At 66.1% G+C, this 112,827-nt stretch carries 108 protein-coding genes and 2 riboswitches (1 of these 110 only partly in view); of the genes, 60 read left to right on the plus strand and 48 right to left on the minus strand.

Annotated elements, in window-relative coordinates; genetic code table 11:
• Positions 1–123: 123 nt before the first annotated feature.
• Positions 124–636, minus strand: a complete 513-nt coding sequence (locus tag MGN01_RS08990; RefSeq protein ID WP_147046272.1) for a hypothetical protein — start codon at positions 634–636, stop codon at positions 124–126.
• 105 nt (positions 637–741) lie between these two features.
• The gene (tpiA, locus tag MGN01_RS08995) at positions 742–1,506 is read right to left on the minus strand and encodes a triose-phosphate isomerase (RefSeq protein WP_147046273.1); all 765 of its coding nucleotides are present in this window, start codon (positions 1,504–1,506) and stop codon (positions 742–744) included.
• A 217-nt stretch (positions 1,507–1,723) separates the two neighbouring features.
• Between tpiA and MGN01_RS09000 the strand changes: the two genes are divergently transcribed.
• From MGN01_RS09000 to MGN01_RS23515, 17 genes are all read left to right on the plus strand, one after another.
• Positions 1,724–3,625, plus strand: a complete 1,902-nt coding sequence (locus MGN01_RS09000; RefSeq protein WP_147046274.1) for a SurA N-terminal domain-containing protein — start codon at positions 1,724–1,726, stop codon at positions 3,623–3,625.
• Entirely contained in the window at positions 3,625–5,145 is a 1,521-nt protein-coding gene (trpE, locus tag MGN01_RS09005; RefSeq protein WP_147046275.1) for an anthranilate synthase component I, read from the plus strand. Before MGN01_RS09000 ends, trpE begins: the two co-directional genes overlap by 1 nt.
• Positions 5,146–5,360: 215 nt before the next feature.
• Complete coding sequence (locus MGN01_RS09010; RefSeq protein WP_147046276.1) at positions 5,361–5,702, plus strand: hypothetical protein; 342 nt, start codon at positions 5,361–5,363, stop codon at positions 5,700–5,702.
• Between the two features lie 132 nt (positions 5,703–5,834).
• Positions 5,835–6,620, plus strand: a complete 786-nt coding sequence (locus MGN01_RS09015; RefSeq protein WP_147046277.1) for a VOC family protein — start codon at positions 5,835–5,837, stop codon at positions 6,618–6,620.
• Between the two features lie 74 nt (positions 6,621–6,694).
• Entirely contained in the window at positions 6,695–7,309 is a 615-nt protein-coding gene (locus MGN01_RS09020; RefSeq protein ID WP_147046278.1) for an anthranilate synthase component II, read from the plus strand.
• Between the two features lie 145 nt (positions 7,310–7,454).
• Complete coding sequence (trpD, locus tag MGN01_RS09025) at positions 7,455–8,468, plus strand: anthranilate phosphoribosyltransferase (protein ID WP_147046279.1); 1,014 nt, start codon at positions 7,455–7,457, stop codon at positions 8,466–8,468.
• A gap of 45 nt (positions 8,469–8,513) precedes the next feature.
• Complete coding sequence (gene trpC / locus MGN01_RS09030) at positions 8,514–9,359, plus strand: indole-3-glycerol phosphate synthase TrpC (protein ID WP_147046280.1); 846 nt, start codon at positions 8,514–8,516, stop codon at positions 9,357–9,359.
• Positions 9,356–9,838 carry a cyclic pyranopterin monophosphate synthase MoaC gene (gene moaC, locus MGN01_RS09035; protein ID WP_147046281.1) on the plus strand — a complete coding sequence of 161 codons (483 nt, stop codon included), beginning with the start codon at positions 9,356–9,358 and terminating at the stop codon, positions 9,836–9,838. Before trpC ends, moaC begins: the two co-directional genes overlap by 4 nt.
• On the plus strand, positions 9,835–11,064 hold the full coding sequence (locus MGN01_RS09040) for a molybdopterin molybdotransferase MoeA (protein WP_147046282.1): 1,230 nt from the start codon (positions 9,835–9,837) through the stop codon (positions 11,062–11,064). The genes moaC and MGN01_RS09040 overlap by 4 nt, the downstream gene beginning before the upstream one ends.
• Before the next feature lie 160 nt (positions 11,065–11,224).
• Positions 11,225–11,680 carry a 3-hydroxyacyl-ACP dehydratase FabZ gene (fabZ, locus tag MGN01_RS09045; RefSeq protein ID WP_373319178.1) on the plus strand — a complete coding sequence of 152 codons (456 nt, stop codon included), beginning with the start codon at positions 11,225–11,227 and terminating at the stop codon, positions 11,678–11,680.
• The gene (gene lpxA / locus MGN01_RS09050) at positions 11,677–12,483 is read left to right on the plus strand and encodes an acyl-ACP--UDP-N-acetylglucosamine O-acyltransferase (RefSeq protein ID WP_147046284.1); all 807 of its coding nucleotides are present in this window, start codon (positions 11,677–11,679) and stop codon (positions 12,481–12,483) included. The genes fabZ and lpxA overlap by 4 nt, the downstream gene beginning before the upstream one ends.
• 10 nt (positions 12,484–12,493) lie before the next feature.
• Positions 12,494–13,348, plus strand: a complete 855-nt coding sequence (locus MGN01_RS09055) for an LpxI family protein (RefSeq protein WP_147046285.1) — start codon at positions 12,494–12,496, stop codon at positions 13,346–13,348.
• Positions 13,345–14,505 carry a lipid-A-disaccharide synthase gene (gene lpxB / locus MGN01_RS09060; protein ID WP_147046286.1) on the plus strand — a complete coding sequence of 387 codons (1,161 nt, stop codon included), beginning with the start codon at positions 13,345–13,347 and terminating at the stop codon, positions 14,503–14,505. The genes MGN01_RS09055 and lpxB overlap by 4 nt, the downstream gene beginning before the upstream one ends.
• A 183-nt stretch (positions 14,506–14,688) precedes the next feature.
• Positions 14,689–14,835: a hypothetical protein gene (locus tag MGN01_RS23510; protein ID WP_170245915.1), complete on the plus strand. Its 147-nt coding sequence runs from the start codon at positions 14,689–14,691 to the stop codon at positions 14,833–14,835.
• Between the two features lie 48 nt (positions 14,836–14,883).
• Positions 14,884–15,609: a DNA repair protein RecO gene (recO, locus tag MGN01_RS09065; protein WP_147046287.1), complete on the plus strand. Its 726-nt coding sequence runs from the start codon at positions 14,884–14,886 to the stop codon at positions 15,607–15,609.
• 42 nt (positions 15,610–15,651) lie between these two features.
• Positions 15,652–17,898, plus strand: coding sequence for a DNA topoisomerase IV subunit A (parC, locus tag MGN01_RS09070; protein WP_147046431.1), 2,247 nt, complete (start codon positions 15,652–15,654; stop codon positions 17,896–17,898).
• A 200-nt stretch (positions 17,899–18,098) separates the two neighbouring features.
• On the plus strand, positions 18,099–18,272 hold the full coding sequence (locus MGN01_RS23515) for a hypothetical protein (RefSeq protein ID WP_170245917.1): 174 nt from the start codon (positions 18,099–18,101) through the stop codon (positions 18,270–18,272).
• A gap of 327 nt (positions 18,273–18,599) precedes the next feature.
• On the opposite strand, the gene infA is transcribed toward MGN01_RS23515, so the two are convergent.
• Both infA and MGN01_RS09080 read right to left on the minus strand, forming a co-directional pair.
• The gene (infA, locus tag MGN01_RS09075) at positions 18,600–18,875 is read right to left on the minus strand and encodes a translation initiation factor IF-1 (RefSeq protein WP_147046288.1); all 276 of its coding nucleotides are present in this window, start codon (positions 18,873–18,875) and stop codon (positions 18,600–18,602) included.
• A gap of 215 nt (positions 18,876–19,090) precedes the next feature.
• The gene (locus tag MGN01_RS09080) at positions 19,091–20,218 is read right to left on the minus strand and encodes a branched-chain amino acid ABC transporter substrate-binding protein (RefSeq protein ID WP_147046289.1); all 1,128 of its coding nucleotides are present in this window, start codon (positions 20,216–20,218) and stop codon (positions 19,091–19,093) included.
• Between the two features lie 184 nt (positions 20,219–20,402).
• Between MGN01_RS09080 and MGN01_RS09085 the strand changes: the two genes are divergently transcribed.
• Genes MGN01_RS09085 through MGN01_RS09095 form a run of 3 tightly spaced genes read left to right on the plus strand, consistent with a single transcriptional unit; the run spans position 20,403 to position 22,114 of the window.
• Positions 20,403–20,726: an XdhC family protein gene (locus MGN01_RS09085; protein WP_147046290.1), complete on the plus strand. Its 324-nt coding sequence runs from the start codon at positions 20,403–20,405 to the stop codon at positions 20,724–20,726.
• Between the two features lie 10 nt (positions 20,727–20,736).
• A complete protein-coding gene (locus MGN01_RS09090) occupies positions 20,737–21,477 on the plus strand; it encodes an XdhC family protein (protein WP_147046291.1) in 741 nt (246 codons plus the stop codon).
• Entirely contained in the window at positions 21,470–22,114 is a 645-nt protein-coding gene (locus MGN01_RS09095; protein ID WP_147046292.1) for a nucleotidyltransferase family protein, read from the plus strand. The genes MGN01_RS09090 and MGN01_RS09095 overlap by 8 nt, the downstream gene beginning before the upstream one ends.
• On the opposite strand, the gene MGN01_RS09100 is transcribed toward MGN01_RS09095, so the two are convergent.
• Positions 22,060–22,221, minus strand: coding sequence for a DUF2256 domain-containing protein (locus tag MGN01_RS09100; RefSeq protein ID WP_174804574.1), 162 nt, complete (start codon positions 22,219–22,221; stop codon positions 22,060–22,062). The genes MGN01_RS09095 and MGN01_RS09100 overlap by 55 nt on opposite strands.
• 3 nt (positions 22,222–22,224) lie before the next feature.
• Entirely contained in the window at positions 22,225–23,091 is an 867-nt protein-coding gene (locus MGN01_RS09105; protein WP_147046294.1) for a methionyl-tRNA formyltransferase, read from the minus strand.
• Between the two features lie 171 nt (positions 23,092–23,262).
• On the opposite strand from MGN01_RS09105, the gene MGN01_RS09110 reads away from it, so the two are divergent.
• Positions 23,263–24,921: a cryptochrome/photolyase family protein gene (locus MGN01_RS09110; protein ID WP_147046295.1), complete on the plus strand. Its 1,659-nt coding sequence runs from the start codon at positions 23,263–23,265 to the stop codon at positions 24,919–24,921.
• On the opposite strand, the gene bcsS is transcribed toward MGN01_RS09110, so the two are convergent.
• Positions 24,830–25,186: a cellulose biosynthesis protein BcsS gene (gene bcsS / locus MGN01_RS09115; protein WP_147046296.1), complete on the minus strand. Its 357-nt coding sequence runs from the start codon at positions 25,184–25,186 to the stop codon at positions 24,830–24,832. The genes MGN01_RS09110 and bcsS overlap by 92 nt on opposite strands.
• A gap of 708 nt (positions 25,187–25,894) precedes the next feature.
• On the opposite strand from bcsS, the gene MGN01_RS09120 reads away from it, so the two are divergent.
• Together MGN01_RS09120 and MGN01_RS09125 are read left to right on the plus strand one after the other, a co-directional pair.
• Positions 25,895–26,500 (plus strand): exopolysaccharide biosynthesis protein, encoded by a 606-nt coding sequence (locus MGN01_RS09120; RefSeq protein ID WP_147046432.1) that lies wholly within the window; start codon positions 25,895–25,897, stop codon positions 26,498–26,500.
• Positions 26,501–26,515: 15 nt separating this feature from the next.
• Entirely contained in the window at positions 26,516–26,887 is a 372-nt protein-coding gene (locus MGN01_RS09125) for a tRNA-binding protein (RefSeq protein WP_147046297.1), read from the plus strand.
• Positions 26,888–26,890: 3 nt separating this feature from the next.
• Here the strand turns inward: MGN01_RS09125 and MGN01_RS09130 are convergent, their stop codons facing one another.
• From MGN01_RS09130 to MGN01_RS24390, 3 genes are read right to left on the minus strand one after another with little or no spacing between them, the layout of a single operon-like run.
• The gene (locus MGN01_RS09130; protein ID WP_147046433.1) at positions 26,891–27,721 is read right to left on the minus strand and encodes a metal ABC transporter permease; all 831 of its coding nucleotides are present in this window, start codon (positions 27,719–27,721) and stop codon (positions 26,891–26,893) included.
• A 47-nt stretch (positions 27,722–27,768) separates the two neighbouring features.
• Complete coding sequence (locus MGN01_RS09135; RefSeq protein WP_147046298.1) at positions 27,769–28,602, minus strand: metal ABC transporter ATP-binding protein; 834 nt, start codon at positions 28,600–28,602, stop codon at positions 27,769–27,771.
• Complete coding sequence (locus MGN01_RS24390; RefSeq protein ID WP_280178540.1) at positions 28,599–28,727, minus strand: hypothetical protein; 129 nt, start codon at positions 28,725–28,727, stop codon at positions 28,599–28,601. Before MGN01_RS24390 ends, MGN01_RS09135 begins: the two co-directional genes overlap by 4 nt.
• A 189-nt stretch (positions 28,728–28,916) precedes the next feature.
• On the opposite strand from MGN01_RS24390, the gene MGN01_RS09140 reads away from it, so the two are divergent.
• The 4 genes from MGN01_RS09140 (at position 28,917) to MGN01_RS09155 (ending at position 33,643) form a co-directional block, all read left to right on the plus strand.
• Complete coding sequence (locus tag MGN01_RS09140) at positions 28,917–29,423, plus strand: Fur family transcriptional regulator (protein WP_147046299.1); 507 nt, start codon at positions 28,917–28,919, stop codon at positions 29,421–29,423.
• A gap of 349 nt (positions 29,424–29,772) precedes the next feature.
• Positions 29,773–31,536, plus strand: coding sequence for a cache domain-containing protein (locus MGN01_RS09145; RefSeq protein WP_147046300.1), 1,764 nt, complete (start codon positions 29,773–29,775; stop codon positions 31,534–31,536).
• Complete coding sequence (locus tag MGN01_RS09150) at positions 31,536–32,996, plus strand: mechanosensitive ion channel family protein (protein WP_147046301.1); 1,461 nt, start codon at positions 31,536–31,538, stop codon at positions 32,994–32,996. Before MGN01_RS09145 ends, MGN01_RS09150 begins: the two co-directional genes overlap by 1 nt.
• Before the next feature lie 326 nt (positions 32,997–33,322).
• Entirely contained in the window at positions 33,323–33,643 is a 321-nt protein-coding gene (locus MGN01_RS09155) for a hypothetical protein (protein ID WP_147046302.1), read from the plus strand.
• A gap of 25 nt (positions 33,644–33,668) precedes the next feature.
• On the opposite strand, the gene MGN01_RS09160 is transcribed toward MGN01_RS09155, so the two are convergent.
• Together MGN01_RS09160 and MGN01_RS09165 are read right to left on the minus strand one after the other, a co-directional pair.
• Positions 33,669–33,869, minus strand: a complete 201-nt coding sequence (locus tag MGN01_RS09160) for a DUF2934 domain-containing protein (protein WP_147046303.1) — start codon at positions 33,867–33,869, stop codon at positions 33,669–33,671.
• A 111-nt stretch (positions 33,870–33,980) separates the two neighbouring features.
• Positions 33,981–34,754, minus strand: coding sequence for a sigma-70 family RNA polymerase sigma factor (locus MGN01_RS09165; protein WP_147046304.1), 774 nt, complete (start codon positions 34,752–34,754; stop codon positions 33,981–33,983).
• A gap of 340 nt (positions 34,755–35,094) precedes the next feature.
• Here MGN01_RS09165 and MGN01_RS09170 point away from each other — a divergent pair, with 340 nt between their 5' ends.
• On the plus strand, positions 35,095–35,814 hold the full coding sequence (locus MGN01_RS09170; protein WP_147046305.1) for a Crp/Fnr family transcriptional regulator: 720 nt from the start codon (positions 35,095–35,097) through the stop codon (positions 35,812–35,814).
• Positions 35,815–36,027: 213 nt separating this feature from the next.
• Here MGN01_RS09170 and MGN01_RS09175 read toward each other — a convergent pair whose 3' ends face one another.
• Positions 36,028–36,858, minus strand: a complete 831-nt coding sequence (locus MGN01_RS09175) for a Crp/Fnr family transcriptional regulator (protein WP_306437174.1) — start codon at positions 36,856–36,858, stop codon at positions 36,028–36,030.
• 240 nt (positions 36,859–37,098) lie between these two features.
• On the minus strand, positions 37,099–38,019 hold the full coding sequence (locus MGN01_RS09180; protein ID WP_147046306.1) for a LysR family transcriptional regulator: 921 nt from the start codon (positions 38,017–38,019) through the stop codon (positions 37,099–37,101).
• Positions 38,020–38,141: 122 nt separating this feature from the next.
• Here MGN01_RS09180 and MGN01_RS09185 point away from each other — a divergent pair, with 122 nt between their 5' ends.
• Entirely contained in the window at positions 38,142–39,068 is a 927-nt protein-coding gene (locus MGN01_RS09185; protein WP_147046307.1) for a ring-cleaving dioxygenase, read from the plus strand.
• A gap of 52 nt (positions 39,069–39,120) precedes the next feature.
• Positions 39,121–39,777, plus strand: coding sequence for an alpha/beta hydrolase (locus MGN01_RS09190; protein ID WP_147046308.1), 657 nt, complete (start codon positions 39,121–39,123; stop codon positions 39,775–39,777).
• A gap of 79 nt (positions 39,778–39,856) precedes the next feature.
• Here MGN01_RS09190 and MGN01_RS09195 read toward each other — a convergent pair whose 3' ends face one another.
• Complete coding sequence (locus tag MGN01_RS09195) at positions 39,857–41,362, minus strand: undecaprenyl-phosphate glucose phosphotransferase (RefSeq protein ID WP_147046309.1); 1,506 nt, start codon at positions 41,360–41,362, stop codon at positions 39,857–39,859.
• Positions 41,363–41,877: 515 nt separating this feature from the next.
• Complete coding sequence (hmuQ, locus tag MGN01_RS09200; RefSeq protein WP_147046310.1) at positions 41,878–42,210, minus strand: heme-degrading protein HmuQ; 333 nt, start codon at positions 42,208–42,210, stop codon at positions 41,878–41,880.
• A 430-nt stretch (positions 42,211–42,640) separates the two neighbouring features.
• Between hmuQ and MGN01_RS09205 the strand changes: the two genes are divergently transcribed.
• Positions 42,641–43,057 (plus strand): helix-turn-helix domain-containing protein, encoded by a 417-nt coding sequence (locus MGN01_RS09205; RefSeq protein WP_147046311.1) that lies wholly within the window; start codon positions 42,641–42,643, stop codon positions 43,055–43,057.
• 20 nt (positions 43,058–43,077) lie between these two features.
• Here the strand turns inward: MGN01_RS09205 and MGN01_RS09210 are convergent, their stop codons facing one another.
• The 7 genes from MGN01_RS09210 to MGN01_RS09240 all read right to left on the minus strand — a co-directional run bounded on the left by MGN01_RS09210 (position 43,078) and on the right by MGN01_RS09240 (position 50,972).
• Positions 43,078–44,397, minus strand: a complete 1,320-nt coding sequence (locus MGN01_RS09210; RefSeq protein WP_147046312.1) for a cobyrinic acid a,c-diamide synthase CobB — start codon at positions 44,395–44,397, stop codon at positions 43,078–43,080.
• Positions 44,394–45,179: a precorrin-4 C(11)-methyltransferase gene (gene cobM, locus MGN01_RS09215; RefSeq protein WP_147046313.1), complete on the minus strand. Its 786-nt coding sequence runs from the start codon at positions 45,177–45,179 to the stop codon at positions 44,394–44,396. Before cobM ends, MGN01_RS09210 begins: the two co-directional genes overlap by 4 nt.
• 137 nt (positions 45,180–45,316) lie before the next feature.
• A complete protein-coding gene (locus MGN01_RS09220; RefSeq protein ID WP_147046435.1) occupies positions 45,317–45,733 on the minus strand; it encodes a cobalamin biosynthesis protein in 417 nt (138 codons plus the stop codon).
• Positions 45,712–46,947 (minus strand): precorrin-6y C5,15-methyltransferase (decarboxylating) subunit CbiE, encoded by a 1,236-nt coding sequence (cbiE, locus tag MGN01_RS09225; protein WP_147046314.1) that lies wholly within the window; start codon positions 46,945–46,947, stop codon positions 45,712–45,714. The genes MGN01_RS09220 and cbiE overlap by 22 nt, the downstream gene beginning before the upstream one ends.
• A 100-nt stretch (positions 46,948–47,047) precedes the next feature.
• Positions 47,048–48,340, minus strand: coding sequence for an oxalate/formate MFS antiporter (gene oxlT, locus MGN01_RS09230; protein WP_147046315.1), 1,293 nt, complete (start codon positions 48,338–48,340; stop codon positions 47,048–47,050).
• 143 nt (positions 48,341–48,483) lie between these two features.
• On the minus strand, positions 48,484–49,356 hold the full coding sequence (locus tag MGN01_RS09235; RefSeq protein ID WP_147046316.1) for a class I SAM-dependent methyltransferase: 873 nt from the start codon (positions 49,354–49,356) through the stop codon (positions 48,484–48,486).
• A 17-nt stretch (positions 49,357–49,373) separates the two neighbouring features.
• Positions 49,374–50,972 (minus strand): gamma-glutamyltransferase family protein, encoded by a 1,599-nt coding sequence (locus MGN01_RS09240; RefSeq protein ID WP_147046317.1) that lies wholly within the window; start codon positions 50,970–50,972, stop codon positions 49,374–49,376.
• A gap of 153 nt (positions 50,973–51,125) precedes the next feature.
• Between MGN01_RS09240 and MGN01_RS09245 the strand changes: the two genes are divergently transcribed.
• The 6 genes from MGN01_RS09245 to gluQRS all read left to right on the plus strand — a co-directional run bounded on the left by MGN01_RS09245 (position 51,126) and on the right by gluQRS (position 56,890).
• Entirely contained in the window at positions 51,126–51,374 is a 249-nt protein-coding gene (locus tag MGN01_RS09245; RefSeq protein ID WP_147046318.1) for a hypothetical protein, read from the plus strand.
• 185 nt (positions 51,375–51,559) lie between these two features.
• The gene (locus MGN01_RS09250) at positions 51,560–51,808 is read left to right on the plus strand and encodes a hypothetical protein (RefSeq protein WP_238257929.1); all 249 of its coding nucleotides are present in this window, start codon (positions 51,560–51,562) and stop codon (positions 51,806–51,808) included.
• A gap of 211 nt (positions 51,809–52,019) precedes the next feature.
• The gene (locus MGN01_RS09255; protein WP_147046320.1) at positions 52,020–53,678 is read left to right on the plus strand and encodes an OFA family MFS transporter; all 1,659 of its coding nucleotides are present in this window, start codon (positions 52,020–52,022) and stop codon (positions 53,676–53,678) included.
• Between the two features lie 112 nt (positions 53,679–53,790).
• Positions 53,791–55,680, plus strand: coding sequence for a molecular chaperone HtpG (htpG, locus tag MGN01_RS09260; RefSeq protein WP_147046321.1), 1,890 nt, complete (start codon positions 53,791–53,793; stop codon positions 55,678–55,680).
• 53 nt (positions 55,681–55,733) lie between these two features.
• Positions 55,734–56,024: a hypothetical protein gene (locus MGN01_RS09265; protein ID WP_147046322.1), complete on the plus strand. Its 291-nt coding sequence runs from the start codon at positions 55,734–55,736 to the stop codon at positions 56,022–56,024.
• Positions 56,000–56,890 carry a tRNA glutamyl-Q(34) synthetase GluQRS gene (gluQRS, locus tag MGN01_RS09270; protein ID WP_147046323.1) on the plus strand — a complete coding sequence of 297 codons (891 nt, stop codon included), beginning with the start codon at positions 56,000–56,002 and terminating at the stop codon, positions 56,888–56,890. Before MGN01_RS09265 ends, gluQRS begins: the two co-directional genes overlap by 25 nt.
• Before the next feature lie 77 nt (positions 56,891–56,967).
• Here gluQRS and MGN01_RS09275 read toward each other — a convergent pair whose 3' ends face one another.
• Entirely contained in the window at positions 56,968–59,040 is a 2,073-nt protein-coding gene (locus MGN01_RS09275) for a M23 family metallopeptidase (RefSeq protein WP_147046436.1), read from the minus strand.
• A 354-nt stretch (positions 59,041–59,394) separates the two neighbouring features.
• Positions 59,395–59,594, plus strand: a riboswitch (cobalamin riboswitch).
• 114 nt (positions 59,595–59,708) lie between these two features.
• Here MGN01_RS09275 and MGN01_RS09280 point away from each other — a divergent pair.
• The 6 genes from MGN01_RS09280 (at position 59,709) to MGN01_RS09305 (ending at position 66,962) form a co-directional block, all read left to right on the plus strand.
• Positions 59,709–61,706: a TonB-dependent receptor plug domain-containing protein gene (locus tag MGN01_RS09280; protein ID WP_147046324.1), complete on the plus strand. Its 1,998-nt coding sequence runs from the start codon at positions 59,709–59,711 to the stop codon at positions 61,704–61,706.
• A 4-nt stretch (positions 61,707–61,710) separates the two neighbouring features.
• Positions 61,711–62,613 carry an ABC transporter substrate-binding protein gene (locus MGN01_RS09285; protein WP_147046325.1) on the plus strand — a complete coding sequence of 301 codons (903 nt, stop codon included), beginning with the start codon at positions 61,711–61,713 and terminating at the stop codon, positions 62,611–62,613.
• Positions 62,610–63,632: a FecCD family ABC transporter permease gene (locus tag MGN01_RS09290; RefSeq protein ID WP_147046326.1), complete on the plus strand. Its 1,023-nt coding sequence runs from the start codon at positions 62,610–62,612 to the stop codon at positions 63,630–63,632. The genes MGN01_RS09285 and MGN01_RS09290 overlap by 4 nt, the downstream gene beginning before the upstream one ends.
• On the plus strand, positions 63,632–64,432 hold the full coding sequence (locus MGN01_RS09295; protein ID WP_147046327.1) for an ABC transporter ATP-binding protein: 801 nt from the start codon (positions 63,632–63,634) through the stop codon (positions 64,430–64,432). Before MGN01_RS09290 ends, MGN01_RS09295 begins: the two co-directional genes overlap by 1 nt.
• Positions 64,429–65,394, plus strand: a complete 966-nt coding sequence (locus tag MGN01_RS09300; protein ID WP_147046328.1) for a DUF6925 family protein — start codon at positions 64,429–64,431, stop codon at positions 65,392–65,394. Before MGN01_RS09295 ends, MGN01_RS09300 begins: the two co-directional genes overlap by 4 nt.
• Before the next feature lie 170 nt (positions 65,395–65,564).
• The gene (locus MGN01_RS09305; protein ID WP_147046329.1) at positions 65,565–66,962 is read left to right on the plus strand and encodes a GntP family permease; all 1,398 of its coding nucleotides are present in this window, start codon (positions 65,565–65,567) and stop codon (positions 66,960–66,962) included.
• A 31-nt stretch (positions 66,963–66,993) separates the two neighbouring features.
• On the opposite strand, the gene MGN01_RS24115 is transcribed toward MGN01_RS09305, so the two are convergent.
• Positions 66,994–67,341 carry a four-helix bundle copper-binding protein gene (locus MGN01_RS24115; RefSeq protein WP_147046330.1) on the minus strand — a complete coding sequence of 116 codons (348 nt, stop codon included), beginning with the start codon at positions 67,339–67,341 and terminating at the stop codon, positions 66,994–66,996.
• A 157-nt stretch (positions 67,342–67,498) separates the two neighbouring features.
• Between MGN01_RS24115 and gatB the strand changes: the two genes are divergently transcribed.
• Entirely contained in the window at positions 67,499–68,971 is a 1,473-nt protein-coding gene (gene gatB / locus MGN01_RS09315; RefSeq protein WP_147046331.1) for an Asp-tRNA(Asn)/Glu-tRNA(Gln) amidotransferase subunit GatB, read from the plus strand.
• A gap of 627 nt (positions 68,972–69,598) precedes the next feature.
• On the opposite strand, the gene MGN01_RS09320 is transcribed toward gatB, so the two are convergent.
• Positions 69,599–70,087: a DUF3280 domain-containing protein gene (locus MGN01_RS09320; RefSeq protein WP_147046332.1), complete on the minus strand. Its 489-nt coding sequence runs from the start codon at positions 70,085–70,087 to the stop codon at positions 69,599–69,601.
• 174 nt (positions 70,088–70,261) lie between these two features.
• Between MGN01_RS09320 and MGN01_RS09325 the strand changes: the two genes are divergently transcribed.
• Both MGN01_RS09325 and MGN01_RS09330 read left to right on the plus strand, forming a co-directional pair.
• Positions 70,262–71,587: a flavin monoamine oxidase family protein gene (locus MGN01_RS09325; protein ID WP_147046333.1), complete on the plus strand. Its 1,326-nt coding sequence runs from the start codon at positions 70,262–70,264 to the stop codon at positions 71,585–71,587.
• Positions 71,588–71,666: 79 nt separating this feature from the next.
• Positions 71,667–72,287, plus strand: a complete 621-nt coding sequence (locus MGN01_RS09330; RefSeq protein WP_147046334.1) for a Crp/Fnr family transcriptional regulator — start codon at positions 71,667–71,669, stop codon at positions 72,285–72,287.
• An 8-nt stretch (positions 72,288–72,295) separates the two neighbouring features.
• On the opposite strand, the gene MGN01_RS09335 is transcribed toward MGN01_RS09330, so the two are convergent.
• The 3 genes from MGN01_RS09335 to MGN01_RS09345 form a co-directional block, all read right to left on the minus strand.
• Complete coding sequence (locus MGN01_RS09335) at positions 72,296–72,718, minus strand: cupin domain-containing protein (RefSeq protein WP_147046335.1); 423 nt, start codon at positions 72,716–72,718, stop codon at positions 72,296–72,298.
• Positions 72,719–72,756: 38 nt separating this feature from the next.
• Entirely contained in the window at positions 72,757–73,911 is a 1,155-nt protein-coding gene (locus tag MGN01_RS09340; protein ID WP_147046336.1) for a complex I NDUFA9 subunit family protein, read from the minus strand.
• Positions 73,912–74,103: 192 nt separating this feature from the next.
• On the minus strand, positions 74,104–74,787 hold the full coding sequence (locus MGN01_RS09345) for an esterase/lipase family protein (RefSeq protein WP_147046337.1): 684 nt from the start codon (positions 74,785–74,787) through the stop codon (positions 74,104–74,106).
• A gap of 72 nt (positions 74,788–74,859) precedes the next feature.
• On the opposite strand from MGN01_RS09345, the gene MGN01_RS09350 reads away from it, so the two are divergent.
• The 3 genes from MGN01_RS09350 to MGN01_RS09360 all read left to right on the plus strand — a co-directional run bounded on the left by MGN01_RS09350 (position 74,860) and on the right by MGN01_RS09360 (position 79,041).
• A complete protein-coding gene (locus tag MGN01_RS09350) occupies positions 74,860–76,146 on the plus strand; it encodes an MFS transporter (RefSeq protein ID WP_147046338.1) in 1,287 nt (428 codons plus the stop codon).
• 107 nt (positions 76,147–76,253) lie between these two features.
• The gene (locus MGN01_RS09355) at positions 76,254–78,623 is read left to right on the plus strand and encodes a primosomal protein N' (RefSeq protein WP_147046339.1); all 2,370 of its coding nucleotides are present in this window, start codon (positions 76,254–76,256) and stop codon (positions 78,621–78,623) included.
• A gap of 58 nt (positions 78,624–78,681) precedes the next feature.
• Positions 78,682–79,041, plus strand: a complete 360-nt coding sequence (locus tag MGN01_RS09360) for a SpoIIAA family protein (protein WP_147046340.1) — start codon at positions 78,682–78,684, stop codon at positions 79,039–79,041.
• Between the two features lie 57 nt (positions 79,042–79,098).
• Here MGN01_RS09360 and MGN01_RS09365 read toward each other — a convergent pair whose 3' ends face one another.
• The 6 genes from MGN01_RS09365 to lptF form a co-directional block, all read right to left on the minus strand.
• Complete coding sequence (locus tag MGN01_RS09365; protein ID WP_147046341.1) at positions 79,099–79,500, minus strand: hypothetical protein; 402 nt, start codon at positions 79,498–79,500, stop codon at positions 79,099–79,101.
• 448 nt (positions 79,501–79,948) lie between these two features.
• Entirely contained in the window at positions 79,949–80,803 is an 855-nt protein-coding gene (gene rsmA, locus MGN01_RS09370; RefSeq protein WP_147046342.1) for a 16S rRNA (adenine(1518)-N(6)/adenine(1519)-N(6))-dimethyltransferase RsmA, read from the minus strand.
• A complete protein-coding gene (pdxA, locus tag MGN01_RS09375; RefSeq protein WP_170245919.1) occupies positions 80,800–81,813 on the minus strand; it encodes a 4-hydroxythreonine-4-phosphate dehydrogenase PdxA in 1,014 nt (337 codons plus the stop codon). The genes rsmA and pdxA overlap by 4 nt, the downstream gene beginning before the upstream one ends.
• Positions 81,814–81,843: 30 nt before the next feature.
• Positions 81,844–84,438, minus strand: a complete 2,595-nt coding sequence (locus tag MGN01_RS09380; RefSeq protein WP_373319147.1) for an LPS-assembly protein LptD — start codon at positions 84,436–84,438, stop codon at positions 81,844–81,846.
• Between the two features lie 55 nt (positions 84,439–84,493).
• Positions 84,494–85,582 carry an LPS export ABC transporter permease LptG gene (gene lptG / locus MGN01_RS09385; RefSeq protein WP_147046345.1) on the minus strand — a complete coding sequence of 363 codons (1,089 nt, stop codon included), beginning with the start codon at positions 85,580–85,582 and terminating at the stop codon, positions 84,494–84,496.
• Positions 85,583–85,590: 8 nt separating this feature from the next.
• Positions 85,591–86,760 (minus strand): LPS export ABC transporter permease LptF, encoded by a 1,170-nt coding sequence (gene lptF / locus MGN01_RS09390; protein WP_147046346.1) that lies wholly within the window; start codon positions 86,758–86,760, stop codon positions 85,591–85,593.
• A 209-nt stretch (positions 86,761–86,969) separates the two neighbouring features.
• On the opposite strand from lptF, the gene MGN01_RS09395 reads away from it, so the two are divergent.
• The 3 genes from MGN01_RS09395 (at position 86,970) to MGN01_RS09405 (ending at position 90,961) form a co-directional block, all read left to right on the plus strand.
• Entirely contained in the window at positions 86,970–88,466 is a 1,497-nt protein-coding gene (locus MGN01_RS09395) for a leucyl aminopeptidase (protein WP_147046347.1), read from the plus strand.
• Complete coding sequence (locus MGN01_RS09400; protein ID WP_170245921.1) at positions 88,463–89,164, plus strand: hypothetical protein; 702 nt, start codon at positions 88,463–88,465, stop codon at positions 89,162–89,164. Before MGN01_RS09395 ends, MGN01_RS09400 begins: the two co-directional genes overlap by 4 nt.
• An 84-nt stretch (positions 89,165–89,248) precedes the next feature.
• Positions 89,249–90,961, plus strand: a complete 1,713-nt coding sequence (locus MGN01_RS09405) for an AMP-binding protein (protein ID WP_238257625.1) — start codon at positions 89,249–89,251, stop codon at positions 90,959–90,961.
• Positions 90,962–90,967: 6 nt separating this feature from the next.
• Here MGN01_RS09405 and MGN01_RS09410 read toward each other — a convergent pair whose 3' ends face one another.
• The 7 genes from MGN01_RS09410 to carB form a co-directional block, all read right to left on the minus strand.
• Positions 90,968–91,234 (minus strand): YARHG domain-containing protein, encoded by a 267-nt coding sequence (locus MGN01_RS09410; protein ID WP_147046349.1) that lies wholly within the window; start codon positions 91,232–91,234, stop codon positions 90,968–90,970.
• Between the two features lie 67 nt (positions 91,235–91,301).
• Positions 91,302–92,192 (minus strand): LysR family transcriptional regulator, encoded by an 891-nt coding sequence (locus MGN01_RS09415; protein WP_147046350.1) that lies wholly within the window; start codon positions 92,190–92,192, stop codon positions 91,302–91,304.
• A gap of 260 nt (positions 92,193–92,452) precedes the next feature.
• Positions 92,453–93,430: a thioredoxin-disulfide reductase gene (gene trxB, locus MGN01_RS09420; protein ID WP_147046351.1), complete on the minus strand. Its 978-nt coding sequence runs from the start codon at positions 93,428–93,430 to the stop codon at positions 92,453–92,455.
• Positions 93,431–93,486: 56 nt separating this feature from the next.
• Entirely contained in the window at positions 93,487–94,503 is a 1,017-nt protein-coding gene (locus MGN01_RS09425) for a mitochondrial fission ELM1 family protein (RefSeq protein WP_373319146.1), read from the minus strand.
• Positions 94,504–94,520: 17 nt separating this feature from the next.
• Positions 94,521–94,985: a hypothetical protein gene (locus MGN01_RS09430; protein WP_147046438.1), complete on the minus strand. Its 465-nt coding sequence runs from the start codon at positions 94,983–94,985 to the stop codon at positions 94,521–94,523.
• A 67-nt stretch (positions 94,986–95,052) separates the two neighbouring features.
• Positions 95,053–95,529, minus strand: coding sequence for a transcription elongation factor GreA (greA, locus tag MGN01_RS09435; RefSeq protein ID WP_174804575.1), 477 nt, complete (start codon positions 95,527–95,529; stop codon positions 95,053–95,055).
• Positions 95,530–95,653: 124 nt separating this feature from the next.
• A complete protein-coding gene (carB, locus tag MGN01_RS09440) occupies positions 95,654–99,127 on the minus strand; it encodes a carbamoyl-phosphate synthase large subunit (protein WP_147046354.1) in 3,474 nt (1,157 codons plus the stop codon).
• A 306-nt stretch (positions 99,128–99,433) separates the two neighbouring features.
• Here carB and MGN01_RS09445 point away from each other — a divergent pair, with 306 nt between their 5' ends.
• The gene (locus MGN01_RS09445) at positions 99,434–99,877 is read left to right on the plus strand and encodes a pseudoazurin (protein ID WP_147046355.1); all 444 of its coding nucleotides are present in this window, start codon (positions 99,434–99,436) and stop codon (positions 99,875–99,877) included.
• A gap of 73 nt (positions 99,878–99,950) precedes the next feature.
• Here MGN01_RS09445 and MGN01_RS09450 read toward each other — a convergent pair whose 3' ends face one another.
• Both MGN01_RS09450 and carA read right to left on the minus strand, forming a co-directional pair.
• Positions 99,951–100,328 (minus strand): hypothetical protein, encoded by a 378-nt coding sequence (locus tag MGN01_RS09450; RefSeq protein ID WP_147046356.1) that lies wholly within the window; start codon positions 100,326–100,328, stop codon positions 99,951–99,953.
• 173 nt (positions 100,329–100,501) lie between these two features.
• Complete coding sequence (gene carA, locus MGN01_RS09455; RefSeq protein ID WP_147046357.1) at positions 100,502–101,731, minus strand: glutamine-hydrolyzing carbamoyl-phosphate synthase small subunit; 1,230 nt, start codon at positions 101,729–101,731, stop codon at positions 100,502–100,504.
• Positions 101,732–101,982: 251 nt separating this feature from the next.
• Between carA and MGN01_RS09460 the strand changes: the two genes are divergently transcribed.
• Entirely contained in the window at positions 101,983–102,447 is a 465-nt protein-coding gene (locus MGN01_RS09460; protein ID WP_147046358.1) for a GatB/YqeY domain-containing protein, read from the plus strand.
• Between the two features lie 54 nt (positions 102,448–102,501).
• On the opposite strand, the gene MGN01_RS09465 is transcribed toward MGN01_RS09460, so the two are convergent.
• On the minus strand, positions 102,502–102,774 hold the full coding sequence (locus tag MGN01_RS09465) for a pilus assembly protein PilZ (protein WP_147046359.1): 273 nt from the start codon (positions 102,772–102,774) through the stop codon (positions 102,502–102,504).
• 287 nt (positions 102,775–103,061) lie between these two features.
• Between MGN01_RS09465 and dnaG the strand changes: the two genes are divergently transcribed.
• Complete coding sequence (gene dnaG, locus MGN01_RS09470) at positions 103,062–104,978, plus strand: DNA primase (RefSeq protein WP_147046360.1); 1,917 nt, start codon at positions 103,062–103,064, stop codon at positions 104,976–104,978.
• A gap of 168 nt (positions 104,979–105,146) precedes the next feature.
• Positions 105,147–107,147, plus strand: coding sequence for an RNA polymerase sigma factor RpoD (gene rpoD, locus MGN01_RS09475; protein WP_147046361.1), 2,001 nt, complete (start codon positions 105,147–105,149; stop codon positions 107,145–107,147).
• A 67-nt stretch (positions 107,148–107,214) separates the two neighbouring features.
• Here rpoD and MGN01_RS09480 read toward each other — a convergent pair whose 3' ends face one another.
• Positions 107,215–107,577: a hypothetical protein gene (locus tag MGN01_RS09480; RefSeq protein ID WP_147046362.1), complete on the minus strand. Its 363-nt coding sequence runs from the start codon at positions 107,575–107,577 to the stop codon at positions 107,215–107,217.
• Between the two features lie 371 nt (positions 107,578–107,948).
• On the opposite strand from MGN01_RS09480, the gene MGN01_RS09485 reads away from it, so the two are divergent.
• Complete coding sequence (locus tag MGN01_RS09485; protein ID WP_147046363.1) at positions 107,949–109,292, plus strand: adenylate/guanylate cyclase domain-containing protein; 1,344 nt, start codon at positions 107,949–107,951, stop codon at positions 109,290–109,292.
• An 87-nt stretch (positions 109,293–109,379) separates the two neighbouring features.
• On the opposite strand, the gene MGN01_RS09490 is transcribed toward MGN01_RS09485, so the two are convergent.
• Entirely contained in the window at positions 109,380–110,033 is a 654-nt protein-coding gene (locus tag MGN01_RS09490) for a DUF4142 domain-containing protein (RefSeq protein WP_147046364.1), read from the minus strand.
• A 164-nt stretch (positions 110,034–110,197) separates the two neighbouring features.
• On the minus strand, positions 110,198–110,713 hold the full coding sequence (locus MGN01_RS09495) for a retropepsin-like aspartic protease family protein (RefSeq protein WP_238258429.1): 516 nt from the start codon (positions 110,711–110,713) through the stop codon (positions 110,198–110,200).
• Positions 110,714–110,917: 204 nt separating this feature from the next.
• A riboswitch (TPP riboswitch) is annotated at positions 110,918–111,038 on the plus strand.
• Between the two features lie 65 nt (positions 111,039–111,103).
• On the opposite strand from MGN01_RS09495, the gene thiO reads away from it, so the two are divergent.
• The 3 genes in view from thiO to MGN01_RS09510 are tightly spaced (at most 24 nt apart) and all read left to right on the plus strand, a layout consistent with a single transcriptional unit that may run on beyond the window.
• Positions 111,104–112,339 carry a glycine oxidase ThiO gene (gene thiO / locus MGN01_RS09500; protein ID WP_147046365.1) on the plus strand — a complete coding sequence of 412 codons (1,236 nt, stop codon included), beginning with the start codon at positions 111,104–111,106 and terminating at the stop codon, positions 112,337–112,339.
• Positions 112,336–112,545 carry a sulfur carrier protein ThiS gene (gene thiS, locus MGN01_RS09505; protein WP_147046366.1) on the plus strand — a complete coding sequence of 70 codons (210 nt, stop codon included), beginning with the start codon at positions 112,336–112,338 and terminating at the stop codon, positions 112,543–112,545. Before thiO ends, thiS begins: the two co-directional genes overlap by 4 nt.
• Before the next feature lie 24 nt (positions 112,546–112,569).
• Positions 112,570–112,827, plus strand: the start of a protein-coding gene (locus MGN01_RS09510) for a thiazole synthase (RefSeq protein WP_147046367.1). The gene runs 546 nt beyond the window's last position; the window shows 258 of its 804 coding nt (coding positions 1–258); the start codon lies at positions 112,570–112,572; its stop codon lies beyond the right edge, outside the window.

Here is a 112,827-nt window from a genome sequence, read left to right on the forward strand (position 1 = left end):
AAAACCTATGCTCACCGCAATCGCGGGCGCCACGAAGCCATCTAGAGCTGGAGCACTAAAGTCTCGCCTGTCGCTCTGGATGGCTTCGCGGCGTTCGCAATGAGGGTGAGGAACCTTTGGTGTTCAGCCCTGCTTGCCGAAGCCGAGTCCGCGAAGAATGTCTCCGATCGGATCGATCCGCGACGAAGTAGCCGTCGCTGTTCCAGCCGCGACCTGCGTCTCTGCCGTACGCGCTTTCTGCGAGCCGGTCTGACGCATGGCGACCTGGCGCTGACGGGTTGCTGCCCGCGCGACCTTGCGATGCCGTGGCTGCTCGGCCTTCGCCTGATTGGCGATCCGGCGGACGGGCGCTGGAGCGATGGTGGCGGGTTCGATCGCAGCAGGAGCACTGGCCAGGGTGGCCGGTTGCTCGACCGGCGGCGCGGCCTTCACCGGTGGGTCAGTCCAGACGACAGTTGCTGCGGGCATTGGTGCTGCCTCGGCTGCCGCAACGGGCTGGATCGATACTGTGGAACGCGGCTTAACCGTGTCGCGATCGCTCGAATAGGGAAACGGCGAGGCCGCTACCAATCCGGTGAGCATGATCGCGGAGATAGCGAGCGTTGACTTCAAGTGGATCATGACCGGAAAACTCACGGTCAAGCTCATGGTTCCGCTTAAGCCCGCGCGAAATCATGCGCCGGGCCGGCGTCTCGGTATTCGATACTGTCTTTGCAATCGCGCCCGTGGTCCGGCCGGCAATCAGGAATAGGCAGCGCAGATGCCCAAGAAGTCCTCCGCGACGAGGCTGGCGCCACCGACCAGGGCACCGTCGACGTCCTTCACGGCCATCAGCTCGCGGGCGTTCTTCGGTTTGACCGAGCCGCCGTAAAGGATGCGGATCTTCTGCGCCTCCTCGGGGCCGACCATGGTGCCGAGCATGTCGCGCAGCGAGGCGTGCACCTCGGCGATATCGGCGGTCGACGGAGTATGGCCGGTGCCGATCGCCCAGACCGGCTCATACGCGATCACCGTATCCTCGGCTGTCGCGCCCTTCGGAACACCGAGTCCGAGCTGCGCACGAACGATGTCGAGGGTACGGCCTTCCTCGCGCTCGTCCTCGGTCTCGCCGACGCAGATGATACCGCAGAGCCCGGCTCGACGAGCGCCCAGCGCCTTCGCGTGGACGCCGTTATCGGTCTCATGATGGTAGGCGCGCCGCTCGGAATGGCCGAGGATCACGTAGCGGGCGCCGAGATCGGCGAGCATCTCGGCAGAAATCGAGCCGGTAAAGGCGCCGCTCGGCCGCGCATGCAGGTTCTGGCCGCCGATGGCGATGGGGGTGCCAGCCACCGCGGCGACGCAGGACGCAATCAGGGTCGCAGGCGGGCAGATCAGGACGTCGATCTTGTCGAGGAGCGCGGGTGTGAGCCCGTCGCGCACCGCCTCGACGGTCTGGATCGAGGAGCGCAGCCCGTTCATCTTCCAGTTGCCTGCAACCAGCGGACGCCGTGCTTCGCTCGCCATCGTGGTCCCGTCTCCTCGGATCATTCTCTTGATATGGTCCTGGCGGCCTATCAGAGCGAGCTTGGGCGCGCAAACCGGCGGCAGGCCACTTTCCCGCCTCGACGACCGGCTGGCGGCACTCTTTGCGCGGCGGCGCGGATGGTCTATCGCGAGCCCTTCAATCCGAGGCCCTTTTTCCAGGCGGAGAAGGGCGCATAGGCGTCATCCGGGCGGCATCATGCTCCAGAACATCCGCAACGCGAGCCAGCACTGGCTGGGCAAGATCGTGATGTCGGTGATCTTCTTCTTCCTGATCGCGGGCGTCGCGATCTTCGGCGTCGAGGAGTTCTTCCGTGGCGGAAGCAGCACCGCCGTGGCGACTGTGGGCAAGACGCAGATCTCGGCGGAGTCTGTGCGTACCGCCTACCAGAACCAGCTCAACCGCTATCAGCAGCAGCTCAAGCGCATGCTGACGCCGGAGCAGGCCCGCGCGCTCGGCCTGGAGCGGCAGGTGCTCAGCCAGCTGATCACGGAGGCCGCCCTCGACCAGAAGACCTCCGATCTCGGCCTTGCCATCTCGGACGAAGCGGTTTTGCGCACGATCCGTGAGGAGCAGGCCTTCAAGGGCACCGACGGCAAGTTCGATCGCACGCTGTTCTACCAGACCCTGAGCCGCGCCGGCATCAACGAGGCGATGTTCGTGCGCGAGCAGCGCGCGGTCGCTGCCCGTCTCCAGCTCGCTGATGCGGTTACCGCCGAGCTGTCCGTGCCGCAGGCACTGCGCGAGGCCGTGCACCGTTATGCGAGCGAGCGCCGCACCGCCGCCGTGCTGATGCTGACACCGGCCGCGGCCGGCGACATCCCAGCGCCCACCGACGACGAGCTGAAGGCCTATTACGACAACAACAAGGGCACCTTCCGTGCGTCCGAGATGCGCGGCGTGAACCTCGTCGTTCTCGACCCCGAAGCGATGGCGAAGCCCGACACGATCAGCGACGAGGAAGCCCGCAAGATCTACGACGCCAATGCGGCCAAGTACGGCACCCCGGAACGCCGCACGATCCAGCAGATCACCTTCCCCGACGAAGCTGCGGCAGAGGCCGCCCGCAAGCAGATCGAGAGCGGTGAGATGCCCTTCGAGGGCATCGCGACGGCGCGCGGCGTCGATCCCAAGAATCTGTCTCTCGGCAACCTGACGAAGGCCGAGTTGTTCGATCCGGCCGTGGGCGACGCCGCCTTCGCGTTGGAGAAGGACAAGGTCAGCGCGCCGGTGAAGGGCCGCTTCGGCACCGTGCTCCTGCGCATCACCGCTATCGAGCCCGCGACGCAGAAGCCCTTCGACGAGGTCAAGGACGAAATCCGCAAGGCCATGGCCCTGCAGCGTGCCCGCGACGGGCTGGAGACGGCCCATGATGCGATCGAGGATGCGCGCGCCAGCGGCAAGTCGCTCGCCGACATCGCCAAAGAGCGCGAACTGCCCCTCGTCGAGATCCCAGCAGTGGATGCCCAGGGCAAGGATGCGACCGGTAAGAAGGTCGAGGGTATCCCCGATCCCGACACGACGCTCGCCGCTGCTTTCCGCTCCGAGATGGGCGGCGACAGCGAGGCCCTGCGTACCAAGTCCGGCGGCTACGTCTGGTACGACGTCACCAAGATCGAGGCGGCGCACGACAAGCCGCTCGATGAGGTTCGCGACGAGGCGATCAAGGGCTGGAAGGAAGCCGAGATCTCCAAGCGTCTCGCCGCGAAGGCCAAGGAGCTGGTGGAGCGGCTCGACAAGGGCGAGACGCCCGAGGCTGTCTCGGAATCTGCTGGTGTCCAGGCGAAGACCATCGCCGACCTCGCCCGCAACCAGGCGAAGGACGATCTCAGCACTGAGGTGATCGATCGCATCTTTGCTACCGCAGTGGACAAGGCTGGCTCGGCGCCATCCGGCGAGAACCGCGCGGTCTTCAAGGTGACGCGGGCCGAGATGCCGGCCTTCGAGGCAGGCACGCCAACAGACAAGAACGCCGAGAAAAGCTTCCGCACCACGCTCTCCGACGACGTGCTCGGCGAGTATATCGCCGACGTGCAGAAGAATGCCGGCGTCAGTGTCAACCAGACTGCGTTCAAGCGCGCCTTGGGCGGCGAGTATTGATGCAACCCGAGACCGACCGTTTCGACGCCTTTGCGCGCGCCTATGATGCAGGCCGAGCGAGCCTCGTCAGCCTGACCCTGGTGGCCGACCTGGAGACCCCGGTCGCTGCCTTTCTCAAGCTGAAGGGGCACTATCCGGGTCCGGGCTTCCTGCTCGAATCCGTCGAGGGTGGCGCTGTGCGCGGGCGCTACTCGATGATCGGGCTCGACCCCGACTTGATCTGGCGCTGCAAAGACCGCGCCGAGATCGCCCGCGATGCCGCCTTGGCCGAGTTCGTCGCCGACGATCGTCACCCGCTGGAATCGCTGCGTGCGCTGATCGCCGAGAGCGCCATCGGCGAGGACGCCAGCGAGACGCTTCCGCCGATGGCTGCCGGCTTGTTCGGCTATCTCGGCTACGACATGGTCCGCCGCATGGAGCGGCTACCCCAGCCGAACCCCGATCCTCTCGGCGTGCCCGACGCGATCTTGATCCGCCCCCGCGTGATGGTGATCTTCGACGCGGTCGCCGATCAGCTCACCGTGGTGACGCCCGTGCGCCCGGTCGAGGGCATGTCTGCCAAGGCTGCTTACGAAGCTGCCCTTGACCGCATCGACCGGGCGACCGCGGCGCTTGAAGCGCCCCTGCCAATCGAGACACGGGTGGACGCTGCCGGCCTCTCGCAGCCGACGCCTGTCTCCAACACGCCACCAGACGACTATCTGCGGATGGTAGCGAAGGCGAAGGAGTACATCGTCGCCGGCGACATCTTCCAGGTGGTGCTGTCGCAGCGCTTTGAGGCGCCGTTCACGCTGCCGGCCTTCGCACTTTACCGGAGCCTTCGCCGGACGAACCCGGCGCCGTTTCTCTGCTACCTCGACTTTTCGGATTTCCAGGTCGTTTGCTCCTCGCCAGAGATCCTGGTGCGGGTACGGGACGACAAGGTTACGATCCGCCCGATTGCCGGTACGCGCCGCCGCGGCGCGACGCCTGCCGAGGACAAGGCGCTCGCCGACGAACTCTTGGCCGATCCAAAGGAGCGCTCAGAGCACCTGATGCTGCTCGATCTCGGCCGCAACGATGTCGGCCGTGTCTCGAAGATCGGCACGGTTACCGTGACCAGCTCGTTCTTCCTGGAATACTACAGCCAGGTCATGCACATCGTCTCGAACGTCGAGGGCGAGCTCGATCCGAGGCATGACACGCTGTCAGCGCTCGCGGCGGGTTTTCCTGCCGGCACGGTCTCCGGCGCACCGAAGGTGCGCGCGATGGAGATCATCGACGAGTTGGAGCGCGAGAAGCGTGGCCCCTATGGCGGCTGCATCGGCTATTTCGGCGCGCGCGGCGAGATGGATACCTGCATCGTCCTGCGCACGGCGATCGTGAAGGACGGTCGCATGCACGTCCAGGCAGGGGCCGGGATCGTCTACGATTCCGATCCGCAATCTGAGCAGCAGGAATGCGTGAACAAGGCGAAGGCTCTGTTCCGTGCCGCTGAGGATGCGGTCCAGTTCGCCAGCAGGGCGCGCCGCGGGCAATAGCTCACTGGTCGTATGTCGCTATCGGTGTCGGCGCGCTCATCTGCGCCGGCCCCTTTCTCCGCTCGCCGGAGCCCCTGAGAGAATTTCTTAAGCACGTTTGAACCGACTCCCGCCCTGACGCGACGAAAGCAGGTGAGGGCCGACATCTCGGTCCGATCGGAAGCCCGAATGATCAGGCTTCAATCCCGATCAAACCTGTTCGAAGGAGTCGTGTCATGTTCAAGAACACCGTTATGGCCGCTCTGTCCGCCCTCGCGATCAGCGCCGCCGCCATTTCCACTGCCTCTGCCGGCAGCATGACGAAGCAGCAAAGCACCACCATCGACGAGTTCGGCAACCGCGTCAGCAAGGTCCGCGTCGTCAGGACGGACGACTTCGGTAACCGCGTCGCCGGCGTGAAAATCGTCAAGACCGATGCATTCGGTAACCGGATCATCAAGACCCGCACCACCGTCGATCCTGACGGGCTTGGAAAGGTCACCAAGGTGCGCGTCACGAAGATCGACGCCTTCGGCGACCGGATTTCAAAGTCGAAGGTCGTGTTCAGCGCCTTCTGACGGGTTGCCGCGGCAAGACCCTGACGATCCTGACGCGATGCCCTGCTCGGAATGCATGTCATTCGGAGTGGGGCTTTGCATGTCGCGCCGTACTAGATTGCCGCGAGTGGCCGCCGTTATGGGAGCTTCGCGATGGGCACTGCCGAGGGTTGTTTCGTCTGGTACGAACTCATGACGTCCGACCCGAAGGCGGCCGAAGCCTTCTACCGCCGGGTTCTCGGTTGGACGTTGTCGGATTCCGGTCATCCGTCGATGCGCTACACGCTTGCTTCTGTCGGTGACCGCCGTGTTGCCGGCATCATGGAGATACCCGCCGAAGTCCGTGCCCGAGGCGGGCAGCCCGGCTGGATCGGCTATGTCGCCGTCGCGGATATCCATGCCAAGGTCGAGCAACTCCTGCGTCTGAATGGCATTCTGCACCGGCCGGTGGACGATATCCCCGGCATCGGACGTTTCGCCGTCGTTGCCGATCCGCAGGGCGCCACGTTCGTGCTTTTCTGCGGCACTGGCGCGCCACCGCCGCAACTTGCACCGGGCACGCCGGGCGATATCGGCTGGCACGAGCTCTACGCCCATGACTGGGCATCCGCATTCGACTTCTATGAAGCGTTGTTCGGCTGGAAGAGGGGCGATGCGGTCGATATCGGCGCGATGGGCACCTATCAGCTCTTCCGGACCGAGGGGCGGCCGGGCACCATGGCGAGCGGTGGCATGATGAGCCTGCCGGGGCCGCCGGCGCCGAGCTGGCTCTACTACGTCAACGTCGAGGAGATCGACGCGGCGACCGAGCGCCTGCGGCAGGCGGGCGGCGCGATCATCAACGGGCCGATGCAGGTGCCTGGCGGCATGTGGGTCGTCCAGGCCTCGGACCCGCAAGGTGCGCAATTTGCGATCATGGGCCGTCGCGACGGGACCTGACGCCCGGCTGCGGATTGACGTCGCCGGGTCCAGCGGCGAAACGCTGAAGGATGAATTCAGGCCGATCGCCCGCGATGTCCAACGTTCTCGTCGTCGACAACTATGATTCCTTCACCTGGAATCTCGTCCACCTAATCGGTCCGCTCTGCGGGAACATCGACGTGGTGCGCAACGACGAGATCGGCGTCGACGGCATCCGCGAGCGCGCGCCCGATGCGATCGTGCTCTCGCCCGGCCCCTGCACACCCAACGAGGCCGGTATCTGCCTCGACGTAGTGCGCGAGTTGGGGGCGGAGATTCCGATCTTCGGTGTGTGCCTTGGGCTGCAATCGATTGGCCAAGCTTACGGCGGCGATGTCGTGCGGGCGCCCGCGCCAATGCACGGCAAGGTCTCGACCATCTCGCATCGCGCCGAAGGCATTTTTCGCGGACTGAACGATGCCTTCCAAGCCACGCGCTACCACTCCCTCGTCGTGGATCGCGCGACCTTTCCCGATACCCTGAAGATCACCGCGGAAGCGGACGGGCTCGTGATGGGCATGCAGCACGCGACGCTCCCGGTGCACGGCGTGCAGTTCCATCCGGAGAGCATCCTCTCCCACCACGGCGCGAGGATCGTGAGCAACTTCCTCGATATCGCCGCAGCGTGGCGGGCCGAGCGTGACAAGGCTCGCGGCGGCGTGCATTGAAGCCATCTCCCCGCCATTGCGAGCGAAGCGAAGCAATCCAGGGCCACCTCGCCAGCCTGTGAGGATCCAGCTCTGAATTGCTTCGCTTCGCTTGCAATGGCGAGGAGAGTTGCCGCCGTTCGGAATACCTGAAGCCTCATCGTCGATGGATTCATTCAAGCCCCATCTCGCGACGATCGCCGCCGGCACCGCGCTGACGCGCGACCAAGCCCGCGCCGCCTTCGACGACCTGCTGTCGGGAGAGGTGACGCCGGTCCAGGCGGGCGCCTTCCTTGCGGCCCTGCGGGTCAAGGGCGAGGCCGTCGATGAGATCGTCGGCGCAGTCGAGGCCATGCGTGCGCGCATGATTGCCGTCGCGGCCCCGGCGGATGCCATCGACATCGTCGGCACTGGCGGCGACCATTCGGGCAGCTACAACGTCTCCACGCTGGCGGCGATCGTCACGGCCGCCTGTGGCGTACCGGTGGCCAAGCACGGCAATCGCGCCGCCACCTCGCGCTCGGGGGCGGCGGACGTGCTCGCGGCGCTGGGGGTCAAGCTGGAACTTCCCCCCGAAAGCCTGACGCGCTGCCTCGATGAGGCCGGCTTGTGCTTCTTGTTCGCGCAGACCCACCATGCCGCCATGCGCCACGTCGCGTCGGTGCGGAAAGAGCTGCCGTTCCGGACGATCTTCAACATGCTCGGACCCCTCTCGAACCCGGCCGGCGTCACGGCGCAGGTCTTCGGCGTCTCGATGGCATCTTGGGCCGAGCCGCTGACGCAAGTGCTTGCCGAACTCGGCTCACGGCGTGTCTGGACGGTGCATGGCTCGGACGGTCTCGACGAGATCACCGTGACCGGACCAACCCACGTCGTCTCACTGGAGAACGGCCGTATCTCGTCGTTCAGCATCGATCCCCGTGAATGCGGGCTCGTGCTGTCGACGCTCGAGGACCTGCGCGGCGGCGATCCCGATCACAACGCTCAGGCGCTGTTCCAAGTGCTGGAAGGCGCACGCAACGCCTATCGCGACATCGCGGTGATCAACGCTGCTGCCGGGTTGCTGGTCGCCGATCGCGCCGACACCCTGGCCGATGGCGTCGCGCGAGCGCAGAACGCCATCGATACCGGGGCTGCCCTGGCAACCCTGCAACGCCTCGTCGCGGTGTCGAACGCGTGATAGAGGGCTGGCCGCACAGAGGCGGCTGGTGTTGAGGACAAGCCGATGGACGATATCGTGGCCGAGGTGACGACGAGGGCGTCCGCCGAGCGGGCCTCCGTGCTCGCCCGGATCGAGGCCTACAAGCGGCGCGAGATTGCCGAGGCGAAGTTGCGGGTGCCGTTGGCCACGCTCGAGAAGCAGGTCGCCAAGGCCGATTCCCCGCGCGGCTTCGCCGATGCGATCGCAGCCCACATTGCGGTCGGCCGGCCGGCCCTGATCGCCGAGATCAAGAAGGCCTCGCCGTCGAAGGGCCTGATCCGCTCCGACTTCGATCCGGCAACGCTGGCGAAGGCCTATGAAAAGGGCGGCGCCACCTGCCTCTCGGTGCTCACCGACAAGCCCTCTTTCCAGGGCGCACCGGAATACCTCGCGGAGGCGCGCGCGGCCTGCGGTCTGCCGGTCATCCGCAAGGATTTCCTGTTCGAGCCCTACCAAGTCTTCGAGGCGCGCGCCTGGGGCGCCGATTGCATCCTCGTCATCATGGCCAGCCTCAGCGACGCCGAAGCGAGGGCACTCACCGATACCGCGCACGAGCTCGGCATGGACGTGCTCGTCGAAGTCCATGACGCGGAAGAGCTGGAGCGGGCGCTGCCGCTCGGCAGCCGTCTTGTCGGCGTCAACAACCGCAACCTCAAGACCTTCGAGGTCTCCTTCGAGACCGCGATCCGTCTGAAGCCCGGCATTCCAGCCGACCGGATCGCCGTGGCGGAAAGCGGCATCGGTAGCCATGCCGAGGTGCAGCGCCTGCACGAGGCGGGCCTCGACACCATCCTCGTCGGCGAGAGCCTGATGCGGCAGGCCGACGTCACCGCCGCGACGCAAGCCTTGCTGTTCGGCGTGCGCCCATGAGTGTGCTGACCCACCTCGACGCGGCCGGCGCTGCCAACATGGTCGACGTCTCCGACAAGGCCGCGACCGCGCGCACGGCGCGTGCCGAGGGCGCCGTCGTGATGCTGCCGGAGACGCTTCGCCTGATCCGCGAGGGCGACGCCAAGAAGGGCGACGTGATCGGCACCGCGCGCCTTGCCGGCATCATGGCCGCCAAGCGCACGCACGAGTTGATCCCGCTCTGCCACCCGCTGCTGCTCACCAAGGTCAAGGTCGATTGCGAGCCGGACGACGCCTTGCCCGGCCTGCGCGTGACGGCCGAGGTGCGCGTCACCGGACAGACCGGTGTCGAGATGGAGGCGCTGACCGCCGTCTCTCTTGCCTGCCTGACGATCTACGACATGGTGAAGGCGGCCGATCGCGGCATGCGAATCGAGAGCATTCGGTTGCTCGAGAAGGACGGCGGCAAGTCCGGCTCCTGGCGAAGCGAGACCCGATGAGCGGCATGATCCCTGTCGCCGAAGCGCTGGCGCGCATCCTGGCGAGCGTGTCTGGGCCGACCCCGGGCGAGAGCGTCGCACTCACCGAGGCGCATGGCAGGACGCTTGCCGAGCCGGTTGTCGCCCGACGCACGCAACCGCCGTTTCCGGCGTCCGCCATGGACGGCTACGCTGTTCGGTCTGCGGACCTCGCGGGTATTCCGGCGACGCTCCGCCTTATCGGCGCCAGCGCGGCCGGACATGGCTTCTCCGGCGTGATCGAAGCCGGTGAGACAGTCAGGATCTTCACGGGCGCACCCGTGCCGCAGGGCGCGGACGCGATCTTGATCCAGGAAGACGCCGAGGCAGACGGAGACGCTGTCGTGGCGCGCGCGGGCGTCTCGCCGCAAAAGTTCATCCGCCCCGCCGGTCTCGATTTCCGAGAAGGCGATGTGCTGATGCAGCCGGGCCAGACGCTCGATGCGCGCCGCCTCGCCATCGCGGCCTCGGCCGGTCACGCTACGCTGATGGTCCGCCGCCGACCCCGAGTCGCGATCCTCGCCACGGGCGACGAGTTGGTGGAGCCGGGCGAGGCTGCTGCTTGGGACCAGATCGTTGCTTCGAACGGTCTCGCCGTCGCGGCGATAGCCCGCGAGGCAGGCGCAGACCCGATCAATCTCAGCATCGCCAAGGATGACCTGGGCGCACTCAAGCAGGCGGTCGGCCGCGCGCGAGAGGCGGGAGCCGACCTGTTCATCACTCTGGGCGGCGCCTCGGTCGGCGACCACGATCTTGTCCAGCAGGCGCTCTCGGAAGAGGGCATGGAACTCGGCTTCTGGCGGGTGGCTCTGCGCCCCGGAAAGCCGTTGATGCATGGCCGGCTCGGCCCCATGCTGGCGATCGGCCTGCCGGGGAATCCGGTCTCATCGATTGTTTGCGGCCATCTCTTCGTCGTGCCGGCAATCCGCGCGCTCCTTGGCGATCCGCATGCCGGGGTCGACCGAAGCGAGCCAGCCATTCTCGGGCGGGACATGCCTGAGAACGACAAGCGCCAGGACTATATGCGCGCCCGGCTCGACACCGCACCCGATCGCCTTCCCATCGCAACCGCCGAGACGCGACAGGATTCCTCGATGCTCGCCGTACTCGGCCGCTCGGAAGCTCTCCTGATCCGAGAGCCTCATGCTCCTGCGGCGCGCGCCGGCGATCCATGCCGTGTCATTCGGCTCGACCGCAGGATCATTTGAGAAAGACCCGCATCCCCAGTCGGCGCCGCGCGAACGTCTGAAGGTCTTGCATCTGCCGGATTTTCTGCCGAAGAGGGCGAATTCCTGAAGCAACAGGGCAGCATCGGCGGCATGAGACCGCCCGCGGACGCGTAGAACGGGAATGTCGATGACCGAGGAGATGCCAAAGGAACTCGGCTCAGCCGACATCCAGAAGGTGATGGAGTACCTGCCGCACCGTTACCCGTTTTTGATGATCGACCGCATCATCGAGATCGACGGCGACGATAGCTGCATCGGCATCAAGAACGTCACCGTCAACGAGCCGCAATTCACCGGCCACTTCCCGAAGCAGCCAATCTTTCCGGGCGTTCTGTTGATCGAAGCCATGGCCCAGACTGCCGGCGCCATCTGCTGTCGACACATCGCGACGCCCGACGCCTCGTCGAAACAGGTCTTCTTCATGACCATCGACAAGTGCAAATTCCGCAAGCCGGTGGTGCCCGGTGATCAGGTGCGGTTCCATATGAAGAAAACCAACCGCAAGCGCACGATGTGGTGGTTCCGCGGCGAAGCTCGCGTCGACGGCGTGCTCGTCGCCGAAGCGGAGATCGGCGCCATGCTGGTAGCCGAATGAGCGCGACCATTCATCCGAGCGCCGTCGTCGAGGATGGCGCGCAAATCGGTGACGGGGCCAAGATCGGTCCCTTCTGCCATGTCGGACCGCAGGCGGTCATCGGCGAGGGCTGCGAGCTGTTAAGTCACGTCGTGGTTGCCGGCATGACCGCCATCGGACCGCGCACCCGAATCTATCCGTTCGCCTCGCTCGGCCATCCGCCCCAGGATCTGAAATATCGCGGCGAGGCTTCGACGCTGTCGGTCGGCTCGGATTGTCTGATCCGCGAGGGCGTGACGATGAATCCCGGGACAGCCGGGGGCGGGCTGAGCACCACGGTCGGCAATGCCTGCGCCTTCCTGGCCAACAGCCATGTCGGCCATGACTGTCATGTCGGCGACAACGTCGTCTTCTCGAACAACGTCATGCTCGCTGGTCACTGCACGGTGGGCAACTACGCGATCCTCGGCGGTGGAGCCGCAGTGATCCAGTTCGCACGCGTCGGAGCCCACGCCTTTGTCGGCGGTCTCTCTGGCCTTGAGAACGATTGCATTCCCTACGGCATGGTGCTCGGCAACCGCGCTTACCTTTCGGGGCTCAACATCATCGGCCTTCAGCGCAGAGGCTTCTCGCGCGAGGACATCCACGCGCTTCGCCGTGCCTATCGGCTGCTCTTCGCTCCCGAAGGGACGCTGATGGAGCGGGTCGAGGACGTGGCGGCTGAGTTCGACACACATAAGGGCGTGCAAGAAATCCTCGACTTTATCCGCGAGGGCGGCAAGCGCTCGATCTGCACGCCGCGCGACACGCCGGCGGCGGGCTGAGGCGTCGCCGATGAGTGCGAGCGTCGAAGCGGGGACGCTTGCGCTAGTGGCTGGTGCCGGTCGCCTTCCCGAACTCGTCGCGCGCTCGCTGGAGCGGACAGGGCGCCCTTTTCGCGTACTTGCCGTGCGCGGCTTCACCGAGCGCGCGATGCGTGCGCGGGCCTCCGCCACGGTCGACCTTCTCGATATCCCCGGTACGCTGCGCATTCTCAAGGAATGGGCCCCGAGCGGCGTCGTGCCGGCGGGCGGCGTCGCACGGCCGAGCCCAGCGGCGCTCCTCAACGCGGCGCACGCGATGCGCAACCGCGATATCCTTCGCCATATGGCTGGCGGCGATGATCGGCTGCTGCGCGCCGTGATCGGGCTGTTAGAGGATGAGGGCCATCGCGTGGTCGGCGTGCACGAGGTCGCGCCGGATCTCCTCGGGCGTCGCGGTCAGATGGGCCGGCACGTGCCGAGCGAGATGGCGCAAGTGTCGATCGGCACGGGCCAGGACATGCTGAACGCGCTCGCGCCCTATGATGTCGGCCAGGCGGCAGTGGTCGCGGCTCAGCGGGTACTCGCGGTCGAGGGACCCGAGGGCACGGACCGCATGCTTGCCCGCGCCCGTGCGATTGCCCGGAAACCGTTCGGCTATGGGTCCGCTCCGAAAGGGACCATTCTCGTCAAGCTGCCGAAGCAGGGTCAGGATCTTCGCATCGATCTACCGGCGATCGGTCCGCGCACAATCCGCAACGCGGCCGCCGCGGGATGTGTCGGCGTAGCGCTCGGTGCCGGCCATACGCTGGTCATCGACGAAGCCCAGACGGTCGCCGAGGCCGATCGCCAGGGCCTTTTTCTCATCGGCTTGGACGTGGCGCCTTGATGCACCAGAATATCTGGTTGGTGGCGGGCGAGGATTCCGGCGATCAGCTCGGCGCCAAGCTGATGCGCGCCCTCCGCGGTGTCTCGCCAAACCCCCTCCACCTGCATGGCGTCGGTGGCGAGGCGATGATTGCCGAGGGGCTGACCTCGCTCTTCCCCATCGATGACGTCGCAGTGATGGGGTACCTACCGGTGCTCTACCGGCTGCGCACACTGATCCGCCGCATTCATCAAACGGTCGATGCCATCGTGGCGAGCCGGCCCGACGTGCTCTGCATCATCGACAGCCCCGGCTTTACGCATGCCGTCGCCTCGCGTGTCAGGAAGCGCCTGCCCGATCTGCCGATCGTCAATTATGTCTCGCCCAGCGTCTGGGCCTGGCGGCCGTGGCGGGCCAATGGCATGCGCCCCTACATCGATCACATCCTGGCGCTGCTGCCCTTCGAGCCAGACGCGCATCGCCGTCTCGGCGGTCCGGCCTGCACCTATGTCGGCCATCCGCTGATCGAAAGGCTCGATGCCCTGCGCCCTGATGCTCGAGAGCGTGAGGCCCGCGAGTCACAGCCTCCGCTGATCGTCGTGCTTCCGGGCTCGCGACGCTCCGAGATCGAGCGGTTGATGCCTGTCTTCGGACAGGCCCTGTCCCGGCTGATGTCCCGCGTCGGTCCGATCGCGGTCGAGTTGCCCGCCGTCAGCCGGCACCGGGCCCTGATCGAGCGTCTGGCGCTCGCCTGGGATGTCTCGGTCCGTCTCGTCCATGGAGAGGCCGCCAAGCATGGCGCCTTCCGCAGGGCCCGCGCCGCGCTTGCGGCTTCGGGCACCGTGACGCTGGAACTGGCACTCGCGGGCGTGCCGATGGTCGTTGCCTACAAGGTATCGCGTATCGAAGAGGTGATCGCCCGCCGGCTGATCCAGGTGCCGACGATCGTGCTGCCGAACCTGATCCTGGCCGAGAACGCGATGCCCGAATACGTCCAGGCGGATTGCACGCCGCAGCGGCTCGCCGACACGTTGGCGCCGCTGGTGATCGGCGAGCCCGAGCGGGCCAAGCAGCTCGAGGCCCTGGCCCGGATTGATCGGCGCATGAGCCTGCCCGACGGCGAGGAGCCGAGCCGCGCGGCGGCGCGGATCGTACTCGGGGCGCAGCGGGCGGCCTGATCCGGGTTCTCACGCCAATCAGGATGTGGTGCGGGCCAGGACCGGTGAGGAACAGACCCATGCACCTCCTGTAAACCATGACCTTGCGGAGCCGTGCACTGGCTCGCTCCATGTGCGCCAGCGCAAGTTCGGCCTCTGAAGCCGAGCCTATGACCGCCACTCCTCGACGAGTGAAACAGGGTCATGCGGTACAAGGTTCTTCTGGTGCTCACGCTGGTAGCATTCGTGCTCGGTGGTCGTGCACCGGGCATGCGCGAGCTTCGCAATCCCGATGCCGAGCATGTCGGAATGGGCCGCACCGCCGTGGCGCTCAAACGTCACGTGGTCTGAGGCATCGAACCTCTCGGCTTTTCCGGCCAGCGGCCCTAAGCCTCGCTCATGCAATGGTCCGACGACGGCCTGGTGATCGGCCTGCGCAAGCATGGTGAGACGGGCGTCATCCTCGAACTCATGACGGCGGAGCACGGGCGCCATCTTGGCCTTGTGCATGGCGGGCGCTCGCGCCGGATGCAGCCGATGCTTCAGCCGGGCAACACGCTGCACGCGACCTGGCGCGCGCGGATCGACGAGTCGCTGGGCTCCTACAGCGTCGAGCCGGCGAGCCTCGTCGCGTCCCGGCTGATGGGGTCGGCGCTGGCGCTCTATGGCATCGGCCATATCGGCGCGCTCCTGCGGCTGCTGCCCGAGCGCGATCCGCATCGCGGCCTCTACGATGCGGCGCAGGTGCTGGTGGAACATCTGGGTGACCGCAACATCGCGCCGGCCCTGATGGTGCGCTTCGAGCTGGCCCTGCTGACCGAGCTCGGCTTCGGCCTCGATCTCACGAACTGCGCTGCCAGCGGCGTCAACGATGCGCTGATCTACGTCTCGCCGAAGTCGGGGCGTGCGGTCAGCGCCTCGGCCGGCGAGCCCTATCGCGACCGCCTTCTGAGGCTTCCCGCTTTCCTACGCGACCGGAGCGGCGTACCGAGTGAGGAGGAAATTGCTCAGGGCTTTCGGTTGACTGGCTACTTCCTGTCCCAGCACATCTGGGAGCCACGCGGGCTGCAGCCTGCCGAGGAACGTGCGCGATTTATTGCCGCCGGGACCGAGACCGCGCGCTAGTGTTCGTGTTATGTTCTGCGTGAACACGCCAAGGGGTGAATGATGGGCGAGGCTTTCGAGCCGCCGAGCAACGATGGCATCCAGAGCGTCGAACTCAAATCGGCGCTGGAGGATCGCTACTACGCCTACGCGTTGTCCACGATCATGCACCGGGCGCTGCCGGATGCGCGCGACGGGCTGAAGCCGGTCCACCGGCGCATTCTCTACGGCATGCGCCTGCTGCGGCTCGATCCGAGCGCGGCCTACAAGAAATGCGCGAAGATCGTCGGCGACGTGATGGGTGACTTCCATCCGCATGGCGACCAGGCGATCTACGATGCGCTGGTGCGCCTCAGCCAGGATTTCGCGCAGCGCTATCCGTTGGTCGACGGCCAGGGCAATTTCGGAAATATCGACGGCGATGGGCCGGCCGCCTACCGCTACACCGAGGCGCGGCTCACGGAGGTCGCCCGCCTGCTGCTGGATGGGATCGACGAGGACACGGTCGATTTCCGTGCCTCCTACAATGGCGAGAAGGAAGAGCCCGTCGTCCTGCCGGCGGCCTTCCCGAACCTGCTCGCCAACGGCTCCCAGGGCATCGCGGTCGGCATGGCGACCTCGATCCCGCCGCACAACGCGGCCGAGCTGTGCGACGCCGCGCTCTACCTGATCCAGCATCGGGAGGCGACGTCGGAGCAGCTCTGCACCTTCGTGCAGGGACCGGATTTCCCGACTGGCGGCATCCTCATCGACAGCCCGGAATCGATCCGCGAGGCCTATCGCACCGGCCGCGGCGGCTTTCGCGTGCGCGCCCGCTGGATGAAGGAAGACCTCGGCCGCGGCACCTGGAACATCGTCGTCACCGAAATCCCCTACGGGGTGCCGAAGTCGCGTCTCATCGAGAAGATGGCCGAGCTTCTCCAGGAGAAGAAGCTGCCTCTGCTCGCCGACGTGCGCGATGAATCGGCCGAGGACGTCCGCGTCGTGCTCGAGCCCCGCTCGCGCAGCGTCGATCCGGTCGTGTTGATGGAGTCGCTGTTCCGGCTCACCGAACTCGAAGCGCGCATCCCGCTCAACCTGAACGTCCTGGTCGGCGGGCTCGTCCCGCGGGTGATCGGGCTCGCCGAAGCCCTGCGCGAGTGGATCGACCACCGCCGCGTCGTCCTGCAGCGCCGTTCGACCTACCGCCTCGGCCAGATCGACCGCCGGTTGGAGATCCTCGGCGGCCTGCTCATCGTCTATCTCGACCTCGACGAGGTCATCCGGATCATCCGCGAGGAGGACGAGCCGAAGCCCGCTCTCATGAAGCGCTTCGAGCTGACCGAGATCCAGGCGAACGCGATCCTCGACACGCGCCTGCGCGCCCTGCGCAAGCTCGAGGAGATGGAGTTGAAGCGCGAGTTCGACGACCTCACCAAGGAGAAGGCAGGGATCGAAGAGCTGCTCGGCTCCGAGAAGCTGCAATGGTCCGACATCACCAAGCAGATCCGCGCGGTGAAGAAGACCTTCGGGCCAGACACCAAGATCGGTAAGCGCCGCACCACCCTCGAAATCCCGCCGGACACGGCCGGCATCGACTTCACCGCCGCCATGGTCGAGCGGGAGCCGGTGACGGTGATCGTCTCGGAGAAGGGCTGGATCCGCGCCCTCAAGGGCCACGTCGCCGACCTGTCGGGCGTGACCTTCAAGGGCGACGATGCGCTGAAGGTGGCCTTCCCGAGCGAGACGACGTCCAAGGTTCTGGTGCTCGCCTCGAACGGCAAGGTCTTCACGCTGGAGGCATCGAAGCTTCCCGGCGGCCGCGGCTTCGGCGATCCGATCCGGCTGATGGTCGATCTCGACGACGGCACGGAGATCGTCGCTGCCTTGCCCTACAAGCCGGAGAGCAGGCTGCTCATCGCCGGCAGCGACGGGCGCGGCTTCGTCGCTCCGGCCGACGCGCTGATCGCCAATACCCGCAAGGGCAAGGGCATTCTGGGCCTCGACGATGGCGCCACGGCCGCCTTCCTCGTGCCGGCCGAGGGCACGCATGTCGCGGTGTGCAACTCCGCCAAGCTGATGCTGGTCTTCCCGATCACAGAGCTGCCGGAGCTGGCGCGCGGCAAGGGCGTGCGGCTGATGCGCTGCCGGCAGAGCGAGCTGACGGACGGCTGCGTCTTCTCGCTGGCCGATGGCCTGCCCTGGCGCGAGGCCGGTGGTGCGGCCCGGCTTGCCAACGCGCAGGTGCTGGAGAAGTGGCTCGGCCATAGGGCCGAGGCCGGTACGCTGATGACGCGCAGCTTCCCGAAATTCGAGCGGTTCGGGAAATAGCCCTGGCAGGCCGCTCTGCCGGACGGCGCACGCACTCCGTTCTCCCCGCTACGCTCTCATCCTGAGGTGCCCGGCGGGATCGCAGTTGGACTTGGTGCGGCAAGGCCGAGCGGTCCTGATGTGCCGCCCGGCACGGCAGCCCGGTCGCGGCAAAGGTTAAGCCTTCGTTCATGGCAGGACGCACACCGCGGAGGGGTGCCGTGAACAAGATTGTGAGAACCGTCATCGCAGCGCTGGTCTTGGCAGGGACCGCCTCGATTCCGGTCGCAGAAGCCGCGGCGAGCAAGGGGAAATCCGCGCGCACCGAGGCGCCGGCCAAGGCCGAGACCTGCCGGCCGAAATGGCCCTACATCGTGCTGACCTGCGTGGCGTGATCGTTTGCAGCGCGTGCCGTCACTGCGAGGCCGCTTTTGTCCCCGCCAGTAGCGGGTCCCACGCATCCGTGCCGAGCGTGCAGCGGACCGCGCATCGTCGACAGGCGCGGCAACGGCGGGAGCAGTCAGAAGCGGGTTGGCGGCGACCGGACTTGCGAGCCGGTCGGCGAACCCTCGCACGAGGGCGCACTTGCTGCAGCCTGAAGCGCCTGTCCGATCCTTATCAGAACCTGCTGCCCCAGCGCGATCATCGGCGGTGACCGCCGTGCGTCGATTCTAACTTCGGTCCACCATGGCTCTCGGCGAGCCGATGGAGGAGGAAGCGGCTCAGCGGCGGCGGAATTGCTGGCCGCGCTGCGGCGGACGCGGACCCGCGGCGCGCTCGTCCTTGTGGCGGAACACGAGGCGGCCCTTCTCGAGGTCGTAGGGCGACATTTCCACGGTCACGCGGTCGCCGGCCAAGGTCTTGATGCGGTTCTTCTTCATCTTGCCCGCGGTATAGGCCACGATCTCGTGCCCCTGGTCGAGCTGCACGCGGTAGCGCGCGTCCGGAAGGATCTCGATCACGAGACCGTCGAACTGCATCAATTCTTCTTTCGCCATTCAACCTGTCTCCGGCCGGATCGCCGTCAGGAGGCGCATCGGCTGCATTGAAATCGTCACTGCAATGTAAAACACTCGACCGTGCGGGTCCGATCCGCGGAGGCGCAGCCGGGACGAGCGAAAGGGTGATCTAGTCTTCGCACCCCTCATGCGCAACCTGTCGCGCCCCTGAGCGGCCACTTATCGACTGCCAAGGGCTTGCTGGTATCGCCTTTTCAGTGCGGAAGCTCGGTTCCGGCGTAGTCGATGCGGCCATCCGGCGTCCGGCGCCAGACGACGACTTCGTAGGGCGGCTTGGTCAAGTCGCCCTTGGCATCGAAGGACACGTCGCCGAGGAGCGTGCGCAGCGGTCGTCCGGCATGGAGGAACTCGGCGATGCGGCGCGGATCGGCGGATTTATTGGCCTCGATCGCGCCTTTCAGCACCTCGACCGCCGCGTAAGCGCGCGACGCGAAGACCTCCGCCTCCGGCGAGCGCGGCGGGGCAGGCTTTCGATCCCTGCCGTCCGGCACCTTGCGGGGCTCGGGCGGCAGCGTCATCACCGTGCCCTCGGCGCCCGCGCCGGCGATCTGCGCAAAATCCTTGTCGAGGATGCCGTCGCTGCCGATGAAGGTGCCCGTGTAGCCGGCCTCGCGCATTGCACGCACGAGGAGCGCGGCCTCCGCGGACAGCCCGCCGAAATACACCGCACCGATTTTCGCGGCCTTCATCCTCGCGACGAGCCCGGAAAAATCCTTGTCACCGCGGCTGATCCCCTCGAACAGGGCCTCGCGCCCGCCATGCTCCTTCAACACCCGCGCCGCCTCGTCGGCGAGGCCGCGGCCGAAGGTGGTCTTGTCGTTGATCAGCGCGACGCGCTTTCCGGGGAAGCGCTCTGCGAGCCAGGCTCCCGCGAGCGCACCCTGCTGCGCATCGCTGCCACAGAGGCGGAACAGGTTCCAGGCCCCGCGTGCCGTCAGAGAGCTCCAGGTCGCGCCGGGGGTGACAGCGAGGATGCCGGCATCCTCGTAGATCCCGAGGGCGGCTGCGCTGGTGCCCGAGTTCAGATGTCCGATGACGAGCGTCACGCCGGCCGTGGCAAAGCTCTTGGCGACGGTGGCAGCCTGTTTGGGATCGCCCGCATCGTCGCGCACGACGAGCTGCAGCTTTTGCCCGTTGACGCCGCCGCCGCGGTTGATCTCGGCGACCGCCTGCTCCGCGCCCGCCTGCATGCCCTGGCCGAAGCCGGCATCCGGCCCCGTCAGCGGCGCGGCGAGCCCGATCCGGATCGGCGGGGGAGCGGCCGATGCCGCAGCCGGCCAGGCCAGCAGAGCCGCTGCCGCGAAGGCGCGTAGTCGCCTCATCGCTGTCGTGTCTCTCGCATCGGGGATCGCCGGAACCCTTGCCCGCGACCACACCGTGATAGTGCCGCGCGCCGCGGCCCGAAAGCCAGCTTCGATTCCGCATTGCGAAATGCACTCGGGCGACTACCTCATCGAACAGACACTTCTCCTTGCCGACCGGGGCGTTGCCCCTGGAGCTCACAGCATGCTCTCCACCGACCAGACCATCCTACGCGAGGCCGAGACCTGGCGGCGCGAGGGCAGGGGCGTCGCCCTGGCCACTGTCATCGAGACCTGGGGCTCCGCGCCGCGCCCCGTCGGCAGCCATCTCGTGATCGAGCGCGACGGCAACTTCCTCGGTTCGGTCTCCGGCGGCTGTGTCGAGGGTGACGTGATCGCCGAGAGCCTCGACGTGATCGAGAATGGCGGCTCCCGCGTGCTGGAATTCGGCGTGGCGGACGAGACGGCCTGGCGGGCTGGCCTCTCGTGCGGGGGGCGCATCCGCGTCTTCGTCGAGCGGATCGACTGAGGCCGGCGCAATGAAGCTCGATCATCTCGCCGCCCTGAACGCCGAGCGCGATGCGCGGCGCCCGGCCATCCTCGTCACCGATACCGGCGACGGCACGCAGCGGCTGGTCCGCGAGGCCGAGATCGACAGCGACCCGCTGGCCGAGACGCTGCGCGAGCGCCTGCTGAGCGGCAAGAGCGGCATCGTGGAGGCGGACGGGCGCTCGCTCTTCCTGACGGTCCAGGTGCCGCCGGTGCGGCTTCTGGTCGTCGGCGCGGTCCACATCTCGCAGGCGCTCTGCCCGATGGCCGCCGCCCTCGAACTCGACGTCACCGTGATCGACCCGCGTACGGCCTTCGCGACGCCCGAGCGGTTTCCCGATGTCGCACTCCTGTCGGAATGGCCCGGCGACGCCTTCGCCCGCCTTGCCCCACTCGACCGATACACGGCGCTCGCCGCGCTGACCCACGATCCGAAGATCGACGATCCCGCGCTGATCGCTGCGCTGAACGCCGGGTGCTTCTATGTCGGCGCGCTGGGCTCGCGGAAGTCGCATGCGCGGCGGCTCGACCGCCTGCATGAGGCCGGGCTGAGTTCGGAGGCGACCGGGCGCATCCATGGTCCGATCGGTCTGGACATCGGCGCTGTGACGCCGGCCGAGATCGCGGTCTCGATCCTCGGCGACGTGATCGCGACGCTTCGCCGAGACCGCATCCGCGGCAAGGCGAAGGGCGAGCGTGCCGAGTGCATGCGCCACGGCGTCGATGCCTGAGCCGCGCATCGGCGCGGTCATCCTCGCGGCCGGACGCGGCACGCGGTTCGGGCCGGAGCCGAAACTGCTGGCCTTGCTCGACGGCGAACCGCTGGTGCGCCATGTGGCGAGGGCGGCCCTGGCCTCGCCGGCGCAGCCGGTGATCGTCGTGGTCGGGGCCCATGCCGTTGCAATCGGCGCTGCCCTCGACGGCCTCGATCTGCACCTCGTCGACAATCCGGATCACGCCGCCGGGCTCTCGACCTCGTTGCGCGTCGGGCTGGCGGCTATGCCGGCCGGAACGGACGCAGCGGTCGTCCTGCTCGGGGACATGCCGCGGATCTCTGCCGGCCATATCGACGCGCTCGTGGAGGCCTATCGGGAGGCTGACGTCCGGCCGAGCGCCGTCGTGCCCGTGTCTGGCGGGAGGCGCGGCAATCCTGTGCTGCTTGATCTCGCGCAGCTCTCGGACGCGCTGGCCGCATTGACCGGCGACCGTGGTGCCGGGCCGCTGCTCACCGAGCGCGCCGATGTGCTGGAAATCGCGATGGATTCAGGCGTGGCGTTCGACGTCGACACACCGGAGGCGTTGGCGAGCGCGCCTCACTCGTCTCGCTTCGAGCGCCGCGCCGCGTCGCGGCACCGATCCGAGCAGTAGCGGACCTCGTCCCAGACCCGCTCCCATTTCTTGCGCCACGCGAAGGGCCGCCCGCATTGCGCGCAGGTTTTCTGCGGCAGGTCCCCTTTGCGACGCATCCGCGGCACGGCTCAGCGTCCGATCTGTCCTGCCTCGGCGAGCGGCACCGGGCTCCAGCGCGTGAGCTGCACGTAGCCGCCCTGCGCGGCGACGATCACCTGGCGCCGGTAGCGGTGCACGACCGTGCCGGGCGCGTGGCGATGCGCCTCGTGCCAGCCCTCCGCCGCAGCGACGAAGACGCGGCCCTCGCCGAGCCGGGCGATGGTCTCGACCGCGCCGAAGGCCCGCACCTGCCGCAGGACTGTGTCGACGCCCTGCCGGAAGTCGAGGGTGCGGTCCGCATCCGTCACGCGCGGCCAGTACGAGCCGTCGCCCTGCGGCTCGGCGCTGCGCCAGCGATGGGCGATCTCCTTGCCAACTGGCCCGCTCGCGAGCCTCTGCGAGGCCATCCGGCATTTGCTGAGCAGCGTCTCGTGGGTGTCGGTCGGACCGACCGGAAAGATGTCCTGCGCGAGGATGTCGCCCGTGTCGAAGCCATCCTCGGCCAGGACGTGAGCCGTGACGCCCCAGCTCTCGTAGGAATCGAGGATCGCCTTGAAAAGCGGATACGGTCCGCGCCCGGTCGGCAGCGGGGAGGGGTGGAAGTTGATGGCGTACCGTGCCCGGCCCGGCCATCCCGTCACGCGCCAGGGATAGCCCGCCACCACGAGCGCCCAGTCGCGGCCATGGGCCTGATGGAGGGCGAGGATGTCGTCGGGCCGGATGCGCGAGAGCTGGATCGGGATGCGCAGTTGACGAGCCCGGGCCACGACGACGTCGTTGTGATCGTAGATCCCGTCGCAGGGCCGGGTGAACAGCTTGATCGGCTGCCAGCCCGCCTCGATCAATCCGTCGAAGGCGCTGCCGAGGAAGTCGATACCGGCAAAGGCGAACTTCATCCGCGTTCCTGTCGTCCGGACTGCGACCTTACGCGCTTGGATCGTGCCGGACGTCCGGTTCCTACGCGCGTGCCGTCGCCTTAGCTAGTTGCAGCGCCCGCGTCTTGGAATAACCGGCCGGCCGCGCGCGATGGACCGCCTGTTCGAAGACCCGCACCAGGGAGCGCGGCCGTGAAGACCCTGCGCTTCGTGCTGGGCGACCAGCTTCATCGCCGCATCGCATCGCTCGTCGACATCGACCCCGACCACGACGTCGTCCTGATGGCCGAGGTCCGCGACGAGGCGACCTATGTCCGCCACCACAAGCAGAAGATCGCCTTCCTATTCTCGGCAATGCGCCACTTCGCGGCCGAGCTGATGGAGGAGGGCATCGCCGTCGATTACGTTCGGCTCGACGATCGCGCCAATTCCGGCTCGTTCACCGGCGAGCTGAAGCGGGCGATCGAGCGGCATGAGCCGGACAGGATCGTCGTCACCGAGCCCGGCGAGTGGCGCGTCTGGCAGATGATGCAGGATTGGCGCGAGGATCTCTCGCCGCCGGTCGAGATCCGCGAGGACAACCGGTTCCTCTGCTCGCGTGCCGAGTTCGAGGCCTGGGCAGGCGACAGGAAGTCCCTGCTCATGGAAGCCTTCTACCGCCAGATGCGCCGGCGCACCGGCTGGCTGATGGACGGCAAGGAGCCGACGGGCGGCCAGTGGAACTACGATCCGGAGAACCGCAAGCGCCTGCCCAAGACCATCGCTCCGCCGGAGCGGATGACCTTTCCGCCGGATGCGATCACCCGCGACTGCATCGCGCTGGCCGCGCAGGAGTTCTCCGGGCATTTCGGATCGCTCGACGCGTTCGCGTGGCCGGTGACGCGGAAGGAAGCGTTGAAGGCCTTTCGCCGCTTCATCCGTGATGGCCTGCCGACCTTCGGCGACTACCAGGACGCCATGCGTCAGGGCTCACCGTTTCTCTACCACGCGCTGATCTCGCCCATGCTCAATGCCGGCCTTCTCACGCCGGAGGAGGTCTGCGAGGCGGCCGTGCGGGCGTTTCGCGAGGGCGACGCGCCGCTGAACTGCGTCGAGGGCTTCATCCGCCAGATCCTCGGCTGGCGGGAATACGTGCGCGGCCTCTACTGGGCGCGCATGCCCGGTTATGCCGACACCAACGCGCTCGATGCGAGCCGCGACCTGCCCTGGTTCTACTGGTCGGCCGAGACGCAGATGAACTGCCTGCACCAGTGCATCTCGGAGACGCGTGACCACGCCTATGCGCACCACATCCAGCGCCTGATGGTGCTCGGCAACTTCGCCTTGCTCGCCGGGGTCGAGCCGCGACAGGTCGAGGAATGGTACCTGATCGTCTACGCCGACGCCTACGACTGGGTCGAGTTGCCCAATGTCCACGGCATGGTGCTCTGGGCCGATGGCGGTGTCATGGGCTCGAAGCCCTACGCGGCCTCCGGCGCCTATATCGACCGGATGTCCGATTATTGCGGCCGTTGCGCCTACGACGTGCGGCGCAAGGCCGGCGAAAAGGCTTGCCCGTTCAACTACCTGTATTGGGACTTCCTGCTCCGCAATGCCGGCCGGCTCGAGCGTAATCCGCGTCTCGCGATGCCCTATCGCACGCTCGGCCGAATGGGCGACAGGCGCCGTGCCGAGATCCGGGGGGACGCGCATCGCTTTCTCCGCTCGCTGGACCCGAACCCGTCGAAGGCGTCGGGTGACGTCGAGGCCTCAGAAGCGGTCAGAGCGGCACCCACGTCGCAACGGAAACGTACGGGCCGAGCCGATGCGTCTCGCTCTCGTAGGAGCACCCTCCGGACAACCGAAACCTGAAATCGCCGAAGCCGAAATCGGTGGCGTGAATGCCCAGGCTCCATTTCCCGTAGCCCGTGCGATCGGCGTAGACGGCCGCCTCCGGCCCGAGATAGGCGCCGAAAAGGCGATACCCGGCCGAGATCCGGGCATAGGCATCCCATCGTGCCGAGCCGAGAACGACGGTGACGGTGGCCAACGTGTCCTCGCTGAGCCGAGCCCAGATCTCGCCCTGCAGGCGCCCACCGATCCGGGTCTCAACCGGACCGAACCCGATAGGGCCCATCACACTCTCGAACGAGCCCTCCGGCCCCGCGAAGAGGCCGACGACACCCCAGTCGAAGAAGAACTAATATCCACCCAGCAGGGCCGCGAGGCTCGTCGTCCGGACAAAGGTTGGAAGTACGCCTTGTATCGGAATTGTTCCACGTTCCAGACGAGCACCCCCACCGATCACGCCAAGCATCGCAAAGCCTTCTCGGTCGATGCGTTCGGGTGAAGCCTTGAATCCTGTGCTGATAAACGCCGATGATCCGGCATCCATGCTTCCGAAAAGGACAACATTGACCGGAAAGTCTTCAGCGCGAACTGAAAACGCCAACAGAAAATACGCAAGTGCAGCAGCGCTTGCGTATCGAAGCCTCTTTTGTCTGATAAGTGACGTAAGTAACGTACGCGCTGCAGGCCATCCTTGCGACAAGGATAGGTCTTCAGAGGCGCGACGACAGACGATGACTGTTATCTAGGTGTGAATATCACTGACATTGCATCGCCGGATGCATTTTTGATACATGCGAGCGGCGTGCAATTTGAGGTTGAGTAGCGGTCGCCTTGATAACTTGTGTCGGTGTTAGCGCCGGCTCAAGCATCATTCGTGGGCTGTGCGCAGCCTCACTTGGCTGAATCGACCCGGTGGGCTAGAGCCGCGCGGAAACGCAAAGCTCAGGGCCGAGCCCTCTTGTCCTCCGGTGCACGAACCTCCGACGTCCTCATCGTGCTCGCGCGCCAGGAGGGAGAACGGCTTTCTGTCGGCGACATCGTCGCCGTCTTGAAGGACCGTGCCTTCGCGCTGCTCGTGGTGCTGCTCGGCCTGCCGAACTGCCTGCCGATGCCGCCGCCGATCCCTCTGGTCTGCGGGCTTCTGCTGCTGCTCGTGGCCGTCCAGATCACGGCCGGAATGGCCTCCCCCTGGCTGCCGCGAAAGATTCTCCGGGCGTCCATCGCGACGGAGACTGTCGACAAGGCCGTGACGCGGGCCGTGCCGCTGCTGCAGAGGCTCGAGCGCTGGTCGAAGCCGCGGATGAGTCTGTTCGAAACGGCGATCGGCATGCGGGGCATGGGCGTTTTGCTGCTCGCCCTGTCGCTGGCGCTGATCGTGGCGCCGCCGTTCTTCGGGCAGATCCCGCTGGGCCTCGCAATCTCCCTGGTGGGATTGGGTCTCGTCGAGCGCGACGGAATCGTTGTGCTGGCCGGGCTGATCTTCGGCGGCATCGGCGTCGGGATCTCGATCGGCTTCGTCTACACCCTGTTCGCGAGCATCATGAGCGCGCTGGCCTGGCTTTCCGGATACGTTCCAGGCCTCGCCCAGCTCATGGGCTGATCCTCAGGTTTCGCAATGCACCTCAATCACCTGCCAAGCGAGCCGGCGGCGCCGTCGATCGACTTCGACGCGTTTCTCGCCGTCGACATTCGCATCGGGACCGTGGTTGAGGCTGAGGTCTTCCCGGAGGCGCGCAAGCCCGCGCTCAAGCTCACCATCGATTTCGGACCAGGGATCGGGCTGAAGCGCTCGAGCGCGCAGATCACGCAGCTTTACACACCGGAGGGGCTGATCGGGCGGCAGGTGGCGGCCGTGGTGAACTTTCCACCGCGGCAGATCGGCAAGTTCATGTCCGAGGTGCTGACCGTCGGCTTCGCCGATACCGCTGGCGCTGTTGTGCTGTTCAAGCCCGACAAGCCGGTGCCGAACGGCAGCCGTCTTTTCTGACGGTCAGGCTTCGAGGTGCCTCTGGCGGACGAGGCGCCTGAGCAGGCCGCCGCGTGGTCCGATCAGCATCGAGACGATGTAGAGCACACCCGCCGCAAGGACGATGGCGGGCCCGGTCGGCAGCCGGATCTCGGCGTTGTACGAGACGGTTAGGCCGATCGCGCTCGCCAGGACCGAGACCAGCATCGAGACAGGGATCAGCCCTGACAGATCGCTCGCCCAGAAGCGTGCGGTGATCGCCGGGAGCAGCATCAGACCGACCGCGAGCAGCGTCCCGAGGGCCTGGAACCCGGCCACGAGGTTCATCACAACGAGCGCCAGAAACGCATAGTGCACGGGCCCTCCCGTGCGGCTGACGGTGCGCAGGTAGAGCGGGTCGACGCACTCCATCACCAGGGGGCGGTAGAGCGCGGCGAGCGCCAGAAGCGTTACCGTGGAGACGCCGCCGATCAGCCGCAGGGCGTCATCGTCGAGGGCAAGGACGCTGCCGAACAGGATGTGCAGCAGATCGACCTGCGAGCCCCGCAGCGACACCAGGAAGACGCCACCGGCGAGGGCGATCAGGTAGAAGGCGGCAAGGCTCGCATCCTCCTTCAGCATGGTCGAGCGGGTCACGAAGCCGGCGAGCAGCGCCACCGCGAGTCCCGCGACGAGTCCACCTAACGTCATGGCCGGCAACGACAATCCGGCGACGAGGAAGCCGGCGGCGGCGCCGGGCAGGATGGCGTGGCTCATGGCCTCGCTCATCAGGCTCATGCGGCGCAGCATCAGGAAGACGCCGAGCGGCGGTGCCGACAGCGAGAGCGCCAGGCAGCCCACCAGCGCGCGGCGCATGAAGCCGAACTCGTAGGGGCCGACGAGGCCGGCCAGCAGGGCGTCGATCACTCGGCCGCCTCGCGCTGTGAGCCATGCGCGTGGCCATGGTGATGGTCGTGGCTGGCATGCGCAGCGTGATCATGGTCCTGGCCATGATCATGGACGTCGTGGTCGTGCCGGCAGATCGCGGCAGTCTCGTCCCAGGCTTCGGACAGCTGGCGCGCCCGTTCCAGGTTCTCCGGCGTGAGAACGGCCGCGGTCGGGCCCCAGGCGATCGGCTCGCGGGCGAGCAGCAACGTCATCGGGAAATGCGCGCGAACCTGCGCGAAGTCGTGCAGGGCTGCTACCACCGTTCGGCCCTGCGCGTGCCAGCCGCGGATCAGCGCGATGAGGTCGCCGACGGTGCGGGCGTCGATTCCTGTGAACGGCTCGTCGAGCAGGATCACGCGCGCATCCTGCACGATGAGCCGGGCGAACAGCGCGCGCTGAAACTGGCCGCCCGAGAGCGTTCCGATCGGCCGCGCCTCGAAGCCGGACAACCCGACAGCGGCGATGGCTGCTTCGCAGGCGGCGCGTCCGCGCCCGAGACTGCGCCAGGCGCCGAGGCGCCGCCACAGGCCCATGGCGACGAGGTCGAGCACCGAGAGCGGGAAGCCCCGGTCGATCTCGGCGGCCTGCGGGAGATAGGCGATGCCCGCTTTTGCGGGGCCGCGCTCGATCCGCCCGTCCAGCACCGGGATTTCACCGACCAGACCCTTCAGCAGCGTCGACTTGCCGGCGCCGTTCGGTCCCACCAGCGCGAGCAGGTCGCCCTCAGCGATGGCGCCGTCGAGATGGTGGACGGCCGGATGCCGGTCGTAGCCCAGCGTCAGGCAGTGGAGACGGATGGCCTCGCTCATGCGCTCGCCCACAGGATCGCGGCCCAGAGCAGGGTCGAGAGCGCGACCGCACTGGCGATGCGCAGCCCAATCCCGGCCCGAAACAGAGATCCGGCGACGGGAAGGGTGTCGGGACGACGGGTCATGGGCATCCCGGTCAAAGTCCGTCCGATGAGATGGGTGTGAGCCGGGGGCGCCGCGGGCCGGGTCGTCGTTGCCGGAACGGGGCCGAGCGCCTAGTCTCAGGAGCGGCTGATACAATATAACAGGGCCGGGTTTCAATCGGCCGCTGCGCGCGGGTCGTCCGCGCGGGAGGCGGCGAAGGATCGCTGAGGATGCACAATCACGTCGCCGGGCACGCGCATCCGCATGCGGGTGAGGAGGCTGGTCATGAGGACGTGCTGGCGCGCGCCGAGCGCCTCTGCCGTGAGCGCGACCTGCAGTTCACGCGCCTGCGCCGCGACGTGCTGGAGACGATTGCCGCGGAATCGAAGCCGATGGGCGCCTACGACATCGCCGAGCGCTTGAGCGCGGGCGGCAAGCGGGTCGCTGCTGTTTCGGTCTACCGAGCGCTCGATTTCCTCACCGAGCACGGTCTCGTCCACCGCATCGCCAGCCGCAACGCCTTCGTTTCCTGCGGCCACAATCACGGCGAGCGCGACGGCCTGCTCTTCCTGATCTGCCGCAGCTGCGGCGGCATCGACGAGCTGACCTCGCCGGCCATCGAATCCCAGCTCGACCGCGCCGTGACCGAGGCCGGCTTCACCCCGACAAGCCGGATCATCGAAGTCGAGGGCGAATGCGGCGCCTGCCGGGAGCAGGGCCGCTCGGCAGGCCATTGAACGCTCGGCCAGAGCGTACGTAAGTAGACAAAACCAAGATCTCTAGACCTCGGCTGCAATCCCTTCTGCAGTCGTAACCGGGCGAAATCTGACCCGTTCATTCGAATAGCGTTGAAAGCAAGTCGATCGCCGCCGGCTAAATACCGGTATTGCTGGATCGTTACAGACTCGCTTCTCGCCATCGGGCAGGAGTTTCGGACTGGCCGACACCGCACCCCGGTGTCGGTCCAGTCCAGCCCCACCCTTGAACGACGCACGGCCGAGAGAACGCGATGCCACGACTCCGGGAGGACGCCGCTGCCGCCGCATTCGACCCGACGGCGCCGGCGCATGAGTACGTCGCGAGCGCATGATCACGGCCGAGAAGACGATCGCTTTCCCGACAAGGCCGGAGGCCGGTTTCGATGCCGTTGGCGAGGGTCGAAGCCTTGACCGCCGTCAGCTCATCGTCGCGCTCGTCGTCGCGGTGGTCATAGTGGGAGGTGGCGTGCTGGCCGGCGTCAGCCAATATGCCGGTGCCCGCTACGCCCTGATCCACGACGCCCAGACCCGGGCGACCCGGTTCGAGACCATCTACCGCGAGGCCTCCGAGGCCCGTCTCCAGGCGATCCGGCTCGGTGCAGAGATCATCGCGCGCGATCCGTCCATCGTGGCGGCTCTCATGCAGCGTGACCGGGCCGAACTGGCCCGCCGGTCGGTTCCCCTGTTCGAGCAGGTCCTGAAGCCGCGCTTCGCCGTCACCATCCTCGGCTTCCAGGTGAACGCCGACGTCAACTTCTTCCGTGCGCACCGCCCCGATCTCTTCGGGGACAGCCTGGCGGAGCGCTCGATGGTGTCGGCCGTCATGAAGTCGCGCGTGCCCGTGGCCGGGCTGGAGATCGGCCGCATCGGGCCGGAGCTGCGCGTGATCGCGCCGGTGATCTCGGGGGATACTTTCGCCGGCAACGTCGAACTCGGAAGCTCGCCCTGGGATGCGCTCCAGATCGCAGCCCAGGCGACGGGCCTCGATTTCGCGTTCGCCCTCGACCGTCGCACGGCCGAGACCCTCGACCGGACGCGCGGGGCCACCGAGCTCACGAAGAACGATGTCCTCTACATCCGCTTCTCGCGCCCGGAGGTCCGGGACCTTCTGGCCGAGGCGCCCTACAGCCCGGCCGATGCCGCTCCGCAAGCCACGCGCAGCGGGGGACACGAGCTGTTCGTGCAGACGATCCCGATCGAAGACGTCAGCCGGCAACCCGTCATCCACATCACGGTTGCGGAGGATCTGACGGGAGCGCTTGCCGAGGCTCGCAACCGCATCCTGTTCTACACGACGATCGCCACCACGCTGCTGCTCGCCGTGATCCTCGTCGGCCTGTTCCAGTTCCGCGCCCTGCGCGCCCGGCTGGAGCGGAGCTTCTCCGGCCGTCTTCAGGAACTGCGGACCAAGGCCCGGGCCTACGACCAGATCAGCCAGTCGCTCCACGATCTCGATGCCTGGAAGCTCGGCCTTCTCACCGAACTCGTTCTCCTGATCCGCGATCCGCTCACCGCCGTGCAGGGTGCGATCGACAGGGCGATGAAGGACAACCCCCAGGCTTCGGGGCCGGCCCTCGCCTTCGCCGCAACGGAGATCCGTCGCCTGAACGCGGCCGTCGACGATCAGTCGACGATGCTGCTGATGCGCGACCGCCTGACCCGCGTCGAACCGGAGCCTGTCGACCTCGCCTCCCTGGCTGCCGAGGTCACAGGCGAGGCCGGAAGCGCGCCGGCCATCCAGCTCGCCGTGCCAGCCGGCCTGCCGCCGGTGCGCTGCAACGCCCCCCTTCTGCGTGCCGCGCTGCGGTCCATCATCCAGACTGTGATGAAGCGCTCCGATGCGACGGTGATCGTCGTCGCCCTCAAGGTGGAGGGCGGCTCGGTCGTCGGACGCGTCGCCGGAACGGGCACCTGGCGCGGCACCCCACCGAGCCTCGACGAGGTGGTGACATTCGGCGCCGCGTCGGAGAAAGACGCCGGCAACCCGCTGATTCTGGCACGTCTCACGCTCGAGCAATTCAACGGGTCGCTTTCGCTCCTCGAAGGCGAGCCGGGCCGCGTCGGCTTTCAGTTCGATCTGAAGGCCGCCTGATGCCGACCCAGATCGTCTCGCGGTTGCCGCTGGCGCTGATTGTCTCCTTCCTGGCGGCCTCGGCGCTGCTCCTCTCCGAAGATCTGTTCGCCCGACCGTTCTCTTTCGTCACCGGCATCATTTTCGAGGCCGTCCGGCGTGGCGAGACGGCCCTTCTGCTCGGCATCGCGACCCTGCTGGTCGCACGCTTCGTGCGGCGCGATCTCATCCACGGCCTGTTGGAGCAGAGGGCCGGCACGGCGCTGCCGCACCTGATCGGCGATACGGCGAGCCTCGTGGTGCTCGTCGCCGGTGCCGCCGTCATCATGACGGGGGTCTATGGTTGGGATCTCGGCGCCGTCGTTGCGGCGGGCGGACTCAGTCTTGCGATCGTCGGACTCGCGCTCAAGGATGTCATCCTCGCGGTCTTCAACGGGGCCGCCGTCAATGTCGAGAACGCCTTCACGGTAGGCGACCGCGTCAGGATCGGTGACGTCGACGGTGTCGTTGTCCAGTCGACCTGGCGCAGCACGACGATCCTGACAAAGGCGCGCCGCCTCGTGACGATCCCGAACGTCGCGCTCGGGACGGCGTCGATCACGAATTTCGACCGGCCGGACAAGAGCGAGCAGCGCGTCCTCGAGATCTGCCTCGACTACGACGTGACGGCCGAGAGCGCCGAGCGGATCCTGCTCGCCGGTGTGATTGGCGCTTCAGGCGTTGCGCTGGTCGACGCGCCGAGGGTTCACGCCATCCGGCTGGATCGGGATGGTGTGCTCTACGCGATCCGCTACGTGATCGCGAACCACGATAACGGGCTGTCCTCCGATCACGCCGTCATCAAGAGCATCCTGGCGCATCTGCGCGATGCCGGGATCGTGGTGGCCTATCCCAAGCAGGAGGTCGTCAACGCCGAGCGTCGGATCCGCGTCGCAGACCGGATCGTCGACCGGCGCGTGCTCGTGCAGCAATGCGGCATGTTCCGTGGCCTCGCCGCGGACGTCCAGGCCGAGATCGCCGACGTTCTCATCGAATTGAAGGTTCAGGCGGGCGCCAGCCTCATTGCGGCGGGCGCGGTTCGTCCGTCCCTCTTCATCGTTGGCGAGGGCTTGATGAAGAGGACGCGCGTGCGGCCCGACCGTCCCGGCTTCATCGAGGAGCGTTACGTTGCGACCCAGGCCTTCGGACGACGGGCCTTCCTCTCCGGCCTGCCTCATCCAGCGCCCGTCGCTGCCGTGACGCAAAGCCTCGTCTTCGAATTGACGCGCGACGACTTCGCGAAGGTGCTGCTGAGTCATCCCGAGATCAAGGCATCGCTCGCCGCGAACATGGCGCGCTCGCCGACGCGCGATATCACGCACGCTACGGAGGTCAGTGCCCTGGAAACGCGGACTGAACGTCCCGTCGCCTTCTATCTCGGCCTTCTCGACTCGTTGACGTCCGCTAAGGCCGATCGCGCCCCGACCAATCAAACCCAGTAACCGGTCGAGGCCGTTGCCGGCTTCTCCGTGGGTACGGCCGCCGCGCTGGGTAATGCGGCACGAAGACGCCACCGAGCCGGTGCGAATGCGGCCTCGCGTGCGAGACAGACGCAATGGTGCAGTGCGAGTGATTGAAGAAACGTCGGTATATGATCCGGTAAGACTTACGGAATCTGGGTACTCGCCCACTAAACTGACTTGATAACAGTTTTCGCCACTGGATCCCACGTCGTGAAATATGCTATGACTTTCGCGAGACTCCGCTGCAAATGACGAAAGCTGCTCAGTAGCGATGCAACCGGCGAGAGCCTCGTGGGAAAGTACAGATGAGTGACGATCTCGAGGCGCGTATCCTGGATCTCGAATTAAGATTCGGAAATTTTCTGAGCAGCACAGCGGAGAAGCTCGGCGAAATTCACCGACAGACGGCTGAATCCGCCGACCAGACAGCCGCTGTCGTCACTCTGCTCATCGAAGAACTGGTTGCCGAGGGCGTGCTCGATGGTGGCCGCTTGCATCAGAGGGTCGAAGCTCATGCCAGCCACCTCGGCGAGGCCGGTCGCTTCGGGACCCGAAGGATCGTCGTGGACCAGCTCCTCATGAGCCTGCAGCGCTCGCGGCGGAGTAGCGGTCCGTGTTCGAACTGAGAGACCCTGACCACCGCTCACGCCGCTAGTCTGTGCCGTGCGGTTCGTCGTCCTGTTCCGTGCTCGGGGGCTCGGCTGCCGCCTGTGCGGCGCGCTCGGCGCGAAGCTCGCGCTCGGCCAGTAGCCAGAAGGTGATCTCACTGCCCTCGGGCCGGTGATTCCGGTCCCACAGCTCATAGGCGCGAGCCCTGATCTCGGCGAAAGGGATGGGCGGCTGCGAGGGCATCAACGGCTCGCTGGATCACGTAACGCGGTGATCGTTTCAAAGGGTGGGGCAGGCGTAGCGCGGCAGACCGTTGTCACGTTTTCGCGGTCCGCTCCAGACAATGCTGACCGATCAGGACGCGGCAGCGAGGCCCGAGCCATTCACTACGGACATGGTGACCCGGTCGGCGCCGATCTCGTCCATGTCGAGGCCGAGCAGACCTGCAATCTGCTCGCGCGCCCGCCAGACCCGGCTTTTCACCGTGCCGATCTTGCAGTTCATCACTGAGGCGGCCTCTTCGTAAGACAGGTTCTCGATGGCGACGAGCACCAGGGCCTGGCGCATCGTGTCAGGCAGCTTGGTCAGCGCGATCGCCATATCCTGAAGGTCGAGCCGGCCGGGCTGCTCGGGGATCGAGACCAGCCGACCACCCTCGTCGCCTGGGCTCATGGCGACCTCGCGGCAGGATTTGCGGTAGTTCGAGTAGAACACGTTGCGCATGATCGTGAAGAGCCAAGCACCAAGGTTGGTATCGGCGGCGTAGCGCGCACGGCCGCGCCACGCCTTGAGCAACGTGTCCTGCACGAGGTCGTCGGCGCGCACCTTGTCCTTGGTCAGCGAGAGCGCGAACCGGCGCATGTTCGGCATAAAGGCTAGGAATTCGTCGTGGAAGGCACGCGCGTCGCACGCTTCCTGGGCGGTCAGCGCGCGCCCAAGCCGGGCCAACAGTTCTGTAAACTGTCGCTCGCCATCGTCGGTTACCGAGGTGTCGAGCGGCCAAAACGTCTGGTCGAGTACGGTTTCGAGGTGCTGCCGGATGAGTTCAGGAATACCCGGCGATTGCGTCGGCTCCTCAGTAAAATCCAGACTCTCGTCGGCGAAAGATTCTTCGAGCGTAAGGGCCATGATGAAATCCCTGTGTCGAAATGATCGGCGCCGTGAAGGAGGACGGCCGCCTGAAAGGCCTGGGTTGGCGTTGGTTAGGTGAGCCATGGCTGAGGGACGGTACTCAACGTCTCATCTCCCGGCCTGTTCACTGCCGATCCCTTGAACATGTCGTTTCGCAATGGAATCGTAGAGTTGCGCAGCTGAAGGGAAAGGCTTGACGGTTCTTGTGTTCTACAACGTACCGTCCTGAGAGGTTCAAGCTTATCGTTTCGGCCGGGTAGAGATCTGATCTATGGTATTGTACGGTATCGCACGTTATATGAGGTATTGAGCCTCATTATCTTATGTGAGGAAATACTTGTATCAGCCTCATCAACTTCGTTTGCAGAACAGGCTGCTGCGCGCGCTCGATCCAGATGATTACCGTCTGCTCGCAGGGGCGTTCGAGCCGGTTCAGCTGACGCTGGGCCAGCACCTCACGGAGGCGAACCAGCCTATCGGCCACGCCTATTTCATCGAGGAGGGGCTGGTCTCACTGCTGGCGGATACGATGCGCCCGGCCGCTGACCGCGTCGAGATCGGCATCGTTGGATACGAGGGCATGGTTGGCGTGCCCCTCCTACTCGGCACTGACCGATCCCCGCATGTTGCCCTGGTCCAGACCGAGGGGCGAGCGCTTGCGGTTCCGGCACCTGTGTTGGACGAGGCGCTCGGCATGAGCCGGACGCTCCGCGGGGCGCTGGGCCGCTATGTCCAGAGCCTGATCGTTCAGGTCGGCCAGACGGTCTACGCCAATGCCGACTTCAACATCGAGGCGCGGCTCGCGCGCTGGATCGTCATGGCGCAAGATCGCCTCGGCCGGGACGAGTTACCGATCACGCACGAGTTCCTCTCCCTGATGCTCGGCGTGCGGCGGCCCGGCGTGACGACGGCGACACATACGCTGGAGGGTGCCGGCATGATCCGCGCCCAGCGCGGCCGGATCACTGTGCTCGACCGGGATAAGCTCCTGGCGCTCGCCGCGGCGTCGTACGGCCTCGCCGAGGCCGAGTACGAGAGGCTGCTAAAGGAAGGATAGGCGGCTGCAACCTGCCTCAACACCTGGGTGAAAGGTGTTCGTCCAGGACGAAGAGGGAGGCGAGCTACCCGATCTGTCCGCGGCGAGGGTCCCGGTGCCAGATGTCCTGCGCGACAAGCCGCGCCTTGCCGCAAGTCTAAGGCCCGCGCGCTGCTGACCGCACGACGTACTTGCGGTGATCGGCGAGGCCCGCGCGCTGGTCGCCGGGATCCTCTACGCGACCGTTCTGTCGAAACTCACCGGCGCGTCCCGCCGCAGCGGGCCGATCAATCGCTCGTATTCCGCCTCGGCCGCGCCGTAGCTCTCGCCGGCCGCATCTTCGAGACCCTGGCGGTCAAGCACCGTAATGCGCCCGCGCCGCGCCCGGACCAGGCCGGCGCCTTCCAGAATATGGATCGCCACCGTCACGGTGGGCCGGCGCACCCCGAGCATCATCGAGAGGAAGTCGTGCGTCACCGACAGGTCGTCGCCGTCCTGCCGGTCGTGATACATCAGCAGCCACCGGGCCAGACGCTCCTCGGCCGGCGCGGCTGCGTTGGCCAAAGCGGTCTGAGCGATCTGGATCAGGTAGGTCTGGGTGTAGCGCAGCAGCAGGTCGCGGAAGCCGGAACTGCGCTCCGTTGCGCGCTTGAGCACCTCCGCGGTGATGCGGTGACCGCGCCCGGCAACCTGCAGAAAGATCTCGTGGGGAATGCGGTCGGCCCCGAGCAGCAGCGCGGTGCCGGAGACACCGTCGCGGCCGAACAGGCCGATCTCGACGCGTCCTCCGCCGACCTGGCGCGACACTACCGAGCACAGCCCCTCCTCGATGAAGTAGGCGTGCGCGATCGGCTGGTCCGGCTCGACGATCACGGTGCCCAGGGGCAACGTGACCGGTTCCAGATGGGCTTCGAGCCAGGTGGCGTCGTCGGCGGCGAGAGCGGAGAGGAGATTATTCTTATAAGACACGTTGGCAGCGGACACCGACGACATGGAACGCCTACGGCTTGCAACGTCCCCAAGCATCGGGGTTTCGTCGTCGCCGCACTGACGATGGTGCCGCATAGCGAAATGATCGCCGAAGGCGACTGGTTTGTGCGCCAACGGCAGGAAGGGTCTGAAATCGAACGATCTTTTCGGTCGATATCGCGCAGGCATGCCTTCTGGAGCGTACGGTTTCTGCCGGGCTTCGCGGTTGCAGCAAGTGGCAGGACCGCGGCCTTTTTGAGAGCGGTGACGGCCGAGTCGGCGTCTCCGCCATGCCGCCCAGGGCTCGGCCCGTCGCGCTGCTGAGCGGCGACGGCCCTACGCTCTGGTCTTTCGCGACCAGGCTGCCTCGGAGAACGCCCGCGCCAACGCGTCAATGACGGCGATGACGCGGGCCGGACGCGGTTCGCCAGGTGGCGTGACGAGGTGGAGGGCGATGGGTGGCAGCGACCAGTCCGGAAGCACGCGTTCCAGCCGTCCAGCCGCCAGGTCTCCCCAGATCATGAAATCGGGCTGCACCGCCAAGCCGAGCCCAGCCAGCAGGGCCGGGGCGAGGGCATCGGCATTGTTGGCCCGCAGCCGACCCGTCGGCACGACGACCGTCTCTACCCCGTCCGGCCCGGTGAAGTGCCAGCGGTCGGGCGTCGGCAGATAGGCGTAGCCGAGACATGCATGTCCGGCGAGGTCGCGCGGATGCGCCGGGCGGCCGTGCCGCTCGAGATAGTCGGGGCTCGCCACCAGCGAACGGCCGACTGTGCAGAGGCGCCGCGCGCGCAGCGAGGAATCGGCGAGCGCTGCGATCCGCAGACCGATATCGAAGCCGCCGCCGACGAGGTCGACCAGCGCGTCGCTGAGATGAAGGTCCACCGAGACCTCGGGCAGATCCGTGAGCATCTCGGGCAAAAGCGGCGCGACGTGACGCAGCCCGAAGGACATCGGCGCGGCGAGTCGCACCAGCCCGCGCGGCATACTCGTGGCGGCGCTGGCCTCGGTCTCGAGCGCCTCGCCCGCCGCCAGGATGCGGGCGGCTCCCTCCCGGGCCGCACGCCCAGCCTCCGTCAGGGTGAGCCGGCGCGAGGTACGGTGGAAGAGGCGTGCCCCGATCCGCGCCTCCAGCCGGGCCAGGGCCTTGGAGACGGTGCCTTTTGCGAGGCCCAACTCACCGGCGGCCCGGCTGATGGATCCGGTCTCGGCCACACGCGCGAAGATCGCCCAGGCCTCGAAATCGGGAAATGCCATAAGCTCAATAACGGAAACGATGCATTTCCGTTGTTTCCGTTTTCAATGTGATCCGCAAGCTCCAGATTACGTCCATCGCAGAACGGCGGCGTCAGCGGGCGCAGCCGACAGGAGACCCGGCCATGTCCGAGCACGGCATCCATCACGTCACCGCCTATGCTGGCCCGGCCCAGCGCAACCTCGACTTCTACACCCAGGTTCTCGGCCTGAGGCTTGTGAAGAAGACGGTCAATTTCGACGATCCTGGCACCTACCACCTGTATTATGGCGATGAGACCGGCCGGCCTGGCACGATCCTGACCTTCTTTCCCTTCGACAACGCTGCCTCCGGCCGCGTCGGGATCGGGGAGACGCAGGAGACGGCCTTCCGTGTGCCGCGCGCCTCGATCGGCTGGTGGACGCATCGTCTGGTCGAGAAAGGCGTCCTGCACGAGGCGCCGACGCACGTTTTCGGCGAGCCGGTCCTGCGCTTCCGCGATCCCGACGGGATGATGCTGGCCTTGGTCGGCGTCGAGGATGCGGAGGAGGGCGCGTATGCCGGCGATGAGGTGCCGGCCGAACATGCCATCCGCGGCTTCCACGGCGTGACGCTGCTGCTGGGGGAAGCGGAGAAAACGGCGGCGATCCTGACGGGCGTTCTCGGCTTCCACGAGACCGCACGGGAAGGATCGAGCATCCGCTTCGGCAGCGGAGCGGGGCAGGGCGGGTTCGTGACGCTGCGGGCGGTCGGCGGCTTCCTGCGCGGCCGGCCGGGAGCGGGCTCCGTTCACCACATCGCCTTCCGGGCCGCGGACGACGCGGTGCAGGAGGCGATGGCGCGGACGCTCACCGAGACTCACGGGCTCGTCGTCACGGAGCAGCGCGACCGTCAGTACTTCCGCTCGATCTACTTCCGCGAGCCGGGCGGCGTGCTGTTCGAGATTGCCACCGACATCCCCGGCTTCGCCGTGGACGAGCCGGTGGAGACGCTGGGCCGCGCCCTCAAGCTGCCGCCCTTCCTCGAGGCGCATCGCGCGCAGATCGAGGAAGTGCTTCCGAAGGTCGCCTGACCCGAGGCCCCGTCCTTCCCGGGACGGGGCCGATCCTTTCCAGGAGGCTGCCATGTCGAATGCAAAGACCCTGTCCTTCGTCCACCGCTTCGAGCCGGCCACGGAAACCGGCCGTCCGCCCCTTCTGCTCCTGCATGGCACCGGCGGCGACGAGGCCGATCTCATCCCGCTGGGTCGCGCAGCAGCGCCGGGCTCGGCCCTTGTCTCACCGCGCGGCCAGGTGCTGGAGAACGGCATGCCGCGCTTCTTCCGGCGCCTGGCGGAGGGCGTGTTCGACGAGGCAGACATCCGCCGGCGCGCCGACGATCTGGCTGATTTCGTGGAGGAGGCGCGGGCCGCCTACGGTCTCGCCGCACCCATCGCCCTCGGCTTCTCGAATGGTGCGAATATCGCTGCCGCCACGCTGCTGCTGCGGCCGGAGGCCCTGGCCGGTGCGGTGCTGCTGCGCGCGATGGTGCCGCTGTCGACGCCGCCCGTGGCCGATCTCGCGGGGAAGCCGGTGCTGCTGCTCTCCGGCATGGTCGATTCGATCGTACCGGCGGAGAATGCCAGCCGTCTCGCCGGCCAGTTGCGCGACGCAGGTGCCGACGTTGAACACGCGGTCCTGCCGGCCGGGCACGGGCTCAGTCAGGTCGACCTCACGCGGGTCGCAGGATGGGTGCAGCGTCAGTGGACGCTCGCTGCGCCAAGGTCAGTCAGCGCCGCCTGAACCGCAGCGATCGCATCCACCACGTCATTCCGGGACCGCAAAGCGAGACCCGGAATGACGGTCATCGCTCCCGGGACCCTTAGAACGCGTTCCGATAAGCCCGCGGCGAGATCACGGTCTGGATCATGATTTTGATGTCGAGCCAGATCGACCAGTTGTCGATGTAGTGCAGGTCAGCCTGCACGCGCTTCTCCATATCCGCATCCGTCAGGGTCTCGCCGCGGAAGCCGTTGACCTGGGCCCAGCCGGTAATGCCGGGCTTCACGTTGTGACGGCGGGCGTAGAGCGCAATGCGGCGCTCGAAGCTGCGGTCGTGGGCGAGCGCGTGCGGGCGCGGACCGACGAGCGACATCTCGCCCCGGATCACGTTGAGGAGCTGCGGGAGTTCGTCGATGTTGGTCTTGCGCAGCATGGCGCCGACGCGGGTGATGCGATCGTCGACCCTGCTTGCCTGCCGGAAGACGGCGTTCTTCTCCACCTTCATGCTGCGGAACTTGAAGACGCCGAAGGCCTGCTGGTTGAAGCCGTAGCGCCGCTGGCGGAAGAAGACCGGGCCGGGGCTGTCGAGCTTGATCAGCACGGCAACGGCGATCAGGAGCGGTGCAAGCAGGATCAGCGCGATCGTCGCCATCAAGATATCGAAGCAGCGCTTCAGCAGAACCTCGCCGAGGGTGAGCGGCCGGCGGCCGATATTGAGGCCGTTGAGGCGCCCGACGCGGGCGACCTGCAGATCGGGAAAGCGATCGAGCATGGCGCCCGGACGCAGGTGCAGGGCGGCCGGCACGCGAAGGAAGGCATCGATGCAGCGCTCGACATCCGCCGTATCGGCCCAGGGCACCAGCACGAAGACGTCATCCGGCCGGAGGAAGCGCACCACAGAGACGGCGAGTTCGAGGTCTTCCGAGAGCAGCGCCTGCCGGGTCTCGGCATCCGCCTCCGGCTCTGGGCGGCGCAGGTAGCTCGTACCGATCACCCGCAGGCCGAGTTCGCTCGCGCTGTTGTTCTCGTAAAACCGTGCGATGTCCTCCTCGAAGCCAACGAGATGGATGCGGCTGACCGAGGCCGAGGCCGGCGTTACGGCGCGGCGCACCAGGCCGACCATGGTGGCGCGTACGATCAGCATCGCCGGCAGGCCGGCCACGAAGAACACCACCGAGACCACGCGGGAAAAGTCGTTGGTGGTCTTGGTCGCGAAGCCGATCACCAGGGCGGTCGCCCAGGCCATCAGCCACAGGGTCGCTATCCGCCGCGGATGGGCCGATTGCGAGAGGTAGTTGTCAATGCTGTATTCCTCGCGCACGAGGTTGGTGACGAGCACGATGGTGCCGACCAGCGCACCGAGTTGCAGGCTCAGGCTCTGCTTCAGCGGCAGCAGCTGACTCGTAAAGGCGTAGTAGTAGGCGACCTCGATCGCGAGACCGAGGGCCACGATCGCCAGCAGATCCGCAAGGGCCAAGGCGGCCGAGATCGACAGGCGGAAGGCGGCGCGCCGGCGGCGGGGCATCAGCGCCGTCCAGACAGCGCGGCTGCTCTCGCCCTCCTTCGGGAGGCTGCGGAACGGTCCGGTAAGTCGGTCCTGGTACATCGAGCTCGCGTTGTTTCGCGGTGAACCGGGCAAATGTCCCGAAACGAGACGTTTGGCGCCGCGCATCCGGGATCTGCCACGATCAGAGCAATCTCCGAGCCCCCTAGGTGGCCCGTCGCTGCCAAAGCGCGGCCCGCCAAAAGCGGACCATCACGCACGCGTCACTGCGACCAGGGCCGCCCACCCCGGTCGCCCTTCGATCCGAGCCCCATGCACCGAAACCGCCCTGTAGCGCGGCCGTGCGTGCCCGCTGCCTCGCAGCTGCGCTGCGGGCATCGGTCGATGGTGCCGGGACTCGGACAAAGGTCGAGAAACGTTGATTAAAAATACATCAGGTCACGCGACGCACAGACAGAAACTGTGCGGCCAAGCTTGCGTGAAGAATACTTAGACACCGCTGGTGGAGGCTGGGGTTGCCGCAGCCCTCGCTTCACGCCTTCAGGACCGACCGCGGTTCGCGTCCTGGGATGTCGACGAGCCGGCGGCTCGCGTTGGCTCGCCGGCTCGATCGCCGTTCAGGCCACCGCAACGCTGCGCGTCGCCGAACCCTCGACAGCCTCGAAACCCTCGAATTGCGGGTGCCCGAGATAGAGCGGCTTGGTACCCGGGACGCGCCCATGGGCTTTGCGGAACTGCTCGGAGCGCGTCCAGGTCTCGAAATCCGCCTTGGAGCGCCAGATGGTGTGCGAGGCGTACAGCACGTGATCGTCTGCCTCCGGCCCGCGCAGCAGGTGAAATTCGACGAAACCGTCCATTTCTTTCAGGTGGCTGTCGCGACCGAGCCAGACCTGCTCGAAGTCCTGGGTGGCATCTTTGACCACTTTGAAGCGGTTCATGGCGATGAACATGCGGTTTTCCTCGGGCAGTTCGGCTTTCGTCCCAGGTTGTGGATCGCAATAGGCCGCAGTCACAACTCCAGAATGATTCCAATAAGTCTGGGGCCGTGTGGGCGTTATGCGGTGACGCAGGGGCCAGTACGGCGGATCAGCTGTTTGTGTACATTATTCAAGGGTTGCATTTTACAATGCGATCTATGATGAAGCTAAGCTGCGGCAATCGACCGCGACAGGCCTGGATTTCGTTGCCATCGGCGGCTGCTCCGCATCCGGTCCCCTAGGGATCGAGCCGTCCTGGCAACACCGAATCCGGTTGAATGCAAAAGAGGGAGAACGGCCGGCAACGTCCGGTCATTGGGCAATCCGCCCGCAGGTTCATGTGTTGCCCTCGAAGGTCCTCGAGATGCGCACCACCCTTTCGGCAGGACCGGTTTGATCGAAGATGCCAAAACAGACCACGGACGTCGATCGCCTCGTCGGCTTACGGATCACGGCGCTGCGGAAGGCGAGGGGTCTCAGCCAGACGGCGCTCGGGACAGCCGTCGGCGTGACCTTCCAGCAGGTCCAGAAATACGAAAAGGGGCAGAACCGCGTCGGCGCCGGCCGCCTGCGCGAGATCGCGCGCCTGCTTGAAGTGCCGGTCTCCGCCTTCTTCGAGGATGACGACGTGTCCGGCGAGGTCGAGGGCCGCTCGCACGATGTGTTCGGTTTCCTCTCCGCGCAGGGCGCGATCGAGGTGCTGCGCGCCTATGCGTCGATCGAGGATGACGACCTGCGCCGCGACCTGCTCGCGCTGGTGCGCACGGCTGCGCGCATGGACAAGAAGGCCAAACCCGAAGAGATGAACGTCGGCGCCTGAGGCCGCGCCGGGGTAGACGCTCAGCGCGTCTGCCCCGCGATCAGGTGAAAGAAGCTGCCGCTGACCCGGCCGCAGCGGTGCCCGGCACAGCCGAGCGAGACACCTTCCGCATCGGTCACGCGTGCCAGGGCATGCTCTGGGTCGGGCGGTTGGGTCAGCTCGGCGGCGTAGTGGAATTCGTGGCCGACGAGCCGGGCGCCGGCGCGCCCGAGCATCCCGTCCCCGAGCAGGGTGGCGACGCGGTAGCCCAGATGCAGCTTGCGCGCCTTGTAAGAAGTCGCGACGGGCAGCAGTTCGGCCATGGCGTGCCTCGTGCCGTCCGCGTCCTCCAGGCTCTGCCCGAGCACCATGTAGCCGCCGCACTCGCCATGCACCGGACGGGTCTGCGCAAAGGCGCGCAGGCCTTCGAGAAAGCGCGTCGCCGCCGCGATCCGGCCGGCATGCAGCTCGGGATATCCGCCAGGCAACCAGCAGCTGTCGCACTCCGCCGGCGGCCCCTCATTCGCAAGAGGCGAGAACGGCACGAGTTCGGCGCCCGCCGTGCGCCAGCCGGCGACGAGGTGCGGATAGAGGAACGAGAACGCGGCGTCCTTCGCCACTGCGATCCGCTGGCCCGGCGGAGAGGGCAGGGTACCCGCTGCCTCCGGCACACGGCCGCCCGCGGCCGCGAGGATCGCGTCGAGGTCGAGGGCGGACTCGCCGAGATCGGCCAGCTTTTCGAGGCGCTGCAGCAGATCGGCGGTCTCGCCGGCCTGGACGAGGCCAAGATGCCGTTCCGGCAGGATCAACCCGGCATCGCGCATCAGCACGCCGAGCACGGGAATGCCGATGCGGGCGAGCCCCGCCTCCACCAGCCTACGATGGCGCGGGCTCGCGACCTTGTTGAGCACCACGCCGGCGACGCGGATGCGCGGATCGTAATGCGCGCAGCCGAGCGCCACCGCTGCTGCCGATTGGGCCGCGCCAGATACGTCGAGCACGAGTAGCACCGGCCAGCCATAGCGCGCGGCGATGTCGGCATTGGCGCCGGTGCGGCCCTCTCCGGCAACGATGCCGTCATGCAGCCCCATCGAGCCCTCGGCGACGACGAGGTCGGCATCCCGGCCAGCGAGCGCTGCCGCGGTGTCGAGCAGCACATCCGGCATCGCGAAGCTGTCGAGGTTGATACTGGGATGACCGGTCGCCGCTTCGTGAAAGGCCGGATCGATGTAGTCCGGCCCGCATTTCGCACCGCGCACCGCGACGCCGCGACGGCGCAGCGCCGTCAGCAGCGCCAGCGTCACCGTGGTCTTGCCGGAGCTCGACCGCGGTGCCGCGATGACGAGCCCGCGCGCGCTCAAGCCTCGTCTCCCTTCGCACTGCTGCCGAAGCCGGGCCGGAAACGACGGTCGTAGCCAGTCGAATAGAGCGCGGATTCCGAGAAATCCTCGGGCTTCAACGCAGGGCCGACGAGGATCAGCGCCGTCCGCTCCAGCTTGGCTTCCGCTACCGATCCGGCGATCGTCGCAAGCGTTCCAGTCAGGATCTGCTCGTCTGGCCATGTCGCGCGAAACACCACGGCCGCCGGACACTCGGCGCCGTAGAACGGGATCAGTTCGGGCACGAGTTGATCGACGACGTGGATCGAGAGATGCAGCGCCAGCGTCGCGCCAGTGGCAGCGAAGGCGGCCAGTGTCTCGCGCTCGGGCATGGCACTGGCGCGTCCCGAGGTTCGGGTGAGCACGACGGATTGGGTGAGTCCGGGCACGGTCAGCTCCCGCCGCAGCAAAGCTGCCGCCGCCGCGAACGAGGGCACGCCGGGCGTCACCGTATAGGGGACCGCAAGGGCATCGAGCCGGCGAGTCTGCTCGGCCAATGCGCTCCAGACCGAGAGGTCGCCGGAATGCAGGCGTACGACGTCAAGTCCGGCCTCATGGGCCGCTGCCATCTCGGCGATGATCGCATCGAGATCGAGTGGCGCGGTGTCGATGATCCGCGCGCCCGTAGGGCACCAGGACAGGATCTCGGGCGCCACCAGGGAGCCGGCATACAGGCAGACCGGGCAGGCGGCGATGAGATCCCGCCCCCGCACCGTGACGAGATCGGCCGCACCGGGCCCGGCTCCAACGAAATGGACAGTCATGAGAGCCTGATCATCGGGCGCAGGTGATGTGAGCGCACCGCGACACACCAACCCCACATTCCTCATGCTGAGGTGCTCGCGAAGCGCCTCAGCATGAGAAGCGTTGGGGTTGCAGGTCACGGCAATTTCGATGTGCTCTAGGCGGAAACCGTCGCGAGCGCGAGGGTCGCACCGGCGCTGGCGATGCGGGGCAGGATCAGCACGCCGCCTGCACCGGCGCCGGCCAAGGCCGCCGCTTCCGCGAGCGAGCCGATGCCGCGCTCTGCCTCCATCCGCGCCGAGCGGGTCGGCACATCGGCGTCCACCGCGCGCAAAGCCTCCGCTGCGAGACCGATCGTCGCGCAGCCAAGCGTGTGGGCCGCGGCGTGAAAGGCGGCTTCGTCGGCGCGGTCTTCCGCGGTGGCGAGTGCACGCAGCCGGCTCGAGGCGTGACCGCAGGCTGCAAGCCCACGCCCGACCAACGTGACGATCTCTTCTGCCTGCGTGGCATGCCGAAACCCGACGCCGGCAACGATGTCGCGCGATGGCCGGCTCACGGCTTGGTCCAGATCCACTGCGTCACCGGCATCGCCTGCCGCCATCCGGTGAGGCCGCCGACCGGCGAAGCCTTGGCGACCGAGAGGCGGCGTAGGTCACCGCCCGTCTCGGCGAAGGCCGCGAGCAACACGGCTTCGCTTTCGAGCGTGACCGCGTTGGCGACGAGGCGTCCGCCGCTGCGCAGCGCCTCGCGGCCGGCGGCAAGGATGCCGGGATGTGAGACGCCGCCGCCGACGAAGACCGCATCCGGTGGCTGAAGGCCGGCGAAGGCGGCCGGTGCCTCTCCTTCGACGACGCTCACGCGCTCCGGCACACCGAGGCTGCTGGCATTGCGAACGATCCTTTCGGCCCTGTCGGGTCGCGCCTCGACCGCCAGCGAACGGTTGGACGGATGGCGCAGGCACCATTCGATCGAGATCGAGCCGGCGCCGGCCCCGACATCCCAGAGCAGTTTTCCTGCGAAAGGCCGCAGCGCTGCGAGCGTCACAGCCCGGATCTCGGCCTTGGTGAGCTGCCCATCGCTCTCGAACCAGCCATCGTCGAGCCCGGTCGCCAGCGGCAGCACCCGCGCGCCGGGCTCGGCCACAACCTCGATCGCGAGCGTGTTGAGCGGGTCGATGGCTTGGTGATGGAAGCCAGCGGCCTCAGCGGAAACGATTCGTTCGCGCGGGCCGCCCATGGCTTCGAGCACGGTGAGCCGGGATCGCGAGAACCCCCGTTCGACGAGCAGCGAGGCTACGGCAGCCGGCGTGCTGCCGTCCCAGGACAGCACCAGAACTTTCGCTCCCGGTTGGAGCGCGGGGATGACGCGGGTGAGGGCGCGGCCATGCAGCGTCAGGCATGCGGTTTCCGCCAGCGGCCAGCCGAGGCGCGCGGCAGCAAGGCTGAACGCCGAGGGTTGCGGATAGGCGCGGATCTCGGCTGGCGGCACCAGTCGGGCGATCTCCGCGCCGATGCCGTAGTGAAACGGGTCTCCGGTCGCGAGCAGGCAGGTCGGCCGGCCGCGCCGAGCAAGGATTTTTGGATAGGCCTCGCCGATCGGGCTCGGCCAAACGTACGTCTCGGCGGCGAGCGGGGCCGCCAGCGCGAGATGTCGCCGGCCACCCCAGACGACCTCTGCCGTATCGAGCGCGGCCGAGGCTGCGGGCGAGAGCCCGTCGCGGCCATCCTCGCCGATGCCGACGATGGTCAGCCAGGGCCGCGCTTCCTGCGGGACGGATGGCTCAGTCATCGAAGGGGCAGCGGCTGCTAGCGGACATGAAAAAACCGGGGTCGTGGAACGACCCCGGTTACGCGTCGCGGTTGGAATTGGCGAGTCGGCGCCGGCCGAGTTAACCGATCGCGGGCTTCGCCGTCAGCGACGAGGCAGCGCTCGGCGCTTCCTGCATCGGCCGGCCGAGATAGGCCCGGCGCGCTGGCTTGAGGACGAACCAGGCGAGCGCCGCGGTCACGAGGTCGAGTCCGATCGCGATGCAGAACACCGGCACCCAGCTCTCTGCGGAGTCATGGATCATCGCCGCGAACGGGCCGCCAAGCAGCGAGCCGACGCCCTGCGCCATGTACAGGAAGCCGTAATTCGTCGTGGCGTGCTTGGTGCCGAACGTGTCGGTCAGGGTCGAGGGGAACAGCGAGAAGATCTCGCCCCAGGCGAAGAAGACCACGCCCGAGAGCAGCGCGAAGGCATAGGCGTTCTCGCGGTAGACCAGCAGCAGGGCAATGGCGCAGGCCTCCAGGGCGAAGGCGATCGCCATGGTGTTCTCGCGGCCGATGTTATCGGACACCCAGCCGAAGAACGGTCGCGTCAGGCCGTTGGTGATGCGATCGAAGGTGAGCGCGAAGGGCAGAGCGGCGAAGCCGAAGACGAGGGCGTCGGCAACACCAAACTCTTTGGCGAAGGCCGCGAACTGGGCGACGACCATGAGGCCCCCCGTCGACATCATCGCCATCATCGCGAACATCAGCCAGAACAGCGGCGTCTTCAGCATTGGCCCCGGAGCGACGTCCTTGGCGGCGCTGGCAACCTTCTCAGCCGGGATTTCGGGCGTCTCGCCGGGCTTCGGCTGGCGCAGGCCGAGGGCCGCAACGAAGCCGACCACACCGAGGATCGCTCCGAACACGAGCAGCGTGTGGCGGTAGCCAGAGGCGGCGATCATGTCGGTGATCGGGAAGGTGGTGGCGATCGCGCCCATGCCGTATCCAGCGGCCACGACGCCGGCGGCGAAGCCGCGGCGCTCGGGGAACCAGCGCACCATCAGGCCGATGATGCCGACATAGACGATGCCGGTGCCGAGACCGCAGAGCACACCGTAGGTGGCATAAAGCCCGTAGAGGGAGTCGATCTGCGAAGCAGCGGCCCAACCCGCGCCGCTGAGCGCCGCGCCTAATGCGATCATGCCCTTGGCACTGAACCGGTCGATCAGCCAGCCCTGGGCCGGCGAGAAAAAGGTCTGCAGGACGATCAGGACGGTGAAGGTGACCTGGACCGCTGGAAGCCCAGCACCGGTCGTCGCTTGGAAGGGTTTGACGAAGAGCGTCCAGACATATTGCGGGCTCGAGATCGTCATCATGACGAGAAGCCCGAGCGCGAGCTGGATCCACCGTGTACTGTTACTTGTTGTCATCATTCTCTCCTGACGAAGAATGATCAGCAAGGGTTATGCCAGCGCGGCGTCTCGGTCAGGCAAACCTTCCTTATCATGTATTATTAAGCCGACCGCGGGTCTGACGCGCAAGCGGCTGCACGTCTGGTGCGCAAAATTATTCCGGCTCAGCGTCGCGCCGAGACCAGCCAGCAGGCAGCTCCGAGCCGCACGGCGCCGTCGTGGACCCGGGCTTCCAACGTGTCTGCGACGATTTCCCGTGCCCGTTCGCGCAGGGCTGGATCACGGTCGCGCAGGAGGCGCGCCACCGGACCAAGGTTGATCACGATATCGGTCGCTGCCTGCACAGCGCCTCTTGCCGGCCCGTCTACGGAACGGCTGAGGGTCAAGAGCCGGTCGATAGGCTCGCAGGCGATGTCTTGAAATCCCGCCTGCCCGAGGAGCGGCGACAGGGTGCGCGGATCTGCGAAGCGGAACGGGCCCGGTGCGTCCGTGGGCATCGCCTCGTAATCCGGCACAAGAGGAAGGACGACGTCGCGGGGCACCTGCACCCAGGGATTCTCCGCCAGGGCTCGCCAACACAGGAAAGTCAGCCGGCCGCCGGGAGCCAAGGCCCGGCAGATATTGGCGAAGGCAGTCACGGAGTCGTCGAAGAACATCACGCCGAAGCGTGACAGGGCATGCTCGAACGTACCCTGTCCGAAGTCGTTACTTTGAGCGTCCGCCTCGATCCACTCGATCGGCGCCGTCGTCGCGGGTTCGGCGGCAGCTCGCTGCCGGCCCACAGTGAGGAGCGGTTTCGAGAGGTCGGCGGCAACCACTCGGCCGCTCGCGCCCACCTGCCGCGCGGCATGCAGAGCGGTCTGCCCTGCGCCGCAGCCGATATCGAGCACCCCGTTCCCCGGGCGCAAGCCCGCCTGCATGAAGAGCGCTTCGGTGAGCGGTGCGAAGACCGCGTCGAGAGTGGAATGGCTGGCCGCCCAACGCTGGCCGACATCGCCGTTCCAGTACTCGGCTTGATCACGGTTCGCTTCCGTCACCGATTTCACCCTCGCCGCTACAGTCCAGCGGCGCCGCCGTCCGAGCGTGGATCGTGCGTCGCCTCGATCCGGCCGTCGCGCGGATGGCGGATCAGCATGCCGGCATGGCCGAGCGTGTCCATATAGGCGCCGCCGACCTCCTCGATGTCGTGGCCCATGGTGCGCAGGGCCGCGATGCAGCCGGGATCGAACCGATCCTCGACCTTCACGCTGAGAGATTCGGCGCCCCAGGTGCGGCCGAAGAGCAGGCGAGGCGCATCGACCGCATCGGCCGGTGCCATGCCGTAATCCGCATATCGCGAAAAGATCTGCGCCTGGAATTGCGGCTGCCCGTCGCCGCCCATGCTGCCGTAGGGCATGACGCGGCCGTCGTCGAAGGCCGCGATGGCCGGGATGAGGGTGTGGAACGGGCGCCGGCCCGGCTCCAGCGGGTTCACGGCGCTCGGATCGAGCGAGAAGGACATGCCGCGGTTCTGCCAGCAGATGCCGGTGGCCGGCAGCACCGTGCCCGAGCCGTATTCCCAATAGACCGATTGGATGAACGACACGGCCATGCCGCTGGCATCGATGGCGCCCATCCAGACGGTGTCGCCGTCACCGGGCTTCTTGAACGGGAAGGCGGCAGCGCGGTCCATGCTGATCGCGGCGGCCTCGCGAGCGAGGCGATCGGGCGTGAGGAACGTGGCTGGATCAACCTTCAGCCGGTCGAAATCCGTGACGACGCCGTCGCGCACCGTGAAGGCGCGTTTCGTTGACTCGATCAGCGCGTGATACCACGCCGTGCTCTCCGGCGACTTCACGTCGAGCCGGTCGAGAATGCCGAGGATCATCAGCGCCGCGAGGCCCTGCGTCGGTGGCGGGAAGTTGTAAATCGTGGCTCCCCGGCGTCTCAGCGAAAGTGCCGCCCGCTCCTTAGCCGCGTAGGCTTCGAGATCGGCACGTGTGACGGGTGCGCCGAGCCGCTCCAGATCCGCGGCAATCTCACGGCCGATGTCGCCGCGATAAAAGTCGTCGAGTCCGGCATGGGCAAGCTGTTCGAGCGTAGCAGCGAGCCTCGGCTGGCGCCGATTGCTGCCGGCCTTGAACGGCTTTCCACCGTCGAGATAGGTCGCGGCGAAATGCGGGGCGTCGTGGAGCGTGTCGAGCTCCTTCGGCACGTAGCGCTCCTCCGAGGGCGAGACCGGGCAGCCCTCCTTCGCGTGCCGTATGGCGTCGGCGAGAAGCGTCTCCAGCGGCAGCCGCCCTCCGAGAGCGCGGGCGAGGTCGAGACCGAGGCGCCAGCCGCCGATGGTGCCGGCGACCGTGATCGCAGCATCGGGCCCGCGTGAGGGCAGTGTGTCGTAACCCTTCTCGCGGTAGCGCTGGATCGTGGCGAGACGTCCCGCCGGGCCGCAGGCCTCGATGCCGCGCACCCGGCCGCCGGGCTCCCGGACCAGCCAGAATCCGTCACCGCCGATGCCATTCATGTGCGGGTAGACCACTGCGATGGTCGCGGCCATGGCCACCATCGCCTCGATGGCGTTGCCGCCCTGGGCGAGCACAATCTGCCCGGCCTCCGCGGCGAGACGATGGGGCGCTGCGACGGCGGCGGAGGAAAACACGGGCGTTTCAGGCATCGGAGGCTTCGATTCCGAGATGTCAGTTGTGACATCGGTTGAGGTTGACGCGGGATCAGGACCACGCAGCCGCGCTCAGGGCAAGCCAGACGATGACGATGATCCGCTGAGTTCTTAAGTCTGAGCAGGAAAGTGTCTGAGCGGGGGTGCCGGATGGCCGAAGGGATCACTTTCTCGGTCGAGGGCTTCGAGCACGTGGATGGACGTCTCGTAGCCATCACGCGCCAGCGCGCGAGAGGTCAGTCCGAGGCGCTCCTCCAGGCTGAGGCACTTGCGCGCAGGCTTCCTGGCGCGGCTGCCTTCGCGCTGCGGGTGAATAGGGATGGCAGCGAGGTTCGCACCATCCTGGGGGCGTTCGGCGACGTGCCGGACGACATCATCGATGGCCTTGCAGGCGGCTAGCCGAGCCGTTTTGGATCAGGTTTCGGAAATTCGCTGCGCCTTTGTGGGGTCGCGGGTCGCTGTGGCGAAAAGGAAACTGCGCCGGTCCAGCTCCGGTGAGATGATGTATTCGCGAATCGGCGAGACCTTCCAACATGAGACACAATGAGCGGACGCTTCTTCGGGAGCGCGTGAGAATACTTGTCTTGACGCATGCCCTGGAAGCAACGCTCAGTCGTCTCGTGACGCTCGGCGGCTCAAACGCGGAAGACGAGCTGAATCAGCTCGAACATCGTATTGCTGCAGCCAGCCGAACATTGGGAACGATGCCCGGTGACATGGCGCTGACCACGATGGTTGCCGTTGAAGATGCGGTCGCGATCATCCGCGGTGCGTTTGACCGCACGCATGACCGCTTGGAAGGCACGCTTGCCGCTTCAGCGATCGCTGCCTGAGTATCCTGCCTAGCTAAGCGGCACGTCCTGCCCGCCGCGGCGGCAGAATGCCGCGAATGAGTATTTTGTATAAATTTTTTCTTCTCCAGTTGCCAAATTTGGTTTGTGTCTATCCTGTGGCGACAGCCTAGCTCGGGTGTGGCGATCCGCGCGCGAGCGGCTGACGACGCAAATGGCCCGTGAGTGGCCAGCGCCTTGGAGAGACCAACCCATGACGACCCGCACTGCGGAGGCCGGCGGTATACCCGTTGCTGCCCCGAGCTGGCTTTCACGCGAACATACCGTTGCTAAAGCCGGCTTCAACCGATGGCTCGTGCCGCCTGCGGCGCTGGCGATCCACCTCTGTATCGGCATGGCCTACGGCCTGTCGGTGTTCTGGCTGCCGCTGTCCCGCGCACTGAGCGTCGGCCAGCCAGCCGCGAAGTCCTGTCCGAACATGAGCGTCTTCACGGCGCTGTTCACGACCACCTGTGACTGGCGAGTCAGCGACCTCGTCATCGTCTTCTCCATCGGCATCGTGGTGCTCGGCATCTCGGCCGCGATCTTTGGCGGCTGGCTCGAGCGGGCCGGCCCGCGCAAGGCGGGTATCGCTGCTGCGCTCTGCTGGGGCGGGGGCTTCCTCATCGGCTCGTTCGGCGTGTTCATTCATCAGCTCTGGCTGATCTGGCTGGGCATGGGCCTTATCGGCGGCATCGGCCTCGGTCTCGGCTACATCTCGCCGGTCTCGACGCTCATCAAATGGTTCCCCGACCGGCGCGGCATGGCCACCGGCATGGCGATCATGGGCTTCGGCGGCGGCGCGATGATCGGTTCGCCCCTCGCCGATATGCTCATCAACACGTTCAAGTCGTCGACCAGTGTCGGCGTCTGGGAGACGCTGGCCGTCATGGGCATCGGCTACCTCGTGTTCATGCTCGGCGGCGCCTTCGGCTACCGGGTCCCGCCGGCCGGCTGGTATCCCGCAGGCTGGACGCCGCCGGCTGCCAAGACCGGCATCACGACGGGTCACGTGCATCTCAACAACGCGCACAAGACCCCGCAATTCTGGCTGCTCTGGCTGGTGCTCTGCCTCAACGTCTCCGCCGGTATCGGCGTGCTCGCACTCGCCTCGCCGATGCTGCAGGAGATCTTCGGCGGCCAACTGATCAACCAGCCTGACGTTGGTTTCTCGGCGCTCGACGCGGCCGGCAAAACGCAGGTCGCCGCTATCGCGGCCGGCTTCGTCGGTCTTCTCTCGCTCGCGAACATCCTGGGCCGCTTCTTCTGGGCCTCGATGTCGGACAAGCTCGGCCGTAAGCTGACCTACGCGATCTTCTTCGGCCTCGGCATTGCCCTCTATGCCGGCGCTCCCTGGGCGGCGGGTCTCGGCTCCACCGTTCTGTTCGTCGTGTTCTTCTGCGTGATCCTGTCGATGTATGGCGGCGGCTTCGCCACCATCCCGGCCTATCTCGCGGACGTCTTCGGCACCCAGTTCGTCGGCGCCATCCATGGCCGGCTGCTCACCGCCTGGTCGACCGCAGGCGTCGTCGGCCCGGTGCTGGTCACCTTTATCCGCCAGCAGCAGGTCGATGCCGGGCTGCAGGGCCTCCAGCTCTACAGCCGCACCATGTACGTGCTCGCTGGCTTCCTCGCCGTCGGTTTCATCTGCAACCTCCTCGTCCGGCCCCTCGCAGCGAAGTGGTTCATGAGCGACGCCGAAGTGAAGGCGCTGGACCGGGGGAGCGTGATGACGGCCCGGACCACCGGCAACTCCGCGATCGGCGGCGGCGGTCTCTCCATCATGGCAATCGCCGCCTGGGCTGTGGTTGGCATCCCCATCGCCTGGGGCATCTTCAAGACGCTCTCCAAGGCGGCGATCCTGCTGCACTAACAAAGAAAATTGGGCGGCCTCCAACGAGGCCGCCCTTTCCATATGAGCCAATTGAAATGCGCCGGGTCAGACGGCATATCCCCCGCGGAATTTCGACGTGGGAGACAGACCTTTGAGCGAGACGGATACCGTCAACGCGAATGTGGAGCGGCATGAGTTCGGTGCGGAGGTTGGGCGGCTGCTCGATCTCGTGGTTCATGCCCTCTACTCGGATCGCGAGATCTTCTTGCGTGAGCTCGTTGCCAACGCGGCCGACGCAACCGATCGCCGCCGCTTCGAGGCGCTGACCAATGAAGCCCTCGCACTGCCGGCGGATGCCAAGATTCGCATCGCCCCCGACAAGGACGCGAAGACGCTGACGATCTCGGATTCTGGGATCGGCATGTCGAAAGAGGATCTCGCCAAGAATCTTGGCACCATCGCACGCTCCGGCACGCGCGCCTTCTCGCAGGCACTTGGCGACGCCAAGCCCGCCGAAGGCTCCGAGGACAACCGCCCGAGCCTGATCGGCCAGTTCGGCGTCGGCTTCTACTCGGCCTTCATGGTGGCCGACCGTGTCACCGTCACCTCGCGCCAGGCTGGCACCGACGAGGCATGGCGCTGGGCCTCCGATGGGCAGGGCAGCTACACCATCGAGAAGGCCGAGCGCGATCAGGCCGGCACGGACATCGTGCTCGCCCTCAAGGACGACGCTGGCGAGTACTTGGAGAGCTACCGTCTCGACCACGTCGTGAAGAAGTGGGCCGACAACATCGCCGTGCCGATCGTCATCGTCGGCGAGGAGGGCAAGGAAGAGGCGGCCAACCAGGGTACTGCGCTGTGGCGGAAGTCCAAGTCCGAGATCACGGACGAACAGTACAAGGAGTTCTACCGGACGGTCAGCCACAACTTCGACGAGCCCTGGGCCACGCTGCACTGGCGGGCCGAGGGCGCGCTGGAATTCTCGGGCCTGCTCTTCGTGCCGGGCATGAAGCCGTTCATGCCTGTGGAGGACGACCGCCGCTCCAAGGTCCGTCTACACGTCCGGCGCATGTTCATCACCGACGAGGCCGAGCTGCTGCCGAACTGGCTGCGCTTCGTGGCAGGTGTGGTCGACACCGACGATCTGCCGCTGAACGTCTCGCGCGAGATGCTGCAATCGACCCCGGCCCTCCAGAAGATCCGCCGTGCCGTGACGACCCGCGTGATCAACGAGCTGTCCAACCGCTCGAAGAACGCCGAGAAGCAGGACGAGTACCTCAAGTTCTTCGAGAACTTCGGTCCGGTCCTCAAGGAAGGCATCTACGAGGATTTCGAGCGCCGCTCTGAGATTGCTCCGCTGCTGCGCTTCCGTTCGACCACGCAGGAAGGCTGGACGACGCTTGCCGACTACGTCTCGCGGATGAAGCCGGAGCAGGAGGCGATCTACTATCTCGTCGCCGACGACGCCGAGGCCGCGAAGAAGTCGCCGCAGCTCGAGGGCTTCGCTGCCCGGGGCGTCGAGGTGCTGCTGCTCTCGGACCATGTCGACGCCTTCTGGCCGGAGCAGCTCGGCAAGTTCGAGGAGAAGAACCTTCGCTCGGTGACGCAAGCTTCGGCCGACCTTGCCAAGCTGAAGCCGGAGGGCGAAGACGCCGATACGCCAGAGGCCGATAAGCTCGTTGCCGCACTGAAGCTCGCCCTGGAGAAGGACGTCTCCGAAGTGCGCACCACCGACCGTTTGGTCGACAGCGCCGTGGTGTTGGCCTCGTCCGGCATGGGTCCCGATCTGCAGATGCAGCGCCTGATGCGCCGCGCCGGCCGCGGCTTCGGAGGCGGCATGCCGGTGCTGGAGATCAACCCGCGCCATCCGCTGATCCAGGCGCTCAGTGCCCGGGCGGAGGCCGGCGAGGACATCACCGAGTCGGCTGGCACGCTGCTCGACCTCGCCCGAATCCAGGACGGCGACACGCCGCGTGACCCGATCGGCTTCGCCCGCGCCGTCGCGGCGGCGTTGGCGGGGACGGAGAAGGCGGCGGGATGAACGAACACGGCGGCCCGTTGACAGCCGGGCCGCCGCCGAGAGAGGTGAGGGCAATGGCCTCCGATGCATTGCCCGAACCGACTTCCTCCCACCGAGACGGTCCGATCGCGCTGGCTATTGCTGCCATCGTGTTCGCAACGGTTGCGATTGGCGCGCTGGTGCAGGGAGCACCGCGTGAGCCGGCACTGGCTACGGTGGTGTTTCCTGACAGCGATCCGACCTGCGCCGAGTGGAGCGACGGCTGCCGCGCCTGCATGCGCACGCCGGACGGTTCCGTCTGCTCGACTCCGGGCATCGCCTGCACGGCCGGCCAACAGGAATGCCTGCGCCGCAAGACGCCGTGAGCGTACCGCTCCTCCGCTTCGCCCCGAGCCCCAACGGCCGCCTTCACTTCGGCCACGCCTATTCCGCCTTGCTCAACGATGATGTCGCGCGGCGGCTAGGCGGCCGCTGCCTGCTGCGGATTGAGGACATCGATCCGGGCCGCTCCCGTCCTGAACTGATCGGCGCAATCGAGGAGGATCTGGCCTGGCTCGGGCTTACCTACGAACGGCCCATGCGGCGCCAGTCGGAGCATATGGGCGTCTATCGCCGGGCGCTCGATCAATTGATCGAACGACGCCTCGTCTATCCCTGTTTCTGCTCCCGTGGGACGATCCGGGCGCGCGTTGCGCAAATGCAGGCGGCTGGCACGCGCATCATTGTCGATCCCGACGGCACCCCGATCTACCCCGGCACTTGCCGTACCATGTCGGATGAGCAGTCAGCGCAGCTTCGTTCACGAGGCGCGCCGCATACTTGGCGGCTCGACATGGCCCGCGCGCTCGATGTGGCGCCGTATCCTTTCGGTTTCCGGTGTTTCGAGCCGGATGGCTCTGGAGCGGACGTTCCAGCCGATCCTTCGCGCTGGGGCGACGCCGTGATCGCCCGCCGAGATGTGCCGACGAGCTACCATCTCTCCGTCGTTCTCGACGACGACGCCCAAGGCATCAGCCACATCGTGCGCGGGGCCGATCTGCTCGCAGCAACCGATCTGCACGTTCTGTTGCAACGTCTGCTCGGCTTGCGCTCGCCAGCCTATCATCACCACCGGCTGATCATGGCGGAGGACGGCGAAAAGCTCGCCAAGTCGCGCGGATCGGAGACGCTCGGCGACCTGCGCGCGCGTGGTGTCACCTCGGCTGAAATCCGAGCCAAACTTGGGTTCTGAGTGACCTCGCTGCTGACACCCACCACCTCAGCATGAGGGACGCTGACGGTACCGCCCGCTGGAACACTCCAGTGTGCTCACCGCATGGCGTCGCGCTGTGCCATCGTCGTGGCGCTCTTCGACTTTTGCATCGTCGCCTCGATCTGGTCGCGTTGGCGCTTGAACTCAGCGAGCAGGCGTCCGTCGAGTTCGCGGCCGCGGGGCACGCGGATCTTCAACGGGTCAACGAAGTGGCCGTTGATAATCACCTCGTAGTGCAGGTGGGGGCCAGTGGAGAGGCCGGTCGTTCCCACGTATCCGATAACTTGACCCTGAGTGACGCGCACACCCTCTCTCATGCCGCGTGCGAAGCGCGACATGTGATTGTAGGTGGTGATGTAGCCGTTGATGTGCTGGATCTCGACGCGCTGACCGTAGCCTGATGACCAGTCGGCTTTGATCACGGTGCCATTGCCGGCGGCGAGGATCGGGGTGCCGATCGCGTTCGCCCAGTCGACTCCGGTATGGAGCTTGGCGTAGCCGAGCACTGGATGGCGGCGATAGCCGTAGCCCGAGCGCAGGATTCCGTCGGCGATCGGCTTGCGCATCAGGAACTTCTTCAACGAGCGGCCCTGCTCGTCGAGATAGTCCACCGACCCGTCGTCGGGCGACTGGAAACGATAGATCTTGCGAACGTCGCCGCCGAGATTGAGCGAGGCGTAGAGCAGTTCCGGCCGCTCGTTGGCGCTCGCGCCCGAATCTTCGTCGTAACTGTAGAACACGTCGAGGCTGTCGCCGGTCGAGATCCGGCGCTGGAAGTCGACGTCGTAGCTGAAGACCCGGACGATGTCTTCGAGCGCCGCTTTCGGAATTTCGTGCCGCGCGGCTGTCTCGTAGAGGCTCTGGTAGAGGCGCGGGCCAGAGCCAGTCTCTTCTTCGTCGTCATCTTCATCGGCCGTGTTGGCCTGGGGCAGCGGCTTGCCGGCCTGGACCTCGTCACTCGGTGGAGCCACAGAGACAAAGCTGCCGCGGTCGTTCATCGCAGCGATCGCCTCGACACCCTTCTCGCCGTAGAGCACCACGCGCGTGACGCGCCGACCATCACCAGGCTTCGGCCCGGGCGCGATCTGCACACGGAACTGCTGACCCTCGTTGAGGGCGGCCGTCTTGGTCTTGCCGCCCAGTGCCGTGACGATGCCGCGGATCGCATCGTCGTCCGCCAGACCGGTCGCCTTCAGGATTGCCTCGATCGTATCGCCGCGCTTGAGCGCGAGGTCACGTTCCTCCACGAGGGCCGTCTCGCCCGTCCTGAGTTCGACCTTGCTGAGACTGGTGACGTTCTCGGGGACCACGAGGACGTCGATGGACTTGAACGGGCTGGCATCTTTTCCGGCAATCCCGGCTGTGTCGAACCCGGCAGAGGCGGACCCCGGCTGCAGCGTGCGCGAGAGCATGATTTGCGGCGCGATCGGCAGCGCAGTGCGCCGGCCGGCCTCTGCGGTGAGGCGGCGGTCCTCCTCGACCTGAGCCGTAACGTCGTCGTCGGTGAGCGCCGGGGCGCTCGCATCCATCGGCAGGTCGCTGAGATCGCGCTTGATCACGCTGACCTCGGCACCGGGGCCATCCGCCGCTGCGCCGGGATCCGATGCGCGGTCCTGCGGCTCCTCCGAAGTGATCTTCATCGGATCGAACTTCGGCACGTCGGTGGCGAACACGCCCGTCTGCATCGACAAGGTGGTTGAGACGCGCACGAACGGCTTGACCTTGATGATCTCGCGGTCGCCGAGCCGCACCGTTACCGGCGTGCGGAAGGTCTGCTTGGCGGAGGCGATCATCAGGTTGCGCACGAGGCGGTCGCCCTTGTGCGCAACGCTGGCACCGTCCTCGCCGACCTCGCGCTGAGAAGAGAGGGTTACCTTCTCGGGAATTGCAGCAAAGGATGCGCCGCTCGTCAGCGAAACCCGGATTGCCGCGCCGAGCAGCGCTGCGCCAGTGATACCGGTGAGCGCGCTGGCGCAGAGCCACCGCACGTTGACGTCGCGCCGGTCGACCTGCGTCGCCTCGCCGCCAGCCATGTTGAGCGGCGGCTCGATGCCGCGCTCGAACAGACGCGAGGGCCGTCCTGTGGAGGGGCCGCGCGCCTCGCCGATCTTGAGCCGCTCGCGGGTCAACGGCGTACCATGGTCAAGGGTCTCGGGCTCCAGGACGGGAGGTCGCCCGATGCGGGGAAGCCGGTCCGGTGCGGGCACGGTCGTGCCGGGCGGATCGGCTCTCGGTTCGAGCGAGGGGCGTCACTCATCGTGTCGAGGCCCAGCGTGTCGAGATTGAGGCGCGGGGCAGCTTCGGAAGCGATCCGCACCGGTTCCTGACGGACGGTGCGACGGCTGCCGGACCGACGCCGTCTGCGCCACCATCTAGCATGGATGGCGTGCTCGGCGTCTACCATGTGCTGTCACTGCTCGGCGACACATCAGATCTTATGCGTTGCTTGGACTTTGGACTGTATTGACGGGCGAACGACCCTGCGCCTAGCTGATCCTGACGGTTCCCTCCGGGGATCAAAAGGGAACGCGGTGAGGGGCTTTAGGCCCGATACCGCGGCTGCCCCCGCAACTGTAAGCGGCGAGCCTTCCGCCACCTGTGTCACTGGGTTCCTCGACCCGGGAAGACGGATGGAAGGCAGCGACCCGCGAGCCAGGAGACCTGCCGTCAGTCGTGGTCACACGCGAAACACGCTGGGCGGGGTGCCCTGGTGGGTGTCGAAGCCTCCGGCTGTGCCCGTGTGGTGAGACCTCGTTCGCGGTGACGTGCCACTGCCGTCGCCCGAGGTCGCTTTCCTGTGTTGCATCTCAGTCCAAGAGCGCTCAAGCGCACGCTCTGGTCATGCGTAGCGTTTACGCTTCTCGACAGCCTACCGGCGTTCGCTCAGCAGACGATCACGCCCCTCGCGAATGCTGGCCCTGGGACGGCGGACACGCTCGAAGAAATCTCGGTCAGCGCGACAGGCGTGCCGACACCGATCTCGCAGACGGGATCGAGCGTCACGGTGCTCAGCGCGGAGACGCTGGAGCAGCAGCAGCGCCGTACGGTGTCGGACGCGCTCCAGCAGGTGCCCGGCCTCAACATCGTGCAGAATGGCGGTCCCGGCGGGCAGACCTCGGTCTTCATCCGCGGCGCGAACCCGAACCACACCAAGGTTCTGATCGACGGGATCGATGCGAGCGATCCATCCAACGCGAACGGCGCCATCGACTTTGCTCATCTGCTGACGGACGACCTCGCGCGCATCGAGGTGCTGCGCGGGCCGCAGAGCGGGCTCTACGGTGCCGACGCCATCGGCGGCGTCGTCTCTTTCACCACCAAGCGTGGCGAAGGGCCGACCAAGATCGCAGCCCGCGTCGAGGGAGGCTCCTACGGCACCTTCAACCAAAGCAGCCGCCTCAGCGGCTCGCAGGACGGATTCGACTACTCGGTCTCGGTGGCCCATTTCCGTGCGGCGGCGACGCCCGTTACGCCGCTCGACCTCGTGCCTCCTTCCGGGCTGCGCCGTCCGAACTACTACGACAACGAGACCGTCTCGGCGAAACTCGGCTACCAGGTGACGGATGAGTTTCGCATCAACTCGACCACTCGGTTCAGCAACGCGACGCTTCGCTTCAATACCGACGATTACAGCCTCTTTCCGGCCCCCGTTCAGTTCGGAACTCTTCGGAACCAGCAAGGTAACCAGCAGCTCTTTTCGCGCAACGAGGCCGAATGGACCCCGGTCGCGGGTTTTCGAAATGTCTTCGCCGTCAACTATTCGAATTTGTTCAACCGCAACACCGGCGACATCTACAATCCGCTGAGCATGCTTCCGACGGACAGCACCGGCGAGCGGCTGCGCTACGAGTATCGCGGCGACTATCTGCTTTCGCCCGGCAACCTGATCCTGTTCGGCGCGCAGCGTGACGAAGAGCGCCTATCCACCTTCGACCCGAACCCCTTCGGGACCGGCGAGTCGAAGGCGCGCAAGGGCAACACCGCGGGTTATATCGAGGCGCAGCTCACGCCCTTCGATCGCGCCGCCCTCGTCGCCAACCTGCGCCATGACGAGAACGACGCCTTCGGCCCCGCCACAACCTTCCGCGTGGCACCGAGCTATGTCCTGCCGTTTTCAGAAACCCGCCTTAAGGGCAGCGTCGGCAGCGGCTTCAAGACACCGACGCTGTATCAGCTCTACTTGAACATCCCGACGATCGGGCAGATTGCCAACCCAAATCTGCGGCCCGAGGAGAGCCTCGGCTACGATGCCGCCTTCGAGCAACCACTCGGCGAACGAGTGCTCGTCGGCGCGACTTACTACCATAACGACTATAGGAACCTGATCCAGACCGAGTTTCTGCCGGGCTTCCAGTACCGTTGGGTGAATGTCGGCCGGGCCGAATCCTACGGAGCGGAGGCGTTCGCCTCGGTCAAGTTCACGGACACTCTGTCGGGACGGCTCGACTACACGAATACTGTCACGAAGGACGAAGTGAGCAACCTCGAACTCCTGCGCCGACCGCGCCATAAGGGCAGCGCAACGGCGCTCTGGACGCCGATGCCCGGCCTGACGCTCAGCGGCACCCTCGTCGTGATCGGACCCTTCGTCGATGGCAACCGCGACTTTTCGGTGCCGCGCCTGAAGAACCCGGGCTTCACCACCATCAACCTCGCGGTGAACTACGACATCGACGAAACCGTGAGCGTCTTCGGACGGGTCGATAACCTGTTCGACCGCCGCTACGAGAACCCGACCGGGTATCTCGGACCGGGCCTCGCCGTGTATGGCGGTGTCCGCGTGAGCACGTTCTGAAACGATGCGAAGCCTGACCCTCCTTGCGACCCTGCTAGCGGCCTGCCTAGCTGCCCGCAGCGTTGCGGCTGGAGAACTGGCTCTGCCGGTGCACCCGGCGCGCGTCGTTTCGATGAATCTCTGCGCGGACGAGCTTGTCCTGCGCCTCGCCGATCGCGACCAGATCACCGGCGTCACCTGGCTCGCGCGCGATCCCCGCGGTTCGTCGGTGTTCGCCGAGGCGGTCGACGTGCCCCGGACGCGCGGCCTGTCCGAGGAGGTGCTCGCCCTGCATCCGGACCTCGTGATTGCCGGTGCCTTCACCACGCGGAGCGCCGTCGGCATGCTGACGCGCATCGGAATGCCCGTGCTCGAACTTGGTGTGCCCGGCGACTTCGACGGCGTTCGGGCTCAGATCCGAAAGGTCGCGCAGGCGCTCGGTCATCCCGATCGCGGGGAGGCCTTGGTCGCGGATCTCGACAGGGGGCTCGCCGAAGCCACCGTGGCACCTCGGCTGCTGCGCGCCCTGGTGATGCGGCCGAACGGCTTTACCGTCGCACCCGGCTCGCTTGGGGATGCCGTCATCCGCGCCGCCGGTCTCGTCAACGTCGCCGCAGAGATCGGTCGGGACCGCTTGGGCCAAGTGCCCCTCGAAGCAGCCGCCTTCGCAGAGGCGGATCTCATCGTCCTCGACGATGCCAGCACCGAAACGCCCTCGCTTGCCGACGCGCTGCTGCATCATCCCGTACTGGAGCGGCTTCGCCAGGAGGGGCGGACCGTGTCGATCCCGAACCGGCTCTGGAACTGTCCGGGGCCGCAGGTCGCGGAGGTGGTGAAGCGCCTTGCCGAGGCGGCAAGGGCGCGCACGGCAGGCTACCCTCTCCCGAAGACGGGCGAGCATTTCTTGCCTGCTGGCACCCTCCAATGAATGCGCCACTGTCGCCGCTCGTTCAGCGATCTCACCCCGGCCGGTGGCTCGTGCCGAGCCTGGCCCTTCTCGTCGCAATCCTCGTCATCGTCTCGATCTCCAGCGGGTATGCCGCTTTCGATGTGCCGGCCGCGGCCGCTGATTGGCTCGCGGGCCGCAACACCTTGCAGGCCCTCGTGTTCTGGGAGTTGCGCCTCCCACGGGCGCTGCTTGGTGCTCTGGTTGGCTTCAGCCTCGGTCTCACGGGGGCCGTGATGCAGGGCTATCTCCGCAACCCGCTCGCCGACCCCGGCATCCTCGGCATCTCCTCGGCTGCGGCACTCGGCGCGGTCATCGTATTTTACAGCGGCATGGCGGGTGCGCTCAGCCTCGCCCTGCCGCTTGGAGGGATCGCCGGCGCCGCCGGGGCGGCGCTTGCCATCAACCTGCTGGCGATGCGCGGGACCGGCACGCTCGGGCTCATCCTCGCGGGCGTCGGCCTGTCGAGCCTTGCCGGCGCGCTGACGGCGCTGGCGCTCAACTTCGCGCCGAACCCCTACGCGGCCCTCGAGATCGTCTTCTGGCTGATGGGTTCGCTCACGGACCGCAGCATGGACCATGTCTGGCTCTGCCTGCCGCTGATGGTGATCGGCTGGTTGATGATGCTCTCTACCAGCCGAGCCCTCGACGCGCTCTCGCTCGGTGAAGACACCGCCGCCAGCCTCGGCTTCGACCTCGTCTCAGTGAGGCTGCGCATCGTGACGGGGGCCGCGCTGACGGTCGGAAGCGGCGTCGCAGTGAGCGGTGCAATCGGCTTCGTCGGTCTGGTGGTGCCCCATCTGGTGCGTCCGCTGGTCGGTGCCCGGCCTTCGGCGAGCCTGCTGCCGAGCGGGTTCGCAGGTGCCGCTCTCGTCCTGATCGCCGACATCGCCGTGCGGCTGCTGCCGGCACGACCGGAGCTCAAGCTCGGTGTGGTCACGGCGCTCGTCGGTGCGCCGTTCCTGATCGGCCTGCTGTTCCACCACCGGGGAAGAGGCTGATGCGCCTCGCGGTGGAGCATGCCGTCATCCGCCTCGGCGGTCGCACGATCCTCGACGGTGTCAGCCTCGCCGTGGGGCCGGGCGAGTTCGTTGGCCTCGTCGGACCGAACGGCGCCGGCAAAACCACCTTGCTGCGCCTGCTCGCCGGCCTGATCACGCCTGATGCCGGTCGGGTCACGATCGATGGCCGACCGCTCGATGGCGTGACGCGCGATGAGCGTGCCCGGCGCCTCGCTGCGTTCTTCCAGAATGCTGGCATCGGCTGGCCGATGCGCGTGCGCGAGATCGTCGCCCTCGGCCGCTTGCCCCACCGCCGCGCCTTCGCCGCCGAGAGCACCGCCGATCACGTGGCTATCGCCCGCGCCATGGCGGTGACCGAAGTCGCAGAACTCGCCGAGCGCATCGAGCCGACGCTCTCGTCTGGCGAGCGCATGCGGGTGCTGCTCGCCCGCGCGCTTTGCGTCGAGGCCGAGATGCTGCTCGCCGACGAACCGATCACCGCCCTCGATCCGGCCCACCAGCTCGATGCGATGGCTCTGCTGCGTCGGGTCAGTCACGACGGCGCTGGCGTGATCGCCGTGCTGCACGACCTCACGCTCGCCGCGCGCTATTGCGACCGGCTCGTGGTCCTGGACAGGGGCCGCATCGTCGCAGACGGTGCTCCCGCGACAGCGCTCGCCGACGATCTGCTGCATGCCGTCTTCGGCGTCACCGCCGAGCGCGGGACTCATGCGGACGGCGGCGCATACGTTCTTCCTTGGGCGCGCTCGCAGCAAGCTTCGGGAAAGACACGGCCATGACGATCGCCACCACTTCGGAGATAGACGATGTCCGTGCCGTCGAGGCGCTGCTGCGAGCCTGCCTCGCCGACCCGGAGACGGGCTGGAGCGTCGGCAGCTTCGGCGCCATTGCCGAGTTCATGCGCGACTCGGACGAGACCGTCACCGAGCTGTCCGATGGACGCCTCGGCATCTACACCTCGCGCGGTGCCGTCGCCTTCAGGCCGATCCCCGGCCTGCGGCCGGCGGCCTACGAGACCGCAATCAATTCCGGCTGGAATCACGCTATCGCTCTCTGCCTGCCGGAGGAGGCCTGCGCGATGGCGCGCCGGACGGTCGTGACCGAACTCGGCCCGGACAAGGATGCCGCGCGGCCAGAGGATCGCGACGCAATCCTGTTCGATCTCGGCCTCGACCTCCTCGCCGTCGACGCCTGCGTGCGCTCGGCGGAAGCGGAGGTCATCGCGTGCCTGCGAGCAGGGACTGGCAAGCCGGTCTTCGACCACGGCAGCCCAATCGGTCCGCGTCTCGTGGAGATGAGCCCCCACCGCGTCTTCATCGGCCGGGCCGGTCGCGTCGAGGTCTTCCAGCCGATCCCGCCGTCCGACGGAAAGAGCCCCGACGGACCGCACACCCACGTCATGCCGAAGCTTCTGAAGCTCGGACGGACCCATGCGGCGACGACGCCGATCCCGGAGGGTTTCGTGCCGTTCGCGGGCATCCATCCGGCTCACCCTTACAAGGACGCCCTCGGCCAGCGCATCCCCTTCCTGCAGGAGCGGGTCGATGCTTTTCAGGCGCTGCTCGACCGCTGGGGCGATCCGGAGCTCGTGGCCGCCAAGCGGCATGTCGCCGAGGGTGGCGATTCGAATGCGATCGGCCCCGGACGCCACCTCCAAGCTGCCCGCCGCGTCGCCGAGAACCAAGCCCGCTACCGCCGCGGCGAGACGTTGGAGATTACTCCGGACGAGGGGGAGGCTTAGGCTGGGCAGGAGCGATCTGGCGACGATTTCGAGAACGCGGCGCTGATTTCGTTACCATTGCCGCGATTGCAACGAGCATGGCTTCGAAAGATCGAGGCCATGCAGTCATCCCTTGACTCCCGGCACGCCGACCTTCGACAGAAATGGCTTGGCTTGCCTCAGGATTCTCGATGAGCTTCGTGGTCTGCCTCGCGGCTTTGTTCTTCCTGATGGCGGTCGCCTATCGGGGTTTCTCCGTCATCCTGTTCGCGCCGATTGCGGCGATGGCGGCAGTGCTGGTTACCGATCCGGCCGCCGTGCCGACGATCTTCTCCGGACTGTTCATGGAGAAGATGGTCGGCTTCCTGAAGCTGTATTTTCCGCTCTTCCTGCTCGGCGCCGTCTTCGGAAAGCTCATTGAGATCTCCGGCTTCGCCCGCTCGATCGTTGGCGCGGTCACAGGGCTGCTCGGGCAGGGCAGGGCGGTCGCGGCGATCGTCATTGTCGGTGCGATCCTGACCTATGGCGGCGTCTCGCTCTTCGTGGCGGTCTTCGCGGTCTATCCATTCGCTGCCGAGTTATTTCGGCGCAGCGACATCCCCAAGCGCCTGATTCCCGGCACTATCGCACTTGGCGCTTTCACCTTCACGATGGACACCCTGCCGGGCACCCCGCAGATCCAGAATATCATCCCGACAAGCTTCTTCAGGACCGATGCTTATGCCGCCCCGTGGCTCGGCATCATCGGCTCGATCTTCGTGTTCGTGCTCGGCGTAAGCTGGCTTGAATTTCGTCGTCGCAGGGCGGCGGCGGCCGGCGAAGGCTATGGCGCTGATCATGCCGAGGAGCCGGCTGCGAGCGAGGACAAAGTCACGATCCATCCGGCGATCGCGCTCCTACCGCTCATCATCGTCGGACTCGGCAACAAGCTGCTGCTGTCTTTGATCACCGCATCCTACGGCACAGAGGCTTCGGCAGCGCTTAACCCCGAGATGGCCGCGCATCCGGTCACGGTCCAGGTGAAAACGGTCGCGGCAATCTGGGCGGTCGAAGGCGCGCTGATCCTCGGCATCCTCGCTACCGTGCTGCTGGGCTTCCGTAACCTCGCGAGCCGCTTCTCCGAGGGATCCAAGGCGGCGGTTGCCGGTTCACTGCTCGCTGGCATGAACACCGCAACGGAATACGGTTTCGGCGCGGTGATCGCGGCCCTTCCGGGCTTCAAAGTCATCTCGGATGCGCTCTCCGCGATCCCGAATCCCCTTGTGAACGAGGCGGTGACGATCAACGTGCTGGCCGGCGTCACCGGCTCTGCCTCCGGTGGCCTGTCGATCGCGCTGGCCGCGCTCGGAGAGCGGTTCGTCCAGGCGGCCCAGGCCTCCGGCATCCCGCTGGAGGTCATGCACCGCGTCGCGTCGATGGCAAGCGGCGGCATGGATACGTTACCGCACAATGGTGCGGTGATCACATTGCTCGCCGTCACCGGGCTGACGCACCGGCAGTCATACGGCGACATTTTCGCGATCACCTGCATCAAGACGCTGGCGGTGTTCTTCGTAATCGGCGTGTATTACGCGACAGGACTGGTTTGAAGTTGAACGCGAACGGTCGCGCCCTGCCGCGCTAAGCCGCCATCGTACGGCAAGTTTTCTCACAGTGCCGGCACGCCTGTACACAATCATCCATGTCGCCGACCTGTTCGCATGATGCAGCGCAGGCGGCGCAGATCTCGGCGCAGGCTGCACATTGATGTCGATGAATGGCGCTCCCGATCAGCATGAGGTGAGCGCAGGTACGGCATGCCTCCGCACAGGACAGCATCAAGCGGAAATGCTCTGGTTCTACGTGCCGTCCACCGGCTGTGAGGCAGTGATTCGACGCCATTCCGAGGCAGGTCTGATAGCAGGACAGACAGGCATCGATGCACGCCTGCATTTCCGAATTTGATGTCTGAGTCACGGTTCTCTCCATCGATGATGTTAATCCGCAAACCCATACCGTGCGCTGCGGTTCGCTATCGGCCGCTCATCCATGGTCGTGCCGTCGCTCGCCTTGACCGCGAAGGCTCGTGCTTCCTACACACGGCAAATTCCGGCGGACGATGGTCCGCGCCGAGATCTGAGACGTCATGAACGCGCCGGTTTCCCCGAACAAACTCATCAAGGGCGGCCTGCACGACTGGGAGGTCGTGATCGGCATGGAGATCCATGCCCAGGTCACCAGCCGCTCCAAGCTATTTTCCGGCGCGTCCACCGCGTTCGGTGCCGAGCCGAACGACCACGTCTCGCTTGTTGATGCGGCCATGCCCGGCATGCTGCCGGTGATCAACGAGGAATGCGTCGCGCAGGCCGTACGCACCGGCCTCGGGCTCAAGGCCAAGATCAACCTGCGCTCGGTCTTCGACCGCAAGAACTATTTCTACCCGGATCTGCCGCAGGGCTATCAGATCTCGCAGTACAAGGATCCGATCGTCGGTGAGGGTGAGGTGCTGGTCGATCTCGCCGATGGCGAGTCGATCACGGTCGGCATCGAGCGCCTGCATCTGGAGCAGGATGCCGGCAAGTCGCTGCACGACCAGGACCCAACGAAGAGCTTCGTTGATCTCAACCGCTCTGGCGTCGCCTTGATGGAGATCGTCTCGCGGCCGGACCTCCGCTCCTCGGAAGAGGCGCGCGCCTACGTGACCAAGCTGCGCACCATCCTGCGCTATCTCGGCACCTGCGATGGCGACATGGAGAAGGGGAATCTCCGTGCGGATGTGAACGTCTCGGTGCGCAGGCCTGGCGACCCACTCGGCACACGCTGCGAGATCAAGAACGTCAACTCGATCCGCTTCATCGGTCAGGCCATCGAGACAGAGGCCCGCCGCCAGATCGCAATCATCGAGGACGGTGGCACGATCGACCAGGAGACCCGGCTCTACGACCCGAACAAGGGCGAGACTCGCTCGATGCGGTCTAAGGAGGAAGCGCACGATTATCGCTACTTCCCCGATCCCGACCTGCTGCCGCTCGAATTCGACCAGGCCTATGTCGAAGGGCTTGCGGCGGACTTGCCGGAATTGCCGGATGCCAAGAAGGCCCGTTTCATCGCCGATTTTGGGCTCTCAGCCTACGACGCCGGGGTGCTTGTCGCCGAGCGTGCCTCGGCCGACTACTTCGAGTCGGTGGCGAAGGGCCGCGACGGCAAGGCTGCCGCGAACTGGGTGATCAATGAGCTGTTCGGACGCCTGAACAAGGAGGGCCGCTCGATCGAGGACACCCCAGTCTCGGCGGAACAGCTCGGAGCGATTGTCGACCTGATCGGCGAGGGCGTAATCTCCGGCAAGATCGCCAAGGATTTGTTCGAGATCGTTTGGTCCGAGGGCGGTTCCCCGCGCGAGATCGTCGAGCAGCGCGGCATGAAGCAGGTCACCGATACCGGTGCCATCGAGGCAGCGGTGGACAAAATCATCGCCGACAACCCGGACAAGGTCGCCCAGGCCAAGGAGAAGCCGACGCTGCTCGGCTGGTTCGTCGGCCAGACCATGAAGGCCACCGGCGGAAAGGCCAACCCGGCCTCGGTGAACGCCCTGCTGAAGGCTAAGCTCGGGATCGAGTAAGCAGCATCCTTATTGTGAGGCACGGCCGAAGCGTTCGGGAGCCAATAGGCAGAAGCCGCGGAAGCGGCGCCGAATTGCTTCGCTGCACTCGCAATGATGGGTGAGGGTTCAGCTAAAGGTCGGGATCACGACGGAAGGCGCCAGCCGGCCGATATGCCGGGGCGCTGGGTAGCAGCATCTCGTTTGACTTCGCCACGGAAACCGCGGCGGAAGCGGCTCAAGGTGGGGCTGATGCGTGTTCGAAGTCGCACCTATACAGGTCGCTTCTGCGCCCCTGGGGCCGCTTCCGTCCGGTGGTTCGTCACGTTTCGCCGCTCGATCTCAGGCCAAACCGTTCCTGCGATCTTCTATGCGGCTTTCTGCTGGGGTGGAGTCATTCCTGTCTCCTTCAGCCAAATCTCTTCGTAACAACGATCGCAATATCGCTGTCTCTCCGAGGTGTCTGTGCTTCCCTCGCGAAGCACCTAGAGAGACTGCGACTGTCCTCATGACGCGTCAAGTGCTAATTGTACCCAAGCTTGTTTAAGATCTCGCAAAAGAGTGCTTTCCGAGCAGGTCGGTGTTTGGTGGCAGATACTTACCGCGCTGCGGCGTAGTCGAACAAGACGGCGACGGCCCGAGCCCTCGTCATCGTTCGAGGATTTGGTTCTTGACCAGGTATTTGATCCCACGGTCGAAGGATTCATCGGTGTTGCCGCGCAGGTCGACGCTGTAGGCCTTCTCCGGCGCGCCGTCCTTCAGCGGCTTGTAGTAGACGTTTATGTTGAGGATCAGGTTCGAGACTTTCTGGACAGCCCCCACGAAGACGGCCTCGGCTCCAACCTTCTGGCCGAACGTCTCGGCGCAGCCTCCGCAGGCGCGTAGATCGGCGATTTTGGCGACGTCGTCCTTTACCGCGTCCGTAGGGACAACGGTGTAGCGCCCGGTCTTCTCAAGAAGGCTACGGAACTCGTCGGCGGTCTTCGTCAACCGCGCCTTGTCGTCGTCGGTCGGCGGCGTCGGCGCGCCCTTAGCAAACTGGAAATCGAACACCGCGACCTTCTCGGGCTCGGCCTGAGCCGGAGCAATCGGGCCTAGCACCGCCGCCAGAGCACACCAGCCTGCGATAAGTCTCATCGGCATCATTAGACTCCTACATGCTGGTGGCGACGGAATGCTGCTTTCCGCACCAGGGCAAACGCTGGGGGGTCGAGATCGATCAGATGGTCATCATGCAATACGTCCCGCCGCGGAGCGCTGCGTCGTGCTGCCTCCCGTGACGATTGACTTCGGATCTGCCAGCACGGCGCCATGATGATCGATCGTGCGGCTCCGGCTGCCCATGCTCACCACCGCCCGACGCTCGCACCGCGCCTGGCGACGCTGCCGATCGCGCCCGACGTCGTCGTGGTGGGTACCGGTGCTGCCGGCATCGCTGCCGCGCGGCGGTTGATCGAGGTTGGGATCTCCGTCGCCGTACTGGAGGCACGCGACCGGATCGGCGGCCGCGCCGTGACCACGGGCCTGCGCGGCCATCCGATCGATCTCGGCGCTCATTGGCTTCATGCTGGGCCGGTCAATCCGCTGGTCGCGCTCGGGCACGCCCGTGGCGAGCGCCTGCGCAAGGCGCCACAACCCGGTCACCTCATGATCGGCCGCCGCACGGGGCGTCCCGAGGAGCGCCGCGCTTTTCTGCGCGCCTTCGACCTCGCCGACGGCGCCATGACACTCGGCGCCACAGCCACCAGCGAAGACCGGGCAGTAGGCTCTCTGATCCCCGACGGGCTAGGGCCCTGGAGGGACCGCATCGATCTCGTCCACACCCTCGTCTCGGGGCGGCCACTCGACGAGGTCTCGCTGCACGATTGGCCGAGCCTCGAATACGGCGAAAACTATTTCATTGATGGCGGCTACGGCGCCTATCTCGCGCGGCTGGCCCAAGAGCTGCCGATCGTCCTCCAAAAGCCGGTCACCCGCATCGACCGCTCGGACAGCGGCGTGACGGTGGAGACCGCAGATGGCGCCACCCTCTCGGCCAAGGCCGTGATCGTGACCGTGCCGATCATGGTGCTGCAGGCGAGCATTCGGTTCACGCCGGCCCTGCCGCCAGAAATCCGCGCCGCGATCGACGGCTTTACCTCCGGCATTTACGAGCACGCCGTGCTGCACTGGCCCTCGGCGCCGTTCCAAGGCCGTGACCGCCTCGCTACCGTGGTCGGTGGGCGCCATCGTCCACCCGGCCTGCTGACGCGGATCGACGGCACGCCGTTCCATTACTTCGAAATGGATGCTGCTATGGCCGAAGCTCTCGACGGCAAGGCAGTACCAGCCGATGCGGCCCGGCATCTCGTCCGTCAAGTGCTGGCGGAGCATGTCGGCTACCGCGCCCTGCACGATCTCAGCATCCCTGCCGTCACAGAGTGGCGGCGCGATCCGTGGTCGCGCGGCTCCTGGGCCGTGGTGCCCCCAGGTCATGCCCCAGCTCGGGTTGCGCTGAAGGCCTCGGTCGACGAGAGACTTTGGTTCGCGGGCGAGGCGCTGTCGCGCGAGCAATGGGGGACGGTGGGTGGCGCCTACGCGGAAGGCACGCGGGCCGCAGACGAGATCGCGGCGCGCCTAGGGCAAAACCTCGCCTGAGCCGTGCCGCATTGCCTCGCCAGGATGACGAAACCGGCGCGTCGGGACGAACCGACCATACCGGATCGCGGGGGAATGAATGAACTGGGTCGAGGCGATCGGCTATGCCGGCACCGTGCTCACCGTCGCCTCGTCGGCAATGAGCACCATGATCCCGCTGCGCATCGTGGCGCTTACGGCGAGTTGTGTCGTCATCACCTACGGCCTGATGATCGGCAGTATGCCCGTCGTACTGACCGAGATGATCCAGATCCCGTTCAATGCCTGGCGGCTTTTTCAGATGGTCCGCCTGGTGAAGGACGTCGAGAAGGCGGCATCCGGCGACCTCGCCCTCGATTGGCTCAAGCCGTTCGGCAAGGCGCGCCAGTTCAAGGCGGGGCAGGTGATCTTCCGCATGGGCGACGAGGCCTCGGAGATGTTCACCATCGAGAGTGGGCGCTTCCGCATCCCCGAGCACGACGTTGACCTCGGCCCGGGCGATGTCGTCGGCGAACTCGGCATGCTCGCGCCGGACAACCGGCGCACCGGGTCGCTGGTCTGCATCGAGAGCGGGCACGCGCTCTGCCTAGCCTATTCGGAAGTCAAGCAGCTCTACTATCAGAACCCGGAATTCGGGTTCTATTTCCTGAAGCTGACCAGCGAGCGGCTTTTCCAGCATGCCGGGCGATCGGCAGCGTCAGTGCCGGCCGATGCCGTTTGACGGGGTGCTCAGTCCTGCTGACGCATGAAGGTATCAGGCGTGCCGGTGCCTTCTTGGACGAAGCGGATGTCGCGTGGGGCGCGGCGGGGCGTGTCCACCGAGAGGAAGACCATCGGCTCCTCTAGGATCTTCGGCACCGAATGAACGACGCCGCGCTTGAACACCACGAGCTTTCCTGGCCCGACCTCCACCGGCTCTTCATCGCCGAACTTCATCAGGCAGCGGCCAGAGAGCGAGTAGAGATACTCGTCGCAGGTCGCGTGGGTGTGTGGCGGCGTCGGCTTGTAGACGCGGAAAACCCGGGCGCTCGCCGCCTCGTCGTCGGTAAAGCGGTGGTCGGCGACCATGGTGTCGGAGGTCTCCGGCAGCCGGGCAGCGTAGGCCGCCACGTCGAACACCGCGTGATCCACAATGGGCGCTTCGCTCGACATCGTCCCGCTCCGTCGTTTCCTGCCATTTCGGCTCGCGCTCAGTTGCGCGTGCCCCACCGTTTGCCCATGGCGCCCGCCGGCGCAGATCCCTGACCAATCGCAGGGCCGCTCGCGGTGCGCGGATGATGCCCGGATTTCGCGTCCGTCGGCTGCGGCGCGAGCAAGTCGGGAACGGCCTCTTCCTTCTCGGTGCCGCGCCCCTGAGCGAACTGGCCATGCTTGCGGTAGGTCCACAGATAGCCTGGGACGACGGCTTCGGCGGCGGTCGGCACGATACCGAGCGCCTCGATGGTCCGGCCTTCGGCCTTCGCCGCTTCGGAGACCACATTGTCGGTCTGCAGCATGATCACCTGGTCGCGGGTCAGCTTGAGGTAGTCGGGCAGCAGCCCGAGCGTCGCCGTATTGGCCAATTCGAGCGCGCGCGCCTGCAGGCGCGCCAGCGGCCAGGGCAGGTCGACCACGACGCGCTGGCGCATGATCACTTTGAGCATGTAGCGCACGAAGTGTTCGAGCGTGCCGATCTCGGGTCCACCAAGCTCGTAGACCTTCCCACCCTCGGCCTTGCCATCGACAGCCCGCGCAATCGCCTCGGCGACGTCACCGACGAAGATCGGCTGGAACTTGGTCTGGCCGCCGACGAGCGGCAGCACCGGCAGCATCGTGGCGAGCGTCGCAAAACGGTTGAAGAAACCGTCGCCGGGGCCAAACTGCAGCGAGGGCCGGAAGATGACCGCGTCGGGCCGCGACTTCAGCACCTCGGCCTCGCCGAGTGCCTTAGAGGCAGCATAGCGCGACTCCGAGGCCGCATCCGCGCCGAGCGCGGAGACTTGGACCACGCGCGCACCGACATCCGCCGCAGCCCGCGCGATCTCCCCAGCGCCTTCGGTCTGCAGCCGCGAAAACCTCTGGCTGCCGCTCTCCTGAAGAATACCGACGAGGTTGATGACGACGTCGGAGCCTTCAACCGCGCGGCGGATCGAGGCGTGATTGCGCAGGTTTGCCTGTACGGCGACGATCTGGCCGACCCAGCCAAGGGGCTGCAGGAACAGCGCAAGATCTGGCCGGCGCACGGCAACGCGGATGCGGTAGCCGCGCTTAGCCAGCGCACGCACCACGTGGCGCCCGACGAAGCCGGACCCACCGAACACGGTCACGAGCTGATCTTGCGGGCGGGTCGGGGGATCGATGCTCATCGCCGAACGAACCTGTCTCAAGCGCATCCCGACGGTACGAAGGTCCGGTCGGCCGAGGCGCAGCAACACGAAGAACCGAGACGCCTAGCCACATAGGGAAAATCCCAATGGCGGCAGCCCTGGCCGGCCGCTTCTTAGAACAGTTTTGGTTCAGCGGGGAGCGGCTTTCGGTATGCAAAAGCGCTCGTTGGTTCAGCGTGCATCGCACTCGAAACGGCCTTCTTTCACGAAATGCAGGGCCTCGCGGATCACGCGGCGATTCCACATCATCGTGACATGCGTGGTGTGAAGAGTGAGGTGGGCGCTCATGCCGGGCACGCGCGTGCGGGCGACTGTAACGCGCCCGTCATTTGGTCCGGGCAGCAGCAGCCAGGATTCGAGCAGATAGAGGCTGCGATCGGCCGCGATGACGCCAAGTGGATAATCGACCGGGCCGAGAAGCCGCGTCAGCTGCTCGCTCCGGCGCGTGACGAGCTGAGCCCCCGACGGGCCGAAGAACCGGCGGTAGAGTCGCAGGCGATGCAACGCGTCAGCCACCTCGCTCCCCCCATTCGGTGGCGCCAGCATGACGACCCTGCCGAGATTCCGGGGGCGGTGCCGCGTGATCAGTGCACGGGCGACGAGCCCTCCCATTGAGTGCGTCACGAAATGGAGGCGCCCGACACTGCTGGAAAACGCCTCGATCTCGCGCCGCACGATCTCCGCGAGGACGCCGAGGGCGGCCTGCCGCGCCGGATAGTCAATGTTCAACGTCGCATAATCGCGGCTGCGAAACGCCCGCTCCATCTTGCGCATGGAGGAAGCCCGGCGCGCCGTACCGTGCAGCAGCACAACGCCGTCCGGTTGAAGCGTGTGCGTCTCGGGTCCCAGGCTCATCGCGCCCTCGGTGTAGGTCGAGCTAAAGTGGCGACGATCAACTCCCTAGCGTAGCAGGCACACCCCACAACGATGACAAAGGCCGGTGCCAGCGGAGCGGGAACGGGCCTCCCGGGCTACCTCGCATTGTTCGCGGCGCTCTACGGCGCGTACGGGGCGCTCTCACCGTTCCTGCCGGCCTTCCTTGCCGAGCGTGGGCTCTCGCCGCAGGACATCACTGTTTTCCTCGCTGCTGCAACGCTGGTCCGGCTGGCCTCCGGTCCGCTCGCTGGGCGGATCGCCGATCGCACCGAGCGGACGCGTGGCGTGCTCGTGATCAGCCTCGCACTTTCGGCAGTTGCGAACCTCTCGCTGCTCGCGGGCCACGGCTTCTGGCCGCTCCTTGCCATCGGGATCGTCCAAGCGGTGTGGACGGCGCCGCTCGCACCGCTGGCCGATGCGCTGGCACTGGCTGCCGCGCAGGGCGGCCGAGCTTTCCAGTACGGCTGGGCGCGCGCGGCCGGTTCGGCCGCCTTCATATCGGCGACCGTACTGAGCGGGTTTGCGGTCGATCTTTACGGTAGCACTGCGGGACTCGGGATCTGCGGTGCGGCCTTCGCGGCTGCGGCGGTGGTTGCGACGCGGGTCGTCACATCTTCCGGCCCACACGCCTCCATCGAGATGCCAGAATGCGGTGACGGCATCGCAGGAGAGGTGGACGGATTACCGAGCGAACTGAGACTCTCCTTCGAGACTCGGCAAAACCTGGCACCTCAGGATGAGGGGGCGCATGGGAAGAGCTCGCAGCGAAACGGTTTCCTCGCCCTCGCTGCGATTCCCCGTTTCCGCCGCGTGGTCTTCGTCGCTGCGCTCGTAATCGGCGCGCATGCCATGCAAGATGCCTTCGCGGTGATCGTCTGGCGCGACGCCGGCCTGTCATCCGGCATCGCTGGCCTGCTCTGGTCGGAGTCAGTCGCTGCGGAAGTCCTGGTCTTCCTGCTGATCGGCCCTTGGCTGTTCGCCAAACTCGGAGCACCGGGCGTATTGACGATCGCGGCCCTCGCCGGAGCGCTGCGGTGGGCGGTTCAGGGCGCGACGACATGGCTGCCGGCGCTCGTCGCCATCCAGAGCCTGCACGGCCTGACATTCGCGGGTCTGCATCTCGCCTGCCTCGCTGTCATCGAACAGAGCGTGCCGGACAACCTACGCGCAACCGCTCTCAGCGTTTATGGAACTCTCGGCATCGGGCTCGCCTCGGCGCTGTTGACTCTCGCCTCCGGCCAGCTCTTCGGAGCCGTTGGTCTCCGCGCGTTCTGGGTAATGAGCGCGCTCAGTCTAGCCGCGGTACCACTGGCCCTGTCGCTTCGAGCGGAGAAATAACGTAGCGCTCCTGCCTATCACGCGCGCCGGCAGTTCTTTGTCGACAGCGAACGAGTACAAATGTAGAACAAAAGGCCGCGAGCCTGCCGCTTCCAACATCAGGTCTCATGCCTCAGGTCGCCGACATTCTGATCCCTTTAGCGCTCGACACCGCCTACAGCTACGCCGTGCCGACAGGCCTCACGCTGAAGGATGGCGACGTTGTGCAGATCCCGCTGGGTCCGCGTGAAACCATCGGAGTGGTCTGGGGTGTCGAGGATCGGGCCTCGGGCGGCAACCTGCGTCCGGTGAGCGGGGCCATCGAGGTTGCGCCGCTGTCCGAGCCGCTGCGGCGCCTCGTCGACTGGCTGGCGCGCTACACGCTGGCGCCGAAAGGCTCGGCACTCGCGATGGCGTTACGCCTGCCCGACGAGAACGCCCGCACAGAGATCGTGCGTATCGGCGTGCGCTCGGCCGGTAAGCCCGCCTCCAGACCCACAAAGGCCCGTGAGAAGGTGCTTGCGGTCGCCGCCGATGGCGAGGTGCGTGGCAAGAGCGCGCTGGCCAAGGAAGCGGGCGTGTCCCTGAGCGTCGTCGACGGGCTGATTGATGACGGCGCGCTGGAGACCATCGCCCTTGTGCCCGAGCCTGTGGCACTGCCGCCCGACCCGGATTTTCCAAGGCAGATGCCGCTCTCGGAGGCGCAGGCCGAGGCCGCGGCAAAGCTGATCGCGGCGTTTGACACGGTATCCCCCTTTCCCCAAATGCAGGGAGAGGACCGTGACGATCTCGCCGTTGGGGCTGTGAGTTCGAAAGGCGAGGCTGAAGACAGGCCTCAGGACGAGGCTCATCCGCGAACATTCCCTCACGATCCGCTGCTGCCTGGTTCCGCGCCCAACGGGGGAGGGGCAGCCCTCTCCTCGCAGGCGGGAAGAGGCGATTCCCACGAGGTACCGCGCGCGATTCTGCTTGAAGGCGTCACCGGCTCGGGCAAGACCGAGGTTTATTTCGAAGCCGTTGCCGAATGCGTGCGGCGCGGCCGGCAGGCCCTTGTGCTGATGCCAGAAATCGCGCTGACGGCGCAGTTCCTGGACCGGTTTGCGGCGCGGTTCGGCGTGCGGCCCGCGACTTGGCACTCGGGCATCGGCGGCCGGCGGCGGGAGAGGCTTCGCGCCGGCGTAGCAGCGGGTGAGGTGTCGGTTGTGGTCGGCGCGCGCTCGGCGCTGTTTCTACCCTTCACCGATCTCGGCCTCATCGTCGTCGATGAGGAGCACGAGAGCGCCTACAAGCAGGAGGACGGCGTCCATTATCACGCCCGTGACATGGCCGTGGTACGCGGGCGGCTCGAAGGCTGCCCGGTAGTGCTGGCCTCGGCGACGCCCTCGATCGAGTCGCGGGTGAACACCCAGCGCGGGCGTTACGGCCACATCGTCCTGCCCGAGCGCTTCGGCGGCCGGCGGCTGCCGGACATCACCGCCATCGATATGCGCCTCGACAAGCCCGAGCGCGGCCGTTTCCTGTCACCGCCGATGGTGGCGGCGGTGAAGAAGGCCGTGGCCGATGGCGAGCAAGCCCTGCTCTTCCTCAATCGGCGCGGCTATGCACCGCTGACGCTGTGCAGCGCCTGCGGCCACCGGTATCAGTGCCGGAACTGCTCCACTTGGCTCGTCGAGCACCGCTTCCGAAGGGCGCTGGTCTGTCACCATTGCGGCTACACCGAGCGCAAGCCCGAGGCCTGTGTCGAATGCGGCACCTTCGACCATCTCACCCCGTGCGGCCCCGGCGTCGAGCGCATTGCCGAGGAGGCCGCCGAGCTGTTTCCTGACAAGCGCATCATCGTGCTGTCGAGCGATTTTCCGGGGGGCACCGAACGGCTGCGCCAGGAACTCGAAGCTGTCGCCGCTGGCGAATGCGACATCGTCATCGGCACCCAACTCGTCGCCAAAGGGCACAACTTTCCGTACCTGACACTGGTTGGGGTGCTCGACGCCGATATCGGCCTGACGTCCGGCGATCCGCGGGCCGCAGAGCGAACCTTCCAGCTCCTGCAGCAGGTGACCGGCCGTGCGGGACGCGGCGAGCGGCCAGGTCGCGCATTGGTGCAGACCTACCAGCCTGATCATCCAGTGATCGCAGCCCTGCTCTCGGGAGAAGCCGAGCGGTTTTATGAGGAGGAAATTCACGCGCGAGAGGCGGCTGGACTCCCCCCCTTCGGCCGACTGGCGGCGCTGATCGTTTCGGCAGCGCAGCGCGAGGTCGCGGAAGCGCACGGGCAGGCCATGGCCCGAGTCGCTGATCCGCCACCCGGGATCATGGTGCTCGGACCGGCCGAGGCGCCGCTGGCGCTTGTACGCGGGCGCTACCGCTTCCGCCTGCTGGTAAAAACCGACCGAGGAATCGACATCCAGAGCTATCTGCGCGATTGGCTAGCGAGGAGCCCGAAGCCGCGCGGCAACACCAAGGTCACGATCGACGTGGATCCGCAGAGCTTCCTTTAGGATTGGCAGCGTTCCTGCCTTCACACGCAGCCTGCGTATCGCAAGGAGCTCGAAGACCGTGCTGACCTACGAGAAGAAGCCCAAATCCAGTTTTGCTGAGATCGTCGTCGACGGGAAAATCACCGATGACGAGATGAACAAAGTCATGGCGGCGATGAAGGCCGACCTCGATAGTGGCACCAAGCTCAAGCTCTTGGAGGACATTCGCACCTTCGAGGGCATGGAGCCGGCGGCCTTCTTTAAGGACCCGCGCTTCGGCATCTCGATGATGAAGGGCGTTAGCCACGTCGCGCTGGTAACCGATGCGCAGTGGCTGAAGATGGTCGCCGAGACCTTCAGCTTCGTCTCACCGACCCAGATCAAAGTCTTCGAGCGCGCCAAGATCGATGAGGCGCGCGCTTGGCTTAACGCCGCCTGATCCTGCCGTCAGTCTCGAGAGAGCGACGAGCCGGCTTGCGGCTCGTCGTTCGGCACGTCAGTCGGCCTGTGCGGTACGGGTGGTCTGGCGGCGTGCCGTCCAGCGGCCGGAGCAGAGCGAAGAGACCTTCCAGGTGCCCGAGCCGTTCTGGACCTGCAGATGGCCCGAAGCCGAGCCGCTAGCCGCGCTTGTCGCGACGTTGAGGCCGACAGAACCGTCCTTGCCGACGCGACCCGTGACAGATGCGCCGCTGCTCGCTGCCTTCGAAATCGGGCGGACCTGCCCGTCGACTACCGAGAGCGAGTAGCTGTAGCGTGCGTCGCAGAAGGCGCCGTTCTCCGTCACCAGCTCGACCGACCAGTTGCCATCATAGTTGGCGCCATCACGCGCGCTTGCCGACAGAGCAAAATGCGAGCTGAGGCCAGCGGCAAGGGCGAGCGTGAGAGCGAGCTTCGACATGCGTCATCCATCCGAGAGGTCGGGCGACCCGAAGCAACGTTCTGCCTCGAACCAGTGAGTATTGAGGATGAGCGCAACATACCGAATGAAACGGCGAGATTGTGACGCGCAGAGGCTGAGTGATAGTAAAGCGGATCGATACGGCCAAGTTTCCGAAGAGCATCTCGCGGCGACTAGACCTGCCCTTGGGATCCGGTCATTGATTTAGGACTTATTCAAAAATCTGCGTCGTTACCGCGGATAAACGTCCGGTCACCTGATATTCTACAAACTTACTCAGGCATTGGACTACGCTGGTGTCCAGAGGACGCAGCGATCGACCACTAAGAGGTGAAAAAAAAGCCCGCGCCGGGCGGGCCGGGCGGGTTTGGAAAGTCCACACGCTCCTTGGAGGAAGACGCATAAGATCAACGGTCGGGCACTGGCCGGTAATCCATCTGCCCAACTCTCACACCGAGCCTTCGAGGATACGCGCCAGGTCGACGAAACCTTCGATGGAAACTTCTTCCGCACGGGCTGTCTCCACCAAGCCCGAGGCCGTCAGCAGGCCGATCGGATCAGGCGTCGCTGCCTTCAGGCTCTGGCGCAACATCTTCCGGCGCTGGCCGAACGCAGCGCGGGTCACCGTCTCCAGCGCCTTCACCGAGCAGGGAAGCGGCTTCGCACGCGGTACGATCGACACCACGCTGGAGGTGACCTTCGGCGGCGGTACGAACGCAGAGGCCGCGACGTCGAACAGGATCGAGGCTTGCGTTCGCCAGCCGCAGAGCACGCCGAGTCGCCCGTAATTCGCTCGGTCATTGGGATCGGCGACGATGCGCTCGGCAACCTCCCGCTGGAACATCAGCACGGCGCGGTCCCACCAGGGCGGCCATTCGGCCTCTGTAAGCCAGTCGATGAGCAGAGCGGTGCCGACATTGTAGGGAAGGTTCGCGACGATACGCGCCGGGCCAGTTCCGACCAGCGGCCGAGGGTCGAAGCCGACAGCATCCGCGTCGACGACCTGGAGCCGGCCCGGATAATAGGCTGCGATCTCTGCCAGAGCGGGCAAGGCGCGTGGATCGCGCTCGATCGCGATGACCTTGCCGGCGCCGGCCGCAAGGAGCGCCCGCGTCAAGCCGCCCGGGCCCGGACCGACCTCGACCACGGTGACCCCGTCGAGCGGCCCGGCGGCGCGGGCGATGCGGCCGGTCAGGTTGAGGTCGAACAGAAAGTTCTGGCCGAGCGCCTTCTTCGGCTCCAGGCCGTGCCGCTTTACCACCTCGCGCAGAGGCGGCAGGCCGTCGGATGCGGGTTCGCTCACGGCCGCGCTGCGAGACGATGGGCGAGGCGGAGCGCCGCGATCAGGCTGTCGGGGCGTGCGATGCCCTGGCCGGCGATGTCGAAGGCCGTTCCATGGTCCGGCGACGTTCGCACGAAGGGCAGTCCGAGGGTCACGTTGACACCGTCGTCGAAGGCCAGCGTCTTGATCGGGATAAGAGCCTGATCGTGGGTCGGCGTCAGCGCGACGTCGTAGGCTGCGCGAGCACGTTCGTGGAAGAGGGTATCGGCCGGCAGCGGTCCGCGGATGTCGATGCCCTCCGAGCGCAGCCTGGCCACTGCCGGGGCGAGCACGTCGCGATCCTCGCTACCTATCGTACCGGCCTCACCCGCATGCGGATTCAGGCCGGCGAGCACGAGGCGCGGGGTCGCCAGCCCGAAGCGCTCGCGCAGGCCGTCATGGACGACCCGCGCGGTGCGCTCGACCAGATCCTGCGTCAGCAAATCCGGTACCTGGCGCAGGGCGACGTGGATCGTGACCGGCACGACGGAGAGCGTCTCGCTCCATAGCAGCATCACCGGCAGCGGGATATCGCGGCCCGGCTCAGCGGCGAGAGCAGCCAGGAATTCGGTGTGACCGGGATGGGCGAAGCCCGTCTGATTCAGCACGAATTTCGCGATCGGATTGGTCACGATGGCCGCCGCGCGACCTCTGCGGACCAGTTCGACGGCAGCGGTGATCGACTCGATGATCGCACCGGCATTGGCTGGATCCGGCAGGCCGGGCGTTGCCTTCACCCGAGCGCCGCTCGGGAGCGGCCAGACGGGTAGGGCGCGCGGAAATACCTCAACGGCGTATTCCGGGTCGACCTCCGCCACTGGCACGAGCAGGCCGAGGCGATGCGCGGCGGCTTCCAGAAAGCTCGGGTCGCCGATCAGTAGGAAGGGCGGAATGTCCCGCTCGACCCTAGCGCGCCAGGCGGCGAGGGCGATCTCGGGACCGATCCCGGCCGGATCGCCGAGGGTGAGCGCCAGCGCCATGTTGTCGATCATGATCCGGCGACGTTTACAGCACTCTCGCGGTCAACGCACCGCCGAGATGCCGTCGGCCGTGGTGACCGTGTTGACGTTCTGCTTCAGATCCGCCTCGCCCAGCGTCTTCAGTTCGATCCGCAGGAGCACGGTCTGGTTCTTCTCGCGCGTGCCGAGCGCCGTGGCGATCGGCGAGTTGATGTAGTTCAGCGAGACCGTCGTGCATTCATCCTGATAGCCGCCGCCCAGGCTGAGGCCGGTCATGAAGAAGCGGTCGCCCGGCGTATAGACCGGGGGCGGCCCAACAGGATTGGCCAGGTACGAGGTCAGGGCGTCGTTGTAGAAGTCGCGGTTGTCGAGGTAGCGGGTCAGATCGAATAGCACCGAGCCCGAGACGAACCAGTTCGGCGTGATGTGATAGGTCGCCGACGCGGTGACGCCCTCACGGCGATGATTGAAGCCGAGCGCCGGCTGCGCACCGTAATAGGAGTAGAACACCGAGGTATCGAGCGGCAGGAACGGCGCGAAGCGCGCGATGATGCCAGCCTCGAAGCGGTTCAGGCTGAAATCGTTCTGCGCCAGCCGGGTGCGGGCGATGAAGCTGATGTTCTTGTTCGGCGAGACCTGGGCCCGCCCGACGAAGTCGGAATATTGGTTCTCCAGGCCGGAATCGAGGCCGACATTGGCGATGTCGCCGCGCCGGAAGGAGTTCACCCCGGCAATGGCGATCGATTCGCCGGCCATCAGGTTGGCGTACCAGCCCGAGGGCGTGACCACCGAGTACTGGCCGCCGACATTGGCGCGAACGCCGCCCTCGACCCGGTCGTAGCCGGAGAACTTGTCCCACTCGAACAGCGAGGTGTCGTCGAAGACGAGGCTCTGCGCGTCCTCGTTCGGCAGGCGGCCGATCCGCGTCTCGCTCGGCCGTACGATCACTTGGCCGATCGGCTCGATGGTGTGGACGCCGAGCGCGCCGAAATCGGAGACGAAGGGGTAACGCCAGTCGATGCCGATGGCCGGCATGACCCGGCTGACGGCACCATCATTGACTGAGGCGATGCTGCTGACGTTGGCGTTCTGGTAGCCCGACAGGCTCGGGCTGACGAAGAACGAGTCCGCCCGCAGGTAGGTGAACGGCGTCCACGCCATTCCGTAATCGTCGATGAAGGTGCGGCGCCAGGAGGCCTGAGCGGACAGGCGCGTATCGGTTCCGGCGAGACCGCGCACGAGGCAGGTGCTGCGGGTGAAGGTGCTGCAGGTCTCGTAGAGCGGATAGTTGAGGCCGCCGACGGTTGGCGAGAACACGTAAGCCGTGGTCCGTGGGATGCCCTGGAAGTCCGTGGCGTCGCGGGTCAGGCTCGTGAGGTTCGTCTGGAGGCGCAGCTCGCCGCCAAGCACGCCCGGCCCGTTGATCCGCTTGTCGTAGTCGATGACCGGGGCAACGACCGGCTGCTCCTTTTGCCAGTCGAAGCTCGATAGGGACTTGAAGTAATAGCCGCGCGCCTCGAACCAGGACCGGTCGCCCTGGCCGATCAGGTAGGCCGTCGACACCGCCTCGCGGAAGAAGTCGGTGGTCACGCTCTGGTTGCGGATACGGTAGTTGTCCAGGAACCATTTGTCGGTCACGCCGACGACGTCCCAGCCCATCCGCCAGCGGTCGTTGATGTAGAAGCGGCCCTTCGATTCGACGGAGCCGCGGAAGTCGCGATCGGCCGCGCCGAGCGGGCTCGGCAGAAAGGCGCTCGGCGTCGTCTGCGAAATGCCGGACAGGCGAATGCTGAACTGGCCGGTGTCGAAGCGCTGGCGGTACTCGGCCTGCCCGAGGAGCCCCTGTCGGCTGACGAAGGTCGGCGTGATCGTCAGATCGTAGCTCGGGTCGAGATTGATGAAATACGGGATGCCTGCGCCGGTGCCGATCGCCGTCGAGGTGATGAAGCGCGGCGTCAGGAAGCCGGTCTTGCGCTTCACCGACGGGTCGGCCGACTCGAAATACGGCAGATAGGCCACCGGGATGCCACCGATCTCGAGGCTCGAGTCCTCGTAGTAGATCGTATGCGTCTCGCTGTTCTGGATGATCTTGGCCGCCTTGATCTGCCAGAGCGGCGGTCGTTCCGGGTGGTCCTTACAGGGCTCGCAGGCCGTGTAGGTCGCGTAGTCGAAGCTGGTCTGCTCGCCGCCGATCCGCTCGGCGCGGGGCGCCGAGATGCGGGTGCGTAGCGGCTGACCCTTCGACTGCACCGTCGTCTGGATGCGCAGGCTGTCGATGAACCCGCTCTTGAAATCGTCGGTCAGCTCCATCCGCTCGCCGGTGACGACCGAGCCGGTCTCGTCCGTGAGTCGGACATTGCCCTCGGCGAAAACGCGGCTGGTGGTGCGGTCGTAGCGGACGCGGTCGGCCTGAAGCGTGCGGGAACCGTAATGCAGCTCCGCATTGCCTCGCGCGGTCACGGTGTTGTTGTCGTTGTCGTAGATCAGCTCGGCGGCTTCCACGAGCAGACGCTCATTCCCCTTCGGCTTCGAGGCCGCAGCGAGCTTGTTCTCCAACGCACTCTGGGCAAGCGCCTGCGAAGCCCCGGTGGTGATCGCACCGGTGAGCAGAAGCAGGGCCAAACCGGCCTGGACCGTGATGTCGGCGACCTTACGCAACGGGTCTCCAAAACCTTTTCCCGGTCGCAGCTGCATCTCGAACCTGAAGGCGGGCCTAGCCGTCTTCCTGGTAGAGAAGCGTGAGCGTACCGAGCAGACTCCCTACCACGGCCGGGAACCACGCCGCCACTGGCGGAGTGATCAAACCCGAGGCTCCCAACCCTTCCGTGACCTGTCGGACCACGTAGAGAAGGAAGCCTGCAGCCACTCCGCCGAGCACCAGTTTTCCCACTCCACCAAAGCGGAAGAACCTTAAGGAAACCGTTGCTGCGACTAGCACCATTGCCAAAAACAGCAGCGGACGGGCAGTCAGGACATCGTACTGGAGTCGGTATCGGGTGGCGTCCAAACCGGACCGCTCTGTGCGTGCGATCGTCTCCTGCAGTTGCCAGAAGGGCACAGATTCCGGTGGTGTGAAGCGTTGCCGCACCTGGCTCGGGTCGAGACTCGACGCGATCAGGTACGTGTCGAAATTCTCCGGGGGCTCGTCCTTCGCGAGTACGCGCGTATCCTGCAATTCCCAGTACCCATCATGCAGGATCGCGCGGGCGGCCTCGATCTGCGACTCGAAGATGCCGCTGTGGCTGAAGGTGAAGACCGTGACGCCGGCAAGCGTGGTCGTGCCCTCCACTGCCGTCTCGGCGCGGATGATCGCCTCACCGTCTAGGCCGCGCTGGCGCAGCCAGAGATCCTTGCCGGACCCCACCTTCTTCGTCCTGGCAAAAATTTTCGCCTCGATCTCGGTGGAGCGCTGCTTCATCACAGCCGATATCGGGTTGTAGATCCCGATCGAGACGACGCCGATGCCGAGCGCTACGAACAGGCCGGGCTGCAGGAACTGCCAGGCCGAGATGCCGGCCGCCCGCGCCACCACCAGTTCCAGCTTGCGCGAGAGCTGCAGCAGCGCCGCCATCGATCCGAACAGGACCGCGAAGGGCAGCACGCCTTCGGCTACGGCGGGCGTGCGATAGAAGGCGAGCTTCGCCATCAACCCGGGCGAGGCACCCTCGGCGTCACCGGCGCGCCGCAGCAACTCGACGAAGTCGAGTGTGTAAACGAGCGCGAATACGGTGACGAACACACCAAGGATGGTGCGCACGAAGCGTAGGGCGAAGTAGCGCCCCAGCGTTGGCCCGATCAGCATCGCGGCGCTCAGCCCGTACCGAGACGCGGGCGCCGCAGCAGGCCGGCAAGCCGGTCCTTCGCGACACGAGCGATGGCAGCGTTCGCGGCGCGGACCCGCGCGCCCTGGAAGATCAGGAGGCAAGACAAGCCGGCGGCGAGGAGCGGGACGGCATAGATCGCGATGACGGCGCCCTGGCTTCGTACGGCGGCGCTCGAGGCCGCGAAGCCGGCGATGCGGAAAGCAACCACCGCAGTGACCGCGCCGGCCATGGCCAGGCCGCGGCCCTGGCGCGTGGTGCGCGGATCACCCAATGCCGCAAAAGCGATCAGCGCGAGCGCGATCGGATAAAGCCAGGCGGACAGCCTGTCATGCAGCTCGGCCCGGAAACGGCCCTTTTGCAGCTTGTACAGGTTCTCCGACGTATCGGGGAAAAGCAGCTGCGAGGTCGAGCGCTCGCGCGGCTTGTAGATGACGTCACCGTCGGGCGGAGAGAAGGCGGCGAGGTCGACTGCGTAGCGCTCGAAAGTCACTATCGAGGAATCGCGCGAATCCTTCTGCTGGCGGTGCACGCTGCCGTTGGTGAGCGTCAGGTAGGTCTGCCCGTCATAGTCGGTGACCACGCCCTTCTCGGCGAGATAGACGACGGTCTTCCCCGCCTCGCGCTTGTCCTGGATGAACAGGCCGTTGAGCGAGCCGTCGCGTCCGCGTTCGCGGAAGTGGAACGTGATGCCGCTGTCGAGTGAGGTGAACTGGCCCTCCTTCACGACATTCGCGACGAAGTCGCCGCGCACGCGCGTGAGCACGTCGCGCAGCTCCTGGAACGAGGAGGGCATGACCTGGATGGTGAGGAACGCGACCATCACGCTGACCGCCATGGCCAGGGTGAAGAATGGCTTGAGGATCTGCCGCGGCGCCATCCCGGCGGCCGACATGACGATCAGCTCCGAGTCACCGTTCAGCTTGTTCAGAGCGTAAATCACCGCGATGAACAGCGCCACGGGCGCAATCACCGTGATCAGGGTCGGCAGCGACAGGCCGGTGATGAGCAGGAAGATCAGGAGCGTCTGACCCTTCGCCGTAACGAGGTCGAGCTCGCGTAGGGCCTGTGTTACCCAGATCGTCCCCGTGAGTCCGATCAGGCAGGCGAGGAAGGCACCGAGTGTGATCCTGAAGATGTAACGCTCGATATGGGTCATTGCCCGTCGCGCCAAGCCGCTCTCACCGCGGGTTTTCCGAATGGCCGCCCGACGCGGAATTTACGGCTCAGATACCCCGAGTTGGGCCGTTTCACGGCGCTGCTCCGTCGCGTTGCGTTCTGCGCATCACAGGGTACACAAGGCCGTGGGCGCCGCTCGTGATCGGGCGAATGGCAGCCCGAAGGCAAGAGGGTCGGAAAGCTTATAAGATGGCGGATGGTATCGGAATCGCCTTTCAACCCCTGTCTTCGAAGGGCTCCGGCGACCTCGTCGTCTTCGTCGGCGACGACCTCGCGCTCTCGCCGGCCGCATCGGACCTGATCGGCGGCGCCGGCGTCGAGCTTGTGGCACGCGCCGCGGCCAGCGAGCGCTTCAAGGGCAAGTCGCAGACCGCGCTGACGCTGCCCGCACCGGCCGGCGTAGCGGCGGACCGCCTGGTCGTCGTCGGCCTCGGCTCCGCGAAGGACCGTGCCAAGATCGACTACGTGACGCTGGGCGGCTTCACGACGGGCAAGATCGGCGGCCGCACGGCCCGCGTCGCCCTGGACTGGCCGGGCAGCGAGGCCACGGCACAGGATATCGCTGACTTCACCCTCGGCGCGCGCCTACGCAGCTACAGCTTCGACCGCTACAAGACCAAGAAGAAGCCTGAGACCGAGGATGATCGCACGACGCAGCTCACCGTGCTGAGTGCCGATCCGGCCGCGGCCGAAAAAGCGGCCGACACCGCCCGGGCCGTCGCTGACGGCGTCATCCTCGCCCGCAACCTCGTCAACGAGCCGCCGAACGTCCTCTATCCGGAAGAATACGCCCGCCGCGCCTCGGAGCTAACCAAGCTCGGCGTCGAGGTCGAGGTTCTCGACGTCGCCAAGATGCGCGAGCTCGGCATGGGCGCGCTGCTCGCCGTGGCCCAGGGCTCGGGTCGCGAGCCGCGCATCGTCGTGATGCGCTGGAACGGCGCGGCCGATAAATCCGCACCTCCGCTGGCGCTGGTCGGCAAGGGCGTGGTGTTCGATTCCGGCGGCGTCTCGATCAAGTCCGCCGGCGGCATGGAGGACATGAAGGGCGACATGGGCGGCTCAGCCGCCGTCGTCGGGACCATCCACGCGCTCGCCGCGCGGGGTGCCAAGGTCAACGTGATCGGTGCCATCGGCATCGTCGAGAACATGCCCGACGGCAATTCCTACCGCCCGTCCGACATCGTCACATCGATGTCCGGCCAGACCATCGAGGTCATCAACACCGATGCCGAGGGCCGGCTCGTCCTCGCCGACGTCATCTACCACGTGAACCAGGCCTATAAGCCGAAGGCGATCATCGATCTCGCGACGCTCACGGGCGCGATCATCGTCGCCCTCGGCCAGGAGATCGCAGGCCTGTTCTCGAACGACGACGAGCTCTCCGCAGCGATTACCGCGGCTGGCGAAGCGGCTGGCGAGAAGGTCTGGCGCATGCCGCTGATCCCGGCCTTCGACAAGGCGATCGACTCGAAGTTCGCCGACATGAAGAACACCGGCGGACGCCACGGCGGCGCGGCCACCGCCGCGGCCTTCATCAAACGCTACGTTGGCGAGACGCCCTGGGCGCATCTCGACATTGCAGGCGTCGGCATGAGCTCGACCCCGAGCGAGATCAACCGGAGTTGGGGCGCAGGCTGGGGCGTGCGGTTGCTCGACCGGCTGGTGCGCGACACCTACGAAGCGTGAGCCGTCCAGGAATTCTCGTCGCGGCGGCGCCGCCCGCCGCCGCACTCGCCGCGCTGTTCGCTGCGTTTCTGACCGGATTCGATCAGAGCACGCCGGTCCCGGCGGAGATCGGGACCCGCTTCTACGGCTTCTTCCTCGACCACTACCCGCTGTTCGCCTTCGCGATCGTCTACGCGCTGGCGCGGGTCCTCGCCGTCGCGCTCGCTCCCGGGCCGTCGACAGTGCTGCGGCGTATCCTGGGAGCGCTCGCCGGCCTCGCGCTGGTCCTGGCGCTGAGCCTGCATCCGACCTTTGGCGGCCTCGTCCTGCGCGGCGGCTTCATGACGGGGGGCATGGCCTTCCTCAACCAGATGCCGATGGCCGCCGCCTACGCGCTCGGCGCGGCTGTCGCTGCCATCACCTTCGGCCTCGCCATGGGGCTCGGCGTGGTGATCGCCGGGCAGCCACCGCGTGAGCGCCTGGCCCGGCTCCGCCGCTTCGTGCGGGCACTCGGCAGCGTGGCCGTGCGGTTTCTGGCGCTCTGGTACGCGCTTGCCGTGCTCGGCTTCGCCCGCACGATCGGCCTCGGGCCATGGCCGCGCCGGCCGCTCGACGCGAGCGATACCCTGCTCGTTGCAGCTTGCCTCGTGGTGGCATTCCTGCCCCACGCACTGATCTCCGCTGCGCGAGCCAGTTCATCGGCGCGCACTGCGGGTTGATCGCCCCTGGCCGATCCCGCTAAGCCTGGGGGCGAGGCAGGCAGCCGTACGAGCCGCAACAAGGCTCGGCGCAGGGAGAACGAAATGGCCGACCCAGTGGCCGGGGACCGTATCCGTGCGCGCCCATGGCTGGCGGCCTATCCGCCCGCGGTGCCGGCCGAGATCGATGTCGAACGGCTCGGTACTCTGGTCGATCTCATCGATCGCAGCACTAGGGCCTACGCGGAGCGGCCCGCGCTGATCAGCTTCGGCAATAGCGTCAGCTACCGCGAGCTCGGCGCTTTCGCGGCAAGCGTCTCGGCGTGGCTCGGGTCGCAGGGATTGGCCAAAGGCGACCGCGTCGCGCTGATGATGCCCAACGTCGCGGCCTATCCGGCTGCCCTGATCGGTGTGCTCACCGCCGGCTGCACGGCCGTCAACGTCAACCCGCTCTACACGCCGCGTGAGCTGATCGGGCAGCTCGAGGATTCGGGCGCGCGGGTGCTGTTCGTGCTGGAAAACTTCGCGCACACCGTCGCCGAGGCGCTGCCGATGCTGCCGCGGCTGGAGCGCGTGGTTCTCGTCGGCCCAGGCGACTGCCTTGGGCTCAAGGGCAAGGTGATCGACTTCGCCTCACGCTACGTGAAACGCGCGGTGCCCGTCTTCGAACTTCCGCCGAAGATCACAACGCGGTTCAATGCGGTGCTGCGCGCCGGTCGCAAGCTGCCGCCGCACCGGGTCGCGGTGTCGCCGAATGATCTCGCGTTTCTGCAATATACCGGCGGCACGACCGGCGTCGCGAAGGCGGCAATGCTCACCCACCGCAACATCGTGGCCAATGTCGAGCAGAGCCGGCTGTGGTTCCAAGTTTCGGGTGATGACGGCCAGAGCCGCACCATGGTCACAGCGCTGCCGCTCTACCACATCTTCGCGCTGACGGCCTGTTTCTTCTTCTTTCTCGACATAGGCGGGTGCTGTCTGCTCATCGCCAACCCGCGCGACGTCGACGGCTTCGTGAAGACTCTGGCCACGAGCAAATTCACGCATCTGTCGGGCGTGAACACCCTGTTCAACCTGCTGCTCAACCACCCGAAGCTGCACACGGTCGATTTCTCCGGTTCCGACGGCTACCACATCGCGGGCGGCATGGCGGTTCAGGCGGCAGTCGCCGCGAAATGGAAGGCGGCCACAGGCAAAGCCCTGATCGAGGGTTATGGCCTGTCGGAGACGTCGCCGGTCGTCTCAATCAATCCCGTCGACCTGCAGGAATGGTCCGGCACGATCGGCTACCCGGTCCCGTCGACCGAGGTCGTCATCCGCAGCGCCGAGGGGAAGGACCTGCCTTACGGCGAACCGGGCGAACTCTGCGTGCGCGGCCCGCAGGTGATGGCGGGCTACTGGAATCGTCCGGAAGAGACCCGCAACGCGATGACGCCGGACGGGTTCTTCCGCACCGGCGACGTCGCCACGATGTCAGAGACGGGCCTCATCCGCATCGTCGACCGGATGAAGGACATGATCCTCGTCTCGGGCTTCAACGTCTATCCGAATGAGGTCGAGGATGTGCTCGCCAAGCACCCGGCCGTGCTCGAATGCGCGGTGGTTGGCGAGCGCGCCGAGGAAGGCGAGATCGTTGTCGCGCATGTGGTCACCAAGGGCGAGGGCATCGCGGCCGACGCCTTGAAGGCGCATGCCCGCGAGCAACTCACCGGCTACAAGGTCCCCCGCCGCATCGTGTTTCACGACAGCCTGCCGAAGACCAATGTCGGCAAAGTGCTGCGCCGGGCGCTACGCGATCACAGCGACGCCTGCGGGTAGGGGTCGCTACTGCGGGCAGCCGTAGGACTGCTCGTAGGCCTTGAGCTCGGCGACCTGCGCGCGCTGGCGAGCGGACAGCGGCACATCCTCGACGGCGTCGTAGGTGCAGCCAGCATTACCAAAGGCGCGGATCGCGCGCGGTGTCCGGAAGCAGTAGCCCTGCTGCTTGTAAATTGCGTTGCGCTGGTACCAGGCGTCCTCGCAGCCGCCGGCTCGGGCCTCGAATACCCCCGCCGATAGCGCCAGCACACCGACCGTCGCTAGATATCGCATGAAGATCCTCCCAGAATGGGGATCTTTCGACCATGTCCTGGGCGACCTGTCGAGCGAGCGCGGCCCTTTAGAATGCCCAGCGCTGGGCCTTGTTGACGAGGAAATCGCGGAACGCCTGGACACGGGCGACGGAGCGCATCTCCTCCGCATAGACGAGATAGCTCTCCATGCTGGGCATCTCGCTCTCGCGCAGGATCTGGACGAGGCTCTGGTTCCCGTCGATGGCGTAGTCCGGCAGGATGCCGATGCCGGCGCCTGCGCGCATGGCCTCGTGCAGCGCCGCGACGTTGTTGACCGTGAAGCTGATCGGCCGCCGTTCGCGGCCCTCGCGCCCGATGCTGGCAAGATAGTGGGTCGCGAGCAGGTAGGACGGCTCGTTACCCCCGAACGAGACCAGGCGATGGTCGTCGAGTTCGTCGAGCGTCTTCGGCTCGCCGAAGCGCTTGATGTAATCCTCGCTGGCGAAGGCGTGATAATGTACCGTGAATAGCCGCCGCTGGATCAGGTCCGGCTGGGCGGGTCGGCGCATCCGGATGGCGATGTCGGCCTCGCGCATGGCGAGATCGAGTTCCTCATTGGTGAGGATCAGCTCGATGCGCACCTCCGGATAGAGATCGAGAAATTCGGAGACGCGCTGAGCGAGCCACGAGGTGCCAAGCCCGACCGTGGTGGTGACGCGCAGATCGCCCGAGGGCCGCTCGCTGGTCTCGACGAGACGAGCCTGTGTATTCTCCAGCCTCAGCTTCATGTCCCGCGCAGCGCGGAACAGGAGGTCGCCCTGCTCAGTCAGGATCAGGCCGCGCGCATGCCGGTGGAACAGCGGCGCCTTCAACTCACGTTCCAGCGCGCTGATCTGCCGGCTGACCGCTGACTGGCTCAAGCCGATGTCATCGCCTGCGCGCGTGAAGCTTCCAGCCTCCGCGACGTTGAGAAATATCCGGATCTTGTCCCAGTCCAAGGCCGTGCCTCCCGTACGCATACCGGGGCACGCCCCGTTCGGCTTCTGCCGAGCAGACCATCACCCCCGGGCGTCGTCCGGCCAGCCCCCAAATCCCTCGCGACAGGATCGTACCGGGAAGCCCCGTCACGCCTTCGCCGGACGGAATTTCACGCTGCCGGCGTCTACCGTCGTCCAACAGCTTAAGCTGTTAGACTTGCGAATTGGTTGCGAATGTCACGGTGTCAACATCTTAGCTGACGATGACCTGCAACCGAGGATTATTCGGCCGCTGCCTGGGTTGGATTCTCGCCGATTTCGAGGTTCGCCAGGAACTTCTCGGCCTCGAGTGCGGCCATGCAGCCCATGCCCGCCGCCGTCACTGCCTGACGGTAGACGTCGTCGGTAACGTCGCCAGCCGCGAAGACGCCGGGGATCTCAGTCTCGGTCGTGCCGGGCTTCACTGTGAGATAGCCGCCATGGCGTGTCGGTAGCTGTCCCACGAATATCGCGGTGGCGGGCTGGTGGCCAATGGCGACGAAGACGCCCTCGGTGGCGTGCTCCTTGACCGCTCCGGTGCGGACGTCCTTGAGGCGCAGATGTGTCACGGACGGTGCCGGCTCGGTCTTGCCGCAGATCTCTTCGACGGTGTGGTGCCAGATCACCTCGACGTTCGGATGCTTGAACAGGCGCTCCTGCAGGATGCGCTCCGCCCGGAACTCGCCGCGGCGGTGGACGACGGTGACCTTGCTCGCGAGATTGGCGAGGTAGAGCGCTTCCTCGACCGCGGTATTGCCGCCGCCGATCACCGTGACCTCCTTGCCGCGAAAGAAGAAGCCGTCGCAGGTTGCGCAGGCCGAAACGCCGAAGCCCTGAAACTTCGCCTCGGAAGGGAGACCGAGCCACTTGGCCTGGGCGCCGGTGGCGATGATGAGCGCGTCACAGGAGTAGGTCTCGCCGGAATCGGCGGTAAGCCGGAACGGTCGCGTCTTGAGATCGACCTCGGTGATGTACTCGGACACGATCTTGGTGCCGACATGCTCTGCCTGGAGGCGCATCTGCTCCATGAGCCAAGGGCCCTGGATGGCGTCGGCGAAGCCGGGGTAGTTCTCCACATCGGTCGTAATCATGAGCTGCCCGCCGGGCTGGAAGCCGGAGATCAGCAGCGGCTCGACCAGCGCCCGCGCGGCGTAGATCGCCGCGGTGTAGCCGGCCGGCCCGGAGCCGATGATCACGAGCTTCGCGTGTGTATGGGCCATCTCATCCGTCTCCTGATCCACGTCTCCGGTCCGAAACCGTCAGCGCGTGAAAGGGCTTAAACTGGGTCTCGCGTGCCGTCGCCCGGCGTTGCGAGGCGCCGTTGATGCTCGACGAACGCTCGTGCCATCGTCTCGGCGATGTCAGGCGTGGCATCGATCGGGTCGTATTGCAGGGATTCCAGCCGTCCAACGAATGTCTTCAGGGCGCCGGCCATGGCAAGCCCCGCGAACATCCGCCTGTGCCGGATGTATGTCTTCGGCAGATCGAACAGAAGAAGCGGAACGCCAGTGCTCGCCGCCTCGCCGACCATGTTAGCGGAATCCGAGGTAACGACGACCTGATCGGCAAGCGCCAGCATCGCGACGTAGGGATTGGTGCCGCTGCCGTCCCAATAGAAGCCGCCCTTGTCCACGACGAGCGCCTCCAGCGCCGCCCGAAGCGCGTCCGGCGTGCGGCGCGACACGGTCAACATCAATGACGCGCCACCATCGGCGAGGGTCGAGAGGTGCTTCACCAGCCGTTTCATGTCGGCCGGGCGGTAGCTCAGATGGCGGCTGTTGCCTCCCACCAGGACAGCAACCCTCGGCCAGGGGAGGACAGCCAGACGCGGATCGGGCGCGGCACGTGCCGCCTGCAGCCGCTCGCGCGAGACCTGATGTGGCGCCGTGAGCGTTGTGAACACGTTCGGCCCGCGCAGGTCGTCGAAATCCGGAACCCAGATGAAGTCGGCGGCCTTGTGGCCGGTACGCGGGTCCTTGAGGAAGGCCGAGAAGGTTCGGTTGCGCGAGGCTTTCCGGACGGCACGCATGTATGGAACGGCGCGCCGGCCGGACGCGATCACGATGTCCGGCAGAGGACCAGCCAACGTCCCGCCCTCGCGTCCCGGCGCATCGCGGGGGTCGAGTGGTCCCCAAGGCGCCGTCCAGTTGAACGGCCTACGGGGGATGCGGCGCAGCTCGAAAGGAAGCTTCAGGTATTCGGCGATTCCGAGACACTGGTTTTCGTCGCCGGCCTTGCCGTCGGTGACGATCCAGGTCGAGTATCGCGACAAATCCGGGATCGACTCACTCACCAATACGCCTTCGACCGTCATTCGGCCGGCAACGTGCGCACGAGCCATTGGGCGTACTGCTCGGCGATGGCAGCGATGCGGCGGCGCTCGGAGGCTGGATCGTACCAGGCTCCGCCCGAGCTTGCGGGAAGAACGGCGAGTTGCGGATGGCGCGCGAGCACCTGCCCGTTCGCGCCGACGAGCAGCGCCTCGCCGTCGAGATAATCGTTCGATCCGCCACCTCCACCACGGCCGCCGCGTCCACTGTTTCCGCTGCCGGCATAGGCATTCAGCGACAGGCTGCGCACGACGACGACGAGGCTCGGGCCGCGTCCGCCGATGCGGCCGGCGAAGGCTTGCCGCAGCGCGAGGGTGAGATCGGCACGCAGGGCTTCCGCCTGCGCTCCGCCACCCTCAGCCAGAAACGGCCGCACGTCGACCCGCACGGAGGCGAACCGGCCGAAACCGGACGCGGCCTGCGTCACGCTCGCTTGCGCGAGCATCAGGCAGAGCAGGGCGGCAGCCGCGATGCCGCCGACCGTACGCACGGCGATCGTGATCGGCCTCACCTCAGCCGCCGTACTTGATCTCAAGCACTTCGTAGGACTTTCCGCCATTCGGCGTCGTGACCTCGACGGTGTCGCCGACGCCCTTGCCGATCAGCGCACGGGCGATCGGCGAGGAAATCGAGACCCGGCCGGCATGCACGTCGGCCTCGGGCTCACCGACGATCTGGTAGCTCTTCTCTTCCTCGGTGTCGTCGTCAACGAGCTTCACCGTGGCGCCAAACTTGATCCGGTCGCCCGAGAGCTTCGAGACGTCGATGACCTCTGCACGGGCGATCATGCTCTCGAGTTCGAGCACGCGTCCCTCGTTGTGGGACTGCGCTTCCTTGGCAGCATGATACTCGGCGTTCTCGGAAAGATCGCCATGCGCGCGCGCCTCGGAGATCGCCGCGACGATACGAGGACGCTCCACCTGCTGGCGATGCTTCAGCTCCTCTTCCATAGCCGCGAAGCCACGCACCGTCACCGGAACCTTGTCTATCGCCATCGTCTCACGCCGCAATTGAAGAGGCCCGGCCGGGAGCGGACGCTCCCTCCGGGCCAACTACGAGATTATCCGGGCCGCCCCAGCGACCGGACCTTGAGGAACCTGCCGCCGTCGCGGCTCAGGCCGCGAAATATTCCTGCAATGCGCGCACCCGGAGGTCTCCCTCCAGATAGGCTTTGATTCCCTCAGCCGCCGCCATCGCACCCGCGAGAGTGGTGTAGTACGGCACTTTATGCAAGAGGGCCGTCCGCCGGAGAGACCGCGAGTCGGAGAGCGCTCCTGCACCCTCCGTCGTGTTGAAGACGAGCTGCACATCGCCGTTCTTGATCGCATCGACGATGTGCGGGCGGCCTTCCAACACCTTGTTCACCCGCTCGGCCGGGATGCCGTTCTCGGCGAGGTAGCGCTGGGTGCCCCCCGTCGCCAGCACGCCGAACCCGAGCTCGTGCAGCGCCCTTACCGCCGGCAGAATCCGCTGCTTGTCGTCGTCGCGGACTGAAACGAAGACCGTTCCCGCGCGAGGCACTGCGGTGCCCGAGCCGAGCTGGCTCTTGGCGAAGGCCACGCCAAAGCCCCCATCAAGGCCGATTACCTCGCCGGTCGAGCGCATCTCGGGGCCGAGCAGGACATCGACGCCCGGGAAGCGGGCGAAGGGGAAGACCGCTTCCTTCACCGCGATATGATCGAGCTTCTTCGGCTGCAGGCCGAAGCTCGGCAGGCGCTCACCGGCCATGATGCGCGCCGCGATCTTGGCGATGGGCTCGCCGATGACCTTCGCGACGAAGGGGACCGTGCGCGAGGCGCGGGGGTTCACCTCCAGCACGTAGATCGTGCCGTCCTTGATTGCGTACTGGACGTTCATCAGGCCGCCGACCTTGAGGGCCAGCGCCATGGCCTTGGTCTGCCGCTCCAACTCCGCCAGGATTTCCGGCGAGAGAGAGCGCGGCGGCAGCGAGCAGGCGGAATCCCCTGAATGGATGCCTGCCTCCTCGATATGCTCCATGATGCCCGCGACGTAGACCTCCTCGCCGTCACAGACCGCATCGACGTCGACCTCGACCGCATCCGACAGATAGCGGTCGAACAACAGCGGGTTCCGGCCGAGCACCGTGTTGATCTGGCCGGTCTTGTCGTTCGGGTAGCGTGCCTTGATGTCCGACGGAATCAGGCTCGGCAGCGTGCCGAGGAGATAATCCGCGAACTGCGCCTCATCACGAATGATGGCCATGGCGCGGCCGCCGAGCACGTAGGAGGGCCGCACCACGAACGGCAGGCCGAGCTCCGAGGCGATCAGCCGGCTCTGCTCGACGGAATAGGCGATCCCGTTCTTCGGCTGCTTCATGCCGAGCTTGTCGAGCAACCGCTTGAACTGGTCGCGGTCCTCTGCGAGGTCGATCGCATCAGGCGAGGTGCCGAGGATCGGTACGCCTGCCGCTTCTAGCGCGCGGGCGAGCTTCAGCGGGGTCTGGCCGCCGAACTGCACGATCACTCCGTGCAGCGTGCCGGCCTGTCGCTCGGTCTCGATGATCTCCAGCACGTCCTCAGCGGTCAGAGGCTCGAAGTAGAGCCGGTCCGAGGTGTCGTAGTCGGTCGAGACCGTCTCCGGGTTGCAGTTGACCATGATGGTCTCATAGCCCGCATCCGACAGCGCGAAGCAGGCGTGACAGCAGCAATAGTCGAACTCGATGCCCTGACCGATCCGGTTGGGACCACCGCCGAGGATGATCACCTTCTTCTTGTCGCTCGGCAGCGCTTCGTCGGCGACAGCGCCCGCGAAAGGCGCGACGTAGGTGGAGTACATGTAGGCAGTCGGCGCCTTGAACTCGGCGGCGCAGGTATCGATGCGCTTGAAGACCGGGCGGACGTCGAGCGCGCGGCGCCTGGCGCGCACCGCCTCCTCTTCCGTCCCTGTCAGCACGGCGAGCCGCGCATCGGAGAAGCCGGCAGCCTTGAGCTGGCGGAAGGCGGCGGGCGTGGTCGGCAGGCCGTGAGCCTTCACACGCGCCTCCAAGTCGATGATCGCCTGGAGTTGCTCGAGGAACCACGGGTCGATCTTGCAGGAGGCGAAGACCTCCTCGTGGCTGACGCCGAGCCGCAGGGCCTGCGCCACCTTGAGCAGGCGGTCGGGCGTCGGGATGCCGATGGCTGCCTTGATGGCGTTGTGGTCGTCGCCCTTGCCGAGGCCTTCGATTTCGATCTCGTCGAGGCCTGTGAGGCCGGTCTCCAGCGAGCGCAATGCCTTCTGCAGGGACTCCGCGAAGCAGCGCCCGATCGCCATGGCCTCGCCGACCGACTTCATGGCCGTGGTCAGGGTCGGCTCTGCGCCCGGGAATTTCTCGAAGGCGAAGCGCGGGATCTTGGTGACGACGTAGTCGATGGTCGGCTCGAACGAGGCCGGGGTCGCGCCGCCGGTGATGTCGTTGGCGATCTCGTCGAGGGTGTAGCCGACAGCGAGTTTGGCGGCGACCTTGGCGATCGGGAAGCCAGTGGCCTTCGAGGCGAGTGCCGAGGAGCGCGAGACGCGCGGGTTCATCTCGATCACGATCATGCGCCCGTTCTCGGGGTTGATCGCGAACTGCACGTTGGAGCCACCAGTCTCGACGCCGATCTCGCGCAGCACCGCGAGCGAGGCATCGCGCATCACCTGATATTCTTTGTCGGTGAGTGTCAGCGCGGGCGCGACTGTAATGGAGTCGCCGGTATGGACGCCCATCGGATCGATGTTCTCGATGGAGCACACGATGATGCAGTTATCCGCCTTATCGCGGACAACCTCCATCTCGTACTCCTTCCAACCGAGCACACTCTCCTCGATCAGAACCTCGTTGGTGGGAGAGGCGTCGACGCCGCGCTCGACGATGTCGAGGAACTCCTCCCGGTTGTAGGCGATGCCGCCGCCAGTGCCGCCCATGGTGAAGGACGGGCGGATGATCGCAGGCAGGCCGATCTCGGCGAGCGCAATCAGGCCCTGTCCGAGGGCATGCTCGATGTAACGACGACGGCGCTCGCTCTCGCCGCTGGCCCATTGCCGCTCGAACTCGGCGAGCGCGGCCTCGCGCGCAGCCGGATCGCCGTTTGAAGCCTCTATGCGCGCCTTGTCGGCGAGGTAGCGGTCGCGGTCTGCCTTCTTCGCGACAGACGCGTTGGCCAGGGCCGATTTCGGCGTCTCCAGGCCGATCTTCGTCATCGCCTCGCGGAAGAGATTGCGGTCCTCCGCCTTATCGATGGCCTCCGCCGTGGCGCCGATCATTTGGACGCCGAACTTCTCCAATACGCCCATGCGCTTGAGCGACAGCGCGCAGTTCAACGCGGTCTGGCCGCCCATGGTCGGAAGCAGCGCGTCGGGACGCTCTTTCTCAATGATCTTGGCGACGATCTCCGGTGTGATCGGCTCGACATAGGTGGCGTCGGCCATGTCCGGGTCGGTCATGATCGTTGCTGGGTTCGAATTCACCAGCACGATGCGGTAGCCCTCCTCACGGAGCGCTTTGCAGGCCTGGGTGCCGGAATAGTCGAACTCGCAAGCCTGTCCGATGATGATCGGACCCGCACCGATGATCAGAATAGAGGAAATGTCGGTGCGTTTCGGCATCTTTCGCCTTGGGTCGCGTGCATGTCTGCGGCCGCGCGCATTCGCCCCCGCGCGACGCCGAGGGGTCGGCGAAGTTCGAGGCCGGCTGACGCAGGAATGATCGTTAGGCCCCGCGTTTACACGCAGCCGCTCGGGTTTGAAAGGGCGTCCGACCGCCGAGCCGGGGACAGGCTCACAACCCATGTAGAAGTATAACTATTCAATTTAATAAGTATATCAGAATATTTGATGAATTGATCGAAGACATTTATTTGAGATGACCGACGGTAAGCGTCGGTCAATTTCAGAATTATTATGAGGAAAAGGATGACGCCCTTCAGAACGCTTCTCGCGGTCTCACTGCTCGCAGCGACCTGCGTGTCGGCTCAGGCTGCCGAGTTCACGGTGAAGATGCTCAACAACGGCCCTGGCGGGATGATGGTCTTCGATCCGGCCTTCACAAAAGTCGCACCGGGCGACACGGTGAAGTTCCTGGCGACCGACAAGGGCCACAACGTCGAGACGATCAAGAACATGGCGCCGGAGGGCGTCGCCCCCGTCAAGGGCGCGCTCGGCAAGGATGAGACCATCACCTTCGAGAAGGAGGGCGTCTACGGCTTCAAGTGCGCGCCGCATTACATCATGGGCATGGTCGCCATGGTGGTCGTCGGCTCGAACCTCGAGAATCTCGAGAAGGCCAAGGGTCTGGAGCAGAACAAGATGGCCAAGCAGCGCTTCGAGCCGCTCTGGGTCAAGGCCGAGGCCAAGTAGTCTTCAGCGGAATCCGGACAGCAAAAAGCCGGGCCGATCTATCGGCCCGGCTCGATCCTACGAGCGCAGAGTCTCAGAACGCGGCGTGGAGTGCGGCCACGGCCCGGTCGATCGAAAGATAGAAGACGCCGAAGGCGACAGCCGCGGCGGCGGCGAATTCGTGCGCTTGGTTTGGCAATGTCTGGAAGCGGCGCATCGTCTCGCGGCCGAAATAGACCGAGAGCCAGGCGAGCGTCAGGACCGCCGGCATCACGAACAGATAGGAGAGCGTGCTCTCGACGCGGGTCGAGCTGGCCATCGGTTCGATCAGAGCGCGAATGTTGCGGACCCACGGCGTGTAGAACGCAGCGTAAGATGCGGTGAGCCACGCGAGGCCGACGGCGATGCCGAGATGCAACGTGAAGTGCCGATGCAACCGCGAGAAGTCGTCACGCGCGTCGTCGAGCGTCATCCGGAAAATCCCATCGATCCGAAAGTCACCGGGAGCGATGCCACGAGGGTCCGCACGCCGGCTGCGATGAAGGTCGAGTGCCGTTCAAGCTGGGATTTTTTATGGCCGGACGGTGCCGAGACCATGCCCTTAAGCTACCCGCCGCATCGTGCGGCGGGCAGGTAACCGAAAGGTCACTTCGCCTGACCGGCAGCCCCTGTACGATGCTCGCGCATCAGGCTGACGAAGCGCTCGAACAGGTAGTGGCTGTCGCGTGGGCCTGGGGAGGCTTCGGGATGGTGCTGAACTGAGAAGGCCGGGCGGTCGGTGAGCGACAATCCGCAATTCGAGCCGTCGAAAAGCGAGACATGAGTCTCGACCGCTGTCTCTGGTAAACTCTTCGGATCGACCGCGAAGCCGTGGTTCATCGACACGATCTCGACCTTGCCGGTCGTATGGTCCTTCACCGGATGGTTCGCGCCGTGATGGCCCTGGCCCATCTTCACGGTACGGCCGCCGAGCGCCAAGCCCATGAGCTGGTGGCCGAGGCAGATGCCGAATGTCGGCACGCGCTTCTCCAGCAACTCCTGGATGACCGGGACAGCGTAGGTGCCGGTCGCGGCCGGGTCGCCGGGACCATTTGAGAGAAATACGCCATCGGGTTTGAGCGCCAGGATGTCGGCGGCGGGCGTGGTCGCGGGTACCACGGTGACGTCACAGCCAGCCTGAGCCAGCAGGCGCAGAATGTTGCGCTTCACGCCGTAATCGATCGCGACGACGCGGTAACCGTCACCGGCCGGCCGGCTGCCATAACCGGCCTTTACCGTCCAGGTGGTCTCGCCCCAGGTCGTGCGCTCGCGGCTGGTGACCGGAGGCACGAGATCGAGACCCTCCATCGGGGCAAGCGCCGCGGCGCGCGCCTTCAGCGCCTCGCGGTCGAACCGGCCCTGCGGATCGTTGGCGATCACTGCGTTCGGCATGCCGCGGTCGCGGATCAGCGCGGTCAGCGCGCGGGTGTCGATCCCTGTGATGCCGACAATGCCGCGGGCCTTGAGCCAGCCATCGAGATGCGACGAGGAACGCCAGCTCGACGGCCGCGTGACGGCGGACGCAATGACCGCCCCGCGCACGCCCGAGGCCGGAGCCGCGTCGAGGCTCTCGAGGTCTTCGTCGTTCGTGCCGACATTGCCGATATGCGGGAAGGTGAAGGTGACGATCTGGCCGGCATAGGACGGGTCGGTCAGAATTTCCTGGTAGCCCGTCATTGCCGTGTTGAAGCAGACCTCGCCGTCGGCGACGCCCTGGTGGCCGATTCCAAAGCCTTCGAGAATCGTTCCGTCGGCAAGCACGAGCAGCGCCGTAGCGAGGGGCTCGCTCCAGGGCTCGGGTGCGGGGCGCGCAGAAGCGGCGGCGTCTTGGAGCATCGATCTGATCCGGATGGCTCTCAGCCGCATTCCGGCGCGCACAGGGCGCACGCATGCGGCGAGCGATTACGTTGCACATAGCGATCCGGTCGCGCCGGGGCAACGTTGCAGGGTATGGGGCTCTTTATCGCGCACAAATGATGAGTTGTGGCAGCCCGCCCGAAGACGCTTGGCCGACAGACATGCTGGCGGAGGAGCGTCGGACCGTATAGGCAGCGCCGCTTGGAAGAACGAGCCGTCAGGAACCTACCATGCTGCGCGAGCGCCTCACCGCCGAGATGAAGGCTGCCATGAAGGCCGGCGAGAAGGACAAGCTCTCGACCGTCCGCATGATTCAGGCCGCCCTCAAGGACAAGGACATCGAGGCGCGCGTCTCGGGCTCCGGCACTGGTCAGATCGACGAGGCCGAAATTCTCGCGCTGCTGCAGAAGATGATCAAGCAGCGTAACGAGGCTGCTGGCGTCTACGAGCAGGGCGGCCGTCCCGAACTCGCAGCGTCCGAGCGCTCCGAGGTCGCGATCATCGCGAGCTTTCTGCCGCAACAGATGGACGAGGCAGAGACCCGCGCGGCCATCCAGGCTGCCATCGCCGAGACGGGCGCTGCCGAGCCGAAGGACATGGGCAAGGTCATCGCGGCGCTGAAGGCCAAGTATGCCGGCCGGATGGATTTCGGGAAGGCCAGCGGCTTCGTGAAGGAGACGCTCGCCGGCAAGTAATGGCGCGCCGATCAAGGCGTGACCCAACCAACCTCAGCCGGCATCCGTGGTGCGTTATGCGGATGCTGGACCTAAGCCATGCTCGAACACCACGGCGAGCCGGCGCCCATCGCGACGCACGACGGTGCAGATGCGCGGACGTCTGTGCGGCCCGATGGCGAGGTTGAAGCGGTCCGGGATCTGCCCAGGCTCGGAGACCTCGATCATCGCGCCACATTGAGACTCATCCCAGACGAGGCAGTCGAGCTGCAACGGCCGCTCATCGAGATAGATCGAGCCGAACAGAAACGCGTTCTTGCGCGGTTCCAATCGGCGGTTGTCGGTCATGGTAAGCGTCCGGGGTACGGAAGGCGCGACGCTTACAGCGGCCCATTAACAAATCGTTCGGTGGTTACTCTGGGTTCGCCCGGGTCGGCCGCCATACACAGGCTGGCAGACCTCGATAAGATCGGATCCCTGTGGAGAGGCTGTGGATGGCTAAGCTCGGGCCGCGATCTGCTGCCGATGGCGCGCGTCCGAGCGACGAGATGGTACTAGAGCGTTGAGACTCTACCGGGGTCGATGCGGTACACTCTCCGATCCATTGATCCCGCCGACATCCGCGACCGGACCCGTTGCGTTACCCGCCACACATCCTCGAAGAGATTCGTGCGCGAATTCCGGCTTCCGACGTGGTCGGCAGGCGCGTGCGGCTGAAGAAGGCCGGGCGCGAGTGGCGCGGGCTGTCGCCGTTCAACTCCGAGAAGACGCCGTCCTTCTACGTCAACGATCAGAAGCAGTTCTATCACTGCTTCTCCTCCGGCAAGCACGGGGATGTCTTCCGGTTCCTGATGGAGACGGAAGGCCTGAGCTTCCCCGAGGCTGTCGAGCGCCTCGCGAATGAAGCGGGCGTGGTTCTGCCGAAGCCTTCGGCCGAGAACGAGCGCGCGGAGGAGCAGCGCAAGGGCGCGCTCGAAGTGATGGAACTCGCCGCCGTCTATTTCGAGGAGCAACTCAGGGGGCCACGAGGCTCGCAGGCCCGCGACTATCTCGATCGCCGGGCGCTGGGAGAGGGCGTGCGCCGCCAATTCCGCCTCGGCTACGCGACCGGCGACCGCTACGCTCTGCGCGACTATCTCGCCGGCAAGGGTGTCGATAAGGCGCTGATGCTCGAACTCGGCCTGCTAACCACCAGCGAGACCGTCGCGGTCCCGTACGACAAGTTCCGCGACCGGGTGATGTTTCCGATCGCCGATGTCCGCGGTCGCGTTGTCGCGTTCGGCGGCCGCGCCATGCAAGCGGAGGTCAAGGCCAAGTACCTGAACTCGCCGGAGACGCCGCTCTTTCACAAGGGCAGGATGCTCTACAACCTGCATGCCGCGCGAAAGGCAGCCCATGACCGCGGCACAATCATCGCGGTCGAAGGCTATATCGACGTCATTGCGATGACACTCGCCGGTCATGCCGAGACGGTCGCCTCTCTCGGCACGGCGCTCACCGAGGACCAGCTCGGCCTCCTCTGGCGCCATGGAGACGAGCCGATCCTGTGCTTCGATGGCGACAAGGCCGGCCAGAAGGCAGCCTTTCGGGCGCTCGACGTGGCGCTGCCGATGCTGGAGCCGGGCAAGTCGCTTCGCTTCGCAATGCTGCCGCAGGGCCAGGACCCCGACGACCTTTTGCGTTCCGGCGGAGCCGGCGCGATCGATGCCGTGCTGGAAGGTGCACGGCCTCTCGTCGAAGTCTTGTGGGCGCGCGAGACCGAAGCGGGGCCGCTTGATACGCCCGAGCGAAGGGCCGGGCTCGCCCGCACCCTGCGCGAGGCGGTCGCGGGTATCCGCGACGAGACCGTTCGCCGCTTCTACCGAGACGATATCGAGAATCGTCTGCGCGAGATATCTGGCGCGCGAAACGCGCGCGGTGACTACCGAGGCGCCATCCAGCCTGGGCGACAGAATGGCGAGCCGATGCGCCGGCGCGCGCGTCCGGGAGATCCGCCGCCATCGCCGCGGATCGATTTCAAATTCAGCCCGCTCCTGTCGAGTGCAACGCCGCCCCCGCAGGGCGGCGCCTTTCAGGAGCGCGAGGCGATGATCATCTCAAGCCTGATCGTCCACACCGAATTGTTGGCGATTGAGGAGGAAGACCTCTCGCAGCTCGACCTCGACAATCCCGACGCGCAGGCCCTCCGCTCGGCCCTGCTCGACCACGTCGCCGAGGGGGCAGCATCCGATTCGGAGGTCATGGCGGCCCGGCTGGAGCGCGCGGGGCTCACGGAGGCGTCGGCGCGTCTCATGGCTCTGGTGAGGCCCGGAGACCGTTGGGCGCTCGACCCGCATGCGGATCCTGCACGCCTGGAAACGACTCTCCGTCAAGCCGTGATCTTGCACCGCAAGGCTGGAACGCTAAATAGCGAACTCCGCCAAGCGGAACGTGCCCTTGTCGACGAACCATCCGAGGCCAATTTCGCTTGGCTATGTGACGTCAAGGAAAGATTGGCGGTAATCGCCAGCGCGGATGCCGACGCGGAGGATCCGGAGACGGACGACATCTAACGCTGTGACGCGCGATGCAAATCGCTGCGCATGGTTAACGGTCGGTCAAGCAGGCATGCGTAGACCGAGTTCATCGGCCGGTGACGACCGGCATCCGAATTGCGGCTTTCAACCGGGCCATGCGAGCGCTCGCATCCGGTGCGGCCGCCACGAAAACATAGGCTGAGCATGGCAACGAAGGCAACCGAGCGGGACGACACCGACGTCGCTCAAGAGCAGCAGACGGATGGTCCTCTGCTCGATCTGACCGATGCTGCCGTCAAGCGCATGGTCAAGCTCGCGAAGAAGCGCGGCTATGTGACCTATGAAGAGGTCAATGAGGTTCTGCCGGACGGTCAGGTCGACGGCGATCAGATCGAGGACGTCCTGGCCCAGCTCGACGACATGGGCATTCGCGTCATCGAGAGCGAGGAGACCGAGGAGAGCACCTCCGAGAAAAAGCCCAACGGCGAAGCTTCCGAAGAAGAGGAAACCTCCGAGGGTGGCGAGGTCGCCGAGGCCGGGCCGACGCGCGCCGTCGCCGTCACGACCACCACCAAGGAGCCGACCGACCGCACGGACGATCCCGTGCGAATGTACCTGCGCGAGATGGGCTCGGTGGAGCTGCTGTCTCGCGAGGGCGAGATCGCGATTGCCAAGCGCATCGAGGCCGGCCGCGAGGCGATGATCGCGGGTCTCTGCGAAAGCCCGCTGACCTTCCAGGCCATCATCATCTGGCGCGACGAACTCATCGACGGAAAGGTGTTGCTCCGCGACATCATCGATCTCGAAGCCACCTATGCCGGCCCGGACGCCAAGACGGCGCCGCAGGTGGGCGAGGGCGAAGAGCCTGACGAGGCCGAGAGCGAAGATGGTCCGACGCCGCCCGAGGGTGGCGACGACGAAGACGATATGGAGAACAACGTCTCGCTTGCCGCGATGGAAGCCGAGATCAAGCCGCGCGTTCTCGAGACCTTCGACGCAATCGCGAACAACTACCGCAAGCTTCGCAAGCTCCAGAACGAGGCGAACGACCGCCAAGCCACGGGCGAGGGCTCAACGACGGCTCAGGACAAGAAGCAGAGCGAGCTGAAGGAGATCGTCGTCACCGACGTGAAGTCGCTCTCGCTTAACGCCAACCGAATCGAGGCGCTGGTCGAGCAGCTTTACGACATCAACAAGCGCCTGATCTCGCATGAGGGCCGCCTGATGCGCGCCGCCGAGAACCACGGCGTAGCCCGCGATGAGTTCCTGCGCCACTACCAGGGCTGGGAGCTCGACCCGAACTGGATGGAGCGCGTCGGCGCCCTCGGCGGCAAGGGCTGGAAAAACTTCGTCGAGAAAGGCGGCCGGCAGGTCGCGGACCTGCGCGAGCAGATCCTGACGCTCGCCTCCGAGACGGGCCTGCAGATCGGCGAGTACCGCAAGATCGTCAACATGGTCCAGAAGGGCGAGCGCGAAGCCCGTCAGGCCAAGAAGGAGATGATCGAGGCGAACCTCCGGCTCGTGATCTCGATTGCCAAGAAGTACACCAACCGCGGCCTGCAGTTCCTGGACCTGATCCAGGAGGGCAATATCGGCCTGATGAAGGCGGTCGATAAGTTCGAGTACCGCCGCGGCTATAAGTTCTCGACCTACGCCACCTGGTGGATTCGCCAGGCGATCACTCGCTCGATCGCCGATCAGGCCCGCACCATCCGTATCCCGGTGCACATGATCGAGACGATCAACAAGATCGTCCGCACCTCGCGCCAGATGCTGCACGAGATCGGCCGCGAGCCGACCCCGGAGGAGCTGGCCGAGAAGCTGGCCATGCCGTTGGAGAAGGTCCGTAAGGTCCTCAAGATCGCCAAGGAGCCGATCTCTCTCGAGACGCCGATCGGCGACGAGGAGGACTCTCATCTCGGCGACTTCATCGAAGACAAGAACGTCGTTCTGCCGATCGACGCGGCGATCCAGTCGAACCTGCGCGAGACCACGACGCGCGTCCTCGCTTCACTCACGCCACGCGAAGAACGCGTGCTGCGCATGCGTTTCGGCATCGGCATGAACACCGACCACACCTTGGAAGAAGTCGGCCAGCAATTCTCGGTGACCCGCGAGCGCATCCGTCAGATCGAAGCGAAGGCCCTGCGCAAGCTCAAGCATCCGAGCCGAAGCCGGAAGCTTCGGAGCTTCCTCGACAACTGAGGAAACCAAAACCAACTCGGCAACGCCCGTTTCTGCCCAGCAGGAGCGGGCGTTGCCGTTTCGAGGTTTATTCGGCCACGAAACGTGTCGTGCCAGTCTTCCGGTTCCAGAACAGGGTCACCTGACTGATGTTGCAGAGATTAACCTCACGGAATTCCGAGGCGTCGCCGTCATTGTAGACAACCCGGATATCCCACTTGCAGCCGCCGCCGCCCTCGAAGTTGATCTCGGCACTTTCGCCATCACCGATCGCGTCCTTGCCCATCACGTCCTTGCCCCATTTGGAGCTACTGACCGGGCCGACATAGACTTCGTCGATCTGATAGCCGGTCTTATTGACGATGGTGAAGTCTTGCTTGGCTTGAGCCATGGCGAGACTTGGCGCGAGGAGAAGAGCAAAGGCGGTGAGACGGAGGACGGAATTCAGCATCGGTGAAGCCCCAAAGTCGTCATGAAGGGCGGCCGGCTGATACCGATCCTTTGGACCCCTCGAATTCCGCATAGGGCTTGCGCCTCAGTCCGGCGTAAGGAAATGTTACGAAATGTTTCCAGCCGATGGCTTGCGCACACCTTTCGCGGAGGGGAAAACCACGCAGAGCGCTGATGCCCATGATTTTAAGGGCGTAACTTCGTCAAACGTTCGAGCGAAGTTACGTTCGAAGTGCGTGCCGTTCCGGTCTATGCTGACTGACCATCGAGGCGTGTGGCGTAATCGATCCCGAATGGGCCGCACCCCTTAGAACCTTACTTCGCTCCGTCGGTAAACCTTGCTTTGCCACGCAGCGTAACCACCTTGGCCATATGCTCCACGAGGACGCCACCACGACGACGCCCAAAGAGCTAGCACCCACCGCTTTCGCCGACGGCTCCGAGGCGCAGGACGTGCCCTTCGGCGCGATCCAGCCGAGTGTCGGCATTCGCGATTGGCTGCTTGGCGAGGGCGCTCGGCTGAAGAACGCGAGCGATCTCCTGGCGGGGCTGGCCCAGCGCCTGATCGATGTTGGGGTGCCGATTGATCGTGCATCGACGGCGATCGACACGCTGCACTCGGAATATTCGGGGGTTGGACGGGTCTGGACGCGCGACGCCGGAACCACCGTCAGGCTGTTTCCGCACGGTGAAGTCTCGGACGCGGCCTATCGGGAGAGCCCATTCTACGCCGTTCACCAGAGCGGCGAGTGGCTGATCCTCGATCTCGACGATACCCCGGACGACCTGTTCTCGATCATCCCGGAGCTCAAGGCCGAGGGATACACGAGCTACGTTGTCGTGCCGGTCTTCTTCACCAACGGCACTCATAACGGCATAACCTTCGCCACGCGCGCCAAGAGAGGTTTTGCGGACGAAGACATCGCGATCCTGCGCTTCATCATGCCGGCGCTCGCCGCGGTGATGGAGATGCGCATCGTCAACAAGCAGCTCGATCAGGTGTTGCGCATCTATGTCGGCGACGAGCCGCACCGAGCCATCCTTGCGGGTGACATCCGCAGGGGGCAGGTCAAGCGCATTCGCTCAGCCATCCTATTCGCTGATATGCGGGACTATACTCGCCTCTCCGCCGACCTGACGCCCGAGAAATCCGTCGAGCTCCTCAATCACTTCTTCGATTGCTTAGTGCCCGCCATTGAGCGGGAAGGCGGCGAAGTGCTGAAATATCTTGGCGACGGCCTGCTCGCGATCTTCCGCGAGCCTGGTGACGACCTCGGCGGTGCCGCGAAAGGCGCACTCATGGCGGCGCTCGCCTCGCTCTCAGCGCTCGCCGAGGCTAATGCCGTCGGCCGATTCGGCGACAAGCCCGTCGCTGCCGGCATCGCGCTTCATCACGGCGAGGCGGCCTACGGCAATGTCGGCTCCGGCACCCGGCTCGACTTCACCGTGATAGGCCGGGACGTGAACCTCGCCAGCCGTTTGGCACGTCTCAACCGGACGCTAGGCGAGCCGCTGCTGATGTCGAAGCCATTCGTCGACTTCCTCTGGGGCGATCCCGTTTCGCTCGGCAAGCATGGCCTCGACGGCTTCCCGGAGCCGATGGAGGTCTATCGTCCGGGCCGCTCACCGTCGGCCGGCTCCTGCAAGCATGTGGCTCATCCATCGGAAACCGCGGCGGCAGCCGCGATGCTAGTGGCGGCGCAGTCCGGGGACTGAGGCCTTCTCCGCTGCCGTCATGAGCCCCGCGACATCAGGCAGTTCGAGCGCGGATCGGCCGGGTTGCGCACCCGGCCGCCGCAGGCGTTACCCCGCGCGCTGACCATCCCGACCTTGCATCCGCGAAAGGATCGCGATGTGCTTGTCGATCAGTGGAAGTGCGCCTCGCGCGATACGGCGCAGCCCCGGATCTTCGCCGCTTTGCGCGTAGCTTCCGTGGATCTGGCGCGCTTCGAGATGCCCTTGCAGCGAGGCATTGACAAAGGCGGCGTCATATTCGGGGCCGCCCGGCTGCGCGGTGAGCTGCGAAAGGATCTGCGCCTTCTGACCATCCGACGTCATGGCCCGCGCCTGAGCCGGACCGCCGAGCACAGCACCAGCGGTTCCTATGGCGGCGCCCGCCACGCCCGTCGCCAACGCGAGCGGGGCGCCGATCAGGCCGCCGGGGCCAGCTGCTACATCTGGCACCGGAGCGTTGCCGGTATAAGCCGCGATCTTGCCAGACAGGTTGACCTGCTCGTTGACCTCGGCGCGCGTGAACGCCTTCAGACGCGGATTAGCCGTCTTCCCGTAGGCATCGCGCGCTGTGTTCTCGAGAAACAGGCCGCCCTTGGTTGCCATGCTCAGATAGACGGGTGTCGGCACCACGCCGGCTGGGGTCGGCTGAGCGATGGCCGTGCGTGTCACGGCGAGCGCTGCTGTGGCGGTAAGCATGCTAGTTAGGATATCACGACGGTGCATGGGAGCTCCTAGGAAGCGGGGATTGTCACCGGCACCTCCCGTCCAGGGTTGCCTGACATCCGGCGTAACCTCAGGGTTGCAACGGTGTTCCTCGACCTACGCTTAGCGTTCTCCGCCGAACACGTTCGGCTCGCATCGCGCCGGCTTTGCAGGTGAGCCGTCGCCTACCCCCGCAAGGTGATCCGCGTGCCCGCCACGTTGAACTCTCGTAGTCGCGACAGAAACGACATGCCGAGCAGGTTCGCGTTCAGCCGTCCTCGCGGCACCACCACGGCCTCGACATCGCGCACCGCGACTGGCCCGATCTGTAATAGGCGTATGCGGATTGGAGCGACGCGGACGGTGCCGTTGGCCGTACCAACCATCTGCGTAAAGTCATTGGGGCTAAGGCGGATGCCGAGACTCTCGGCTTCTTCCTCGCGGAAGGCGCAGTTCGTCGCGCCGGTATCGACCAGCATCGAGAGGGTGCGCCCATTGACGAGGGCGGTGGTCAGGAAATGGCCGCTGCGATCGGCGTGGAGTGCGATGGCGCCGGAAGAGGGGACGGATACGGACATGGCCGTCGGCATGGCATGCGAGTCCGAAGCGGTGCCGGCTGCTCCCTTCGTGAAGATGTGCCGACCGGCGATGAGCAGGCAGAGCGCAGCTGCACACAACACCCATCTGGTCAGGCTAGCCACGATCCGCCCCTCCCTGCACCGTGCCTGCTAGTGCACGGTTGTAGGGGTTAGCCGCGGCGCATGAAGAAAAGATCGCTGCCCAACGCCGTACCGCGCGAATGGCCTCCTGATCGCGCAGGGCGGTGAGCAAAGGATTTGCCACACCTCGCCAATTGTTGGGATCGCAGCGGGGATTGACCGCGCGCCCGTCTCGGCCCACATCAGGGGTGTTCCAGGGAGATCCCCGACAAGGGGCTGAGACACCGCTATCGCCATCGGGCAGCGCGGAAATCCTTCGAACCTGATCCGGTTCATACCGGCGTAGGGATTGGACCGCGGGCGTTCCCAGCACGCTCACTCAGCTTCACGAGAAGCGCGGCATCGATCCTTACGGGCAACCGTGGAGGCCTCGTGTCGGCTGTCCTGACGTCCCCGATCGGCCTGCGCCGCGGCATCGCTCCGCGGACGAATTCCGCTGCCCTGCCAGAGCGTTGTGACGTTGCCGTGGTTGGCGGCGGCCTGATCGGCCTCTCGATCGCCTGGCGGCTGGCCAAGACTGGACGCTCGGTCACCGTGATCGAGCGCGAGAGCGTTGGCGCTGGGGCGAGCCTCGCTGCGACGGGCATGCTGGCACCAGCGGCCGAGCACGAGCCGGGCTCCGACCTGCTGCTGCCGCTGGCCCTCGACAGCCTGCGCCGCTGGCCGGGATTTCGCGATGAATTGCAGAGAGATGCAGGCATTGACATCGATTATCGCGAGGGAGGCACGCTGGTACTCGCGATCGGCCGCGATGAGGTCGAGCGGCTGCGATTTCGCTATGACTTACAATGCCGTGCAGGCGTTGCAGCACAGTGGATCTCCGGTCCGGAGGTGCGGGCACGCGAGCCGCTGCTGAGGCCAAATGTAACGGCCGGCATCCATTGCCCGCTCGATGCGCAGGTCGATCCCCGGCTCGTGATGCAGGCGCTGGTGCATGCTTGTGAGCGTGCCGGAGTGCGTATCATCGAGCAGACGCGGGTCGAAGGCATCGGCAGGTCCAGCCAACACGCGGATCATGTTCTCGATCCTGTTCTGACCGGCCGGGGCGAGTTGCGCGCCGGTACGATCATCCTCGCCACCGGAGCCTGGAGCGGGGAGGGCGGTTTGCTGCCCGATTCCAACATTGTTCCTGTTCGGCCAATCAAGGGGCAGTCCCTGGCGCTGAAGACCACGCGGAGGACCGGCACGCTCTCTAGCATGGTCTGGACCGAGCAGATCCACATGGCTCCGAAGGCGGACGGTACGCTGATCGTCGGTGCGACGGTGGAGGATTGCGGGTTTCGCGAGGGCGTCACCGCCGGTGGGCTGTTCGCGCTCCTCGAAGGGGCACGCCGGGTGCTGCCGGGGGTCGAGGAGATGGAGGTCGATGCGGTCTGGAGCGGCTATCGCCCGACTTCGGACGACGATGCCCCAATCATCGATGTCCTGCCGAACGGCGTCATCGTCGCCACCGGCCATCACCGCAACGGCTACCTGCTCGCCCCCTCGACGGCCTACGCGGTGGCCGAGTTGGTGGAGCGGGGCAGCCTGCCGGATTACGCGCGCGGCTTCGGCCTCGGCCGGTTCGCGCAAGGCATACAGGACCAGCAGCAGAGAGCACGGGCATGAGGCTGATCGTCAACGGCGAGCCCTGGGACCATGAGGCGGCCGATGTCGCCGCGCTCTTCGCCATTGAGGCGGAGGAGCGCGAACTGCCGTCCGAGGGCATCGCCATCGCGCTGAACGGGCGCGTCGTCCGCAGGAAGGATTGGGCCGGCACCCCATTGAGCGAGGGCGATCGCATCGAGATCGTCCGCGCCATGCAGGGCGGCTGAACGAGACACACAGGGCCTTTCGCCATGACCCATCACGACACTACGCTCACCGCGCAAACCGGCGACGACCTCCTTGAGATCGCCGGCGTCAAACTCTCCTCGCGCCTGTTCATCGGCACGGCCGGCTATCCGACCCAGGGCATCATGGCCGAGTCGGTGCGCGCCTCGGGCGCCGAGGTCGTCACCGCCTCGATCCGCCGCGTCTCGCTGCAGGGCCACGGCTCGGACACGTTTCAGAAGCTCAAGGGCAAGCGCTTTCTGCCCAACACCGCCGGCTGCGAG

Origin of the sequence: Methylobacterium gnaphalii, from assembly GCF_007992215.1 — a bacterium.
GTDB lineage: Bacteria > Pseudomonadota > Alphaproteobacteria > Rhizobiales > Beijerinckiaceae > Methylobacterium > Methylobacterium gnaphalii.

Bases quoted from the DNA above. Each gene is read 5' to 3' on its own strand.
- MGN01_RS09355 (WP_147046339.1), top strand. From the start codon at position 76,254: ATGCCTCAGGTCGCCGACATTCTGATCCCTTTAGCGCTCGACACCGCC.
- cobM (WP_147046313.1), bottom strand. From the start codon at position 45,179: ATGACTGTCCATTTCGTTGGAGCCGGGCCCGGTGCGGCCGATCTCGTC.
- lptG (WP_147046345.1), bottom strand. From the start codon at position 85,582: ATGCTGATCGGGCCAACGCTGGGGCGCTACTTCGCCCTACGCTTCGTG.
- trpE (WP_147046275.1), top strand. From the start codon at position 3,625: ATGCAACCCGAGACCGACCGTTTCGACGCCTTTGCGCGCGCCTATGAT.
- cbiE (WP_147046314.1), bottom strand. From the start codon at position 46,947: ATGACTGAGCCATCCGTCCCGCAGGAAGCGCGGCCCTGGCTGACCATC.
- MGN01_RS09095 (WP_147046292.1), top strand. From the start codon at position 21,470: ATGCCTGAGCCGCGCATCGGCGCGGTCATCCTCGCGGCCGGACGCGGC.
- MGN01_RS09365 (WP_147046341.1), bottom strand. From the start codon at position 79,500: ATGTCGAAGCTCGCTCTCACGCTCGCCCTTGCCGCTGGCCTCAGCTCG.
- MGN01_RS09445 (WP_147046355.1), top strand. From the start codon at position 99,434: ATGACGCCCTTCAGAACGCTTCTCGCGGTCTCACTGCTCGCAGCGACC.
- MGN01_RS09325 (WP_147046333.1), top strand. From the start codon at position 70,262: ATGATGATCGATCGTGCGGCTCCGGCTGCCCATGCTCACCACCGCCCG.
- MGN01_RS09080 (WP_147046289.1), bottom strand. From the start codon at position 20,218: ATGAGGCGACTACGCGCCTTCGCGGCAGCGGCTCTGCTGGCCTGGCCG.
- MGN01_RS09345 (WP_147046337.1), bottom strand. From the start codon at position 74,787: ATGAGCCTGGGACCCGAGACGCACACGCTTCAACCGGACGGCGTTGTG.
- infA (WP_147046288.1), bottom strand. From the start codon at position 18,875: ATGGCGAAAGAAGAATTGATGCAGTTCGACGGTCTCGTGATCGAGATC.
- MGN01_RS09320 (WP_147046332.1), bottom strand. From the start codon at position 70,087: ATGAGACTTATCGCAGGCTGGTGTGCTCTGGCGGCGGTGCTAGGCCCG.
- MGN01_RS09245 (WP_147046318.1), top strand. From the start codon at position 51,126: ATGGCCGAAGGGATCACTTTCTCGGTCGAGGGCTTCGAGCACGTGGAT.
- MGN01_RS09150 (WP_147046301.1), top strand. From the start codon at position 31,536: ATGCCGACCCAGATCGTCTCGCGGTTGCCGCTGGCGCTGATTGTCTCC.
- MGN01_RS09205 (WP_147046311.1), top strand. From the start codon at position 42,641: ATGCCAAAACAGACCACGGACGTCGATCGCCTCGTCGGCTTACGGATC.
- MGN01_RS09195 (WP_147046309.1), bottom strand. From the start codon at position 41,362: ATGTACCAGGACCGACTTACCGGACCGTTCCGCAGCCTCCCGAAGGAG.
- MGN01_RS09000 (WP_147046274.1), top strand. From the start codon at position 1,724: ATGCTCCAGAACATCCGCAACGCGAGCCAGCACTGGCTGGGCAAGATC.
- MGN01_RS09480 (WP_147046362.1), bottom strand. From the start codon at position 107,577: ATGCTGAATTCCGTCCTCCGTCTCACCGCCTTTGCTCTTCTCCTCGCG.
- MGN01_RS09185 (WP_147046307.1), top strand. From the start codon at position 38,142: ATGTCCGAGCACGGCATCCATCACGTCACCGCCTATGCTGGCCCGGCC.
- MGN01_RS09410 (WP_147046349.1), bottom strand. From the start codon at position 91,234: ATGCGATATCTAGCGACGGTCGGTGTGCTGGCGCTATCGGCGGGGGTA.
- MGN01_RS09330 (WP_147046334.1), top strand. From the start codon at position 71,667: ATGAACTGGGTCGAGGCGATCGGCTATGCCGGCACCGTGCTCACCGTC.
- rpoD (WP_147046361.1), top strand. From the start codon at position 105,147: ATGGCAACGAAGGCAACCGAGCGGGACGACACCGACGTCGCTCAAGAG.
- MGN01_RS23510 (WP_170245915.1), top strand. From the start codon at position 14,689: ATGCGGTACAAGGTTCTTCTGGTGCTCACGCTGGTAGCATTCGTGCTC.
- oxlT (WP_147046315.1), bottom strand. From the start codon at position 48,340: ATGATGACAACAAGTAACAGTACACGGTGGATCCAGCTCGCGCTCGGG.
- moaC (WP_147046281.1), top strand. From the start codon at position 9,356: ATGAGTGTGCTGACCCACCTCGACGCGGCCGGCGCTGCCAACATGGTC.
- MGN01_RS09175 (WP_306437174.1), bottom strand. From the start codon at position 36,858: ATGCGGCACCATCGTCAGTGCGGCGACGACGAAACCCCGATGCTTGGG.
- MGN01_RS24115 (WP_147046330.1), bottom strand. From the start codon at position 67,341: ATGGAGAGAACCGTGACTCAGACATCAAATTCGGAAATGCAGGCGTGC.
- MGN01_RS09290 (WP_147046326.1), top strand. From the start codon at position 62,610: ATGAATGCGCCACTGTCGCCGCTCGTTCAGCGATCTCACCCCGGCCGG.
- trxB (WP_147046351.1), bottom strand. From the start codon at position 93,430: ATGGCCCATACACACGCGAAGCTCGTGATCATCGGCTCCGGGCCGGCC.
- MGN01_RS09285 (WP_147046325.1), top strand. From the start codon at position 61,711: ATGCGAAGCCTGACCCTCCTTGCGACCCTGCTAGCGGCCTGCCTAGCT.
- lptF (WP_147046346.1), bottom strand. From the start codon at position 86,760: ATGACCCATATCGAGCGTTACATCTTCAGGATCACACTCGGTGCCTTC.
- MGN01_RS09485 (WP_147046363.1), top strand. From the start codon at position 107,949: ATGCTCCACGAGGACGCCACCACGACGACGCCCAAAGAGCTAGCACCC.
- tpiA (WP_147046273.1), bottom strand. From the start codon at position 1,506: ATGGCGAGCGAAGCACGGCGTCCGCTGGTTGCAGGCAACTGGAAGATG.
- MGN01_RS09160 (WP_147046303.1), bottom strand. From the start codon at position 33,869: ATGCCCTCGCAGCCGCCCATCCCTTTCGCCGAGATCAGGGCTCGCGCC.
- MGN01_RS09190 (WP_147046308.1), top strand. From the start codon at position 39,121: ATGTCGAATGCAAAGACCCTGTCCTTCGTCCACCGCTTCGAGCCGGCC.
- MGN01_RS09465 (WP_147046359.1), bottom strand. From the start codon at position 102,774: ATGACCGACAACCGCCGATTGGAACCGCGCAAGAACGCGTTTCTGTTC.
- MGN01_RS09010 (WP_147046276.1), top strand. From the start codon at position 5,361: ATGTTCAAGAACACCGTTATGGCCGCTCTGTCCGCCCTCGCGATCAGC.
- MGN01_RS09125 (WP_147046297.1), top strand. From the start codon at position 26,516: ATGCACCTCAATCACCTGCCAAGCGAGCCGGCGGCGCCGTCGATCGAC.
- MGN01_RS09020 (WP_147046278.1), top strand. From the start codon at position 6,695: ATGTCCAACGTTCTCGTCGTCGACAACTATGATTCCTTCACCTGGAAT.
- MGN01_RS09255 (WP_147046320.1), top strand. From the start codon at position 52,020: ATGACGACCCGCACTGCGGAGGCCGGCGGTATACCCGTTGCTGCCCCG.
- MGN01_RS09085 (WP_147046290.1), top strand. From the start codon at position 20,403: ATGCTCTCCACCGACCAGACCATCCTACGCGAGGCCGAGACCTGGCGG.
- pdxA (WP_170245919.1), bottom strand. From the start codon at position 81,813: ATGATCGACAACATGGCGCTGGCGCTCACCCTCGGCGATCCGGCCGGG.
- fabZ (WP_373319178.1), top strand. From the start codon at position 11,225: ATGCCAAAGGAACTCGGCTCAGCCGACATCCAGAAGGTGATGGAGTAC.
- MGN01_RS09015 (WP_147046277.1), top strand. From the start codon at position 5,835: ATGGGCACTGCCGAGGGTTGTTTCGTCTGGTACGAACTCATGACGTCC.
- MGN01_RS09340 (WP_147046336.1), bottom strand. From the start codon at position 73,911: ATGAGCATCGATCCCCCGACCCGCCCGCAAGATCAGCTCGTGACCGTG.
- MGN01_RS09145 (WP_147046300.1), top strand. From the start codon at position 29,773: ATGATCACGGCCGAGAAGACGATCGCTTTCCCGACAAGGCCGGAGGCC.
- trpC (WP_147046280.1), top strand. From the start codon at position 8,514: ATGGACGATATCGTGGCCGAGGTGACGACGAGGGCGTCCGCCGAGCGG.
- MGN01_RS09040 (WP_147046282.1), top strand. From the start codon at position 9,835: ATGAGCGGCATGATCCCTGTCGCCGAAGCGCTGGCGCGCATCCTGGCG.
- MGN01_RS09130 (WP_147046433.1), bottom strand. From the start codon at position 27,721: ATGCGCCGCGCGCTGGTGGGCTGCCTGGCGCTCTCGCTGTCGGCACCG.
- MGN01_RS09350 (WP_147046338.1), top strand. From the start codon at position 74,860: ATGACAAAGGCCGGTGCCAGCGGAGCGGGAACGGGCCTCCCGGGCTAC.
- lpxA (WP_147046284.1), top strand. From the start codon at position 11,677: ATGAGCGCGACCATTCATCCGAGCGCCGTCGTCGAGGATGGCGCGCAA.
- MGN01_RS09295 (WP_147046327.1), top strand. From the start codon at position 63,632: ATGCGCCTCGCGGTGGAGCATGCCGTCATCCGCCTCGGCGGTCGCACG.
- MGN01_RS09135 (WP_147046298.1), bottom strand. From the start codon at position 28,602: ATGAGCGAGGCCATCCGTCTCCACTGCCTGACGCTGGGCTACGACCGG.
- MGN01_RS09450 (WP_147046356.1), bottom strand. From the start codon at position 100,328: ATGACGCTCGACGACGCGCGTGACGACTTCTCGCGGTTGCATCGGCAC.
- parC (WP_147046431.1), top strand. From the start codon at position 15,652: ATGGGCGAGGCTTTCGAGCCGCCGAGCAACGATGGCATCCAGAGCGTC.
- carA (WP_147046357.1), bottom strand. From the start codon at position 101,731: ATGCTCCAAGACGCCGCCGCTTCTGCGCGCCCCGCACCCGAGCCCTGG.
- MGN01_RS09240 (WP_147046317.1), bottom strand. From the start codon at position 50,972: ATGCCTGAAACGCCCGTGTTTTCCTCCGCCGCCGTCGCAGCGCCCCAT.
- MGN01_RS09265 (WP_147046322.1), top strand. From the start codon at position 55,734: ATGGCCTCCGATGCATTGCCCGAACCGACTTCCTCCCACCGAGACGGT.
- gatB (WP_147046331.1), top strand. From the start codon at position 67,499: ATGAACGCGCCGGTTTCCCCGAACAAACTCATCAAGGGCGGCCTGCAC.
- MGN01_RS24390 (WP_280178540.1), bottom strand. From the start codon at position 28,727: ATGACCCGTCGTCCCGACACCCTTCCCGTCGCCGGATCTCTGTTTCGG.
- MGN01_RS09305 (WP_147046329.1), top strand. From the start codon at position 65,565: ATGAGCTTCGTGGTCTGCCTCGCGGCTTTGTTCTTCCTGATGGCGGTC.
- MGN01_RS09105 (WP_147046294.1), bottom strand. From the start codon at position 23,091: ATGAAGTTCGCCTTTGCCGGTATCGACTTCCTCGGCAGCGCCTTCGAC.
- MGN01_RS09155 (WP_147046302.1), top strand. From the start codon at position 33,323: ATGAGTGACGATCTCGAGGCGCGTATCCTGGATCTCGAATTAAGATTC.
- MGN01_RS09055 (WP_147046285.1), top strand. From the start codon at position 12,494: ATGAGTGCGAGCGTCGAAGCGGGGACGCTTGCGCTAGTGGCTGGTGCC.
- MGN01_RS09300 (WP_147046328.1), top strand. From the start codon at position 64,429: ATGACGATCGCCACCACTTCGGAGATAGACGATGTCCGTGCCGTCGAG.
- bcsS (WP_147046296.1), bottom strand. From the start codon at position 25,186: ATGGGCCCTATCGGGTTCGGTCCGGTTGAGACCCGGATCGGTGGGCGC.
- MGN01_RS09165 (WP_147046304.1), bottom strand. From the start codon at position 34,754: ATGGCCCTTACGCTCGAAGAATCTTTCGCCGACGAGAGTCTGGATTTT.
- MGN01_RS09490 (WP_147046364.1), bottom strand. From the start codon at position 110,033: ATGCACCGTCGTGATATCCTAACTAGCATGCTTACCGCCACAGCAGCG.
- thiS (WP_147046366.1), top strand. From the start codon at position 112,336: ATGAGGCTGATCGTCAACGGCGAGCCCTGGGACCATGAGGCGGCCGAT.
- MGN01_RS09140 (WP_147046299.1), top strand. From the start codon at position 28,917: ATGCACAATCACGTCGCCGGGCACGCGCATCCGCATGCGGGTGAGGAG.
- MGN01_RS09335 (WP_147046335.1), bottom strand. From the start codon at position 72,718: ATGTCGAGCGAAGCGCCCATTGTGGATCACGCGGTGTTCGACGTGGCG.
- carB (WP_147046354.1), bottom strand. From the start codon at position 99,127: ATGCCGAAACGCACCGACATTTCCTCTATTCTGATCATCGGTGCGGGT.
- gluQRS (WP_147046323.1), top strand. From the start codon at position 56,000: ATGCCTGCGCCGCAAGACGCCGTGAGCGTACCGCTCCTCCGCTTCGCC.
- MGN01_RS09430 (WP_147046438.1), bottom strand. From the start codon at position 94,985: ATGCTCGCGCAAGCGAGCGTGACGCAGGCCGCGTCCGGTTTCGGCCGG.
- MGN01_RS09090 (WP_147046291.1), top strand. From the start codon at position 20,737: ATGAAGCTCGATCATCTCGCCGCCCTGAACGCCGAGCGCGATGCGCGG.
- MGN01_RS09395 (WP_147046347.1), top strand. From the start codon at position 86,970: ATGGCGGATGGTATCGGAATCGCCTTTCAACCCCTGTCTTCGAAGGGC.
- MGN01_RS09180 (WP_147046306.1), bottom strand. From the start codon at position 38,019: ATGGCATTTCCCGATTTCGAGGCCTGGGCGATCTTCGCGCGTGTGGCC.
- recO (WP_147046287.1), top strand. From the start codon at position 14,884: ATGCAATGGTCCGACGACGGCCTGGTGATCGGCCTGCGCAAGCATGGT.
- hmuQ (WP_147046310.1), bottom strand. From the start codon at position 42,210: ATGTTCATCGCCATGAACCGCTTCAAAGTGGTCAAAGATGCCACCCAG.
- MGN01_RS09405 (WP_238257625.1), top strand. From the start codon at position 89,249: ATGGCCGACCCAGTGGCCGGGGACCGTATCCGTGCGCGCCCATGGCTG.
- trpD (WP_147046279.1), top strand. From the start codon at position 7,455: ATGGATTCATTCAAGCCCCATCTCGCGACGATCGCCGCCGGCACCGCG.
- MGN01_RS09460 (WP_147046358.1), top strand. From the start codon at position 101,983: ATGCTGCGCGAGCGCCTCACCGCCGAGATGAAGGCTGCCATGAAGGCC.